General features: G+C 65.6%; 105 protein-coding genes and 2 pseudogenes (1 of these 107 cut by a window edge). 30 read left to right on the forward strand and 77 right to left on the reverse strand.

Annotation, left to right across the window (positions count from 1 at the left end):
* A partial coding sequence (locus BLR29_RS22340; protein ID WP_143018505.1) for a fimbria/pilus outer membrane usher protein occupies positions 1–734 on the forward strand: 734 nt, incomplete at its 5' end.
* A 154-nt stretch (positions 735–888) separates the two neighbouring features.
* Here BLR29_RS22340 and BLR29_RS22345 read toward each other — a convergent pair.
* The 5 genes from BLR29_RS22345 to argH all read right to left on the reverse strand — a co-directional run bounded on the left by BLR29_RS22345 (position 889) and on the right by argH (position 6,312).
* A complete protein-coding gene (locus BLR29_RS22345; protein WP_092139698.1) occupies positions 889–2,061 on the reverse strand; it encodes an acyl-CoA dehydrogenase family protein in 1,173 nt (390 codons plus the stop codon).
* A gap of 22 nt (positions 2,062–2,083) precedes the next feature.
* Complete coding sequence (locus BLR29_RS22350) at positions 2,084–3,016, reverse strand: Bug family tripartite tricarboxylate transporter substrate binding protein (RefSeq protein WP_255371383.1); 933 nt, start codon at positions 3,014–3,016, stop codon at positions 2,084–2,086.
* Positions 3,017–3,154: 138 nt separating this feature from the next.
* Positions 3,155–3,595, reverse strand: a complete 441-nt coding sequence (locus BLR29_RS22355) for a cupin domain-containing protein (protein WP_092139702.1) — start codon at positions 3,593–3,595, stop codon at positions 3,155–3,157.
* A 193-nt stretch (positions 3,596–3,788) separates the two neighbouring features.
* Positions 3,789–4,757, reverse strand: coding sequence for a Bug family tripartite tricarboxylate transporter substrate binding protein (locus BLR29_RS22360; protein WP_092139704.1), 969 nt, complete (start codon positions 4,755–4,757; stop codon positions 3,789–3,791).
* Between the two features lie 46 nt (positions 4,758–4,803).
* Positions 4,804–6,312 carry an argininosuccinate lyase gene (argH, locus tag BLR29_RS22365; protein ID WP_092139706.1) on the reverse strand — a complete coding sequence of 503 codons (1,509 nt, stop codon included), beginning with the start codon at positions 6,310–6,312 and terminating at the stop codon, positions 4,804–4,806.
* Between the two features lie 138 nt (positions 6,313–6,450).
* Here argH and BLR29_RS22370 point away from each other — a divergent pair, with 138 nt between their 5' ends.
* Positions 6,451–7,326 (forward strand): LysR family transcriptional regulator, encoded by an 876-nt coding sequence (locus BLR29_RS22370; RefSeq protein ID WP_092139708.1) that lies wholly within the window; start codon positions 6,451–6,453, stop codon positions 7,324–7,326.
* A gap of 21 nt (positions 7,327–7,347) precedes the next feature.
* Here BLR29_RS22370 and BLR29_RS22375 read toward each other — a convergent pair whose 3' ends face one another.
* The 4 genes from BLR29_RS22375 to BLR29_RS22390 all read right to left on the reverse strand — a co-directional run bounded on the left by BLR29_RS22375 (position 7,348) and on the right by BLR29_RS22390 (position 11,147).
* Complete coding sequence (locus BLR29_RS22375) at positions 7,348–8,070, reverse strand: anaerobic ribonucleoside-triphosphate reductase activating protein (RefSeq protein WP_092139710.1); 723 nt, start codon at positions 8,068–8,070, stop codon at positions 7,348–7,350.
* A 1-nt stretch (position 8,071) separates the two neighbouring features.
* Positions 8,072–8,227, reverse strand: coding sequence for an anaerobic ribonucleoside-triphosphate reductase (nrdD, locus tag BLR29_RS22380; RefSeq protein WP_255371384.1), 156 nt, complete (start codon positions 8,225–8,227; stop codon positions 8,072–8,074).
* Positions 8,228–8,259: 32 nt separating this feature from the next.
* Positions 8,260–10,038: a ribonucleoside triphosphate reductase gene (locus tag BLR29_RS22385; RefSeq protein ID WP_092139714.1), complete on the reverse strand. Its 1,779-nt coding sequence runs from the start codon at positions 10,036–10,038 to the stop codon at positions 8,260–8,262.
* A 188-nt stretch (positions 10,039–10,226) separates the two neighbouring features.
* Entirely contained in the window at positions 10,227–11,147 is a 921-nt protein-coding gene (locus BLR29_RS22390) for a LysR family transcriptional regulator (protein WP_092139717.1), read from the reverse strand.
* A 157-nt stretch (positions 11,148–11,304) separates the two neighbouring features.
* Between BLR29_RS22390 and BLR29_RS22395 the strand changes: the two genes are divergently transcribed.
* From BLR29_RS22395 to BLR29_RS22405, 3 genes are read left to right on the forward strand one after another with little or no spacing between them, the layout of a single operon-like run.
* Positions 11,305–12,510, forward strand: coding sequence for a pyridoxal phosphate-dependent aminotransferase (locus BLR29_RS22395; protein ID WP_092139719.1), 1,206 nt, complete (start codon positions 11,305–11,307; stop codon positions 12,508–12,510).
* Between the two features lie 39 nt (positions 12,511–12,549).
* A complete protein-coding gene (locus BLR29_RS22400; protein WP_369804686.1) occupies positions 12,550–13,542 on the forward strand; it encodes a Bug family tripartite tricarboxylate transporter substrate binding protein in 993 nt (330 codons plus the stop codon).
* Positions 13,543–13,553: 11 nt separating this feature from the next.
* A complete protein-coding gene (locus BLR29_RS22405; protein WP_092139723.1) occupies positions 13,554–14,252 on the forward strand; it encodes an RraA family protein in 699 nt (232 codons plus the stop codon).
* Positions 14,253–14,345: 93 nt separating this feature from the next.
* Here the strand turns inward: BLR29_RS22405 and BLR29_RS22410 are convergent, their stop codons facing one another.
* The 9 genes from BLR29_RS22410 to BLR29_RS22450 form a co-directional block, all read right to left on the reverse strand.
* On the reverse strand, positions 14,346–15,416 hold the full coding sequence (locus BLR29_RS22410; protein WP_092139725.1) for a LacI family DNA-binding transcriptional regulator: 1,071 nt from the start codon (positions 15,414–15,416) through the stop codon (positions 14,346–14,348).
* A 49-nt stretch (positions 15,417–15,465) separates the two neighbouring features.
* Positions 15,466–16,467, reverse strand: coding sequence for a tripartite tricarboxylate transporter substrate binding protein (locus tag BLR29_RS22415; protein ID WP_092139727.1), 1,002 nt, complete (start codon positions 16,465–16,467; stop codon positions 15,466–15,468).
* A gap of 35 nt (positions 16,468–16,502) precedes the next feature.
* Complete coding sequence (locus tag BLR29_RS22420; RefSeq protein WP_092139729.1) at positions 16,503–17,585, reverse strand: porin; 1,083 nt, start codon at positions 17,583–17,585, stop codon at positions 16,503–16,505.
* A gap of 137 nt (positions 17,586–17,722) precedes the next feature.
* Positions 17,723–18,064 carry a cupin domain-containing protein gene (locus BLR29_RS22425; RefSeq protein ID WP_092139731.1) on the reverse strand — a complete coding sequence of 114 codons (342 nt, stop codon included), beginning with the start codon at positions 18,062–18,064 and terminating at the stop codon, positions 17,723–17,725.
* Positions 18,061–19,038 (reverse strand): quinone oxidoreductase family protein, encoded by a 978-nt coding sequence (locus tag BLR29_RS22430; RefSeq protein ID WP_092139733.1) that lies wholly within the window; start codon positions 19,036–19,038, stop codon positions 18,061–18,063. The genes BLR29_RS22425 and BLR29_RS22430 overlap by 4 nt, the downstream gene beginning before the upstream one ends.
* 32 nt (positions 19,039–19,070) lie before the next feature.
* A complete protein-coding gene (locus BLR29_RS22435) occupies positions 19,071–19,955 on the reverse strand; it encodes a beta-keto acid cleavage family enzyme (protein ID WP_092139735.1) in 885 nt (294 codons plus the stop codon).
* Positions 19,956–19,984: 29 nt separating this feature from the next.
* The gene (locus BLR29_RS22440) at positions 19,985–20,734 is read right to left on the reverse strand and encodes an SDR family NAD(P)-dependent oxidoreductase (protein WP_092139737.1); all 750 of its coding nucleotides are present in this window, start codon (positions 20,732–20,734) and stop codon (positions 19,985–19,987) included.
* Between the two features lie 36 nt (positions 20,735–20,770).
* Entirely contained in the window at positions 20,771–21,709 is a 939-nt protein-coding gene (locus tag BLR29_RS22445) for an intradiol ring-cleavage dioxygenase (RefSeq protein WP_092139739.1), read from the reverse strand.
* Positions 21,710–21,939: 230 nt separating this feature from the next.
* A complete protein-coding gene (locus BLR29_RS22450) occupies positions 21,940–23,043 on the reverse strand; it encodes a 4-hydroxyphenylpyruvate dioxygenase family protein (protein WP_092139741.1) in 1,104 nt (367 codons plus the stop codon).
* A gap of 300 nt (positions 23,044–23,343) precedes the next feature.
* On the opposite strand from BLR29_RS22450, the gene BLR29_RS22455 reads away from it, so the two are divergent.
* The 3 genes from BLR29_RS22455 (at position 23,344) to BLR29_RS22465 (ending at position 26,702) form a co-directional block, all read left to right on the forward strand.
* Complete coding sequence (locus tag BLR29_RS22455; protein ID WP_092139743.1) at positions 23,344–24,177, forward strand: shikimate dehydrogenase family protein; 834 nt, start codon at positions 23,344–23,346, stop codon at positions 24,175–24,177.
* Between the two features lie 92 nt (positions 24,178–24,269).
* The gene (locus BLR29_RS22460; protein ID WP_092139745.1) at positions 24,270–25,589 is read left to right on the forward strand and encodes an MFS transporter; all 1,320 of its coding nucleotides are present in this window, start codon (positions 24,270–24,272) and stop codon (positions 25,587–25,589) included.
* 48 nt (positions 25,590–25,637) lie between these two features.
* Positions 25,638–26,702, forward strand: coding sequence for a porin (locus BLR29_RS22465; protein ID WP_092139747.1), 1,065 nt, complete (start codon positions 25,638–25,640; stop codon positions 26,700–26,702).
* Positions 26,703–26,752: 50 nt separating this feature from the next.
* Here the strand turns inward: BLR29_RS22465 and BLR29_RS22470 are convergent, their stop codons facing one another.
* Complete coding sequence (locus tag BLR29_RS22470; protein ID WP_092139749.1) at positions 26,753–27,520, reverse strand: IclR family transcriptional regulator domain-containing protein; 768 nt, start codon at positions 27,518–27,520, stop codon at positions 26,753–26,755.
* A gap of 128 nt (positions 27,521–27,648) precedes the next feature.
* On the opposite strand from BLR29_RS22470, the gene BLR29_RS22475 reads away from it, so the two are divergent.
* Positions 27,649–29,517 carry a bifunctional sugar phosphate isomerase/epimerase/4-hydroxyphenylpyruvate dioxygenase family protein gene (locus tag BLR29_RS22475; RefSeq protein ID WP_092139751.1) on the forward strand — a complete coding sequence of 623 codons (1,869 nt, stop codon included), beginning with the start codon at positions 27,649–27,651 and terminating at the stop codon, positions 29,515–29,517.
* Positions 29,518–29,726: 209 nt separating this feature from the next.
* Entirely contained in the window at positions 29,727–29,930 is a 204-nt protein-coding gene (locus BLR29_RS22480) for a hypothetical protein (RefSeq protein ID WP_143018506.1), read from the forward strand.
* Between the two features lie 84 nt (positions 29,931–30,014).
* On the opposite strand, the gene BLR29_RS22485 is transcribed toward BLR29_RS22480, so the two are convergent.
* Both BLR29_RS22485 and BLR29_RS22490 read right to left on the reverse strand, forming a co-directional pair.
* Positions 30,015–30,206, reverse strand: coding sequence for a YjfB family protein (locus BLR29_RS22485; RefSeq protein WP_092139755.1), 192 nt, complete (start codon positions 30,204–30,206; stop codon positions 30,015–30,017).
* Positions 30,207–30,331: 125 nt separating this feature from the next.
* On the reverse strand, positions 30,332–30,802 hold the full coding sequence (locus BLR29_RS22490) for a zinc-binding dehydrogenase (protein ID WP_255371371.1): 471 nt from the start codon (positions 30,800–30,802) through the stop codon (positions 30,332–30,334).
* On the opposite strand from BLR29_RS22490, the gene BLR29_RS32925 reads away from it, so the two are divergent.
* Positions 30,792–30,929, forward strand: coding sequence for a hypothetical protein (locus BLR29_RS32925; protein WP_176861034.1), 138 nt, complete (start codon positions 30,792–30,794; stop codon positions 30,927–30,929). The two genes, BLR29_RS22490 and BLR29_RS32925, sit on opposite strands and share 11 nt — an antisense overlap.
* A gap of 102 nt (positions 30,930–31,031) precedes the next feature.
* Here BLR29_RS32925 and BLR29_RS22495 read toward each other — a convergent pair whose 3' ends face one another.
* A complete protein-coding gene (locus BLR29_RS22495) occupies positions 31,032–31,886 on the reverse strand; it encodes an alpha/beta fold hydrolase (protein WP_092139757.1) in 855 nt (284 codons plus the stop codon).
* A gap of 175 nt (positions 31,887–32,061) precedes the next feature.
* Between BLR29_RS22495 and BLR29_RS22500 the strand changes: the two genes are divergently transcribed.
* Positions 32,062–32,685: a CGNR zinc finger domain-containing protein gene (locus BLR29_RS22500; RefSeq protein WP_092139760.1), complete on the forward strand. Its 624-nt coding sequence runs from the start codon at positions 32,062–32,064 to the stop codon at positions 32,683–32,685.
* Positions 32,686–32,727: 42 nt separating this feature from the next.
* On the opposite strand, the gene BLR29_RS22505 is transcribed toward BLR29_RS22500, so the two are convergent.
* Both BLR29_RS22505 and BLR29_RS22510 read right to left on the reverse strand, forming a co-directional pair.
* Positions 32,728–34,053 carry a type II toxin-antitoxin system HipA family toxin gene (locus BLR29_RS22505; RefSeq protein ID WP_176861035.1) on the reverse strand — a complete coding sequence of 442 codons (1,326 nt, stop codon included), beginning with the start codon at positions 34,051–34,053 and terminating at the stop codon, positions 32,728–32,730.
* Between the two features lie 79 nt (positions 34,054–34,132).
* Positions 34,133–34,340, reverse strand: a pseudogene (locus tag BLR29_RS22510) (helix-turn-helix domain-containing protein); the annotation flags it as partial.
* A 225-nt stretch (positions 34,341–34,565) separates the two neighbouring features.
* Between BLR29_RS22510 and BLR29_RS22515 the strand changes: the two are divergent.
* A complete protein-coding gene (locus tag BLR29_RS22515) occupies positions 34,566–35,300 on the forward strand; it encodes an IclR family transcriptional regulator (protein ID WP_092140035.1) in 735 nt (244 codons plus the stop codon).
* A gap of 92 nt (positions 35,301–35,392) precedes the next feature.
* On the opposite strand, the gene BLR29_RS22520 is transcribed toward BLR29_RS22515, so the two are convergent.
* The 22 genes from BLR29_RS22520 to BLR29_RS22625 form a co-directional block, all read right to left on the reverse strand.
* Positions 35,393–36,088 (reverse strand): 4'-phosphopantetheinyl transferase family protein, encoded by a 696-nt coding sequence (locus BLR29_RS22520; protein ID WP_092139764.1) that lies wholly within the window; start codon positions 36,086–36,088, stop codon positions 35,393–35,395.
* Positions 36,089–36,170: 82 nt separating this feature from the next.
* Positions 36,171–36,617: an excinuclease ATPase subunit gene (locus BLR29_RS22525; RefSeq protein WP_092139766.1), complete on the reverse strand. Its 447-nt coding sequence runs from the start codon at positions 36,615–36,617 to the stop codon at positions 36,171–36,173.
* A gap of 94 nt (positions 36,618–36,711) precedes the next feature.
* Positions 36,712–37,941, reverse strand: a complete 1,230-nt coding sequence (locus tag BLR29_RS22530; RefSeq protein ID WP_092139768.1) for a beta-ketoacyl-ACP synthase — start codon at positions 37,939–37,941, stop codon at positions 36,712–36,714.
* Positions 37,938–38,669, reverse strand: a complete 732-nt coding sequence (gene fabG, locus BLR29_RS22535; protein WP_092139770.1) for a 3-oxoacyl-ACP reductase FabG — start codon at positions 38,667–38,669, stop codon at positions 37,938–37,940. The genes BLR29_RS22530 and fabG overlap by 4 nt, the downstream gene beginning before the upstream one ends.
* Entirely contained in the window at positions 38,666–39,073 is a 408-nt protein-coding gene (locus BLR29_RS22540; protein WP_255371385.1) for a hotdog family protein, read from the reverse strand. Before BLR29_RS22540 ends, fabG begins: the two co-directional genes overlap by 4 nt.
* 73 nt (positions 39,074–39,146) lie before the next feature.
* The gene (locus BLR29_RS22545) at positions 39,147–40,355 is read right to left on the reverse strand and encodes a beta-ketoacyl-ACP synthase (RefSeq protein WP_092139772.1); all 1,209 of its coding nucleotides are present in this window, start codon (positions 40,353–40,355) and stop codon (positions 39,147–39,149) included.
* On the reverse strand, positions 40,352–40,957 hold the full coding sequence (locus BLR29_RS22550; RefSeq protein ID WP_092140039.1) for a DUF3261 domain-containing protein: 606 nt from the start codon (positions 40,955–40,957) through the stop codon (positions 40,352–40,354). Before BLR29_RS22550 ends, BLR29_RS22545 begins: the two co-directional genes overlap by 4 nt.
* Positions 40,958–40,971: 14 nt before the next feature.
* Positions 40,972–42,201, reverse strand: coding sequence for an NAD(P)/FAD-dependent oxidoreductase (locus tag BLR29_RS22555; RefSeq protein WP_092139774.1), 1,230 nt, complete (start codon positions 42,199–42,201; stop codon positions 40,972–40,974).
* A 5-nt stretch (positions 42,202–42,206) separates the two neighbouring features.
* Complete coding sequence (locus BLR29_RS22560) at positions 42,207–44,576, reverse strand: MMPL family transporter (RefSeq protein WP_255371386.1); 2,370 nt, start codon at positions 44,574–44,576, stop codon at positions 42,207–42,209.
* Between the two features lies 1 nt (position 44,577).
* Complete coding sequence (locus BLR29_RS22565; RefSeq protein WP_255371372.1) at positions 44,578–45,210, reverse strand: outer membrane lipoprotein carrier protein LolA; 633 nt, start codon at positions 45,208–45,210, stop codon at positions 44,578–44,580.
* On the reverse strand, positions 45,207–45,623 hold the full coding sequence (locus tag BLR29_RS22570; RefSeq protein WP_092139776.1) for an acyl-CoA thioesterase: 417 nt from the start codon (positions 45,621–45,623) through the stop codon (positions 45,207–45,209). Before BLR29_RS22570 ends, BLR29_RS22565 begins: the two co-directional genes overlap by 4 nt.
* A gap of 35 nt (positions 45,624–45,658) precedes the next feature.
* Positions 45,659–46,651 (reverse strand): LpxL/LpxP family acyltransferase, encoded by a 993-nt coding sequence (locus tag BLR29_RS22575; protein WP_092139778.1) that lies wholly within the window; start codon positions 46,649–46,651, stop codon positions 45,659–45,661.
* On the reverse strand, positions 46,648–47,400 hold the full coding sequence (locus BLR29_RS22580; protein ID WP_092139780.1) for a glycosyltransferase family 2 protein: 753 nt from the start codon (positions 47,398–47,400) through the stop codon (positions 46,648–46,650). Before BLR29_RS22580 ends, BLR29_RS22575 begins: the two co-directional genes overlap by 4 nt.
* Positions 47,397–49,160 carry an ApeI family dehydratase gene (locus BLR29_RS22585; protein WP_255371373.1) on the reverse strand — a complete coding sequence of 588 codons (1,764 nt, stop codon included), beginning with the start codon at positions 49,158–49,160 and terminating at the stop codon, positions 47,397–47,399. Before BLR29_RS22585 ends, BLR29_RS22580 begins: the two co-directional genes overlap by 4 nt.
* Complete coding sequence (locus BLR29_RS22590; RefSeq protein WP_092139782.1) at positions 49,153–49,713, reverse strand: COG4648 family protein; 561 nt, start codon at positions 49,711–49,713, stop codon at positions 49,153–49,155. Before BLR29_RS22590 ends, BLR29_RS22585 begins: the two co-directional genes overlap by 8 nt.
* A gap of 7 nt (positions 49,714–49,720) precedes the next feature.
* Positions 49,721–49,978, reverse strand: a complete 258-nt coding sequence (locus BLR29_RS22595; RefSeq protein WP_092139784.1) for an acyl carrier protein — start codon at positions 49,976–49,978, stop codon at positions 49,721–49,723.
* A gap of 73 nt (positions 49,979–50,051) precedes the next feature.
* Positions 50,052–50,321, reverse strand: coding sequence for a phosphopantetheine-binding protein (locus tag BLR29_RS22600; protein WP_092139786.1), 270 nt, complete (start codon positions 50,319–50,321; stop codon positions 50,052–50,054).
* Positions 50,308–51,084, reverse strand: coding sequence for a lysophospholipid acyltransferase family protein (locus BLR29_RS22605; protein WP_092139788.1), 777 nt, complete (start codon positions 51,082–51,084; stop codon positions 50,308–50,310). The genes BLR29_RS22600 and BLR29_RS22605 overlap by 14 nt, the downstream gene beginning before the upstream one ends.
* A complete protein-coding gene (locus tag BLR29_RS22610; protein ID WP_255371374.1) occupies positions 51,077–51,817 on the reverse strand; it encodes a beta-ketoacyl synthase chain length factor in 741 nt (246 codons plus the stop codon). The genes BLR29_RS22605 and BLR29_RS22610 overlap by 8 nt, the downstream gene beginning before the upstream one ends.
* Positions 51,818–52,340: 523 nt before the next feature.
* A complete protein-coding gene (gene fahA / locus BLR29_RS22615; RefSeq protein ID WP_092139792.1) occupies positions 52,341–53,603 on the reverse strand; it encodes a fumarylacetoacetase in 1,263 nt (420 codons plus the stop codon).
* 17 nt (positions 53,604–53,620) lie between these two features.
* Positions 53,621–54,946: a homogentisate 1,2-dioxygenase gene (gene hmgA / locus BLR29_RS22620; protein WP_092139794.1), complete on the reverse strand. Its 1,326-nt coding sequence runs from the start codon at positions 54,944–54,946 to the stop codon at positions 53,621–53,623.
* Between the two features lie 607 nt (positions 54,947–55,553).
* A complete protein-coding gene (locus tag BLR29_RS22625) occupies positions 55,554–55,937 on the reverse strand; it encodes a helix-turn-helix domain-containing protein (protein WP_092139796.1) in 384 nt (127 codons plus the stop codon).
* Positions 55,938–56,220: 283 nt separating this feature from the next.
* Between BLR29_RS22625 and BLR29_RS22630 the strand changes: the two genes are divergently transcribed.
* From BLR29_RS22630 to BLR29_RS22640, 3 genes are all read left to right on the forward strand, one after another.
* The gene (locus BLR29_RS22630; RefSeq protein ID WP_092139798.1) at positions 56,221–56,841 is read left to right on the forward strand and encodes a TetR/AcrR family transcriptional regulator; all 621 of its coding nucleotides are present in this window, start codon (positions 56,221–56,223) and stop codon (positions 56,839–56,841) included.
* Positions 56,842–57,046: 205 nt separating this feature from the next.
* The gene (locus BLR29_RS22635; protein WP_092140047.1) at positions 57,047–58,072 is read left to right on the forward strand and encodes an alpha/beta fold hydrolase; all 1,026 of its coding nucleotides are present in this window, start codon (positions 57,047–57,049) and stop codon (positions 58,070–58,072) included.
* A gap of 386 nt (positions 58,073–58,458) precedes the next feature.
* Positions 58,459–58,752, forward strand: a complete 294-nt coding sequence (locus BLR29_RS22640) for a GYD domain-containing protein (protein ID WP_092140049.1) — start codon at positions 58,459–58,461, stop codon at positions 58,750–58,752.
* A gap of 81 nt (positions 58,753–58,833) precedes the next feature.
* Here BLR29_RS22640 and BLR29_RS22645 read toward each other — a convergent pair whose 3' ends face one another.
* From BLR29_RS22645 to oxlT (BLR29_RS22675), 7 genes are all read right to left on the reverse strand, one after another.
* Complete coding sequence (locus BLR29_RS22645) at positions 58,834–59,850, reverse strand: zinc-binding alcohol dehydrogenase family protein (RefSeq protein WP_092139800.1); 1,017 nt, start codon at positions 59,848–59,850, stop codon at positions 58,834–58,836.
* A gap of 108 nt (positions 59,851–59,958) precedes the next feature.
* Positions 59,959–62,811 (reverse strand): formate dehydrogenase subunit alpha, encoded by a 2,853-nt coding sequence (gene fdhF / locus BLR29_RS22650; protein WP_092139802.1) that lies wholly within the window; start codon positions 62,809–62,811, stop codon positions 59,959–59,961.
* Complete coding sequence (locus tag BLR29_RS22655) at positions 62,808–64,535, reverse strand: NADH-ubiquinone oxidoreductase-F iron-sulfur binding region domain-containing protein (RefSeq protein WP_092139804.1); 1,728 nt, start codon at positions 64,533–64,535, stop codon at positions 62,808–62,810. The genes fdhF and BLR29_RS22655 overlap by 4 nt, the downstream gene beginning before the upstream one ends.
* A gap of 304 nt (positions 64,536–64,839) precedes the next feature.
* Positions 64,840–66,159 (reverse strand): oxalate/formate MFS antiporter, encoded by a 1,320-nt coding sequence (gene oxlT, locus BLR29_RS22660; RefSeq protein WP_092139806.1) that lies wholly within the window; start codon positions 66,157–66,159, stop codon positions 64,840–64,842.
* Between the two features lie 695 nt (positions 66,160–66,854).
* On the reverse strand, positions 66,855–67,073 hold the full coding sequence (locus tag BLR29_RS22665; protein ID WP_092139808.1) for a hypothetical protein: 219 nt from the start codon (positions 67,071–67,073) through the stop codon (positions 66,855–66,857).
* A gap of 248 nt (positions 67,074–67,321) precedes the next feature.
* On the reverse strand, positions 67,322–68,233 hold the full coding sequence (locus BLR29_RS22670; RefSeq protein WP_092139810.1) for a LysR family transcriptional regulator: 912 nt from the start codon (positions 68,231–68,233) through the stop codon (positions 67,322–67,324).
* A gap of 183 nt (positions 68,234–68,416) precedes the next feature.
* Positions 68,417–69,760: an oxalate/formate MFS antiporter gene (gene oxlT, locus BLR29_RS22675; RefSeq protein ID WP_092139812.1), complete on the reverse strand. Its 1,344-nt coding sequence runs from the start codon at positions 69,758–69,760 to the stop codon at positions 68,417–68,419.
* 216 nt (positions 69,761–69,976) lie between these two features.
* On the opposite strand from oxlT (BLR29_RS22675), the gene BLR29_RS22680 reads away from it, so the two are divergent.
* Together BLR29_RS22680 and BLR29_RS22685 are read left to right on the forward strand one after the other, a co-directional pair.
* A complete protein-coding gene (locus BLR29_RS22680) occupies positions 69,977–70,924 on the forward strand; it encodes a LysR family transcriptional regulator (RefSeq protein WP_092139814.1) in 948 nt (315 codons plus the stop codon).
* Between the two features lie 202 nt (positions 70,925–71,126).
* Positions 71,127–71,435, forward strand: coding sequence for a LysR family transcriptional regulator (locus tag BLR29_RS22685; protein WP_092139816.1), 309 nt, complete (start codon positions 71,127–71,129; stop codon positions 71,433–71,435).
* A gap of 229 nt (positions 71,436–71,664) precedes the next feature.
* Here the strand turns inward: BLR29_RS22685 and BLR29_RS22690 are convergent, their stop codons facing one another.
* Both BLR29_RS22690 and frc (BLR29_RS22695) read right to left on the reverse strand, forming a co-directional pair.
* Entirely contained in the window at positions 71,665–73,794 is a 2,130-nt protein-coding gene (locus BLR29_RS22690) for an acetate--CoA ligase family protein (protein ID WP_092139818.1), read from the reverse strand.
* A gap of 164 nt (positions 73,795–73,958) precedes the next feature.
* Complete coding sequence (frc, locus tag BLR29_RS22695) at positions 73,959–75,191, reverse strand: formyl-CoA transferase (protein WP_092139820.1); 1,233 nt, start codon at positions 75,189–75,191, stop codon at positions 73,959–73,961.
* Positions 75,192–75,541: 350 nt separating this feature from the next.
* Here frc (BLR29_RS22695) and sucC point away from each other — a divergent pair, with 350 nt between their 5' ends.
* Both sucC and sucD read left to right on the forward strand, forming a co-directional pair.
* Positions 75,542–76,753 (forward strand): ADP-forming succinate--CoA ligase subunit beta, encoded by a 1,212-nt coding sequence (gene sucC, locus BLR29_RS22700; RefSeq protein ID WP_092139822.1) that lies wholly within the window; start codon positions 75,542–75,544, stop codon positions 76,751–76,753.
* A gap of 1 nt (position 76,754) precedes the next feature.
* Complete coding sequence (gene sucD / locus BLR29_RS22705) at positions 76,755–77,678, forward strand: succinate--CoA ligase subunit alpha (RefSeq protein ID WP_092139824.1); 924 nt, start codon at positions 76,755–76,757, stop codon at positions 77,676–77,678.
* A gap of 76 nt (positions 77,679–77,754) precedes the next feature.
* On the opposite strand, the gene BLR29_RS22710 is transcribed toward sucD, so the two are convergent.
* From BLR29_RS22710 to BLR29_RS22740, 7 genes are all read right to left on the reverse strand, one after another.
* The gene (locus tag BLR29_RS22710; protein WP_092139826.1) at positions 77,755–78,201 is read right to left on the reverse strand and encodes a PAS domain-containing protein; all 447 of its coding nucleotides are present in this window, start codon (positions 78,199–78,201) and stop codon (positions 77,755–77,757) included.
* Between the two features lie 216 nt (positions 78,202–78,417).
* Complete coding sequence (frc, locus tag BLR29_RS22715; protein ID WP_092139827.1) at positions 78,418–79,668, reverse strand: formyl-CoA transferase; 1,251 nt, start codon at positions 79,666–79,668, stop codon at positions 78,418–78,420.
* A 41-nt stretch (positions 79,669–79,709) separates the two neighbouring features.
* Positions 79,710–81,443 (reverse strand): oxalyl-CoA decarboxylase, encoded by a 1,734-nt coding sequence (gene oxc, locus BLR29_RS22720; protein ID WP_092139829.1) that lies wholly within the window; start codon positions 81,441–81,443, stop codon positions 79,710–79,712.
* A 279-nt stretch (positions 81,444–81,722) separates the two neighbouring features.
* Entirely contained in the window at positions 81,723–82,505 is a 783-nt protein-coding gene (locus BLR29_RS22725) for a fumarylacetoacetate hydrolase family protein (protein WP_092139831.1), read from the reverse strand.
* Positions 82,506–82,620: 115 nt separating this feature from the next.
* On the reverse strand, positions 82,621–83,892 hold the full coding sequence (gene frc, locus BLR29_RS22730) for a formyl-CoA transferase (RefSeq protein ID WP_092139833.1): 1,272 nt from the start codon (positions 83,890–83,892) through the stop codon (positions 82,621–82,623).
* 394 nt (positions 83,893–84,286) lie between these two features.
* A complete protein-coding gene (locus BLR29_RS22735) occupies positions 84,287–85,006 on the reverse strand; it encodes a GntR family transcriptional regulator (protein WP_092139835.1) in 720 nt (239 codons plus the stop codon).
* 293 nt (positions 85,007–85,299) lie between these two features.
* Positions 85,300–86,313 (reverse strand): 2-dehydropantoate 2-reductase, encoded by a 1,014-nt coding sequence (locus tag BLR29_RS22740; RefSeq protein WP_092139837.1) that lies wholly within the window; start codon positions 86,311–86,313, stop codon positions 85,300–85,302.
* A 205-nt stretch (positions 86,314–86,518) separates the two neighbouring features.
* Here BLR29_RS22740 and BLR29_RS22745 point away from each other — a divergent pair, with 205 nt between their 5' ends.
* The 5 genes and pseudogenes from BLR29_RS22745 to egtD all read left to right on the forward strand — a co-directional run bounded on the left by BLR29_RS22745 (position 86,519) and on the right by egtD (position 91,039).
* On the forward strand, positions 86,519–87,277 hold the full coding sequence (locus BLR29_RS22745) for a TerC family protein (protein ID WP_092139839.1): 759 nt from the start codon (positions 86,519–86,521) through the stop codon (positions 87,275–87,277).
* 61 nt (positions 87,278–87,338) lie between these two features.
* The gene (locus BLR29_RS22750; protein WP_092139841.1) at positions 87,339–88,028 is read left to right on the forward strand and encodes a GntR family transcriptional regulator; all 690 of its coding nucleotides are present in this window, start codon (positions 87,339–87,341) and stop codon (positions 88,026–88,028) included.
* A 345-nt stretch (positions 88,029–88,373) separates the two neighbouring features.
* Positions 88,374–88,751 (forward strand): DUF427 domain-containing protein, encoded by a 378-nt coding sequence (locus tag BLR29_RS22755; RefSeq protein WP_092139843.1) that lies wholly within the window; start codon positions 88,374–88,376, stop codon positions 88,749–88,751.
* 107 nt (positions 88,752–88,858) lie between these two features.
* Positions 88,859–90,067: pseudogene (gene egtB, locus BLR29_RS32930) on the forward strand (ergothioneine biosynthesis protein EgtB); the annotation flags it as partial.
* Positions 90,050–91,039: an L-histidine N(alpha)-methyltransferase gene (gene egtD, locus BLR29_RS32935; RefSeq protein ID WP_255371388.1), complete on the forward strand. Its 990-nt coding sequence runs from the start codon at positions 90,050–90,052 to the stop codon at positions 91,037–91,039. The pseudogene egtB and the gene egtD, both read left to right, overlap by 18 nt.
* Here egtD and BLR29_RS22765 read toward each other — a convergent pair.
* The 6 genes from BLR29_RS22765 to BLR29_RS22790 all read right to left on the reverse strand — a co-directional run bounded on the left by BLR29_RS22765 (position 91,036) and on the right by BLR29_RS22790 (position 99,332).
* Positions 91,036–91,554, reverse strand: a complete 519-nt coding sequence (locus tag BLR29_RS22765; RefSeq protein ID WP_092139847.1) for a (2Fe-2S)-binding protein — start codon at positions 91,552–91,554, stop codon at positions 91,036–91,038. The genes egtD and BLR29_RS22765 overlap by 4 nt on opposite strands.
* A 28-nt stretch (positions 91,555–91,582) precedes the next feature.
* Positions 91,583–93,853, reverse strand: a complete 2,271-nt coding sequence (locus BLR29_RS22770) for a xanthine dehydrogenase family protein molybdopterin-binding subunit (protein WP_092139849.1) — start codon at positions 93,851–93,853, stop codon at positions 91,583–91,585.
* Between the two features lie 7 nt (positions 93,854–93,860).
* Positions 93,861–94,292, reverse strand: a complete 432-nt coding sequence (locus BLR29_RS22775) for a hypothetical protein (protein ID WP_092139851.1) — start codon at positions 94,290–94,292, stop codon at positions 93,861–93,863.
* On the reverse strand, positions 94,240–96,171 hold the full coding sequence (locus BLR29_RS22780) for a GMC family oxidoreductase (RefSeq protein ID WP_255371375.1): 1,932 nt from the start codon (positions 96,169–96,171) through the stop codon (positions 94,240–94,242). The genes BLR29_RS22775 and BLR29_RS22780 overlap by 53 nt, the downstream gene beginning before the upstream one ends.
* A 31-nt stretch (positions 96,172–96,202) precedes the next feature.
* Complete coding sequence (locus tag BLR29_RS22785; RefSeq protein WP_092139853.1) at positions 96,203–98,731, reverse strand: hypothetical protein; 2,529 nt, start codon at positions 98,729–98,731, stop codon at positions 96,203–96,205.
* A 415-nt stretch (positions 98,732–99,146) separates the two neighbouring features.
* Positions 99,147–99,332, reverse strand: a complete 186-nt coding sequence (locus BLR29_RS22790) for a hypothetical protein (RefSeq protein WP_092139855.1) — start codon at positions 99,330–99,332, stop codon at positions 99,147–99,149.
* 408 nt (positions 99,333–99,740) lie between these two features.
* Here BLR29_RS22790 and BLR29_RS22795 point away from each other — a divergent pair, with 408 nt between their 5' ends.
* On the forward strand, positions 99,741–99,872 hold the full coding sequence (locus BLR29_RS22795; RefSeq protein ID WP_369804689.1) for an Lrp/AsnC ligand binding domain-containing protein: 132 nt from the start codon (positions 99,741–99,743) through the stop codon (positions 99,870–99,872).
* A gap of 294 nt (positions 99,873–100,166) precedes the next feature.
* Entirely contained in the window at positions 100,167–100,331 is a 165-nt protein-coding gene (locus BLR29_RS22800) for an FmdB family zinc ribbon protein (RefSeq protein WP_092139857.1), read from the forward strand.
* Between the two features lie 150 nt (positions 100,332–100,481).
* Here BLR29_RS22800 and BLR29_RS22805 read toward each other — a convergent pair whose 3' ends face one another.
* Complete coding sequence (locus tag BLR29_RS22805; RefSeq protein ID WP_092139859.1) at positions 100,482–101,510, reverse strand: YeiH family protein; 1,029 nt, start codon at positions 101,508–101,510, stop codon at positions 100,482–100,484.
* Positions 101,511–101,858: 348 nt separating this feature from the next.
* Between BLR29_RS22805 and BLR29_RS22810 the strand changes: the two genes are divergently transcribed.
* Positions 101,859–102,929: an AraC family transcriptional regulator gene (locus BLR29_RS22810; protein ID WP_092139861.1), complete on the forward strand. Its 1,071-nt coding sequence runs from the start codon at positions 101,859–101,861 to the stop codon at positions 102,927–102,929.
* Here BLR29_RS22810 and BLR29_RS22815 read toward each other — a convergent pair.
* Genes BLR29_RS22815 through BLR29_RS22830 form a run of 4 tightly spaced genes read right to left on the reverse strand, consistent with a single transcriptional unit; the run spans position 102,916 to position 106,886 of the window.
* Entirely contained in the window at positions 102,916–103,890 is a 975-nt protein-coding gene (locus BLR29_RS22815; protein ID WP_092139863.1) for a quinone oxidoreductase family protein, read from the reverse strand. The two genes, BLR29_RS22810 and BLR29_RS22815, sit on opposite strands and share 14 nt — an antisense overlap.
* A 42-nt stretch (positions 103,891–103,932) precedes the next feature.
* Positions 103,933–104,919, reverse strand: coding sequence for a tripartite tricarboxylate transporter substrate binding protein (locus tag BLR29_RS22820; protein WP_092139865.1), 987 nt, complete (start codon positions 104,917–104,919; stop codon positions 103,933–103,935).
* 30 nt (positions 104,920–104,949) lie between these two features.
* Complete coding sequence (locus BLR29_RS22825) at positions 104,950–106,008, reverse strand: beta-keto acid cleavage family enzyme (RefSeq protein WP_092139867.1); 1,059 nt, start codon at positions 106,006–106,008, stop codon at positions 104,950–104,952.
* Between the two features lie 32 nt (positions 106,009–106,040).
* Positions 106,041–106,886, reverse strand: coding sequence for a TauD/TfdA dioxygenase family protein (locus BLR29_RS22830; protein WP_092139869.1), 846 nt, complete (start codon positions 106,884–106,886; stop codon positions 106,041–106,043).
* Between the two features lie 448 nt (positions 106,887–107,334).
* Between BLR29_RS22830 and BLR29_RS22835 the strand changes: the two genes are divergently transcribed.
* Entirely contained in the window at positions 107,335–108,840 is a 1,506-nt protein-coding gene (locus BLR29_RS22835) for a DASS family sodium-coupled anion symporter (RefSeq protein WP_092139872.1), read from the forward strand.
* A gap of 48 nt (positions 108,841–108,888) precedes the next feature.
* On the opposite strand, the gene BLR29_RS22840 is transcribed toward BLR29_RS22835, so the two are convergent.
* The gene (locus BLR29_RS22840) at positions 108,889–109,248 is read right to left on the reverse strand and encodes a hypothetical protein (protein ID WP_092139874.1); all 360 of its coding nucleotides are present in this window, start codon (positions 109,246–109,248) and stop codon (positions 108,889–108,891) included.
* A gap of 266 nt (positions 109,249–109,514) precedes the next feature.
* Between BLR29_RS22840 and BLR29_RS22845 the strand changes: the two genes are divergently transcribed.
* Positions 109,515–110,603 carry a BamA/TamA family outer membrane protein gene (locus BLR29_RS22845; protein ID WP_255371389.1) on the forward strand — a complete coding sequence of 363 codons (1,089 nt, stop codon included), beginning with the start codon at positions 109,515–109,517 and terminating at the stop codon, positions 110,601–110,603.
* Positions 110,604–110,624: 21 nt separating this feature from the next.
* On the opposite strand, the gene BLR29_RS22850 is transcribed toward BLR29_RS22845, so the two are convergent.
* The 3 genes in view from BLR29_RS22850 to BLR29_RS22860 are tightly spaced (at most 19 nt apart) and all read right to left on the reverse strand, a layout consistent with a single transcriptional unit that may run on beyond the window.
* Complete coding sequence (locus BLR29_RS22850) at positions 110,625–111,869, reverse strand: complex I 51 kDa subunit family protein (RefSeq protein WP_092140054.1); 1,245 nt, start codon at positions 111,867–111,869, stop codon at positions 110,625–110,627.
* Between the two features lie 19 nt (positions 111,870–111,888).
* Positions 111,889–113,538, reverse strand: coding sequence for an FAD-binding protein (locus tag BLR29_RS22855; protein ID WP_092139876.1), 1,650 nt, complete (start codon positions 113,536–113,538; stop codon positions 111,889–111,891).
* A gap of 15 nt (positions 113,539–113,553) precedes the next feature.
* A protein-coding gene (locus BLR29_RS22860; protein WP_092139878.1) for a 2Fe-2S iron-sulfur cluster-binding protein crosses the window boundary here: on the reverse strand, positions 113,554–113,776 show its 3' end. Its footprint extends 416 nt past the window's final position; the window shows 223 of its 639 coding nt (coding positions 417–639); its start codon lies off the right edge, out of view; its stop codon occupies positions 113,554–113,556.

Below are 113,776 nucleotides of genomic sequence, written 5' to 3' on the forward strand. Positions count from 1 at the left end.
GCACGCTCGGCGAGGACAACGCGTTCTCCTACGGCCTGAATGCCGGCTACAACGGCGGTACGGGCAGTGCTTCCAGCGTGGGCGCCAATGCCTCGTATGTGTCGTCGGTGGCGACCGTGTCAGGCAGCGCCAGCGTGAGCGGCGATTACCGGCAGGTTGGCGTGGGCGTCTCGGGCGGCGTGGTGGCCTACTCCGGCGGCGTGGTCTTCACGCCGAGCATGGGCGACACCATCGCGATCGTCGAAGCCAAGGATGCCGCCGGTGCGCGCGTTGCCAATGGCAACGGCCTGCGCGTGGACCGGTGGGGCCGGGCGGTGGTGTCGAACCTGACGCCGTTTGCCCGCAACCAGGTCGACATCGATCCGAAGGGGCTGCCGCTGAACGTGGAACTCAAGTCCACCTCGCAACATGTCGCGCCGACCGCGGGTGCGGTGGTGCGGGTGAAGTACGAAACGGAGAACAAGGGCCGCGCCGCCCTGATCCGCGCGCGGACGGCGGACGGCAAGCCGCTGCCGTTCGGTGCCGAAGTCCTCGACAGCGAAGGGCAGATCGTCGGCACGGTGGCGCAGGCCGGCCGGATCGTCGTCCACGGGCTGCGCGCCGAGACCGGTGCGTTGAAGGTGTCGCTGGGCAACAAGCCGGAAGACGCCTGCACGCTGAACTACGCGCTGCCGCCGACGGTGAAGGGTTCCGCATCGGCATTCACCACCGTTGAGGGTGAATGCGTTCGATAAGCAGGATGGGGGAAACAACAACCGGTTGTCGGAATCGCCCTCGTCCTGAACCCCTGGGCATCTGCCTCAGTAAAAACCCGCCAATCCGGCGGGTTTTTTACTGCCACACCCTGAGCGGAAAGCCCCGGGCCACGCGACTGCGATGGCGTCTCCTTCAATACGATTTCGGCAAGCCGAGCACGCGCTCCGCGATATGGCACATGATCAGCTGTGCGCTGACAGGGGCGATGCGCGGGATATACGACTCGCGCAGGTAGCGCTCCACGTGGTACTCGCGGGCATAGCCCATGCCGCCAAGCGTCAGCACGGCCGTCTGGCAGGCCTGGTGGGCGGCTTCCGCGGCGAGATACTTCGCGGCATTGGCTTCCGCGCCGCACGGCTTGCCATTGTCATAGAGCCAGGCGGCCTTCCAGACCATCATGTCGGCGGCCTCCAGCGCCATCCAGGCCTGCGCCAGCGGATGCTGGATGCCCTGGTTCTGGCCGATGGGACGACCAAACACGGTGCGTTCGCGCGCGTAGCGCGTGGCGGCTTCCAGCGCGGCACGGCCCAGGCCCACGGCCTCGGCGGCAATCAGGATGCGCTCCGGGTTCAGCCCGTGCAGGATGTACTCGAAGCCCCTGCCCTCCTCGCCGATGCGATCCGCCGCCGGCACCATCAGGCCATCGATGAACAGCATGTTCGAATCGACCGCCCCGCGCCCCATCTTGTCGATCTCGCGGACCTCGATGTGCGCACGGTCCAGCGTCGTGTAGAACAGACTCAGCCCCTGCGTGGGCTTGGCCACTGCCTCCAGCGGCGTGGTGCGCGCCAGCAGCAGCATGCGCGTGGCCACCTGGGCCGTGGAGATCCAGATCTTGCGGCCATCCACGCGATACGCGCTGCCATCGGCCGTGCGCACCGCCTGCGTCTTCAGGTGGGTGGTGTCGAGCCCCGCATCGGGCTCCGTGACGGCAAAGCAGGCCTTTTCGCGCCCGGCGATCAGCGGCGGCAGCGCCGCGGCCTGCTGGGCCTCCGAGCCGAACACCACCACCGGGTTCAGGCCGAACACGTTCATGTGGATCGCCGATGCGCCCGAGAAGCCCGCGCCAGACGCCGACACCGTCTGCATGATCAGTGCGGCCTCCGTGATGCCCAGCCCCGCCCCGCCGTACTGTTCCGGCATGGCGATGCCGAGCCACCCGGCCCCAGCCATCGCCTGGTGGAAGGCCTCGGGAAATTCGTGACGCTGGTCGAGGCCGGCCCAATAGTCCGGGCCGAAGTCGCTGCACAACTGCGATACGGCCTCGACAATCGCGTTCTGCTCGGGTGTCCTTTCGAAATTCATGTGGTATTCCCCGTCGATACGGTTATTCGGGCTGGATGCCGGCATCCTTCACCAGCTTGGTCCACTTGACGAGTTCCCCCGCCACGAAGCCGGCAAACTGCTGCGGCGTCTGGCCGAAGGCCTCGAAGCCGAGCGCCTCGAAGCGCGGCGCCACCTCCTTGCTGGCCGCGATCTTCGACAGCTCGCGATTCAGCCGCTCGATGACGGGCTGCGGCGTCTTCGCCGGCGCGAACACGCCATTCCACGACGTGATGTCGAAGCCCTTCAGCCCCGGCGTATCGCCAATCGGCGGCAGTTCCGGCAGCAGCCGGCTGCGTTGCGCGGTGGTCACCGCCAGTGCGCGCATCTTGCCGGCCTTGACGTTCGCGATGCCGGCGGCCACGTCGACGAACATCATCGGCACCTGGCCGGCGATCACGTCCGTCATGGCCGGCGGCGTGCTCTTGTAAGGCACGTGCAGCAGGTCGACGCCGGCCATGCGCCCCAGCGTGGCGCCCGAGACGATACCGGTGCTGTTGCCGCTGGCGTACGACATGCCCGGATGGGCCTTGGCATAGGCAATCAGCTCGCCCACGGTCTTCACCGGCAATTTGGGATTGACGACGAGCATGAACGGCAGGTTGCCCATGCGCGCGACCGGCGCGAAATCCCTGATCGGGTCGTAGGGCAGCTTCTTCATCAGCGACGGATTGGCCGAATGCGTGGTATTCGTCGTCATGAACAGCGTGTAGCCATCCGGCGCGGCCTGCGCCACGAGTTCCGCCGCGATGGCGCCGTTGGCGCCCGGCCGGTTGTCGACCACCACGTTCTGGCCCAGCGCGTCACCCAGTTCCTTGGCCGTGATGCGGGCCACGGCGTCCGTGCCGCTGCCCGCCGCAAACGGCACCACCAGCCGGATCGGGCGGCTCGGATACGCGTCGGCCGCCTGCGCGGCCTGTGGCAACGTCACGGTCATGGCGGGCAGCGCCAGCAAGGCTGCGGCGAGCGTGCGCCGCACGCGGAAATTCGGCATGGTGGTCTCCTTTGGTTTTTTGTCGGATAGCGGTCGATGCTGTGTGAACGAAGCGCGGCCGCAGGGCAAGGCGTGCGGGGATCAGGCCGGACGGATCACGCGGTCTGGCGACTCTTCGTACGGCGGTGCGTAGATCACGAGCAGCTTGACGGGCTCGTCGCTGATCACGGTAAAGACGTGCATCGCGTCGGCCGGGAAGAAGCAGCAGTCACCGGGGCCAAGCTCCTTCGACGCGCCGTTGACTTCGGCACGCGCGCGGCCTTCCAGTACATAGCAGACCTGTTCGATGCCCGGGTGCGCATGCGGCAGCGCGCCCTTGCCTCGCTCGATGGTGCCGTGGATGACTTCCAGCTGTGTGGCGCCGACGTTCTCGCGCCCGATGATGCGACGGTTCAGCGTGCCGACGTGGTTGGCCGGGTGGTAGCCGGCCACCTCTTCGGTGCGAACGAAATAGACGGGGGAATCAGCGGAGGGGGTTTCGGACGAGGCGACCGAAGGGGTGTGGGGTGTTGCGGCGGTCATGGACAAGCTGTCTCCAACGTGGCGCCACATCCTCTAGCGTGGGCGCCTTATTTTCATGTTTGTGAAACATATTTTATTCCCATGAAAAACGACGTCAACTAGGGTGGGCCCGGAGGAAACGTGAAACAAGGCGGTCAGCGCACAAAATCCGAGTGCTCTGGCCGCCCCCGCTACCGCGCGATCAAATGTCTGATCAATCGATCGTGGCGCCGGACTCGCGCACCAGCCTTGACCACTTGACGGTGTCCTGCCGGATCACGCCGGCGAACTGGTCGGGCGTGGCGGTCAGCGGCGACGCGCCTTGCTGCAGCAGCTTGTCGCGCATATTGCTGTCCTGGGCGATGCGCGTAATCTCCGCGGACAGCTTCGCCACCACATCGGCGGGCATGCCCTTCGGACCCACCACGCCAAACCATACGGCCGCCTCATAGCCGCTGATGCCGGCCTCGGCCATCGTCGGCACATCGGGCAAGGCCGGGGAACGCGTGGCGCTGGTGACGGCCAGCGCGCGCAAGCGCCCAGCCTTCACATGCGGCAGCGACCCGGGCAGGTTGTCGAACATGAGCTGCACCTGGTTGGCCAGCAGATCGGCCATGGCAGGCCCGCTGCCCTTGTATGGCACATGGACGATCTGCACGTTGGCCATCGACTTGAACAGCTCGCCCGACAGGTGGTTGGTCGTGCCGTTGCCGGCGGATCCCATGTTGAGCGCGTTCGGATGCGCCTTCGCGTAGGCCACGAGTTCCTTCACCGATTTGGCCGGCACCTTCGGGTTGACAACGAGGATGTTGGGTACGCCCGCAAACAGCGCGACCGGCGTGAAGTCCTTCTGCGCGTCATAAGGCAACCGCTTGTAGAGCGAGGTGTTGATCGACTGGGTCCCGACCGTGCCGAACAACAGCGTATAGCCATCGGCGGGCGCCTTGGCCACGGCGTCGGAACCGATCGTGCCGCCGGCGCCGGGACGGTTGTCGACGACGACCTGCTGACCCAGCGTTTCCGACAGCCGGCTGGCCAGTACGCGGCCCAGCAAGTCGGTCGTGCCGCCCGGCGGGAATGGCACCACCATGCGGATCGGCTTGTCGGGGAAAGATCCCGCGGCAGCCAGGGTGGATCCCAGCGTCAGACAGACAGCAGCCAGCGCGTGCGCAAACGGTTTCATGAGGCAGTTCTCCGGGTCGGACAGGTGTGAAAGAAGTGCGGGCCTGTCATGCGTGCAGGCTGGCGAGTTGTTCGACCGCGTGCTTCATCGTGGCACGATTCGCGCCAATGATGTTGCGCAACGTATCGATGGCGTGGCGGGTGTTCGCGAGTTCGCCGAGTTGGGCCGTGACCTGCTCCCGCACCAGCGCCGGCGCGGGTCCTCCGGCAGCCAGCCGTGCGGCGACGCCATGCACCGGATCGAGGCAGCGGGCCACTGCGGCAGGGGCAAGGTGCAGCGCACGCCCCGTGTGGTGCAGGGCTGCCTTGTCGACCATGGCGCTGTCGATTTCGCAGGCGGGGACGTGGTTGTCCAGCGCGTCGCGGACCACCGCGCCGACAACGTGATGCGCTTCGCGGAACGACATGCCGGCGTCGCGCACGAGCATGTCCGCAAGATCGGTGGCGGACGAGAAGTCGCGGCGCGCGCGGGCCAGCATGGTCTGGCGCTGGGGCGTCGCGTTGGCGAGCACGAGCCGCAGCAGGTCCACGCATCGCCCGCTCTCTTCCATCGCTTCCCAGAAGCTGCGCATCGTCTCTCGGTTGCCGTCGCCCGAGTGGCTGAAATGGGTGCCCTTGAGCGCCGCCAGCGACGCGGTCAGCAGGCCGACCATGTGGCCGCCCTTGCCTTTCAGGTACTCGAGCACGACCGGATTTTTCTTCTGCGGCATGATGCTCGACGTACCAGCCACGCTGTCCGGGAAGTCGACCAGGCCGAATTCCGGCGTCGACCAGACATACAGGTCCTGCGCGACGCGGCCCCACGTCACGGTGCCGATGGCCACGGCGGACAGGATTTCCCAGGCGAAGTCGCGCGACGCCACCGCATCGAGCGAATTGGCGACCCACGTCGAGAAGCCGAGCCAGCGTGCCGTGGCCGCGCGATCGATCGGAAACGCGGTGCCCGCCAGCGCGCCGGCGCCGAGCGGACAGGCGTCCAGCGCGTCGAGCGCGCGTTGCAGCCGTGCCATGTCACGCCCGATCGCGTTGGCCACGCCAGCCAGGTAGTACCCGTAGGTGATCGGCTGGGCGGCCTGCAGATGCGTGTAGCCGGGCATCACCACGTCGGCATGTTCCGACGCCCTGTGCAGCACCACCTCGCGCGTATCGGCCAGCCCTGCCAGCAGCGCCAGCACGGCGTCACGGGCGCGCAACCGGTCGTGCGTGGCCAGAATGTCGTTGCGGCTGCGCGCGATGTGCAGGCGTCCCCCCGCATCGGCGCCGGCCACGTCCATCAGGCGCGCCTCGTAGTTGAAATAGGCATCCTCGCGTTCGGGGTCGAGCGGCACGGCGTCGGCGCCCGCCTGCTCGATCTGCAGCAGCGCGTGCGCCAGGGTCGATGCCACCTCGTCGGGCACCAGCCGCGCGCCGTGCAGCATCAGCAGGTGCGCCTGGTTGATGTCCGTGAGATAGCGGAACCCGCTGCCGAACTCGCGCTTGAGGCGCGGCAGGTAGATGTGCTCGCAGACCTCGGGGGCGGTGGTCTGCGTCAGGCGGCGGCTGACCTTCGATTCCATACAACGTTCTCCTGTGTGTTGGAACCCAGTATGGGAATCGCATCGTCATATCGTCAAATTCGTATTTCTGCAGTCGCCATGCGGATTTGATATACCATCGCCGCACACTTCCCCGACGCCGTTCACCCCCGTTGACCGATGAATTTCAAGCAGATCGAAGCCTTTCGCATGGTGATGCTGTCCAGCTCGATGACCGTAGCGGCCACGCAGCTGCACACATCGCAGCCGAACATCAGCCGTGTCATCGCCCAACTCGAACGCGAAACCGGATTCAAGCTGTTCACGCGGATCGCGGGCCGCCTGACGCCGACCGTGGAAGCCGAAGCGCTGTTCCGCGACGTCGAGCGTGCGTTCGTGGGGCTGGACAGCCTGCAAGCTTCGGCGCGCTCGATCCGCGCTGCGGGCGTGGGAACGTTGCGCATCGGCACGGTTCCGTCCATCGCGATGACGGTCATGCCGATGGCGATCCGACGCTTTCGCGACCGGCATCCGGATGTGCCCATTGCCGTGCACACGAGCGACTCACCGACCGTGGCGAAATGGACCGAACAACGCTTCTGCGATGTCGGGCTGGTGTCGTATGTGGTGGAGACGGCGGGCATTCGCAGCGAGTCGCTGCGTCGTGAAGCAGGCGTCTGCATCGTGCCGGCCAGCCACCGGCTCGCGCGCAAGCGGCGTGTGAATGCCGGCGATCTCGATGGCGAGCAGTTCATCTCGCTGACGCATGGCGACGGCACGCGCGCCACCGTCGACGCGGCCTTCGTATCGGATCGGCGCGTGCTGACGCTGGAAACGCCCTACGCGGCGACGATCTGCACGATGGTCGAAATGGGCCTGGGCCTCAGCGTGGTGAATCCCGTGGTGGTCCGCAGCCTGAAGCTACCGGGCGTGAAGGCCATCCCATTCGATCCCGCGATCCCCTTCGAGAGTTTCGTGCTGCACAACCAGCAGCATCCGACGCCGGCGCTGGCGGAGGTTTTCCTCGATGACGTGCGGCACGTCACGCGGGCTTGAGCCACCGACCACGACGGCGCCTCAGGACTCCCGAAAGGAGAACGTCGTGAACCACGACGCAAGCGTGTCCCGGGCCTGCGCGCTCAGGTCGGCACCGGGCATCGCCACCGGTCCGGCACGGCAAGCCTGCACCGCATAGTGCCGCACGCCTTGCTGCGCAAGCGTGCGCGCCAGTGCCAGCAGGCGCGCCTCGCTGAGCCAGGCTGGGTCCCAGGTCGTACGGCATTCGAAAGGCGTGGAAGCACCGAGCAGCAGCGCCAGGCTTGCCTGGACGCGCTGAAAACCGCCCGGCCGGCCAACCAGCGCGTCGTGCGTGTTCGCATCGGCCTTGATATCCAGCCCGACCCAGTCCAGTAGGGGCAACACCGTGGCGAGCCGGTCGGGGTAGATGCCGGCGGTATGCAAGGCAACCTTGAAGCCGAGCGCCCGGACGGTGCCGGCCAGCGTCGGCAGTTGTGCTTCGCCGAGCGGTTCGCCGCCGGAAAAGACCACGCCGTCCAGCAGGCCGGCGCGGGTCTTCAGCCAGTCCACCACCGCCGGCCACTGGTATGCCGCATGGCGCCGCTGCAGGTGGGCGTTGTGGCAATAGCCGCAACGCCACGGGCAGCCGGAGAGGAACAGCACCGCCGCCAGCTTGCCGGGCCAGTCGACGCTGGAAAACGGCACCAGCCCCGCCAGTGCCGGGGCGCCGCGCGGTGCCTTGCCCGCGGCGGGCGCCGCGAAAACACAGGCGGCGGCGGTCATCTCAGCGGCAGGCCGCTTCGGTGAAGAAGCGTCGCTCATGGAATTCCCCCTGCTTGCCGGTGTTGAAGGATGAGACCGGCCGGTGGTAGCCCATCACGCGGGTCCAGACCTCGCAGCGGGTCCGCAGCGCGGCATCGAGGTTGAGCGTGGCAGGCATGGCGGATGTGTTGGACGGGTGCAAGGCGGCGTTCATGTGAGCTCCTTTTCGAGGTGGGTTTGCGGCGCATCGGCCGCGGCTTGGCTGCGTGCCAGCAGTTCGGCATCGCACTTGGGACAGAATTCGTGGTGCCCGCTCAGGTAGCCGTGCTTCGGGCAGATCGAGAATGTGGGCGTGATCGTGATGTACGGCACGCGAAAGCGCGCCAGCGAGCGCCGCACCAGTTCCTTGCAAGCGTGCGCACTGGAGACGGCCTCGTTCATGTAGAGGTGCAGCACGGTGCCGCCGGTGTACTTGCCCTGCAGCGCCTCCTGCATCGCCAGCGCGGTGAACGGGTCGTCGGTGTAGCCGACCGGCAGTTGGCTGGAATTGGTGTAGTACGGCTGCTCCGGCGTGCCGGCCTGCAGGATGCCGGGCCAGCGTTTGCGATCCTCGCGCGCGAAGCGGTAGGTGGTGCCTTCGGCCGGCGTGGCTTCCAGGTTGTAGAGATGGCCGGTGTCTTCCTGGAAATCGACGATGCGCACGCGCACGTGATCCAGCACCCGGATCGCCATGGCGTGCCCGGCCGGCGACGTGATGTCGTCGGCATCGTCGGAGAAGTTGCGGATCATCTCGTTGATGCCGTTGACGCCGAGCGTGCTGAAGTGGTTGCGCAGCGTGCCGAGGTAGCGGCGCGTATAGGGATAGAGCCCTTCGTCGATGTAGTGCTGCACCACGCGGCGCTTGTCTTCCAGCACGTCGCGACCGAGCGCGAGCAGGCAGTCCAGCGCCGCCAGCAGGCCGGCTTCGTCGCCGCGATGCAGGTGGCCCAGCCGCGCGCAGTTGACGGTGACCACGCCCACCGAGCCGGTCTGCTCGGCCGAGCCGAACAGGCCGTTACCGCGCTTGAGCAGCTCGCGCAAATCGAGCTGCAGGCGGCAGCACATCGACCGGACCATATGCGGTTCCAGGTCCGAATTGACGAAGTTCTGGAAGTACGGCAGCCCGTAGCGCGCCGTCATTTCGAACAGCTGCGCGGCGTTCGGATGGTCCCAGTCGAAATCCCGCGTGATGTTGTAGGTGGGGATCGGAAACGTGAAGGCCCGGCCGCGCGCATCGCCCTGCATCATGACTTCGATGTAGGCGCGGTTGATCATGTCCATCTCCGGCTGCAGGTCGCCATAGGAGAACGGCATTTCCTCGCCAGCGATGTACGGCACCTGGCCAGCCAGGTCCTGCGGGCAGGTCCAGTCGAACGTCAGGTTGGTGAAGGGTGTCTGCGTGCCCCAGCGGCTGGGCACGTTCAGGTTGAAGACCAGCTCCTGCATGGCCTGCCGCACCTCGCGGTAATCCATGCCGTCGCGGCGCACGAACGGCGCCATATAGGTATCGAAGCTGGAAAAGGCCTGCGCGCCCGCCCACTCGTTCTGCAGCGTGCCCAGGAAATTGACGATCTGCCCGATCGCCGCCGACATGTGCTTCGGCGGGTTGGCCTCCACCTTGCCGGGCACGCCGTTGAATCCCTCGGACAGCAACTGGCGCAGCGACCAGCCGGCGCAGTAGCCGGAGAGCATGTCGAGGTCGTGGATATGCAGGTCACCCTCGCGGTGCGCGTGGGCCGCCTCCGGGCTGAAGATGTGCGACAGCCAGTAGTTGGCGGTGACCTTGCCCGCGACGTTCAGGATCAGCCCGCCCAGGCTGTAGCCCTGGTTGGCGTTGGCGCGCACGCGCCAGTCGCGCTGGGCCAGGTATTCCTCCATGGCGCTGCCCACGTCCACCTGCTCGCCCGCGGCCGGCGCCGGCACCCTGCCGGCTTGCTGATGATCGCTCATGGTTACCCTTATGTAGTGTGTGCCGCGAAGATTAGCACTACATATAGTGGTTGTTGGGGTGAGTGAGCGGAAGTCTGCCTGCGGTTTGACGGCCGTCAAGCGGGGGTGGGAAGCGGCTTTGTGCAAGGGCTGGATTTGCGCGCGGACAAATCCATGTCGGCATTTGGGGCGGCCCGTGCTTCCTGTGGCTAGACGTTGCCGGCCGCGACGTCATGCGGCCCTCGGCGAAAGTCACAGACATCCTGGCTGGCCTGCGCGATCGCTTCGAGAGCCCGACTGAATTCGTCATGACGGAACACCGCGGAGTAGACCAGCGGCGGCGGCATGGGATCGCTTTCCACCACGCGCAGGAGCCCCTTCTCGATATCGGCGGCGAAGTAGTCGAGCGCCAGCTGGCTGATGCCAAGCCCCTCGATCGTCAGCGCCCGCAGCACCATCAGGCTGTTGGTCGAGAATGCCTTCTTGAAGCGGAATCCATGCTCGCGACGCCACGCGCCGTAGTAGGCGTTCTTGGCCGAGCCGGCCGATTGCTCCAGCACCGGATACTCGGCAAATTCCTCCGGCTTCAGCGGCCGGTCAGGCAGCGACAGGCGGGGGCTTGCCATCCAGAGGTCCTCCACCCGGCCCACCTCGACGGACTTGTAGGCCTCCCCCCAGAACGTTCCGGGCAGGATCGCCATATCGATCTTGTTGGCCTCCAGGTCTTCGAACAGGTTCATCCCGGCGTCGACCACGGGTTCCAGCTGTATGGCCGGATGGCGCAGTTTCAACTCCCGTAGCAACTCGGTCAGCCATGTCAATGCGATCAACTCGGTCACGCCGATTCGATAGGTGCCCTTGATCTCGTCCGCCTGGCCGACCTCGGCCGCGATGCGCTCGCGCAGACGCATGGCTTCTTCCGCGAGGCCCAGCAAGCGGTTGCCGGCATGCGTGGGAACCAGCCCCTTGGGCATGCGATGGACGAGCTGGACACCCAGCTCCTGTTCGAGCTCGCCAATCCGCTTGGACATGGCCGATTGCGTGGCGTGGAGCTTGGTCGCTGCGGCGCTGAACGAGGCGCAAGTCACGCTGAAATAGAAAGCTTCGAGCTGCTTGAACGTCACATGCATGGGGGCGGATGCGGGTCGGTTTCGTCTTCCATATTCTCGCACCGCCTGACAGCTCATCAGGAAAAAATGGAATACATCCGCAATCCGATTTCTCGTTTGGGCGCGGCAAACCGATCGCGGATACTTTCCTCACGCCTTCGCCCCTTCCGAGACACTCATGCTGCAACTCACTGATCGCCTTCATCGTATCAAGCCCTCCCCCAGCTCCATGGCGGGGCAGCGCGTGCGCGAGCTTCGCGCCGCCGGACGCGATGTCATCGGCCTGACCGCCGGAGAACCCGACTTCGACACGCCACTCCATATCCGCGAAGCGGCCTGGGAGGCGATGACGGCCGGCAAGACGCGCTACACCGACGTAGGCGGCACCGCCGACCTGCGCGAGGCCGTGGCCCGCAAGTTCCGCCGCGAAAACGGCCTCGACTACACCGCCAGCGAAATCATCGTCAGCACGGGCGCCAAGCAAGTTATCTTCAACGCCGTCCTCTGCACCGTGCAGCAAGGCGACGAAGTCATCATTCCCGCACCGTACTGGGTGTCATATCCCGATATCACCTTGCTCGCCGGTGGCGTACCCGTTTTCGCGCCTTGCAAGCCGGAGAACGGTTTCAAGCTGACGCCGGAAGATCTTGAACGCGCCATTTCGCCGCGGACGCGCTGGCTGGTCCTGAATTCGCCCAACAACCCGAGCGGGGCCGCCTACACCCGCGAGGAACTGACCGCGCTGGCGGAAGTCCTGGCGCGGCATCCGCATGTGTGGATCATGACGGATGACATCTACGAGCACCTCATGTACAGCGATGCCGGCTTTGTCACGCTGGCGCAGGCAGCGCCCTCGCTGAAGGATCGCACGCTGACCATCAACGGCGTCTCCAAGGCCTACGCCATGACGGGCTGGCGGATTGGCTATGCGGGCGGCCCCGCGGCCCTGATCAAGGCGATGGTCAAGCTGCAGTCGCAGAGCACATCGGGCGCCAATGCGATTGCGCAAGCCGCGGCACTCGCGGCGCTGGAAGGCCCCCAGGACTTTATCGCCACCAACCGCGCGGCCTACCAGGCGCGCCGCGATGCCGTGGTCACGGCGCTGAACGAGATTGACGGCATTTCGTGTGAAGCCCCCGACGGCGCCTTCTACGTCTTTGCCTCGTGCGAGGGTCTGTTCGGCCGGCACACGCCTGACGGCAAGGTCATCCGCAACAGCGACGACTGGGTGTCCTGGCTGCTCGAATCCCAGAACCTCGCCGTGCTGCAGGGCTCCGCCTACGGCGTCGACACGCATTTCCGGATCTCGTTCGCCACCAGCATGGCGCAACTTGCCGAAGGCATTCGCCGGATCGCAGCGGCTGCCACCGCACTGATTCGCTAAGTTTCCACGTCGTATTGATCGCCCCCACCTGCCGAAACCATGAAGACCTTCCTGAAACGCCTCTGTTCTCCACGCGCCATGCGTATCGTCGCGACCGCGTTGCCGCTGCTGGCCACCGCCGCGCACGCCGAGGAGCCCTATCCCTCGAAGCCGGTGCGCATTCTCGTGGGCTTCTCCCCGGGCGGCTCGAACGATATCGTGGCGCGCCTGATCGCGCCGAAGCTGGCCGATTCATTGGGCAAGCAGGTCCTGATCGACAACCGGCCGGGCGCGGGTGGAAATATCGCTGCCGACACCATGCTGAAGGCGCCGGCCGACGGCCATACGCTGATGATCTGCACCACGGGAATGCTGTCGATCCAGCCGTTCCTGCAGAAGATGCCCTATGACCCGCAGACGGACATCATCCCGGTGTCCCTGATCGCCAACACGCCGTATATCGCCCTGATCAATGCCGGCTTGCCGATCCACAACGTCAAGGAGCTGATCGCCTACGCCAAGGCGAACCCGGGCAAGCTCAACTTCGCCTCGTCCGGCAATGGCACGGCAGGCCACCTGGCCGGCGAAATGCTCAAGCTGCGTGCCGGCATCGACATCATGCACGTCCCGTACAAGGGCACCGGGCAAGCCATGACGGACCTCCTGGGGGGTCAGGTCTCCCTGATCTTCGACCAGCCGATCAGCTCCCTGCCCTACGCGAAGTCCGGCAAGCTGCGCGTCCTCGGGGTGGCGGCATTGCAGCGCCTGAAATCGCTGCCGGACGTGCCGACATTCGCCGAGGCAGGCGTGCCCGGGTTCGACCCGGTGGCATGGACCGGCCTCTGCGCAGCCAAGGGAACGCCGCCCAGCGTGATCGCCCGACTGCAACGCGAAGTCCAGCAAGTCCTGCGCCAGCCCGACATCGCGCAGCGCCTGAGCCAGGACGGCATGGAAGTCGTCGCCAGCACCTCGGAGAATTTCCGGGAGTTCCTGGTTTCCGACAAGCGCAAATGGTCCGGCGTCATCAAAGAAGCCAATGTCACGCTGAACTGAGAGATACAGATATGGACGCCAACGCCCGGCAGAACGAAATTGCCCGCGATATCGAGCGGGTCTCCCCGGACCTGGTGGCACAGGCCGCCCGGTTCGCCTCCTCTATCCTGGCCGACGTGGCCGGCCGCCGGGGCGGCATGCATGGCCGCATCACGCCGCTGGATGCACGCAGCCGCTTCTGTGGCCCCGCCATCACGGTCGAGGTCCGGCCCGGTGACAACCTGATGATCCATGCGGCCATGGCGATTGCACGTCCCGGCGACGTGATCGTCGTCGACGGCAAGGGCGACCAGTCCTGCGCCCTGATGGGCGCCATCATGGTCAACCAGTGCAAGGCCATCGGCGTGCAGGCCGTCGTACTGGACGCCGCGTCCCGCGACGCCGACGAAATCCGCGAACTTGGCTTTCCGATGTACTCGGTGGGAACGAACCCGAACGGGCCGACCAAGCTGGTCCCCGGACGCGTCAATCATCCGATCCAGTGCGGAGGCGTGACCGTCAACCCGGGTGACCTCGTGATCGGCGACTCGGACGGCGTGGTCGTGATCGAGCGCGACAAGGTGCCCGCGCTGCTCGCCCTGGCCGCCGAGAAAGTCGAGGCGGAGCGCGCGCGTATCGATGGCATCCGCTCCGGCAAGGCGCTGCGGCCGGCATGGCTGGATGCGTCGCTCCGGGCCGCGGGCGTACTGGAGGTGGGCGAAACGCTTTGATCCGGATGTTCCGGCAGCCTGTGTAAGAGGGAAGACATCGGCTGCCGGATGCCGCGCGTCAGGCCGAGGCAGGGAGGCTCGATGCCAATTCGCCTATGCCGGCGAAGGCGCGGCGGTCGACCCGCGAATGATCAGTTCCGGCGTCAACGCCACGGTGACCGAGGGACTCTCCGGTTTGTCGATGTTCCGGAGCAGCAGCTTTGCTGCCTGCTCACCCATCTCATGGACGGCAATGCGGATCGTCGTCAGCGGCGGCGTCAGCGCATCGACAAACGGCATGTCGTTGTGGCCGATGATGGAGACATCGTCGGGGCAGCGAATGCCGTGCGCCCGCAGATGGTCATAGCAACCCATCGCCACGAGGTCATTGCCGGCCGCAATTGCCGTGAGGCCCGGAAGTGCGTCGAATAACGCCGCGCACGCGTCGCGCCCGGCTTCGCGCGAATAGCTTCTGGCTTCCACCACCGCATACTCGTCGCGACGCAGCCGCTTGCGTTTGACCGCCTGCAGGAAGCCCTCGCGCCGCAGGTGCCCCGTGGACAAGGTCTCCGGACCCGCGATATGACCGATGCGGCGATGTCCCAGCGAGACGAGGTGGTCGACGGTCAGGTTCATGGCCAGCAAACTGTCACTGACCACGCATGAGGCGCGGCCGGTGTGTTCGCCCCGGTTGACCATGACCACGGGGATATTCAGCTTGAGGCAATAGTCGAGGATCGGGTCGTCACGCTCCGCCGTGGCCAGCACGAGCCCTTCCACTTGCCGGCCAACCATCTGGTCGATCACGAAACGCTGGCGCGTCTTGTCCGAGCCCGCGTTGACGACGATCGGCACATAGCCGTGGCTGGCCAGCACCGACTCGATACCGGCGAGAATCGGCGGAAATACCGGGTTGGCGATATCCGGGAGCACCACGCCGACCAGCCCCGAACGCTGCGTGCGCAACCCGGCGGCGATCCGGTTGGGCCGGAATCCGCGCGCCTCCGCCACTTCCAGGATACGAGCAGCCACTTCGTCGGCCACCAGGTGCCGCGTCGCGGGATTCATTACCCGCGACACGGTCGAGTAATGCACATCGATCTCTGCGGCCAGATCTTTGAGGGTGAGGCGTTTGCGCTCGGGCATGGCGGCGGCCGGGACGGGGGCGGGTTGGCGATGCGCCATTCTAGCTTCCCCCCGGCCCCGCCACGCCGCTATTGCCTCTATTGCCGCCCTATTGCCCGCCCTGCACCCCCGACTGCCGCACCACTGGCGCCAGCTTGCCGATTTCCGCCTGGATGTAGGCGGCAAACTCCTGCGGCGTCATGCCGTGTGCCTCCGCGCCCTGCGCGGCCAGGCGCTCGCGCACGTCCGGCGCCGCGAGCGCCTTGCCGATCTCGGCGTTCAGCGCATTGACGATTTCCTTCGGCGTGCCTGCCGGCGCGAGCACGCCAAACCAGGAGTCGAAGGCATAGCCCGGCAGGCCGGATTCCGCCACCGTCGGGATATCGGGCAGCGCGCCGGCCCGTTTGGCCGTAGTCACGGCCAACGCACGCAACTTGCCCTGCCGGACAAATGGCATGGCCGATACAGTCGGCGCAAACATCATGTCGCCGCGCCCCGCCATCACGTCGGTCAGCGCCTCGCCCGTCCCTTTGTAGGGGATATGGACGATATCGATGCCAGCCTGCATCTTGAACATCTCTCCGCTCAGGTGGGTGGAACTGCCGGAGCCGGCCGAATCGAAATTCATGGTGCCCGGCTTCGCCTTCGCCGCGGCCACGATGTCGCGCACGGACTTGTACTGGCTGCCGGCATTGACCACGAGCACATTGGGGACCGTGGCCACCATCGACACCGGGGTGAAGTCCTTGAGCGTGTCATAGCCGAGCTTCGGATACAGGGTGGCGTTGATCGCATGGCCGACGGAGACCAGGATCAGCGTGTAGCCGTCCGGCGCGGACTTGGCCACGCCGGTGGCGCCCAGCGTGCCGCCCGCGCCGGGCCGGTTGTCGACGATCACCTGATAGGTGCCGCCCTCGCCCATCTTGCTGCCGATGATGCGCGCCAGGATATCGGTGGCGCTCCCTGCGGAGAATGGCACGACCAGCCGGATCGGCTTGGTCGGGTACTGGGGCGGCGCCGCCGCGACACCTCCGGCGGCAAGCGCGCCGGACGCCGACAGGGTCAGCGCGGCGCGAAGCACCAGCGTCTTGCGTGATAGAAATCGGATCATCGTTGTCTCCTCGCAATGCGATATCGGGGATGGCGTCAGAAGAAATGACGCATGCCCAGGGCGAACGTTTGCGGATCGGCGCCAGCACTGACGCCGAGTTCGTTGATGGCGAAGTCGTAGATCGCGTTCTTCTTGTTATTGATGCGGCTGTAGTACGCGAACAGCGCGGTGCGCTTTGACAGCGGGTAGTCATAGCCGACCGTGAACTGCATGGCACCGGTCTCGGACCCGCTGCGGAAGAATCCGATGGTGTCCGTGGAAGACCCCGTGCCATTGGCCGCGAACGCCACGCCGACCCGCACGCTGCCCGGGCCCAGTTTCTGCACCAGCGACGTGTAGTACGCGTTGCGCTGCAGGTCGCCGCTATCGGTGCGGTAATGCAGGTGCTCGTAGACCGCCGCGATGCGCGTGCCGGCGAACAACTGGTAGGCGATGCCGAACTTCAGCGCGTCGTCATTGCGGCCGGCCGCCTGGTAGTGCTGATGCATTTCGTACGCCACCGTGGCATTGAGCGGCCCGTTGTCATAGCTCGCGGCAGCCGAGTACAGCGCCGGATTGCGCGGCACGGTCGTCTTTTCCTCCGGCAGGCCCCAGCCCAGCGACACGCTGAAGCCGCCGAACTGCGGCGAGCGGTACTGCAGGATGTTCTTCTGGCGCCGGTCGAACGAGCTGGTGTCCTGCACATTGTCCGAACTCGACGTCGAGCCATTCCCGATCAGCGCCATGTAGCCGGCCGTGGTGGGGTAATACGGGTCGTAGCCCGCCGTCGATTCGGTATAGGGCGTCTGCCAGTGCCCCATGAACAGCAGACCGTACTGGCCCTGCAGGCCGATGCGCGAATTGCGCCCCGCGATCTGCCCCTGACCGGTGTCCAGCGAAAGGTTGCTCTCGATCTGCCAGACCGCCTTCAGCGATCCGCCGAGATCTTCCTCGCCGCGCAGGCCGAAGACCGAACGGTTGTTGGTCAGCCGGCCGGTACCGCCAAGTTGCGTCCCGTCCGTGGCGGTACTGGCGCGCGAGTACTCGATCGCCGTGTTCAGGCGACCGAATATCGTTACCGACGTATCCGCGGCGGCATCGCTGGCGAAGCCCGCTGCCGCGACGGCCAGCGGCAGCATGCGGCATCGCCTGAAGGGGGTGCTTATCAAGGTTGTCTCCTCTAGTTTTTTGTGGGGGAAATCGTTATCGAGGCCTGTGCCGCATCGCTCGCGGGCTCGTGAAGCAAACGTTTGCAGCATCAGGCAAAAAAATGGGGCTACGCCTTGGGATAGGGCATCGCCAGCAACAACATGGCTGGCCGGTTATGAGGGTTGTGGATTTGCCGGGCCTCACCGGGCGCCAGCCGCACCGAATCGAACTGCCCCAGCGTCACGCTTTCCTCCGGGGTATGGATGCAGACCTCCCCTTCCAGCACGACGTAGTGCTTTTCCACGGGCGATGCATCCATCGAGGTGTGGCCGCCAGGCAGGATGACCGATACGCCCATCCACAGCGCCTCGGACGGGCCGGCTTCGTGCCCCTGCAAGCGCAGGCAATGCATGCCTTCGTGGTTGGCCGGGAAGTACGCGGGAGCCAGCGAGAATCGCGTCGTGTTCATGGCTTGAGCACCACGCGTTCGGTCGCGCCCTGCAATACCGCGCGATACGCGGCCTTCGCATCGGCCAGCCCATAGGTGTAGTCGGCCAGCACGGGGAACGGCTTCAACGCCCCCGAGGCAAACATCGGCGCCAGCTGGTCGAGGATGGCGGCACAGGCGCTGCTGTCCATCGCGAGCGTATCCACGCCGACGTAGGTGTGCTGGCCACGGTAGAACGCGAAGATGTCGAACGGAACGGGCTTCTCGATCGTCGAGATGAAGATCTGCGTCGCGCCGATGGCCATGGCGAGATTGGCCTGCTCGAAGTAGGGACTGCCAACCGTGTTGTAGACGATATCGGCGCCATGGCCGCCGGTTTCACCCCGGACGACTTCCGCAATGGATTCGCGGCTCGCGTCGATCATGCGCACGGCGCCGGTGGCGTGGCCCCGGTACGGTTCCGCACCGCGCTCCACCGCGAATACGCGCGCACCCAGTGCCGTGGCGATCTGGATGGTCGCCTGCCCTACCTTGCCGTTGCCACCGCCCACCAGTACCGTATCGCCTGCCTTGGGCATGCCGGCGCGGCGCAACCCCTCATAGGCCGTGATGAACGGCACGCCGACCGCGCCAGCCTCCGGCAGAGATAGCGTCGCCGGCTTGGCGCGCACCGCCCGTGCATCGATGTGCAGGTATTTGCCGTGCGTACCATCACGTCGAATACCCAGTTCGCCGCCGCTGCCCCAGACCTGCAAACCGATCATCTGGCTGGGGCCGTCGATGACGATGCCGGCATAGTCGCGGCCCGGCGTGCGCGGCCACACGGCGTGCGGCATCATGCCGAGCGTCGCCTTAACGTCGCTGGGATTCACCCCTGCGCACGCCACTTCGATCACACACTCGCCATCGGCGGCCTCGGGGCGCGGCACGCCCACCAGCGGGAGTTCGAGGGCGTCGATGCTCGGCGCCTTCTGGTTGACTTGAATCGTGTTCATTCGGGTTCCTGGTTGTCGTAGGGGATCGGATGTCAGGCGTCACGCAGCCCAAGCGCACGGCGAGCCTCGGCCGGCGACGCGATATCGCCGCCCAGAGACTTGACGATGTCGCGCGCCTTGGCCACCAGCGCGGCATTGCTGGGCGCCAGCACGCCTTTTTCGAGATAGATGTTGTCCTCCAGCCCGACGCGCACGTGGCCGCCGGCCAGCCACGCCTGCGCGACGATCGGGAACTCCGCGCGGCCGATACCAAACGCGGACCACTGCGCGCCGGGCGGCAGCATGTTGCGGGCATAGAAGAGGGTTTCCGGCGTCGGCGCGAAGCCGTACTTCACGCCAAGCACGAAGGTCCATAGCCCCGGGCCTTCCAGCACGCCGTCGCGCATGAAATCAAGCGCCATGTTCAGATCGCCGGAGTCGAAGATCTCAAGTTCCGGCATGACGCCCGCGGCGCGAATGACCTCGGCCATCTTGCGCACGTTGGCTGGCGTATTGATGACCACGTCGCCGCCGGAGTTCATCGTGTTCAGGTCCAGCGAGCACACGTCCGGACGCAGCGCCGCGATGTGCTCGACCCGTCGGGCCGGATGCAGCAGCGTGGTTCCGGGTGCGGCCACGCGCGGGTCGTTCTCGTCCGGCACGAAGCGCCCGCCGGGCCCGGTCGTAAGGTTGATGATCAGCGAGCGGTTGCGTGCGCGAATGCGGTCGATGACGTCGGCGTAGTACTCGAGCTTCATCGACGGACGGCCCGTTTCCGGGTCGCGCACGTGAATATGCGCGGCGGCGGCACCGGCCTCGGCGGCTTCGAGCGCTGCGTCGGCGATCTGCGCCGGCGTAACCGGCAGGCCGGGATGCTGCGCGGGCGTGACGATATTGCCGGTCACCGCGCAGGTAATGATGGTCTTGCGTGCGTGCATGGAGCGTCTGAAGGTAAGGGAGAAAGGGTTCAGCCGAGCTGGCGGCCGCCATCGACCACGATGGTCGTGCCGGTGGCAAAGCGCAGCGACGTGGCGCAGGCGACGATGGCATCGGCCACGTCCCGAGGCTGGCCGATGCGCTTCAGCGGCGTGGTCTTTGCCGCGCGGTCGTTGAAGCTGCTGTCGCGGCCGGGCACGAAAGCGGTATCGACCACGCCGGGCGAGACGTTCAGCACGCGGATCTCCGGCGCCAGCGCACGGCCGAGCGACATCGCCATGACATCCAGGCCGGCCTTGGCCGCGCAATAGGCCACGTTGCTGCCTTGCCCCGTGCGTCCGGCGATGGAGCCGACATTGACCACCAGGCCATCGGCATTGGCCCGCAGCAGCGGCGCGAACGCGCGAATGGCCGCGAACTGGCCACGCCAGTTGACCGCGAACAGCTCATCGATCAACGCATCGTCCAGCGCATCGAGATCGGCGTGCGGCACGGCTTTCGTGAAGCCGGAGGTATTCACCAGGATATCGGCGCGGCCGTAGTGATGGCGTACGTCGTCCGCCAGTTGCCGGAGCGAAGCACTGTCACTCACTTCCGCGCTGGCCGCGAGATGGTTGCCAGCGGAGAGCGCCGCCACGGCGCGTTCCGTACGATCCGCGTTGCGGCCGGTCAGCACGACGCTGACGCCCAGTTCTGCCAGCGCACTGCCAGTGGCAAAGCCGATACCGCCGCTGCCGCCGAGGATGACGGCGACCTTGCCCGAGAGGGAGTTCATATGCATGGGATTTCAGGGTTGGGGAAATCGGGAGTGGCGCCGTCAGTCGATCGGCGGCTTGGGAAAGGTCTGCACGCCGGGTTCCAGCGTGAAATCGAAGGCCAGCGTGTAGAACGGCGCCGGCAGATTGCCCCACGGGCTGCGCCCCTGCTCGACGCGATGAAAGGTTCCCACCAGTTGCCGGTGGACGCCGAAGGTGACGTCGCTCTCCAGGATGTCGGAGTCATCGGCAAAGACCTGCGTCACCAGCGTCCGATAGCCGGGCGCGGACACGATGAAGTGGATATGCGCAGGCCGGTAAGGGTGGCGCTGCTGCGCGTCGAGCAGCTTGCCGACCGGGCCATCCGTCGGCACCGGATAGCCCGCCGGGCGCACGGTGCGGAAGTGGTAGCCGCCGTCCATGCGCGCCTGGAAGCAGCCACGCAGGTTGCGATCGGGCTGATTCGGGTCCTGGTTGTCGTAGAGGCCCACGGGCGACGCTTGCCAGACGCTGATCGTCGCCCCTGCCAGCGGTGTGCCATCCGTCCCGCGCACGGTGCCGCTGACGAACAGCGGAAGACCCGGGGTGTCGTCCTGCACGACGCAGTCACCGCAGTCATAGCGCGGCGCGTTGTCGCGGTAGAACGGCCCCAGCAACGCACCCGGCGTGCGTCCGTCGCGGGTGCTGTTGTTCATCGTCGTGACCAGCGTGGAGAGGCCGAGCACATCGGCGGCCAGCACCACTTCGTTGTTGGTGGCATGCGTGGCATGCCCCAGCGCGGCGATGAATTCGAGCCCCAGTTCGAACTCCTCGTCGGTGGGCCGCACTTCCCGCAGGAAGTCATGCAGATGCCGCACCAGCGCCGCCATTACGGTGCGCAGGCGGGGGTTTTCCGTATTGGCCATCGCGGCCATCACCACCGGGGTCACCGACTGCTCGTCGTCGATCAGGGACAGTTTCCCGGCCAGTGCCGCTTTGCCTTCCAGCTCAATCGTTTCCATCAATGCCTCCTTTGCAAACGTTTGCATTATGATCGGCATGGCGCAGAGATCAAGAGGAAATTTGCGGGGGAACGTATCCCCTTCGTCACCTCAACGAAATACTTGCAATGAAATCAGGTGGTTGGCGCGCGTATCAGGCAAAACCCCAAGTCGGCGCGGCAGCACTCTCCCGCCCTCCGCGCGCCACGCCTGCGGATTCCATCGTCGATGCGATGGAATCGGGAACCCAGTCAACGCGGAGCCAGGGCCGCAAGCACGGGAAGGTTGCCCTCGCCAAATCCGTGGTGCCCGTCGCGCTGGACGATCTCGAAGAAGAACTCGCCGGCCTCTCGCCGTACAAACGCCTGCTGGAACGCTTCGCGCACGCCGTCGTCGCGTATCGCGCCATCCACGAGCACGCCAAAGCGCCGAAGCGCCGCGAGATCGAGTCCAAGCCACGGCAGCCGCGCAGCCGCCGCGTCGTAGTACGCGGGCGGCGGCTCCACGAACTGCACACCGTTGGCGGCCAGCGCCGAGGCACTGGCCAGCATGTCGTCGGTGGCCAGCGCGATGTGCTGGACGCCCTCGCCGTGCTGATCCGAGAGATATCCGCGCATCTGGTCGTGGCGCGGCGTGCCTTTCTCATACAAGGGAATGCGGATCTGGCCGCAAGGCGAGATCAATACGTGCGAACCGTCGGGCGCATGCCAGTGTGGATTGACTTCGTGCAACGCCCGGAAGCCCAGCACGTTCCGATAGAACTCCAGCCACTCGTCTAGGTGACCGGGCTCCACGGCCTGCGCCAGGTGATCCACGCGCGTCAGACCCGCACCGGGCACACGGCCCGCTTGCGGCAGCGGGCGGAAATCCACGTCGTAGATGGAAATATCGCCGACGTCGCCCGGCTGGCCCTCCTTGCCGCGCCAGCGATCGATGAAATAGATGATCGACTGCCCGATGCCCTGGATGGCGGGGATGTTCAGCTCCATCGGCCCCACCGTGCCACCTTCGAAGGGCCATGCCCCCGCATCGATCGCCCGGGCAAATGCGGTGGCGGCGTCATCCACGCGAATGCCGATGGCGCAGATCGACAATCCGAATTCGCTCGCGTAACGCATCGCAAACGAATCCGGCTCGCCGTCGACGATGAAATTCATCTCGCCCTGGCGATACAGCCTGACCGCCTTGTGGCGATGCCGGGCAATGGCGGCGAAGCCAAAGCGCTCGAATGTCCGCCCCAACGCGGCCGGGTCGGGCGAGGCGAATTCGATGAACTCGTAGCCCTGGATACCGAGTGGGTTGTCCCAGGTCTGGAAGGCGTCCGCGCGCGAAGAAAAGGCATCTGCGGCGTTCATTGTGGTGGCTCCTGTGGCGTGGCTTGGGGGCGGCGCCGGCGGTCTTTGCGCAAGACGCGTCGCGGCGATTGATCATAGCAACGGCATTCCCGCCGGCTTCGATCCGTCCCCGTTTGCACCCACCCAGTGGAAACCCGCACTGCGTTTCCTGATCGCGCATAGGCGTTCAACAATCGCGCAATATGCCGCATGCGTTACTTGGCGCACCGCCTTGCGACCACTAATCTCCGCTCATCGACGCGCTTCCCCGCCGTCAGATATGCCCGCCACGGCGGCATCGCCCCCAACACAGAAGTCATCATGATCAACGGCAAGACCACCCTCATCGCGCACCTCGGGTACCCCACGGAAACGTTCAAGGCACCGATGATCTACAACCCCTGGTTCGACCAGCAGGGCATCGACGCCGTGGTCGTGCCGATGGGCGTGAAGCCGGATGACTACACCACGGTCTTCCCGTCGCTGTTCCGCCTGAGCAACCTCCGTGGTGCATTGGTGACCATGCCGCACAAGGTCGCCACGGTGGAACTGGTGGACGATCTGACACCCACCGCGCGCATCGCCGGCGCCTGCAATGCCGTACTGTTGCGCGAGGATGGATCGCTGCTGGGCGACCAGTTCGACGGCGCCGGCTTTGTGCGCGGCGTGACGCGCAAGGGCTGCCGGCTCGATGGCGCGCGCGCCATCGTTTCCGGCTGCGGCGGCGTGGGCAGTGCCATCGCTGCCTCGCTCGCGGCAGCCGGCGTTGCGGAACTCGCCCTGTTCGATGCCCGCGACGCGTCGGCACATGCGCTGCGAGACCGGCTCCGCGCGCACTACCCCGATCTGCGCGTCAGCACCGGTTCCGACGATCCGGACGGTTTCGACGTCGTGGTCAACGCCACGCCGCTGGGCATGAAGCCGGGCGACCCGCTGCCGTTCGATGTCTCGCGCATCGCACCCGGCGCCATGGTTGGCGAAGTCGTCATGAAGACCGAATACACGCCACTTCTCCAGGCCGCCATGGCACGTGGCTGCAAAGTGCAGGTTGGCGCCGACATGCTGTTCGAGATGATTCCGGCCTATCTCGAATTCTTCGGCTTCGGCACCGCAACACCGGACGCCTTGCGTGCCGTGGCACGGATTCAGTACTGAGCGCCCCCGCGCTAAACAAGCCCCCCCCGAGCGGCGCCATTTGATAAAGGCGCGCCGGCAAAGATTTCTCATCCATTGGTGGAGACAGACACATGGCAACGACACACAAGGAGCTCCCGGGCGCCGCGTTCGGCAGCTCGCTCGGAGACAAGATTCGCGCGGCCTTCGCGCTCGGCAAGGTACGGTGGGGCATGCTGGCACTGGTCTTCTTTGCCACCACGCTGAACTACATCGATCGCGCCGCGCTGGGCGTGCTGCAGCCCGTGCTGGCCAAGGCCATGAACTGGACGGCGCAGGACTACGCCAATATCAATTTCTGGTTCCAGGTGGGCTACGCCATCGGCTTTGCATTGCAAGGCCGGTTCATCGACATGGTCGGCGTGAAGCGGGCCTTCGCGCTGGCCGTGCTGCTCTGGAGCATTGCCTGCGGCGCGCATGCGCTGGCCGCATCGGCGGTCGGCTTCATGATCTGCCGCTTCTTCCTCGGCCTGACGGAAGCCGCGAACTACCCGGCCTGCGTCAAGACCACGCGCATCTGGTTTCCCGCGAGCGAGCGCGCCATCGCCACCGGCATCTTCAACGCGGGCACGAACGTCGGCGCCATGCTGACGCCGATCATGCTGCCGCTGATTCTGCAAGTGTGGGGCTGGCAGGCCGCATTTATCGCCATCGCCGCGCTCGGCGCCATCTGGCTGGTGTTCTGGTTTGCCCACTACAACAACCCCGACGCGCACCCGACGGTCACCGCAGCCGAACTCGCCCATGTGACGCGCGACGTCGAGCCCGCCCCGCAACGCATCCCCTACTCGCGCATCCTGCGCATGCGCGGCACCTGGGCCTTCGCACTGGCCTATGCGATCACGGCGCCGGTGTTCTGGTTCTACCTGTACTGGCTGCCGCCGTTCCTGAACCAGCAGTACCAGCTTGGCATCAGCGTGACCCAGATGGGGATTCCGCTGATCGTCATCTACCTCGCGGCGGACATTGGCAGCGTGGGCGGCGGGGCGTTGTCCTCCTGGCTCATCAGCCAGGGCATGCCGGCCGTGCGCGCACGACTGCTCTCGATGCTGGTCTTCGCCGTCTGCATTACCTCCATCGTCATGGCGGCTGGTGCCAGCAGCCTCTGGATGGCCGTGGCGGCCATCTCGGTGGCCATCGGCGCGCACCAGGCCTGGACCGCCAACATCTGGAGCATGGTGATGGACTACACGCCGAAGCACGTGGTCAGTTCGGTGTTCGGCTTCGGCGGGATGATCGGCGCCATCGGCGGGATGTTCATGACGCAGCTCGTGGGCTATGTGCTGACCGTCACGCATAACAACTACGCGGTGCTGTTCACGATGATTCCCTGCGCCTACTTCATCGCGCTGGCGTGGCTCTTCTTCCTTGCCCCGCGCAAGGTTGCCGCCTGACCACCCGCCCCCGGCTCACGCCAGAAAAAGAAACCAGAGACACCTCCCATGCAGAAACACCTGATTGCGTTGCTCGCGCTGGGCGCGAGCAGCCTGCCCGCGTTCGCCCAGTCGTCGGGCGGCGTCACCCTCTACGGACTGCTGGACACCACCATTCGCTACAGCACCCATGAAGACGCCGCGGGCCACAGCCGCGTGCAGATGACCGATGGCGTGCTCACGGGCAGCCGTTGGGGCCTGCGCGGCGCCGAGGATCTCGGCGGCGGCAACAAGGCATGGTTCATCCTCGAATCAGGCTTCAATCCCGAAGTTGGCACGAGTCAGCAAGGTGGCCGGTTGTTCGGCCGGACGGCCGTGGTTGGCCTCGACGGCGACTACGGCAAGCTGGCCCTTGGCCGCCAATACACGCTGGCGCATGAAGTGCTCTCCTCCTACGAGGCCATGGCGTTCGCCAACAACTCGATCGTCGGCTACCAGGGGGGCAACTACACCGGGCTGCGTTACGACAACACGCTCAAGTACATCAAGGCCTTTGGCGGGTTGCAGGTGGCGGCTGCCTACACGTTCGGCGAAGTGGCCGGCAGCATCAAGAACAGTTCGGCCGCGGCCGGTTCGCTGGTGTACAGTGCCGGCCCGCTGGAGATCGGCGGTGTCTACCAGCAGACGCAGAACGTCACCAGCGCGTTCTTTGGCACGGTGCCCGCGGCGCAAGCCAGCAAGCAGACCGTGTGGGGGCTCGGCGGAACGTGGAAGGCCGCGCGGGCGCAGTATTACCTGGGCTACACGAACAACCGGCTCGACGTGGCCGACTATCGCAGCAATGTCGGCTACGTGGGCACGCGGTTCAGCATTACCGAAGCGCTCGCGTTTATCGGCACCGTGCAGTACGACTGGCTGCGCCACGCCGGCCAGGGCGGCAAGCGGCTGACCACCGCAGGCATGCTCGACTACAGCTTCAGCAAGCGCACCGACGTCTATGTGGAAGTGGACTACACCCATCTGCAGGGCCAGTGGATCGCGCTCAACAGCGCCACCACGTTCGTGAACAGCGGCAACACCTATGGCAACAGCACGCGCCTTGGCGTGATGGCCGGGGTGCGCCACAAGTTCTGATGCGGCCGTCGTGCGAAGCCAGGCGTGCGTACCGCCACGGCTGCGCCCCATCACAACACGCGCATGATCAGCAGCGCGGTGTCCTGCATCACCTGCAGCACGCGGTCGAGTGCTTGCTGCGGGCTCTCGTCGCCAATTGGCATGTTGACCGACAGCGCGGCAATCACCTTGCCATGACGGTCGCGCAGGGGCACCGCCACGCCGCGCACGCCGGTCTGCAGTTGCTGCTCGAGCATCGCGTAGCCCAACGCGCCCGCCTTGCGGACTTCATCGAGCAAGCGGTCGCGTTGCAGGATGGTGTACGGCGTGTAAGGCGCGAGCACGCAAGTGTCGAGCCACGCGCGCACCTCGTCCTCCGGCCGCGAGGCCAGCATCATCACGCCTGCCGAGCCGAGCGGCGCCGGCACGCGCGCGCCCAGCACGAAGCCTGTGCTCATGACGCGGTTGGAGCTGGTGCGGGCGATGAAGACGAGTTCCCATCCATCGAGCACGCTCAGGTAAGCGGCCTCGCCCACCTGCGCGGTGATCTGCTGCAGGAATGGCTGCACCGTGCGCGGCAGGCGGGCCGAATCGAAGTACGACCAACCCACCTTGAGCACTCGCGGCGTGAGACTGAAAAGCGTGCCGTCGCTGGTGGTGTAGCCGAGATGCTCGAGCGTGAGCAGATAGCGTCGCGCCGCGGTACGGGTGAGGCCCGTCAACTCGGCAGCCTGGGTGGGCGTGAGGCGCGGATGGTCGTTGTCGAAGGCCTCGAGAATCGCCAGGCCTTTTTCCAGGCCGGCAATCCAGTCGCGCCGGTTGAGCGTTTCCTTTTCCATGGTTAACCCGAGTTATGCGCGATGGCTGATCGCAATGGAGCGATTATCACACGCGCATGCGCGAATGGCAGTTGTCCGGCAGGCCGGCGACTTCTACGCTTGAGCTCACCTCCCCGTCCGGATTCCTCATGATTGCCGCACCCAAGCCTCTCCCGAAATCGATTGCCACCGTCTCGCTCTCCGGCACCCTGCCCGAGAAGCTGGAGGCCGCCGCACTGGCCGGCTTTGACGGCGTGGAAATCTTCGAGAACGATCTGCTGAACTTCGACGGTTCGCCCGCGACGGTGCGCCAGATGGCGGCCGATCTCGGCCTGCAGATCATGCTGTACCAGCCATTGCGCGACTTCGAGGCCATGCCGCGCGAGCTGTTTGCGCGCAACATGGCGCGCGCCGAGCGGAAATTCGACGTCATGGCGCAACTTGGCGCCGACATGGTGCTGGTGTGCAGCAATGTGCAGGACATCGCCATCGACGATCCGGCGCTCGCCGCTGCCGATTTGCGACAAATGGCGGAGGCCGCTGCAAGCCGGGGGCTGCGCGTGGGCTTCGAGGCCCTCGCCTGGGGCCGCCATACCCGCCGCTGGAAAGAGGCATGGGACATCGTGCAGCGCGCGAACCACCCCGCGCTGGGCCTGATCCTCGACAGTTTCCATACGCTGTCGCTGGGCGACTCGCTCGACGGGCTCGATGCGGTACCGGCCAGCAAGATCTTCTTTGTGCAACTGGCCGATGCGCCCCGGCTGTCCATGGACGTCCTGTCGTGGAGCCGCCACTACCGCAACTTTCCGGGCCAGGGCGACCTGCCCGTCACCGACTTTGCGCGCGCCGTGCTGCAATCGGGCTATACGGGACCGCTTTCGCTCGAGATCTTCAACGATGAATTCCGGGCCGCGCCGGCGCGCATGATCGCGCAGGACGGGCTGCGTTCGCTGATCTGGCTCGAAGCCGAGGCCGGCGGTGCGCCGCTGCCAGCGCCGCCGGTGTTTGCGGGCGTGGACTTCATCGAGTTCGCGGTGGACGACATCGCCGGCCGGGATCTGGCGCAGCAAATCGAGTCAATGGGATTTGTCCACGCTGGCCGGCATCGGTCGAAGGCGGTCGACCTCTATCGCCAGGGCGGCATCAACCTGATCCTCAATGCGGAGCAGGACTCCGCCGCGTCCGAGCACTTTCAGCTGCACGGCCCTTCGGTCTGCGCCATCGGCCTCAAGGTCGACGATGCCCAGCGTGCCGTGGCACGCGCCCGTGCGCTGCTTTGCAAGGAATGGCGCGAGCGCGTGGGGCCCGACGAACGCGTGATTCCGGCATTGCGCTCGCCCGACGGCATGCTGTTCCACCTGATCGATGATCGCAACGCCGACCGCAGCATCTACGAAAGCGATTTCACGCTCGATGCGCCCATCGAGCCGTCATCCACCGGGGCAGGCCTGACGGCGATCGACCATATCGCGCAGGCACTGCCCGCGCACCGCCTCGACACCTTCGTGCTGTTTTATCGGTCGGTGTTCGGCATGGATGCCGACCCGGTGCACGAGATCGCCGACCCCTATGGACTGGTGAAGAGTCGCGCGATGGTCAGCCCGGGGCAGCAGGTTCGCATTCCGCTCAACGTCTCCGAAAGCGGTCGTACGGCCACCGGGCGCTTTGTCACGGCCTACGCCGGCTCGGGCGTGCATCACATTGCATTTCGCGCCGAGCGGATCGAACACACGCTCGACGCCATCGACCGCAAGCACGCCGCGATGCTCCACGTGCCCGATAACTACTACGACGACGTAGCGGCCCGCCTGGCGCTGGATGACGAACGGCTCGCCCGCCTGCAACAGCTTGGGCTGCTCTACGACCGCGATGCGCATGGCGACTTTCTTCACGCCTACACCGCACCGTTTCACGAGCGCTTCTTCTTCGAACTCGTGCAACGGCATGGCTATCTCGGCTACGGCGCGGCAAACGCTTCCGTCCGCATGGCCGCGCAGGCGCTATTGCGGCATGGGTAAGGTGCCATGCCGGGCGATCACATCGACGACGCTGCCTGATGTCAGCGCGGTGTGTTCACCCCCAACGGTGCGGCGTTGCATGTTGGCTGCCGGCCAACGCTATCCGGCGCCAATGAGAATGCAACGACGCGTAAGCGTCTGGCACGGTAAGTGCTCTGCCGGAAGTGAGCGCCGCGTCGGCGTTCGCTACCATGTTCAAGGAGCACGCCATGAGCAAGCTGAAGATCGCGGACCTGACCCGCGTGGAAAAACTGGATGGAGCGGCGTCGCGCCGCGTGACCGGCGGTATCGCCTATATCAGGTGCGGTGAGCCCTCGCCGTCCTGGCCAAGGTGGCCGGAGTGGATGCCAAAGATCCAGATGCCGGGCCTGCCGGTCGTCCAGGGGCCCTATCAGGATCCGCGCCTGCAATGAGGCGTCGACGCGAAAGCGCCGATGCCCGGTCGTTCGCCGAACGGCGTGCGAACGACCGAGATAGTCACCAGATGCAGCGACGCATCAAACCTTGATGTCGATATTCTGGCCAAGGTGAGGCGGGTTGCTGCTGGCCGGCGCCACGCTGGTGGCGGGCTGGAGCAACTGCGCGACGTTCTGCGCTTGCAGATCGAGCGTCTTGCGCAGCATCAGCAGCGATACGGGATCGCTGCCGGGCTGGGCGTTGTTAAGCGCGGTAAGAGGAGATGTATTCATGCGACATGTTCCACGGTTCGTTGAGAATACGGTGATCCAGACCGGCTGAACGACACCTGTTCTGAACCCCCGCATCATCGCTTACGGCGGGAACGTCAAAAGCTTGAGGTCGACGGGATGGCCCTTCAGTGGACTACGACCATCTTGCCGCCCGCTTCGTTGGCCTCCATCACCTGGTGCGCTTCATGAATCTGGTCGAACGTGAATACACGGGACGGCTTTGCCTTGAGGCGTCCGGCGGCAACGTCGGCGGCGATCTTCTGCAACGGCACGTCCGAGACCGGAAAGCCCGGCGTGCCGAACACGAAGCTGCCGAAGAATGTCAGATTGACCCCGCTCGCCATCTGCAGCAGTGGATTGAAGTCGGCGATCGGTGCCAGGCCGCCCAGCCAGCCGGCGAGGCAGACGGAGCCGCCGCGCCGGACCATCGCGAGCGAATCGAGCACCGTGCTGTTGCCCACGAGGTCGAGTACCGCATCAATCTGCTTGGCCTCGGCAATCCGCTTCGAAAGGTCCGGCCCTTCCAGCTCGACGCGTGAAGCGCCCAGCGTCTCAAGCATCCCGGCCCGCGCGGGATTGCGCGTGGTGGCGATCACCGTCGCACCGGCGTTGACGGCGAGGTTGATCGCCGCCTGCCCGAAAGACGATGCCGAATGCCTTGATTTCGATCACCACGTGACCTTCCATCGGTTCCGGTTCCGGCAATTCGGCAATTCGGCATAGACGAGGCTATCGAGACCACCAAATTTATCGAGGACGATTGCGCGCATGAGGGTTCTCCTTCGGTTAGCAGGAAGTTGTAGAAGCGGCTCGGGGAGTCCGCGGTCATCGGATCAGGAAATCGGAAATCGCCGCGGCAATGTCTGCGGCATGTGTCTCCAGCGCGAAGTGGCCGGTATCGAAGAAACGGACTTCCGCGGCGGGGATATCGCGCTTGAACGCCTCGGCGCCTGCGGGCAGGAAGAACGGATCGTTCTTCCCCCAGACGGCCAGGAAGGGAGGCTTGTGGTTGCGGAAATACTGCTGGAATGCGGGATAGAGCGCGACGTTGTTCTGGTAGTCGCCAAACAGGTCCAACTGGATCTCGTCCGCGCCGGGGCGGCTCAGATAGTAGTCATCGAGCGAGTAGCCGTCCGGGGATACCGACGCCGGATCGCTGACGCCGTGCGTGTACTGCCATACGGTGGTCTCCTTCGTCAGCATCGCGCGAAGCGCCTCGCGGTTTGCGTGCGAGGGATCTTGCCAATAGGCCCGGATCGGATTCCAGCCATCGCTCAATCCGTCTTCATAGGCGTTGCCGTTCTGCGAAACGATCGCGGTGATCCGCTCCGGATGCTTGAGCGCAAGCCGAAATCCCGTCGGCGCACCGTAGTCGAAGACATACACCGCAAAGCGGTCGAACCCGATCACTTCGGTAAAGCGGTCGATCACGTTCGCGAGGTTGTCAAAGGTGTACGTGAAGGTGTCGCGGCCCGGCATGTCGGAGAGGCCAAATCCCGGCAGATCCGGCGCGACGATATGGAAGCGATCCGCCAGTTGGGGGATCAGGTCCCGGAACATGTGGCTCGAACTCGGAAAGCCATGCAGTAGCAGCAACTTGGGCGTGCCCGCTCGCCCGGATTCCCGATAGAACACCTTGAATCCGTCGACGTCGGCGTGGCGATAAGCGATGGTGGACATTGGTTTCCTTTCCATGAAGTGATTCGGTTCGTCTCGAACCGGTCAGGTGTGAAACAGCCAGGGTTTTTGTGTAACCCGTCAAATTAGTTTTTACAGGTTACAAACTGGAAGCGTAACTTGTCAAGACGATTTTTAGCGGTTACGCTCCAGGCATCGTGAACAGCTGGCTTCCAACATGGACTACCGACAGATTCCGCCGATATTCGTCGCCGATGCGCCAGGGCTCGATTTCCTGAATTCGGTCGCAACGCCCGTTGATGAGCAGGTCGACTGGATTGGCGACGGCGAGGGGCTGATGGCCTGGCTGGGTCAGGCTGGGCTGGTGCCTGCGGAGGTACTCGCTTCGATGCGGTTGCAGCACACGCCCGAGGTCCTGGACGAGATTGCCGCGAAGGCACGCAGCCTGCGGGAGTGGTTCAGGGGCTTTGTGCAGGAGAGGAAAGGTCGCGCGCTGCTTGCCAGGGACCTGGAGCAACTCGAGCCCTTGAATCGATGGCTCGAACGTGACGCGCAATACGGCGAGATCGTCGCCAATGCGGGCCCGGGGCTGGCTTTCCGGGCAAGGCGGCGCTGGGAATCGCCCGAGTCACTGCTGATGCCGATCGCGGAGGCGCTCGCCAGACTCGTGTGCGAGGAAGACTTCACCCATGTGAAGGCGTGTGAAGGCCACCGGTGCACGCTGATGTTTGCCGATCACACGCGAGGCCACGCGCGCAGGTGGTGCAGCATGGCGAGCTGCGGCAATCGCGCCAAGGTTGCGGCGCACCGCAAGCGGCTCAAGGAGGGCAACGCCGGCTGACGTTTCCGAGTTTCCGAGTCCGTCGATCACGCGGCGGACCGCTCAGCCGAGCAGCCTTGCCTGCGCACGCAATCCGTCGAATATCGTTTCGGCCACGTCGGCGGGAAATCCCGTTGGCAAGGCCGCCGCAGTCCGCGAAATCGCAGGCTCCGTGGCGGCCAGCAGTTCGGCAAGCACCGACTCCACTTCCGGCGCGGCCAACCCCACCTGCCTGCCCTGCGCCAGCCAGTGACGCCGCTGGATTTGCGCCAGGCGATAGTAGTTCTGCGTGCCGCGCACCGCCATCGCCAGGCGCGCCTTCTGCGGCGCAAGCTGGTTCGCCCCGTTGCCGAGGATCGGATGGGCGGACAGCACGTCATACAGCGGCGTGGACCAGTAACGCCCGCCAGGGCCAATCACGAGGCTGAAATTCTTCGCGTGACCATCGGTCGCGGCCAGCATCCAGAACAGGATCTGCGTCTTGTAGAAATGGCGGCGGTCCTGCGCCGCGGCTTCGGAGGCGGCGAGGATCGACATGATGTCCGCAATCCCGGGGCCGCCATCGGCCTGGTATTTGCGCAGCGGCGACACCCCCATCGCCTGGCAAAAATCCTCCTGCGGCAGGCGAAGGATCCACGCGTCATCTGGCGCCAGGCGGCGGTCGAATCGCTCGACCACCAGCGCCTTCTGGTCTTCAAAGACCGCCATCTCGCAGCCGGCCACGTGCAGGCCGTACGCGCGCACCAGCTGCGCGCAGAGCCATTCATTTTCGACCGACGTGCGCATGTCGGCGCGCATATTGCCCACCAGGCCGAGCGGCAACTTGAGGATATGGGTCGTCGGCGTGCTGCCATGTGGCACCAGCCATTGGCCCCCGTGGCGCAGCAGCGCGGTCTTTTCCTGCGCGCCGGCGATCGACAGGCGCAGGTCGGCGTCATCGCCGTGCTGGCCGAGGGGCGCCGCGCTGGTGGTATCGCGCAGCAGCCGGGCGATATGCGCTTCGTCGGCGGGCGTGCCCTGGATCGTGTGCAGTGCCACGGGCGCCTCGCCCTCCGGCAGCAGTTGCAGCGCGCCGACGCAGTCGCGGCCCAGTGCGGCCAGCAGGTCGAACGGCCCGGTGCCATGCGTGCGATAGCGCTGCGCCAGACGGCGGCGAATGGCGTCGCTGTCTGGCAGCAGGTTGTCGAAATAGTCGGTCACCACGCTGCCACGATATGGCGCGTTGTCCGACCGGAATGGCAGCGACAGGGACAACGGACGTCCCTGTGGATCGGCGATCCAGCCAGGGTCATAGGTGAGCGACTCGCCGTCGGCACCCTGCTCCCAGATACCGGCGAACAGGCCGTTCATCCAGACGCCCAGTCGGCGCCTGAGCGGGCGGCGGCCCATTACCAGGCCTCGCGGTCGGCGCCGCCGGCAAGCTGCCTGCCCGGGTCGGCATCCCCCGGGCGCGGCGACAGCAGCAAGTCCACTTCCAGCGCCTGCAGCACGGCCAGGAGCCGGGCCATGCTGACACGATCGGGATTGGCTTCCAGCCGCGCATAGGTCTGCTGACTCACGCCAAGCCGGGCCGCCAGTTCGGCCTGCGTCAGCCCGCGGGATTTGCGGAACCCCTGCAGGACGGGTCGTAACTGGCTGATGATGCGGATGGGATAGGTGGCGGGCGTCGACGACATGGCGTTTAGTCTCACAGCCGATAGGATGTAAAGCCGTTTTACTACGGATAAGCTGTATTTTCAAGATACAACGCATAAGCTGTAAATCGCCTTTACAGCTTATACGTTGTAAGAGGCCAGCCGGATGCGTCGGCCGTGGTACATTTCCGCCCCATAGCCACTGCCCGCATGCCGCCGCCACCGATGCCAGCGCGCCCCGAATCGTCCGCCGCCAAGCCGCCCCCGATGAACGTCAAGACCGCCCTGCGCGTGATCGAGATCATCGAAACATTCGCGCGGGAGCGGCGCGCGCTGTCGCTGTCGGAACTGGCCCGCCTGCTGGCCGTGCCGGCATCGAGCTGCCTGGCGTTGATCCGCACGCTGACCTCCCTTGGCTACCTCTACGAAACCGCGCGTCGCCAGGGCTATTACCCCACCGGCCGGCTGTTGGCGATGGCGCAGCAGATCGCCCGCCACGACCCCGTGCTGGATCGCGTGCACGGCACCATGAGCGAGCTGCGCGACGCCACCGGCGAGACCATCGTCATCGGCAAGCTGTACGAGGGCCAGGCGGTGGTCTATCTGGACGTGCTGGAATCCCCCCATGCAATCCGCTATATCGCCACCGCCGGGGAACGACGCGAGCTGCATGCCAATTCGATCGGCAAGGCCCTGCTGTCCGTCATGGATGACGCCGAGCGCGCCGCGTTGCTCGCCCAGTTGCCGTTCCACGCGTTTACCGCGCGAACGCTTGCAACGCCGGCAATGCTGGAAACAGACTTGCGGCAGTCCCGCGAGCGCGGGGCCTTTGTGAACCTGAGCGAATCGATGCCAGACGTGGGGGCGCTGGCCTGGCCGGTGCAGCTGTCGGGCGAATGCTATGCGATCTCGATTGCCGGCCCGGTCTATCGGATCGAGCCGCATCTGGAGCGCTACGCCGCCATGCTGCGCGCGGCCTGCGCGGCGCTGGAAAAGACCTGAGCGTGGAAGCGGGTTCGATCCGGATGCCGGCGATGCCGGACCGGTCGATACCTGACTGATGTCTGCCTGATACCTGCCGAAATGCCGCCGGTCTAGTCGACGGTTTCCTGCGCGCGCAGGCGCCAGCCCGTGGCGCCCGACAGATCCAGGCCATCCACGGGCGCCGACGCCGCCAGGGCCAGCACGGCCCCCTCGCGCCGCCAGGTCAGGCCGTTGGCCTGCGCCAGCGGTGCCGGCACGGCTTCCACCACATGACCGATCATCGTCTGGAACAGGTTGCCGCCGTGGCACTTGATCCACGCCTCCTTCAACGTCCAGAGCTGGAAAAACGCCGTGAGCCGGGCCGCATCCTCGCTGTCGGCCAGCAACTCGGGCAGCGCGGCACGCTCGGCCTCCGTGGTCGTGGCCTCGATCAGCGTATCGAGATGCTTGCGGGGCTGCATTTCCTCGATATCGATGCCGACCGGCAAATCGGAGACCGCACAGGCAAGGTGATCGCCCGAATGGGCAATCGAAAGGAATACGGGCGTGCCCACCGCGCCGCCCGCATGGGTGGCCAGTGGCGGCGCGTCCTGTGCAGCGGATAGCGACCATTCCGATGCGTCGCCGCCGAAGGTCACCGACAGCAGCCGCCGGGCCAGCCAGCGGCCCGCGGCAAACTGCTCGGCGCGGGACCGCGCTCGCAGGGCCGCCAGCCGGGCCAGTTCCTCCGGCGACATCCAGCGGCCGACAGGCGGCGCCATGGCCGCGAATGCCATCACCGATCCGGTACGCAGCGCAAGCGGCATGACGATGGCTCTCTCTGTTGGTCGGCGTTTGGAGGGGCCATCAAAGGCAAGCGATAGCGGTTTGGCCCGGTCGGCGCCGGGGTTAGTTGGCGACCCGGGCGTAGGTGCCCTTCAGCGCCACCCCCACCACCACGGCGCCGGCGTGGCACTCGTAGTCCGTCGGGTTGGCGTTCTCGTCCTTCTTGTAGTAGCTGACCATGTTCACCACCGCGTTGGCGCCGAGCGACTTGGCCTTGTCCTGGAAGGCAATCAGCGCCGACAGCGCGGCCCAGCGGCAGGCTTCCTCGTCGCTCTTGCCCACGCCGTTGGTCTTCTTGTTGGATACGTCGCTCTCCTTCTTTTCCAGCACCTTCGGCGTGCGCGCGCCGGCCAGGTAGAACTTGACCGAGCCGTCCAGCTTGTCACGGGCTTCGGACATGTCCAGCACTTCCTGGAGCGGCAGCATGTACTTGGTGTCGCGCGCGGCAGCGGGCGTGGACAGCAGCGTGCCGGCACAGGCGAGGGCGACCAGCGGGAGAGCGAGTTTCATTGACCTTCCTTGTTCTTGGTTGTGGAAAAGGCGAAAAAACAGTGGTGCTGCGGACAACTCGGGCAAGCATCCGGGGCGGCCCCCGGGTGAAAACTCAGGCGTCCCAGCGACGGAACACCAGCGAGGTGTTGATCCCCCCGAACGCAAAATTGTTGCTCATCACGTACGCGGTGTCGAGGCGGCGCCCCTCGCCCATGATGTAATCCAGCGACGCACACCGCGGATCCGGATTGACCAGGTTCACCGTGGGCGCGAACCAGCCATCGCGCATCATCTCGATGGTCATCCAGGCCTCCAGCGCGCCGCACGCGCCGAGCGTATGGCCCAGGTAGCTCTTGAGCGAACTCACGGGCACGGCCGGGCCCAGCACGGCATGCGTGGCGTGGGACTCGGCGATGTCGCCGTGGTCCGTGGCCGTGCCATGCGCGTTGACATAGCCGATCCGCCCGGGCGCCAGGCCTGCGTCCTGCAGCGCCAGCCGCATCGCCACGGCCATTGTCTCCGCCTGCGGCTGCGTCACGTGGGCGCCGTCGCTGTTGGTGCCATAGCCGACGATCTCCGCCAGGATGCGCGCGCCGCGCGCCTGGGCGTGCTCCAGTTCCTCCAGCACCAGCGTGCCGGCGCCCTCACCCAGCACCAGACCATCGCGGTCCGCATCGAACGGGCGTGGCGTGGTATGCGGCGCATCGTTGCGCGTGCTCGTGGCGAACAGCGTGTCGAACACCGCGGCTTCCGTCGGGTCCAGCTCCTCGCCGCCGCCAGCCAGCATCGCCACCTGTCGGCCGGCGCGGATGGTCTCATACGCATAGCCAATGCCCTGGCTGCCCGAGGTGCAGGCGCTGGACGTGGTCAGGATGCGTCCCGTAATGCCGAAGAACACGCCGATATTAACAGCCGTGGTGTGCGGCATCATGCGGATGTAGGTCGTGGCGCTGATGTCCTCCGTGCTCCGCTCGCTCATCATGCGGCCGAAATCCTGCACCGCGGACGGCGTGCCCGTGGACGACCCATAGGCAATGCCCATCTGCCCGCCCGTCACCAGCGGATGGCCGGTCAGGCCGGCGTCCGCCAGCGCGGCCTCGCTGGCCATCACGGCCATCAGCGCCACGCGGCCCATCGACCGCGTCAGCTTGCGCGTGTAGTGCGGCGGCAACGCGAACGGCGGCACCGGCGCCGCCAACTGCGTGTTGAGGCCCCTGATATCGGCCCATTCCGGCATGTGCACGACCGCATTGCGGCCGCTGGCCAGGCGCTCGCGCACCGTGGTCCAGTCGTTGCCCAGTGCGCTGATGGCGCCTGCGCCGGTGACGACAACCCGCTTCATCCGAACATCCCCCCGTTCACGGAAATTACCTGCCGTGTAATGTAACCGGCATCTGGGGACAACAGGAAGGCCACCGTGGCGGCCACCTCGTCCGGCGTGCCGATGCGTCGCGCGGGAATCATCTTCAGCGCTTCCTCGCGCACGTGTTCTTCGATCATTTCCGTATCGATCAGGCCCGGCGCCACGCAATTGACCGTGATCTGGCGGCGCGCCAGTTCGATCGCCAGCGCCTTGGTGGCGCCGATGATGCCGGCCTTGGCCGCGCTGTAGTTGGTCTGGCCGCGATTGCCCACCAGCCCGGACACCGACGACAGCGTGACGATGCGCCCCGGCTGGCGCCGCTGCACCATCGGCATGACGACCGGATTCAGCACGTTATAAAACGCATCGAGGTTGGTGTGAACCACCTCGTCCCATTCCTCCCCGCTCATGGCCGGAAATGCCGCATCGCGGGCCAGACCGGCGTTGCAGACCACGCCGTAGTAGCAGCCATGTTCCTCGATATCGGCCAATAGCGCGCTGGCCGCAGCCTGGCGTTGGGCCACGTCGAACGCCAGCACGCGCGCGCCGCGACCAAAGGCGCGCACGGCATCCGCCACCGATTCGGCCTCGTCGCGGCGCGCGCGGCAGTGCACCACCACGTCGTATCCGTCGCGCGCCAGCCGCAGCGCGATGGCGCGGCCGATGCCACGCGAGGAACCCGTGACGAGCACGGTCTTGTTGGTCATGCTTGCTGCCCCTGGAGAAACGCCTGCGCATCGGCAGGCTGGAAAACCGAAACGTTGGCGCGCGCCACCTCGCGCCCGTCCAGCGCGAGGGTGCACGCGAACATGCCGAGGCCGTTGTCCCCGATCAGTTCCACCTGCGTGCGGATGGTGAGTACGCTGCCCACCGGGAATGCCGCCACATCGCACGCATAGCGGCGCGAGCCGAGCAGGAAGCCCAGTCCGGGCTTGCGGCCGGCCGCGCGGTCCCGCACACCGGCCCACGCGGCAATGGTCTGGGCCATGTACTCGATGCCGGTCCAGCCGGGCATGCCAGCGTCGTCGACAAACAGTTGCGTGGCGCGCACGGTGGCCCGCGCGACGCACTGCTCGGCGTCGGCATGGACCAGTTCATCGATCAGCCGCATGGCGCCCGCATGCGGGACCACCTCGCTGACCGGAGGCAATGGCGTGCCGGATGGCAAGTCGGATACGGTCACGTCAGCCCTCTCCCATGACCAGCACGCTGTTGCTGCCGCCAAAGGCGAACGAATTGCTCATCACGTAGCGCGCCGGGCGGCCGAGCGATTCGTCCGCGCCCACCACGTGCAGCGGCGGCAGCGACGGGTCGGACGCGCCATCCCACCAGTGCGCCGGCAGCCTGCCGCGCGGATTGTCCGTCAGCGTCAGGTACATCAGCGCGGCCTCCACCGCGCCGGCCGCGCCGAGCGTGTGGCCGGTCTGCGGCTTGGTCGAGCTGACCGGCACCGCGTGGCCGAACAGGTCCACCACCGCGCGTGATTCCATCGCGTCATTCTGTTCGGTCGCCGTGCCGTGCAGGTTCAGGTAGTCGATGGCGCCGGGCTCGATGCCCGCACGCGCCACGGCCTGCTGCATCGCCACGCGCGCGCCGGCGCCGGCGGGATCCGGCGCGGACATGTGATGCGCGTCGGAGGTCTCGCCCCAGCCGGCCAGGCGGACCGGGCCGGCTTCGCGCGACATCAGGAACAGCGCCGCGCCCTCGCCCAGGTTGATGCCGTGGCGATGCGCCGACAGCGGGTTGCAGCGCTCGGCGCTGACCGAATCGAGCGACCGGAAGCCCGCGATGGTAAAGCTGCAGAGCGTATCGACGCCCCCGGCGATGGCGATATCGGCCATGTCATGCTCCAGCAGCCGCGCGGCCGCGGCCATGGCCTTGGCGCTGGACGAGCATGCCGTGGAGATCGTATAGGCCGGCCCGGCCGTGCCGAGGGCCAGGGCCAGGTATTGCGCGGGCGAGCCGAGCTCCTGCTGGCCGTAGTGGAACGCAGCCGGCCACTTTCCCGGCGCACCCGATGCGTCCGGCACCGCGCGGGCCCGCACGGCCAGCTCGCCATCGCTGATCCCCGAGGTGCTGGTCCCCAGCACGATGGCCACGCGCGTCGGGCCCACCCGGGCGATGGCTTCCTGCACCACCGGACGCAATGCATCCAGCGTGCGGTCCAGCATCGCGTTGTTGCGGCTGACCAGTCCGGGCGGCAACCCGCCGGGCAGGTCGGTGGCAGCAATCGCCTCCCGCACGGTGCCCAGGTGCAGCGGCGTGCCGGGCGTATAGCGATCCGTGACTTCGCCGCCGGCCGGGCCGTCGGTGCGCCAGAGTGCCGCGCGCACGGCGTCCTGCCCGCTGCCCAGCGCGCAGATCACGTTCATCGCGTTCAGGAAAATCGTCATGGCGCACCCCCTTCTGCCCGCAACGTGCGGATAGTGAGCCGGTAGCCGTCGCGGAGCTGCGTGAACACGGTGGTGGCCGCATCCGGATAGCGGATCTCGGCCACGGTTTCGTCGCCGGCGCGCAGGCGGCGTACACCTTGCGCGATGTCCACGCGCCACCCTGGCGGCAGGGCTGCCTGGATGGCATCGACGGGCCACAGCGACAGCTGCAGATCACTCAGGATACGCTCCGGCACGAGCTCCGCGGGAGCCCAGGGCGCACGCGTCACCCGCAGCTCGCGGCCATCCCAGTCCAGCCGGGCCAGCACCTGCCCGCCCGCCACCGCAGCCAGCCGCGTGTGGCCGGCATCCGCCTCCAGCAGTGCGAGGATATCGCGCGTCTGCTCGCCCTGCGGCGAGGGGTATTGCACCGTGATCTGCTGCTGCAGGTTCAGCGCGCGCCCAAGCGACGCCGGCGGCAGCCGCAGCAGCGGCACCGCCGGGCGGACGGCTCGGGCACGCACGTCTTCCGTCGGCGCGGTGCCCGTCTGCGTCGCGCAGCCGGCGAGCGCCGTGAGTGTCCCAAGCGCCGCCAGCGCCACGAGCGCCGCGCGGGGCTTCATCGACACGATGTTGCTCAAGCCGCGCAAAGCTGCTCCAGCACATTCAGGCGGCGACGCGACTCCGCGACGAACGGATTGCTCCGGTCCCACGCGTATCCGGCCAGGATGGCCGAGATCATCTGGCGAATCTCCGGCGTGGCATTCGGGTGGAAGATCAGCGTCTGGAAACGCCCTTCGTACCAGGCTTCCACGAAGGTGCGGAAGCAATCCACGCCCGCCTTCAGCGGCCTGGCATAGTCGCCCTCCCAGTCCACCGCTTCCCCGGCGAGCTGGCGCGCCACGCAGGCCGTGGCCAGGCTGGCCGACTTGAACGCGATGGTCACGCCCGACGAGAACACGGGGTCCAGGAACTCGCCCGCATTGCCGAGCAGCGCGTAACCCTTGCCCCACAGCGAACTGACGTTGGCCGAATATCCGACGATCTGGCGTGCCGGCGTGTCCCAGTTGGCGTCCTTGAGCAGCGCGGCCAGCCCCGGCTCTTCGCTGACCAGCGTCTTGAGCTTCGCCATCTCGTCGCCGGCATAGCGGTCGAGGAACGACTTCTCGGCGACCACACCCTGCGAGCAGCGGCCGTTGGAAAACGGGATCGTCCAATACCAGACATCCACATGCTCCGGATGCACGCCGATGCGGATCTTGTTGCGATCGAACGTGCCCACCGGAACGCGGTCTTCCACGTGCGTGAAAATCGCCGCGCGCACCGGGAAATTCGAGGGCGATTCCAGCTTCAGCAGGCGCGGCAGGATGCGGCCAAAGCCGGACGCATCGAGCAGGAACTTTGCCCGCACGGTGTACAGCTCGCCTTCCGGATCGCGCACGGTGACCGACGGCTGCTCGCCGGACACGTCCACGGCCTCCACGGCATGGCGGAAACGCACCTCGGCGCCCTGCTTCTGCGCCTCGCGGATCAGCACGTCATCGAAATGCGCGCGCTGGACCTGGTACGTCGTGCCCCAGCCCTCGGAAAACTTGTCGCGAAAATCGAAATCGGTATAGCGGTCGCCGCGCGCGAAGGCGGCGCCGTTCTTGTACTGGAAGCCGGCTTCCACCACGGCCTGCAGCATGCCGGCTTCCTCGATGTATTCCATGCTTTGCGGCAGCAGGCTTTCACCGATCGAAAAGCGCGGGAAGGTTTCCTTCTCGATCACCAGCACCTGGATGCCGCGCTTGCGCAGCAGGCCGGCGGCCACGGAGCCCGCGGGCCCGGCCCCGACGATCAGTACTTCCACCTGTTCCGTTTTCATGTGAATCAACCCTGTTCAGTTTGTTGTGATGAAGCATGCGCCGCAGCCGATGGCCGGAACCACGGCGACAGCACCCAGACCGCACCCACGCCGGACAGCATGGTCATGCCGAACGCATGCAGCGCCGGCGTCGAAGACAGTGCCAGCAGCCCGAAGGCCAGCAGCGTGCTGGCCGCACCGAGCACGATGGCGGTCCACGACACGCCATCGCCGGGATGCTCCAGCAGGAAGATGCCATAGTCGACGCCCACCCCCAGCAGCAGCGCCAGCGCCAGCACGGAGAACAGTTGCAGCGGCACGCCCAGCCAGCCGAGCACGGCCACGCTGAACGCCGCCGACAGCAGCGTGGGCACCAACGCGCGCCAGCCGGCGCGCCCGTATCGCCAGAACAGCAGCAATGCCACGCCCGCCGCGCCGGCCAGCAGCAGCCAGCTCATCAGCACGCGGTAGTGGTGCAGCAGCGAAGACAGATCCGCGATACGGTCGACCCACTCGGCGCCCTGCACCGCATTAACGGCAGCGGCGATGCCGGGCATGACCGCTGGCTTGTCCAGCCCTCGCAACAGCATCACGCTGGCGTAGCCGCTGCCTTCGCGGTCCAGCCACAGATGCCGCAGCGTGCCGGACACCGGATGGGCCAGCCACGCCGGCAACGTCAGCACGGCGTCCGCGGCGGTGGCTTGCGGTGCCGCGATGGCGCCACCCAGCGCCTTGGCCACGCGATCCCGCACGGCGGCCTCCTGACCGTCCGCCAGCGCAGCATCGGCACGCTGGCGCGCGGCCGAAGGCACCCAGTCGGAGATCGACAGGAACCCTTCCAGATCGCCACGGCGGATGGCATCCGCGAGCCTTGCCTTGACCGCTTCCTCGCGCGCCAGCACCTCGTCCGGGCTGGCGCCACGCACCAGCACGAACTGCGCCGGGCTTGGCGTGCCGAGCAGGCGTCCGGCGGTGCGCTGCGCGTCGATCAGTGCCGGGGGCGAACTCTGCAATTGGCGCACGTCATCGGCAACGCGGACCTGCCAGACACCCGGCACGATGAACAACGCAAGAGCCCCCAGCGCCAGCCACGTGCGCCGATCGGCGCGCACGCGCGGCCAGCGCGCGAGGCTGGCCGACAGCCAGTTGGACAAGCGCGTCTGCCGCAGCGCGCCACGATCCAGCAACGGGAACCAGAACACCACGGTCAGGAAGGCCGCGACCAGCCCCACCGCCGAAAACAAGGCCATCTGCCGCAGGCCCGGAAACGGCGCAACACCGAGCGCCAGGTATGCCACGACGCTGGTGGACAGCGCCAGCGCCATGCCCGGCAGCAGGAACCGCATCACGGATGGCGGCGTGGCGCGCGGCATGGCCTGCCGGGTCACGAAGTAATGGATGCCGAAATCCTCGGCCACGCCGACCAGGCTGGCACCGAAGACCAGCGTGATCAGGTGCACGCGATCGAACACGATGGCCGTGGCGGAGATCGCCGCCGCCGTCCCGATCAATAGCGACAGGCCAACCAGCACGATCGGCCGCAGGGACCGGAACGCCAGCCAGACCAGCAGCAGCACCGCCGCCAGCGATCCCCAGCCGATCACGTTCATTTCCCAGTTGGCCTGCGCGGCCGCGGCCTCGGCGTGCAGCGGTATGCCGGCGGCCACCACGCGCACATCGGCATCGCCTTGCCGTGCCGCCACTTCCGCCGCATGCAGCAGGTCGCCGTAGCCGGTGCTGCCGGTGACCGAGAAGGCCGGCTTGGTGATGTGGTACGTCAACAGCGCCCATTCCCGGCCATCGCCCGTCAGCGCCGCCAGCCCGTCACGCTCGTGCACGCGGGTCACGGCGGCACGCGACAGCCACCAGTCCTGCCACAGCCCGAGCGGATCGGCCGCCCAATCGGTCAGGCGCGGGCCGGTCGACAACTGGTAGAGCCGGGTCAGCGCCTGCTGGGCGAGCGCATCGGGATTTGCGTGCTGCAATTGCTGGCGCTGCGTATCGGTCAGCAAGCGATCCCGCCACGGCCGGTAGAACGCCAGCGCGGCATCGAAATCGAACGCCGCGATCTTGTCGACCGGCTGCAGCAGATCGCCGCCCTGCGCCGTCGACTGGCGGAAGCGCTCGGCGGCCGCGCGCGTGCGCGCCCAGTCCGGACTGCCGACCAGCACCACGACCTCGCGCCCCACGCCATCGGCAAGGCGGCGCAGCACGCGATCCGCCGTGGCGGTGCGCTCGCTGGTTGGCAGCAGCGCCATCACATCCGTATCCAGGCGGGACGCACGCCAGAACTGCACCTGGTGCGCAACCAGCGCGAGCACCAGCAGCAGCCAGCCGATGGCCAGCGCGCGTTCGAGCCGGCTCAGGCCGCCCCGCATCGCCACCCCGTCCGCCACGTTACTCAAAGCGCTGCTCCTCCCCGGCGGTGAGCCTGGCGGCCGCTACCGGGTCGATCATCCTGACCACGGTGCTGTCGCCGCTGCCCTCCTCCAGGCGCACGTTGCGCACGTACTTGTCGCCCGCCAGTTCGATCCGCGTGAACACGCGGCGCATGCCGGCATCGGTCGGCGTCAGGGTCAGCGTCCAGCCGGCGTTGCCCACCAGCTTGCCGGTCACGTCGAAACGCGTGGCCAGCCCGCGCAGGTCACCGCGCAGCACGGCAATCATCGATTCGCCGACCACGCGCATGGCGGGCTGGGCGTCGGCCTGCATCTGCTGCTGCACGCGGCCGTCGGCGCCGCGCATGACCAGCTTCTCGGGCGTGACCAGAAGGCTCGACGGAAACGGATCGCGCGTGCTCCAGACCACGCCGCGTCCGCGCGCCAGCACGAAATCCCCGCGCGAAACCAGCGGATTGCTGAAGCCAGCCAGGCGGCGCGTCTGCTCGAACTGGCCACGAATCACGGGCGCGTCGGCCAGCCGTGCCGCCACGGCACCGAGCAGGTCTTCGGAGAACACGGGGGCCGCGGCCAGCAAGCCGGCTGCCATGGTCATCGCCATGGCCCCGCGCAGGAGATGGCGCCGCTTCACGGCTCGACTCCCAGTTTCTCGAGCAGGACCGGCGGGCACACGTACAGCATTTCCTGCGTGGCGATCTCCACGGCCACCTGGATCGAATAGCCCTTGGTCAGGCGCTGGCCGGACGCGGCGTCGCGGATCTCGTAGTCGATCCGGAGCCGGTTTTCCCACTCGACGATGGTGGCGCGGACGATCATCGACTGGCCATAGACCAGGGGCCGTACATACTTGACGCGCAGATCCACGACGGGCCAGGCGTAGCCGGAATCCCGCATCTGCGGATAGTCGTAGTCGATCTGCTGCAGCAGCGCGCAACGCGCCACCTCGAAATAGCGGATGTAGTTGCCGTGCCAGACCACGTTCATCGGGTCGAGGTCATGAAAGGCCGGCGTGAGGGTAATCTCGTGGCTGATAACTTTGGACATGGGGTTTCCGGTGGGCGGTGCGCGAGGCCGCTGGCCTATCGCGCATCCTGGCGACCGGCGCGGACCGGCTCATCCGCCCAGAAGTCGTAAAAGTTGAACCAGTCATAGGGCGACGTGACCAGAAGCGCCTCCAGCCAGGCGGCATAGGACGTGGCGAGCGCGGTCAGCGCGGCGTCACGGTTGGCACGTGGGAGCGTCACCGCGCGCGCAAGTTCCGTGAAACGCAGCAGGTGGCCATCGCCATGCCGCACGCAGCCCATCGCGAACAGCGGGCAGCGCATCAGCGATGCCAGCACGTACGGCCCCACCGGGAACCGGGCGGGCGTCCCCAGGAACGGGACCCGCACCGCACGGCCACCGTGGGCCGGAGCGCGGTCGCCGGCAATCGCCACGAATTCGCCCGCCTGCACCTTGGCGGCCAGTTCCAGTGCCGTGGCCGGCGAGATGTCATCTACCTGGTAGAGCTGCAGTCCGGACTGCGGATCCAGCCGGGAGAGGATGCGGTTGAAACGCTCGGCGTGCGCGGTATGGACCAGCACCGTCAGGCGCAGCCCCTGCCGCTGGTTGGCCAGCACGCGACACAGTTCCAGGCAGCCCATGTGGGCCGTCATGATGATGCCGCCCTGCCCGCTGGCGATCTGGTTGACCAGTACTTCGGGGCCTTCGCGCGTGACATTGCCGAAGCGGTACTGGCCGCCGATGGCCAGCAGCTTGTCCAGCAGCGTGTCCGCAAACGAAAACAAGTGGCGCAGCGTATGGCGCCACCCGGGCTGGGTCCCGACCGCGCCGGCCGTGGCCTGCACACGCGTGAGGTAGTCCAGCGAGGCCCGCCGCGCCAGCGGGTGCGTCAGCCAGTAGTACGTGACCACGGGATACAGCACTGCGCGGAACAGCGGACGGCCGAACACGCGATAGAGGCCGTACAGGCACCACACGCCCCACACGCAGGTGGCTTCACCGATGGTGCTCCAGTGCCGGGACGGCGCACGGCGCACCACGTCGGCCGTACGGGAGTTGCTCGCGCTCATGCCGGCCTCACCTTGCGCCACAGCAGGCGCGGCAGGCGCCAGACCATGCCGAAGAACAGCCGCGTATGCATGCGCGAGATCAGTACGTTGTCATGAAACGCCTTGAAGTGCGAGACGCCATCGGACGGATACGTGACGCGCGTGGGCACGTTGACGATGCGCACGCCGCGCCAGACCAGGTGCACCAGCACCTCGGTATCGAACTCCATCCGGCGGCCCAGCCGGACGTCGCGCATCAGCGCGGTCACGGCGGGCAAGGGATAGACGCGCAGCCCGCACATCGAGTCGCGCACGGCGAAGGACAACGTATTGATCCAGACCCAGACGTGCGTCAGGTAGCGTGCGTACAGCCGGTGGCGCGGCACGGAGGCATCGTAGACGGGATGGCCGCAAATCATGGCGGCGGGATCGGCCTCGGCGAGCGCCAGGAATTGGGGAATGCAATCGGCATCGTGCTGGCCATCCGCATCGATCTGCAGCGCGTGCGTGTAGCCCAGCCGGGCGGCTTCCGCGAAGCCCGCCATGATCGCGCCGCCCTTGCCCTGGTTCTGCGTCAGGCGCACCAGCCGGATGCGGTCCGGATGCGCGGCGGCAATCTCGCGCAGCACGGCCTCGCAGGCCGGGCTGCTGCCATCGTCGACCAGCAGGCATGGCAGCGGGTGCACGAGGATCGCGTCGACCATGGCACCGATGGCGCCTTCGTGGTCATAGACCGGAACCAGTACGACGGGACGGAATGCGGGGGTCATGATGCCTCGGGATGGAAGACGATCTTGCCGCTGGCATGCGGGCCCGCAGCCGACGTCAGCCGGAAGCCCAGCACGCGCGATTCGGGCTGCCATGTCAGCGCCATTTGCACGGTGCTGCCGGGCTGGATCACCGCCTGGAACTTCAGGGTATCGAGCCGCGCAAAGCGGTCGCGCGCGGGCACGGGCAGCCGCTGTGGCGCGATGGCCATGACCCAGTCCACCTGCGCCACGCCAGGCACGATCGGCGTGCCGGGAAAATGGCCGTCGAAAATGGCAAGGTCTTCGGTGATATCGAGCGATGCCGTCACCGAACCGCCGCCAGCACCATCGACATTGCCCTCCGCACCGATCCAGCGAACCGCCGGCAGGGTCCGGCGGAACACGTCGCGCAGCATCGCTTCCGTGGTCTTGCCCTGCGCATTGCAGGGCAATGCCGCGAGGAACGCCCAGCGGCGCGGCAGCGCCACGGGGTCGATGGCATCGGCAAGGTGCCTGCGCAGCGCCGTGGTCAGCGCGGCGCGGCCTTCGCCATCGAGCATCGCCTGCCCCGCCTCCGTCGGCACGATTGCGGCCGCCACGCGCGTCCCCACGTCGAGCTCGATCATGGTCACGCGGGCTTCCCGCACGAACGCCGACAACGCGAACCGTTGCTCGATCTGCGTCAGCGAAACACGCTTCTCCTCGATCTTGACGATGCGGTCGGCGCGTCCGGCCAGCACGAAGCTGTCGTCGCCGGCAGGGAGCGCGCGGTCGGCGCAGACATACCAGTCGTCGTCGGCGAGGTGCGCCGAGCGTACGGCGAGGAACCCGTCCTGGAGTCGCCACGCAATGCCGGGCAGCGCTGTCCAGCGGTCGGCCTGCACCGCGCGCTGGCGCCATGCGATGCCACCGGTCTCGGAACTGCCGAAGACTTCGATCGGCGACCGGCCCGTGAGGCGCAGCGCCTCGGTCGCGGCCTCGGGCGGCAACGGGCCGCCGGACGAGAACACCGCACGCAGCACCGGGCGCGTGGCCGGCCAGTCGAGCGCCTCCGGCATCCGCTTCAGGTGCGCCGGGCTGCTGATCAAGATGGCGGGATGCGTGTCGTCGATGCAGGCGCGGACGACTTCCTCATGGAACGCCAGCCGCGTGACCGGCATCGGGCGCCCCGCCGCCAGCGGCCAGAGCACCGTGAACAAGAGGCCATAGATATGCTGGTGCGAGACCGTGCCCAGCACGCGTACGTCGGCAGGCAGGTCGCCACCGAACGCCTGCTGGAGCGTGTGGACTTCGGCATCGAGCTGCGCCAGGCGCTTGTCGATCGCGCCGGGCACGCCGGTGGAACCGGAGGTGAACAGCGTGATCCACGTATCGTGGGTGGCCAGCGGGGGCCAGTCGAAGGCTCCGGCGTCCCCATCCGGCGCGGATGGCTGCAGGCCATCGGGCAATTCCCCGGCCAGCCCGTCGGCATGACCGCGCAATGCCGCGAGGGTTTCCTGACGCGTATCGCCGGGTAGCACGACATGCTTGCCGGCGTGCCAGGCCCCGAGCAGTGCGGCCGCGAATTCGGCGGTACGCTCGATGTAAAGCGCCCAGCGGTGTCCCGGTGCAGCGGCAAACATGCGGCGCCAAGCCGCGGCGCGGGCGACAAAATCGCGCGCATCGAGCGATGGACCGCCTCCGCGCGCCACGTCGCGCACATCGCCTTGGGCAGCGCGGGCAGCCAGCGCCGCCATGACGCCGCCGACGCCAGACCAGTTGGCGTTGACACGCTCAACCATGGCGCCCCTCCTCCGCGTTGCGTGCCATCACGCGTTGCCGCACCAGCCATTCGCCGGCGAACATCGCGCCGATCAGCCCATAGGCGATGGCGCCGTTGTACAGCGCCCAGATGCGGTCGCTGGCCCCCACAGCGGTGATGGCGGCCACGGTGCCGTTGCAGACGAAAAAGATGCACCACGCCTGCGTGACGCGGCGTGTATAGGCCACGCCGCTAGGCCGCAGGTCGGGCTCGCGCAGGCGCGCGAGGCGCTCGACCAGCGTGGGCGGGTGGCGCAGGCTCCAGCCAAAGACGCCGAGCATCGCCACGTTGACCAGTACGGGATAGAGCTTGAGCGGCAACGCGTGATCGGATGCCAGCACAATCACGGCCAGGCCACCGGCCAGCAGCGCCATCGCGCGCCAGCCCGCCTGCCGGCTGGTGCCGGCCCGCAGCAGCGCGAGCGCGACCAGCGCCAGCGCCATCACGCGCGGCGAAAAGTGCTGCAAGCCCAGATACACCACCACCGGGTAGGACAGCGTCAGCAGTCCCAGCCCCCATTTGCGCCAGGCCATGCGCGGGTCAGGCGGTGGCCGGCGAGTCGATCAGCTGCGCCAGCGCCTGCACCACGTCCTGCACGGTGCGCACGGACTTGAACTGCTCCGGCTTGAGCGGCTTGTTCAGCATCGGCTTGAGTTTGACCAGCAGGTCGACGGCGTCGATGCTGTCAATGTCGAGGTCGTCATACAGCCGGGCCTCGGGCGTGATGCGATCAGGCGCGATCTCGAAGGTTTCTTCGAGAACCGCCGCCACGCGCGCGAAGATTTCGTCTTGCGTCATGGTAAGGGCTCCATGTTGCCGGCCAGTCCTGTCCGGCCGGTTCGATCGATTCAGTCGGTTCGGTCGGTTCGCGTCAGGCCGGGGCCTGGCCACGCTGCGACGCCACGAACGCCGCCAGGGCAGAAACGCTGGCAAAGCGCGCGCGAATCTCTTCCTTGTCGCCGTTCATCGTGATGCCGTAGCGCTTCTGCAGCGCGAGGCCCAGTTCCAGCGCGTCGATCGAGTCGAGGCCCAAGCCTTCGATGAACAGCGGCGCCGTGGTGTCGATATCGTCCGCCGCCACATCCTCGAGGGACAGCGACGAGATGATCAGTTCCTTGATTTCTTGCTCAAGCGCCTTCACGGCGGATCTCCCTGGAGAAAAACTCTGATAGTGACTGGGTCAGCTGGCGCACGGCCATGGCGTCGTCCGTGCCCGCGGGCACCCAGTCCGCCACGTTCACGTCGGGGCGAACGTCGATGACGAACCGTGGCCGGCGCACCGGCACGTGGTACCACTTCTCGCCCTTGGTCAGCGTGGGCGGTTCACAGCGGATGACGACCGGCGTCAGCGCAAAGCCACCGCGCACGGCCACGTTGGCCGCGCCGCGCTGCAATTGCAGCGGCTGGCCCGGTCGTGTGCGGGTGCCTTCCGGAAAAATGATGAGGTTGTTGCCGGCCCGCAGCGATGCGATGCAGTCGTCCACCATGGCGGCGCCGCTGTCATTGCGCACCCAGCCGGTGGCCAGCACGGGGCCGCGCGTGAACGGATTGCGCACAAGGCCGGACTTGACCACGCAGTCGGCGCGACGCGTCAGCGCCATCAGGAAGACGACATCGATCAGCGACGGATGGTTGGCCACGATCAGCAGTCCGTTGCGTTGCAGGCGATCGGCATGGCGAATTTCGAATCGGATCACGCCCACCGTATGCATCAGCCACAGGAACAGGCGGAATGCGTGGTGCACGACGCCGCGGCTGGCGCGCTGGCGCGCCTCGACGGACCACGGCAGCAGCGACAGCACCGGAAACACGAGCACGCGCAGGAACAGCCCGCCCACGCCGAAGCTGGAAAAGCAGAAGCCGGTGGCGCACACGCGCCAGGCGCGGTCGATCCGTTCAACCATGGCGTTGCCACCTCCAGGTCGCGCGCTCGCCGCAGTGGCGTAGTTCGGGCTCGCCGGCCAGCATGAAGCGCAGGACGTCGAGCCCGTGCGGCAGGATGGGATGGGCGGTGTCAGGGTCCGCGCCGGTGCGGGCGGCTTCCACCTCCAGACGCCACAGTGGCTCGCCGGCACGCGGCCGGCCAATGCGCCAGGCCCAGCCAAACAGGCAGCCGGGTTCGTCGGCGAACTCGGCATAGGCTTCGGGCAACGGGGCGTCGTAACAGACCAGCAGGACGTCTTCGGCGCCGTCGGCCAGCAGGCCGCAGGCCTCTACCACGGCGGTCTCCACGGTGTCCCGCCCGGCCGCCAGGGCCTGGAGGTTGGAGGCATCGCCACGGTCGATCGTAAACATCGCGCCAATGGCGTTGTGTACGGACAAACCGAACGCGGTTGGCGACAGCGGCTGCGCGGCAGCCAGTTCGCTCAGCATTTCGAAGGCGCGGCGGGTATCGCCGTGGCGGGAAGCAAACACGGCGGGCATGGCCGGCGTGTGCTCGGGGGTGATGTCGTAGGCGGGATGCAGCGCGGCGCGGCCGATGGCATTGACGCGCCGACGCAACATCGGCGCCATCGCGGCGAGTGTGGGCAAGTCCGAGCCGTCGGGCAGCCAGGGAGCCTGGCTCCATGCCTGCCATGCTTCAGGAGACTGCAATGCCGGCGCACAGGCCGCCCATGCGCGAATTCCGAATTCCATTGCCATGCCGTGCGCGGTGGGTGGAAAGTGAGCCCGGCGCCCCGCCCGATGCGTTTGGCGACACGACGTCTGGACGCGATGCACGCGCACCAGACCACGCGCCAAGGCGCGACCCGGGGATAACTCCGTATTTCCCTGAAATTAATATCGAAATCCGAGGATTTCGCCGAATTTAGTTATTTAACCACCCGATGGCCGAGATCTGGATCGACCACATCGAATCAGTGCCGAAGGATGCGGCCCGTAGACTTAACGGCCGGCACCAGACATTACTGAGCCGCCGTGTCGGGGGGTATTGGCGGGGCCGGAGCTGGGCCGGCGACCCCCGCCCAAAGTCGGGTATGCCACCAGCGCGGCGAACTTCGCCCCACTTTTTTTGTCAGGGCCGAATTCTCGCATAAAGCGGCGCGCTCAGGCTATGCAGGAAAGTAAGCGGGGTGCGCAAATGTAACGAGGGCGGGACAGCCCTTGTATGGCCGCCCCGCCCTGTCAAATGGGTCCGATCCGGAACGATAGCAGGCGCTCAGGGCGCCGGCAGGATCTTGCCCGAAACCTCACCAAAGCCCACCCGGAATCCGTCGCCCTGGCACCAGCCGGTCATAATGACGCTGTCGCCATCTTCCAGGAACCCGCGGCGGCTGCCATCGGCCAGCGTCAGGGGCTCGGCACCGTTGCGCGTGGCCTCCAGCAAGCTGCCATAGGAGTCAGGCGTGGTGCCGCTGATGGTGCCGGAGCCCATCAGGTCCCCAACCCGCACATTGCAGCCGGACACCGTATGGTGGGCCAGCTGTTGCGCCATGGTCCAGTACATCGCCTTGAAGTTGGTTCGGCAGATGGTCGCCGCCGCCGGCGCACCGGCCGGCCGCAGCGCAACTTCCAGTGCGATGTCGTAGGCGTTCCGGGTTTTTTGCCGGAGGTAGGGCAACGGCTCCGGTGACTGGGCCGGGTTGTCGCGGCGGAACGGCTCCAGCGCGTCCATCGTCACCACCCACGGCGAGATTGACGTGCCGAACGTCTTGCTGTTGAACGGACCCAGCGGCACGTATTCCCATTGCTGGATATCGCGTGCGCTCCAGTCGTTCAGGATCACCATGCCGAACATGTGCGCCGGCGCATCCGCCGTGCTCACGGGTTCGCCCAGCTCGGACGGCTTGCCGACGATAAAGCCCATCTCCAGCTCGTAGTCCAGCTTGCGGCACGGGCCAAAGATGGGGCGCGCTTCGTTGGGCAGCTTGATCTGGCCATTGGGCCGGCGCAGTGCCGTGCCGCTTACCACCACGGAACTGGCGCGGCCGTTGTAGCCAATCGGGATTTCCAGCCAGTTCGGCAGCAGCGCATTCTCGGGATCGCGGAACATGCGGCCAACGTTGGTCGCATGCTCGCGCGACGAGTAGAAATCCGTGTAGCCCGGAATCTCGACCGGCAGGTGGAGCGTGGCGGCGGCCATCGGCACCAGCACCTTGTCGCGCAGTGCCGCGTTGCCGGAAAGCGCCGCGTCGGCATCGGACAGCAGCGCGGTCAGGCGCGCGCGCGTTTCCGTCCACACGGGCTTGCCCAGCGCGATAAATCGATTGAGGCTGGCTTCTGCAAAGGCGCCCTTCGCGGCGACGGGAAGCAGGCCGGCGTCATCCAGCGCGGCCAGGTCGAGCACATACGTGCCAATCGCCACGCCCACGCGCGGTGACTGGCCGTTCGCCGAAAAAACGCCATACGGCAGGTTCTGCAACGGGAAATGGGTCAGGCCGTCGTTGGCCGATTCGACCCAGCTGGTCTTGGGGGCAGTCATCGTTAAAACTCCGGAAATCAGCGCACGTTCGGGTTGAAATGCTTCTTCAGGCCTTGCCAGCAGGTGTAGTAGTCATGCTGCAGCTGAGCCGACTCCGCCGCGTACGGCGTGGGCCGGATGACGCCCGGGGTTTCGAACATGAACGCCATGGTGTCGGTGATGTGGTGCGGCGCGCTGGTATCCGCCGCCGTGGCGCGTTCGAAGGTCTCCGCATCGGGACCGTGGCCGCTCATGCAGTTATGCAGGCTGGCGCCGCCCGGAGCGAAGCCCTCGGCCTTCGCATCGTAGACACCGGCAATCAGGCCCATGAACTCGCTGGCCACGTTGCGGTGGAACCAGGGCGGACGGAATGTGTTCTGGGCGGGCAGCCAGCGCGGGCCGAAGATCACGAAGTCGATGGTGTCCACGCCGGGCGTGTCCGAAGGCGCCTGGAGCACCAGGAAGATCGACGGATCCGGATGGTCGAAGCTGATCGAACCGATGGTGTTGAAGCGTCGCAGGTCGTATTTGTATGGCGCGTAGTTGCCGTGCCACGCCACCACGTCCAGCGGTGAATGGCCGATATCGGCACGCCACAGGTTGCCCTGGAACTTCGCCACCAGCTCGAACGTGCCTTCGCGGTCTTCGTAGCGGGCTACCGGCGTGAGGAAGTCGCGCGGGTTGGCGAGGCCATTGGAGCCGATCACGCCCAGGTCCGGCAGCTTGAAGAGCGCGCCGTAGTTTTCGCAGATATAGCCGCGCGCTTCGCCGTCGGGTAACTCGACGCGGAAACGCACGCCACGCGGGATCACCACGATTTCTTGCGGCTCAACGGCCAGCCGGCCCATCTCCGTCTCGATCAGCAGGCGCCCCTGCTGCGGCACGATCAGCATCTCGCCGTCGGCGTTATAGAAAAAGCGATCCTGCATCGGCCGATTGGCCAGATACAGGTGGAGGCCGCAGCCGGTCAGCGCTTCCGGGCCACCATTGCCGGCCATGGTGACGATACCGTCGACGAAGTCCGTCGGCGCCGCAGGCATGGTGGGCGGGCTCCAGCGCATCTGGTTGGGCGACGGGGGTACCTCGTCGAAACGGCTGAGCCAGCGGCCCTGATCGATGCGGGTGAATGGTTTGTGCATCGCCGCCGGACGGATGCGATATAGCCACGAGCGGCGATTGTGGGCGCGCGGCGCAGTGAATGCCGTGCCGGACAGTTGTTCGGCATACAGGCCGTATGGGGCGCGCTGGGGCGAGTTTTGCCCGACGGGCAGCGCCCCCGGCAAGGCCTCCGTGGCGAACTCGTTCGCAAAGCCGGACAGGTAGCCGGCGGTGGTGTCCGCCACGTTCAGTTGGGTCTGGGTCATGAAGTCTTCCTCTCGCATCCGGCGGCACGCTGGCCACCTTGCCTTGGCGCTACTTTCCTGGCGCTATGTTTTTGACGCTGCTTTCCTGGCGCGGATGCCTTCGCGCACCTGGAACAATGCCGGCAGTTCGCCGGGCAAACCTGCGGATGTTGTCTCCGCTCTTCTCATGTCGCCACGTTCACGCCATGCCGGGTCAGCGCATGAAATTACGAATAGCGAAATCGATTTACCATATCGTAATCACGGTTCTGACGCATGTCAAACCACAAATACAGTAGGCGAACGTGGCGTGACCTGGGCTGCGCACGTCAGACGCCGGGGGAAATCAGGTAAGGAAAAACGGGGGCGGATCGGTGAAACCGCGGGAACGGAAAGGAATGCGGGGGGCGAAGCGAGGGGATGCGGGAGAGACAAGCAGATCGACATGCGATTCCGCAGCGCGGCGTCGCACACACTGCCGGGATCGACAGTGCCGAACCGCACTCAGGCGGCAAGACGCCGGACAAACCGACACGACGGGTTGCGTCGCGTCAGGCTTATCCGACAATGGGTATCCGGCAACCCTGCGGGACGGTGTCCCGCCTGATTGCAACGGACACGGCAGACATCACATGGGCTTGTGGCCCTCCCCGGCATTGGGTCCGGGGCCGAATCCGCCTGACGCGGGCGCCGCGGCAGCCGGGGCCGCGGCGGCCGGCTGGCCGGCCATCGAGGCTGCTGTGACGCCGCCATTGCGGCTGGCGATGAATGCGTTTACGTCTGCGGCAAGATGCTGCGGAGCCAGTACGACTTCCAGACCAAGCGCCTCACAGGCCGCAAGGAAGGTTGACATACGCGGATCGGCCTGACCCGACTCTGCCCGCAGATAGGCTTCGCGGGAAATCCCGGCCTTACGGGCGACGTCCTCCTGCTTGAGCTTGCGCGCTCGACGCAACGCCCGCAGTTGCCGGAACGGTTCGCTAGCGCCTCTTGGCACGGCTGTACTGTTCATGTCGGTCTCCAGTCACCAGTGAAAAAAAAGTGCGCGGACGTGCATTCGAGTATAGAGCACGTAAAGCGTTCCGTAAGGTCATGTGTGGAACACTTTTGCAGATTTCTTATGATGGCTTGATCTCGCCGTTTGGACCCTCGTCCAAAAGACGGATAAAGCACAACTTCCTCCTCCCGCCATCACATAACGGGACCGTCCGCTTTGCGTTGACGTCACATCAGTATTGTCGATGTGTGGAGTAAGGCAAGTTGACAAACCGACCGGTCGTGCTAATCTGCATTCCATGCAGAAAGGCCAACTCACTCGCACCGCCATCATCGAACAAGCACTCCTGTCGGCCACCCGGGTCGGCTTCGAGCAGCTTTCGCTCGCCGATCTGGCGGCGGACACGAACATGTCCAAGAGCGGACTGTATGCGCATTTCAAGTCGAAAGAGGCGCTGCAGGAGGCCGTGCTGGACCGCGCGGCGGAGCGCTTCAGCGAGATCGTCGTCCAGCCAGCGATGCGGCAGCCACGCGGCATTCCGCGTCTGCAAGGTCTGTTCGACGGCTATATGGTGTGGCTGGGCGGGACGGTGACGGAAGGTCGGTGCCTCTTCATGGCGCTGTCCCAGGAATACCGTGACAAGCCCGGCATTATTCGCGACAAGGTGGTGCAGTCGTTCAAGGACTGGCACAGCACGATCGGCCGAGTGATCAATGACGCGGTCGACGAGGGCGATCTTCGCGCGGACACCGATCCGCGTCAGTTCGCGTTCGAGATGGCCGGCATCGGCATGTCATTCCAGTCATCGTTCAAGCTGATGGGCCGCAGTGACGCCGAAGCGATGGCGCGACGCGCGTTTGCCAGGTTGCTGAGCGACGTGCGGACGGCGCAAGCCGCAGAACCGGCGTCCGCAAACTGAGATTCGGGACGGCGCCAGCGTCGTCCGCCAGGTTTTCCAGCCGATGCGCACAGGGCATGCGCGCGGTGTATCCAACGACATTTTTGTCGTCTTTTATTGCCCGAAAAATAGCACGACTGGTCGGTCGTAGATTACAAAAAATGACACAGTCAGAGCAACTGTGCCGCCGATCGCGTTGACAAGAGATCAGTTGGAGGTGTTCGCCGTGTCGCAAGTGCTGTCTTCTGCATCCCCACCAGGCGCCGTCGCGCCATCCGATGAAACAGGGATCGATCGTCCGTCGCCCGCCGTTTCCCCGGTCAAACGTTTTCAAACTATCGCTCTGGCCTGGCAAAGATTGCGTTGGCAGACCGGTGGATGGCTCCATCCCGCCGCCACTGCGCGAGCACTGGAGCGTCTCTGGTTCAGTCCCCCGCGCAGCAAGACCAGTGGCCCGGGCCTGCGCCTGCTGGATTCCGCACGCAGCGAGTGGGCGCTGGTGACCGGCCAGGGGGCCAGCCGGCGCGTGCGCGTGTACCGCTGGGGCAGCCAGGGTCCAGTAGTCCTGCTCGCCCACGGATGGGGCGGCAATGCCGGCCAGTGGCACGCAGTCGTCCACGCATTGCTTGCCGCCGGAATGCGCGTGGTGGCGTTCGACGCCCTCTCGCATGGTGCATCGGATGCCGGCGCTCGCGGGCAGGACCAGACTTCCATCCTGGAGATGACTCGCTCCCTGCTTGCCGTGGCCTGGCACGTGGGGCCGGTACATGCTGTCATCGCGCACTCGCTGGGTGGGGCCGCCGCGGCGCAGGCGATTCGCGAAGGCTTGCCGCTGAAGGGCGCGGTGATGATCGGCTCCCCAGCGGACATGTACAGCGCCTGCTCGACGCTGGCCTGGCAACTGGGCATCGCCCCGCACGTGCTGGCGCGCATGCAGCGCCGTAGCGAACAATGGCTGGGCACGTCCTGGTCGACCTTCAACGTGCCCGATATCGGCCGGACCCGGCCCGTGCCCCCCGTATTGGTCGTCCACGATCGGCACGACAAGGAAGTGCGATGGGAAGACGGCGCCGCCATTGCTGGTGCCTGGCCACAGGCTCGGCTCGTGACGACGACAGGCCTGGGACACCGGCGAATACTGCAGGACGACGGGGTGATCGAGCAGGTGGCGCGCTTCGTGACAGACCTGACCTCGACGGCGCCGACGCCGGCGTCGCAAGGGGTTGCTGCGGGCACGGCACTTCCCGTCTGATTCCCCTTTCTCCCCTTTTCCTGATAGCAGGAAAACCGAGGGCCGGCGCTGCGCGAGCAGCCCGGCCCTTTCTATTGGTTTCCTCAACGCTTGGCGGTTAATTGCGAATATCACACCAACAGCAGTACCCGCAAACCCGCCGCTTCAGGCACTTCAAGGTTGCAACCACTGCGTCGATTTGCGCCACCGCTTTGGCCGGTGGGCGCGATCAATCCGCCCGCGACCGACCATTTACCGCCCTTGGCGCGCGATATGCGTCAACGCGCAATGGTTCCCTGGCCGGCACGCACCCAGCTTGCTTGCGTCGCGATGGCTCCGGCCCGGAACCCGTCGCCACCATGCCAGCGCGCAGTCGGCGGCGTGTCATGAACCTGCCGGAGATCATCATGACCCGATACATCGTGCTTGCCAGCTTTACCGACCAAGGCATCCGTGCCGTCAAGGACACGACCAAGCGCGCGGCCTACGTCCGCGAAATGGGACAGCAGTTCGGCGTGCAAATGAAAGATATCTACTGGACGCTAGGCGCCTACGACCTCGTGCTGACGCTGGAGGCTCCCGATGACGCGACCATGACCGCATTCGGGCTGTCAATCGGCCAGGCCGGCAATGTCCGCACCCAAACCCTGCGGGCCTTCTCGATGGACGATATGAACGACATCCTCGCCAAGATGAAGTGAAGGCAGCGCGGGCCCGCCGTTACTGCTCCGGGACGGTGGCGGGCCCTTCCCTGCCCGCTTGCCTCGGCTGACGGCAGGGCGTCAGAACCCCGACAGCACAAGCTTGCCGATGGTCTGGCCGCCTTCGAGCAGGGCGTGCGCGCGACGCAGGTTGGCCGCGTTGATCGTGCCCAGATTCTCGCCCACGGTGGTCTGCACCCGGCCAGCGTCGATCAGTCTCGCCACCTCGTTGAGCAACCGGTGTTGCGCGATCATGTCCGGCGTGCCGAACATCGCGCGCGTGAACATGAATTCCCACACGAACGTGGCGCTCTTGCTCTTGAGCAGGCCCACCGGCAACTCACGGGCATTCTCGACGATCGAGCAGATCTTGCCTTGCGGGGCGATGGCGTCGGCCATGGCGTTGAAATGGCGATCCGTGTCGTTGAAGCAAAGGATGTAGTCGACGTTTTCAAACCCGAGCGCACGCAGCTGCGCCGGGATATCGCCACGGTGGTCGATCGTGTGGTCTGCCCCCAGGCGGCGGCACCAGGCTTCCGACTCCGGCCGTGACGCCGTGGCAATCACGGTCAGGCCGGCCAACACCTTGGCCAGCTGGATGCCGATCGACCCCACGCCGCCCGCACCGCCGATGATCAGCACCGATCGGCCGGCATCCTCGCCCTTGGGCGAGACGCCCAGGCGATCGAACAGCGCCTCCCACGCGGTGATCGCGGTCAGCGGCAATGCCGCCGCCTGCGAGAAGTCCAGCGAGGCCGGCTTGTGGCCCACGATACGTTCATCGACGAGATGGAACTCGCTGTTGGTCCCCGGCCGCGTGATGCTGCCGGCGTAGAACACGGGATCGCCCACCTTGAACAGCGTGACGTCCGGACCCACGGCCACCACCGTTCCGGCGGCATCCCACCCCAGCACGCGCGGCGCGTCCTCGACCTTTTCCTTCGGCGCGCGGACCTTGGTGTCCACGGGATTCACGGCAATTGCCTCCACCTTGACCAGCAGGTCGCGCCCGGTGGCAACGGGCTGGGCGATCTCCACGTCGACGAGCGACAGGGGGTCGTTGATGGGCAGGTAACGGGTCAGGCCGATAGCTTTCATGGCAGGCATCCTTTCCGGGGATATGAGCAGATGCCTGCATGGTAATCGACCGCGATCCAAACGATTAGCGGGAAAATTCCGCAATCACTTTCCCGGTTTTCCGGAAACTCACCGAACTACTGGCGCCAAAGGCGCCAGGATCTGGCCGCCGCCAAAGCTGAGCTGCGCAGGCACCTCACCCCCAAGCGTCATCCGGACCGCACAGTACTTGAACTCCGGAATCTTGCCGAACGGGTCCAGAACCGGGTTAGTCAGCTTGTTGATGGCCGCCTCGTAGTAGCAGAACGGCACGAACACGGCACCGCGCGGCGTCCCGTCGTCGGCACGGGCGTACAGCGACACGCACCCGCGCCGCGAGGCCAGCGTGATGACATCGCCCGGCTGCGCGCCCAGCGCGGCCAGGTCCAGCGGATGCACCAGTGCCACGGGATCCGGCTCGATCGCGTCCAGCACGCCGGCGCGCCGCGTCATGCTGCCCGTGTGCCAGTGCTCCAGCTGGCGCCCGGTGATCAGCACGACGGGGTACTCCGCATCGGGCCGTTCGGCGGCCGGAATGATGTCGGCCGGCACAATGCGCCCGCGCCCGGTCGCGGTCGGGAAGTGATCAGTGAAAATCACCGGCTCGCCCGGATCGCCCTCGGCCCGGCACGGATACGTTACCGCGTGCTCGCGCTGCAGCCTCTCCCAGGTCACACCGGCGATACTCGGCATGGCCCGCCGCATTTCATCGAAGACATCCGCCACGGCGGCGGCGGCGTTGCCATGTCCGTAATCCCAGGGCAAACCGAGCCGCGCCGCCAGCTCGCACAGGATCCACAGGTCCTGGCGCGCCTGGCCGGGCGGCTCCAGCGCCTGGCGCCCCAGCTGCACGGTGCGATCGGTATTGGTGAACGTCCCGGTCTTCTCCGGGAATGCCGACGCCGGCAGCACCACGTCCGCCAGGCAGGCGGTCTCCGTCAGGAAGATGTCCTGCACCACCAGGTGGTCGAGCGCCGCCAGGGCCTCGCGGGCATGCTGGGCGTCCGGATCGGACATCGCCGGGTTTTCACCCATGATGTACATGCCGCGCACCGAACCGGCCTCGATGGCCTGCATCACCTCCACCACCGTCAAGCCAGGCTGCGGGTCCAGCGGGGTTCCCCATAGCGCCTCGAAGGCGGCCATGGCGACGGGATCGTCGACGCGCCGGTAGTCGGGATACATCATCGGGATCAGCCCCGCATCGGACGCGCCCTGCACGTTGTTCTGCCCGCGCAGCGGATGCAGCCCGGTCCCGGGCCGGCCGATCTGGCCCGTCATCAGCGCCAGCGCGATCAGGCAGCGCGCGTTATCGGTGCCGTGCACATGCTGCGATACGCCCATGCCCCACAGGATCATCGACGCCCGGGACGTGGCATAGAGCCGGGCCACCTCGCGAATCGTCTCCGCATCGATCCCGCACACCGGCGCCATGACTTCCGGACTGTAGGGGGCCACGTTACGCACCAGGTCCTCATAGCCGATGGTGCGCGAGGCGATGAATCCGGCGTCGACCAGCCCCTCCTCGACGATGACATGCATCATCGCGTTGAGCAGCGCCACGTCGGTATCGGCCTGGAACTGCAGGTAGCGATGGGCATAGCGCGCGAGGTCCGAGCGCCGCGGATCGGCCACGATCAGCCTGGTGCCATTGCGCACCGCGTTCTTGATCCAGCTGGCCGCCACCGGATGATTGACCGAGGGATTGGCGCCGATCAGCAGCACCACCTCCGCGCGACCCACATCCATCACGGGATTGGACACCGCTCCCGAGCCGATGCCCTCCAGCAGCGCCGCCACCGACGACGCGTGGCACAGGCGCGTGCAGTGATCGACATTGTTGCTGCCAAACCCGGTCCGCACGAGCTTCTGGAACAGGTACGCTTCCTCGTTGCTGCACTTCGCAGAGCCAAATCCGGCCAGCGCCCGGCCGCCATGGGTATCGCGGATCCGGGCCAGGCCACCCGCGGCCAGCGCCAGCGCCTCGTCCCAGGTTGCCTCGCGGAAAACCTCCATCACGCGATCGGGATCCAGCACGATGTCCGCCGACTTCGGCACGCCCTCCCGCCGCACCAGCGGCACCGTCAGCCGGTGCGGATGCTGCGCATAGTCAAACCCGTACCGCCCCTTCACGCACAATCGCTGATGGTTGGCCGGGCCGTCCCGGCCTTCGACAAACAGGATCCGGTTGTCCTTGACGTGGTAGGTCAGCTGGCAGCCCACGCCGCAATACGGGCAGACCGAGTCGACCTGCTTGTCCGGCACGGCCAGCGCCGCATCGCGAGCCGGCATCAGCGCCCCGGTCGGACAGGCCTGCACGCACTCGCCGCAGGCCACGCAGGTGGACGCGCCCATGGGGTCGGCCATGTCGAAGACGATGCTGGCCTGGTCACCCCGGAATGCCAGCCCGATGACGTCGTTGGCCTGCTCGTCGCGGCAGGCCCGCACGCAGCGCGTGCACTGGATGCAGGCATCCAGGTTGACGGCGATCGCCGGATGCGACAGATCGGCGCGCACGGCATCGCGCGGCGCAAAGCGTGGCTTGCCCACCGCCAAGCGGGCGGCCCATTCCTCCAGCTCACTGTGACGCGTGTAATGCGTTTCGGGCATGTCCGACTGCAGCAACTCCAGCACCATGCGCTGGGCCCGGCGTGCGCGGTCGGAATCGGTCCGCACCGTCATGCCCTGCGCGGGCGCGCGGCAGCAGGACGGCGCCAGCACGCGCTCGCCATCGATCTCGACCATGCAGGCGCGACAATTGCCGGCGGCATCGAGCCCCTCCTTGTAGCAGAGGTGCGGCACATCGATGCCTTCGCGCTGGGCCACCTGCAGCAGCGTCTCGCCCGGGCGCGCGGTGACGTCGCGGCCATCGATCCGGAACGAGATATCAGCATCGGAAGATGCCTGGACGAGCGCGTGTTCGGCGCGGGTCAGTGCATTCATGGCTGGCCCTCCCCGGCCGAAAGCTCATGCGGAAAGTAACGGATTACGCAGTCCACCGGATTCGGCGCCGCCTGCCCAAGCCCGCAGATCGATGCATCGCGCATGACGGCCGACAGGTCCGCCAGCGTCTCCACATCCCATTGCGGCTGGCGGATCAGTTCCAGCGTCTTGGCGGTGCCGGCACGGCAAGGCGTGCACTGGCCGCAGGACTCGGTCCGGAAAAAATGCATCAGGTTGCGCGCGGCGTCGACCGCGCGGTCCTGGTCGGACAGGATCACGACCGCCGCCGAACCGATAAAGCAGCCGTACGGCTGCAGCGTATCGAAATCGAGCGGGATGTCACCCATCGCGGCAGGCAGGATGCCGCCCGACGCGCCGCCCGGCAGATAGCCGTAGAACGCGTGGCCGTCCAGCATGCCGCCGCAGTATTCGTCGATCAGCTCCCGCACGGTGATGCCGGCGGGCGCCACATGCACGCCGGGCCGGCGCACGCGGCCGGACACCGAGAACGACCGCAGGCCCTTGCGTCCGTGCCGGCCCTGTCCGGCAAACCAGTCGGCGCCCTTTTCGACGATCTCGCGCACCCAGTACAGGGTCTCGAAGTTGTGTTCCAGCGTCGGCCGCCCGAACAGCCCGACCTGCGCCACGTAGGGCGGGCGCAGCCGGGGCATGCCCCGCTTGCCTTCGATCGACTCGATCATGGCCGATTCCTCGCCGCAAATATAGGCGCCGGCGCCACGCCGCAGGTGAATCTCGGGCAGGTCCGGGATGGGCGGGTCCTCGCGCAACTGGCGCAGCGCCGCGGTCAATACCGCGCGGCAGCCGGCGTATTCATCCCGCAGGTACACGTAGATCTCCGCCACCTCGGTCACCTGCGCGGCAATCAGCATGCCCTCCAGGAATCGGTGCGGATCCCGCTCCAGGTAGACCCGGTCCTTGAACGTGCCCGGTTCGCCCTCATCGATATTGACGGCCATCAGCCGCGGCGCGGGCTCGGCCCGCACGATCCGCCATTTGCGCCCGGTGGGAAAACCCGCCCCGCCCAGACCGCGCAAGCCGGAATCCTCCATCGTGCGGATCAGCGCGTCGGCGTCCGTCTGCCCGCTGGCGAGCGCCTGCAACAGGCGATATCCGCCTTGCGCGCGATACGTGCGATCGTCGATCCAGGGTTCCGGGTCGTGCCGCACGGTGCCGGCCGTCACGCAGGCCTGGACGGCGTCTTCACTGGCCCTGTCCACGGGATGCTGGCCAACCAGCACGGCCGGCGCGCGTTCGCAGCGGCCGATGCACGGCGCCGCCACCACGCGGACATCCGCACCAAGCAGCGCCGGCAACCGGTCCAGCAGCGGCCGCGCCCCGGACATTTCGCACGCGATGCCTTCGCATACCCGCACCGTCAGGGCGGGCGGCGCGGCGATACGGCCATCGGCGTCCTCTCGCACGAGATCGAAATGGTGATAGAAACTGGCGACCTCGAAGACCTCGGCCTGAGCCATCCGCATCTCCTGCGCCAGCGCGGCGAGGTGCGGCAGTGCCAGCTGGCCGAAATGGTCCTGGATTGCGTGCAGGTGCTCGATCAAGAGGTCCCGGCGGCGTGGGGCGTCGCCGAGCAACTGCCGGACTTCGGACCGCGCGGCGGGGTCGACCTGCCGGCCCTTGGGCTGGCGGCGCTTGCGCTCGCGACCCGCGCCCTCCACCGCGATGGGAATCACAACCTGGTTCATGGGGGTCCTGTCGATTGTCAGTCGCCGGCTATGCTGCCGGCTAAGGTGCTGCCTCACCGCGCGTCAGGTAACGCACGGCTTCAACGTCTGTTTCGGATGCGGTGCAAATGCGCTTCGATCATACCTCCGGGATGGCGGCACGAATTGGCGCATCGCACCAATCGCACTGGCCAATCGCTGGACAATCGGACCGGCTCACCGCACAAGCAAGTCGCACCGGCAATCCCCGGCAACGACACAAGCCCGCGCGATGGCGGGCCTGTGTGTCACAGAGATGCAGAGGATTGCACGACAGGGATTATCGTCAAGTCAGGTCTTCCGGCACGGGCCGATATCCCATTGGCGATGAGGCATTGGCGTGCACGTACTTTTTGGCGTGCGCTTCACGCATTGGCTTGAGGACGAAGATCGCCAGCACCGCGGACAACGCGGCCATGCCCGACGCCAGCATGAAGACCGCATGCCAGTCGCCCGTCGCCGCCGTGATCACGCTGGAGAACGGCACCAGCAGCGCGGCGGTTCCCTTTGCCGTGTACAGCAGGCCGGCATTGGTCGCGGCAAACTTCGGCCCGAAGGTATCGCCACAGGTGGCCGGGAACAGGCTGTAGATTTCCCCCCAGGCAAAGAACACGACGCCGGTCAGCACCACGAAGGCAACCGGGTTGTGGCCATACTTGGCCAGCAGCAGAATGCCCACCGCCTCGACCGCGAACGCCAGGAACATGGTGTTCTCGCGACCGATATTGTCGGAAATCCAGCCGAAGAACGGTCGCGTGAGGCCATTGAGCACGCGGTCGATCGTCAGTGCGAACGTCAGCGCCGGCAATGTCAGCCCGAGAATCGACACCGGGGAATCGTGCAGGCCGAAGTCCTTGGCGATCGGGCCCAGCTGCGCCGTCGCCATCAGGCCGCCAGCGGCCATCATCACGAACATGGCGTACATGACCCAGAAGATCGGCGACGACAGCACCTGGCGCGGCGACGCGTTATAGGTGGTGGCGGCCTTCAGCGTGCTCTTGACCTCGGCGAGGATCTTGGCCGACGGCGGATAGAGCGCCATGCCGAGGATCACCACGATGATGCCCTGCCCGAGACCGAACCACAGGAACGTGGCCTCGTAGCCGCTGCTCTTGATCATGTTGGCGATGGGCACGACGGTCATCGCCGACCCCGCGCCAAACCCGGCCGCCGTGATGCCCGCCGCCAGTCCTCGCCGGTTCGGGAACCACTTCAGCGCATTGCCCACGCAGGTGCCGTACACCGCCCCGGCTCCCACGCCACCCACCGCCGCGGCAAAGTACAGCATCGGCAACGACGACGCCACGGAGTTCAGCGCCCACGCGATCGCGCAGAGCAGGCCGCCACCCACCACCACCGGGCGCGGGCCGTACTTGTCCACGAGGTAGCCCTCGATCGGCACCAGCCAGGTCTCCGTGACCACGAAGATCGTGAAGGCCACCTGGATCGCCGTGCGGCCCCAGTGGTACTTGTCATCAATAGGATTGACGAACAGCGTCCAGCCGTACTGCATGTTGGCGATCATCGCCATACAGATCACGCCAAATGCGAGCTGCGTCCATGGGGACGCAAATCGTGACGTTGGCGCGTTTTGCTGAAGTTCCATGGTGTCTCCTTCTGGCAGTCCGTGCTGCCGTTGTGGATGGGCATCTGGTCGACGCCTCTGATGTTTCGCTGCTTCTCGTAGCTGCTCTGATGTACTGCCTGATCCCGAACAGCTGAGCCGTTCTAGTGCTATACAGTATGTGGTATATCAAGCAAGTCAAGCCGTTTTCTGAGCGATGCCTGACTGGACATGGAGACATTTACGGACGCCCGTCGCAGGCATTTTCCGAATGGTGCGTGGGGCGCATCAAAGCCCTGCTGCCAAGCGGGCGATCTTCGTTCCCAATCAACGACTTAGAGGACGCTTCGGCATCAATGAAATCGGGCGTGACGCGGCACTTTTATGCTGCACTGCGCGCCCCGGAAAACCCGTCCTAGGGAAAGTCCTAGGCGGCGAGCCAGTGCGAATGCATCTGAATGCGTCGATGTCCAGAACACAAGGTAATGGGCGAGCCGCGACGCGACAATCCACAAAGTGGCGACGTCGGGAAGTGAATACCGGAGGAAAAGCAGAACTGCCAAACTGCGTCGGGACCTGAGATCCGGGGCGCAGGGGCATTGGGAATGGCGCGAGAAAACGCGGGGTGCTGCGAGAGGGATACGGCCGTCAACCCGGCGGAATGCGAAGGGCTTGGAACTGCGAAGTCAGGAGTTGCCGGCCGCTACAAGTCTCCTGAGGAACACGCTGAAAATCGATCAGGCGTGAGCGAACTGGGGCTGGCGAGCAGGTGAAACCTTCGGCGTCGCACGGCCAACACCGTCGATCTCTTGCGAGGAACCCAGGCCGGCAAAGCGACCATGTTCCTGTGCCGTGGTCAGCAGAGCCATCGGCAGGCGCGTGGCCAGCAGGTAGGTAACGGTGACACCCATCGAAATCAGACCCAGGGCGATGACGGAAAGCAGTGCGGCGTTCATGGAAACTCCTAAGTGAGGTAGGTCAAGGAGTTTTCATTATATGCTGCACTGCGAGGACTGTAAATATCCTGTATGTGATATATCAACGAGAATTTCGCTCGATTGCCGCGACAAAGCAACAACGCACCCCTGAGGGTGCGTTGTGCGTCATTTTCGGCCTCGTCGGCGGTTCAGATAACCACCAAAACGTGCCGCATGCATCGCAAAATCATTTGCGGCGGCGCCACAGATGAATCCTGTTCAGCGCCCTACCCCACCTTCTTCAGCAAGCCCTGGTCGTATTCCTGCGCCCGCAGGTTGTCCCACACCGCCGCCGCATTGGGCTTCAGTGAGCGCGCCTTGCGTCTGACCAGCATCACGTTCGATGTCACCTGTGGGCGCAAGGGGCGCATCACCGCCGCGGGGGCCATGCCGCCCGCCTGGGCGCGCGATGGCACCACGCCAATGCCGAGGCCCATCGCCACCATGCCGAAGATGGCGGCGAAATGCCCCAGGACCTGGAGCGATCCGGGCCGCACGTGATAGGTCGCCAGCGCACGTTCGACGGCAGGCTGCACGCCGGAGCTCTGGTCGAGCGTGAGCACCGTCGCATCGGCCAGCTCGCCCCAACCCAGCGACTCCCGCGCGGCCAGTGGATGCCCGGCCGGCAGCACGGCCTGCAGCGGATCCGCGCAGAGCGGCTCGCAATACAGGTCGTCACAAGCACCCGGGTTGCTGGCGATGCCGAAATCCACCTCGCCGTTGCGGACACTTTGCAATACGCACTCTTGCGACCGGTCGCGCAGTGTGATGCCGATGCCGGGCCACGCCTGGCGGCAGCCAGCCAGCCACATCGGCACGGACATCGACGACAGCACGGGATCGGAGGCGATCTGCACCGAGCCCTGCGACGGCTTGCAAGTGCCGTGGCTTTCGCGCAGCGTCTGCTCGACCTCTTCGATCAGGTGACAGATCCGTTGCGAAAGATGCTCGCCCGCATCGGTCAGCTCTACCTGGCGCGTGGTGCGGTCGAACAGGCGCTGATCGATTTCTTCCTCGAGCTCACGCACGCTACGGCTAATGGCCGACTGAGTGAGACCGAGTTCCGCTGCGGCGCGCGTAAAGCTTTTCTGGCGCGCCACGGCGGCAAAGGCCTTCAGTTGGGGAAGCGAAACATTCATGGTGCCGCTCCTTCCTGTTGATATTGGTATTGGTATGCGTCGCATGGGGTGCGACACCCAGCTTCCTCCGGATTACGGATACCGCCAGCGTGACGATGGCGATCCGCATGAAAGACGACAAGGGCTCGCCGGAGAGGCGAGCCCGTCGTCACGCTTGCGTGGCGTCAGTGCGCCAATGCATCGTCATTCGCCCTTGCCAGTTGAAAACCCGGCCAGGTAAGTGGCGTGGTCGCTGATGGGCTGGGCCTGGGCGTGGCCCGTGATGAAACGCCGCCGCATGGGCTGCAGCAGGAATTTGGCGGAAAGCCCCGCCGCCACCGTCATCACCGCCGCCACCGTGAACACCAGGCCCCAGCCGCCGTGATGCGACAACACGGAGGCCACCGGCACCAGCAGCGCGGCCGTGCCCTTGGCCGTGTACAGCGTGCCGGCATTGGCGGCGGCGTACTTGCTGCCAAAGGTGTCCGCGCACAGCGCCGGGAAGATCGAGAAGATCTCGCCCCAGAACAGGAACGTCAGCGCCGCGAAGAACATGAACCAGTACGGGTTGTGACCCAGTTCCATCAGGCCGATCAGCGACAGGCCCTCGCCGATGAAGATAAAGAACATCGTGTTCTCGCGGCCGATCCGGTCCGAGATGAAGCCGCACAGTGGCCGCGTCAGCCCGTTGCAGAGGTTGTCGACCGACAGCGTCATCGTCAAGAGCGGCAGCGTGACGCCGAGCATCGTGATCGGCATCGAGGCAAAGCCGAAGTCCTTGGCGATCGGCCCGATCTGCGCGGTGGCCATGATGCCGCCCGCGGCCACGGCGACGAACGACACATAGATCATCCAGAACACCGGCGTCTTCACCATCTGGCCCGGCGTGAACTCCACCGGATTGGTCAGGATGGCCTTGTTGGCCACGAGCCCCTTCGGCGGTTGCGGCTTCACCAGCAGCAAGGCCATGATGAAGATCAGCACACCCTGCAAGATGCCGAACGTGAAGAACGCGTGCTCATAGCCAGACTTCTGGATCATGTTGGCGATGGGGATCACCGTCAACGCGGAACCTGCGCCAAACCCGGCCGCGGTCAGGCCGGCCGCCAGCCCGCGCTTGTCCGGAAACCACTTGAGCGCATTGCCCACGCAGGTGCCATAGACACCGCCTGCGCCAATGCCGGCAATCACGGCGGCCGTGTACAGCATCGGCAGCGAGGTGGCGTAGGAATTCATCACCCAGGCCAATCCGGCGCACAAGGCGCCACCGGCCACCACCGGACGCGGCCCAAGCTTGTCCACGAGCCAGCCTTCCAGCGGCACGAGCCAGGTTTCGGTGACGATAAAGATGGAAAACGCAACCTGGATGGCGGACTCGCCCCAGTGATGCTTGGCATTCATGGGTGTCACGAACAGCGTCCAGCCATACTGGAGATTCGCGACCAGCCCCATGCAGAGCACGCCGATAAAAAGCTGGAACCAGCGGTTGCGTAGCAGCCCGCCATTGGAATTGCCCACGGCCGGGCCTGCCGCATTGGTGTGCGCCATGTCTTGTCTCCTTGCATTAGTGTTTCTCGCGCTCTGGTGGCGCGACTGGTGGGCAGTCCTGCGTGGGAACGCCCTACTTCACTACTGAATGAGCGCGCCTGACATTGCGGCACGTTGCATCGGTGGATTGATGCTACTTCAAACTTAGATCAGCACAGCATAAAGTTTTTTATTATGATCATTGACGATCCTTTATAGATTGCAGGAAATCGTGCAATGAAGAATGCCACGCTGCGCCAGCTGAAAGTCTTCGAAACGGTAGCCCGCCATCTGAGCTTTTCACGGGCGGCGGAGGAGTTGCACCTGACCCAACCTGCTGTTTCCACACAGGTTCGGCAGCTGGAGCACCACGTCGGGTTGCCCCTGTTCGAACAGTTGGGCAAGCGGATCTACCTCACACCCGCCGGCACGGAGATGCTGCATTACAGCCGCAGCATCATTCAGCAATTCCGTGAAGCGGAAGACGCGATGGCCCAGCTTAAGGGTATTTCCGGAGGCCGGCTCAACGTGGCCGTCATCAGCGCGGGCGACTATTTCTTCCCACGCCTGCTGGCCGAGTTCATGGGCAGGCACGATGGGGTCACGCTCAATCTCGCGGTGCACAATCGCGAAGAGCTGCTGCACCAGCTGGCCGGCAACCTGACCGACCTGGCCGTGATGGTGCGCCCGCCCGAGGGCATGGACACCATCGCCGAATCGTTTGCCCCCCACCCCTATGTCATCGTCGCCGCGCCGAACCATCCGCTGGTCGGCAAGCGCCACATTCCCCTGGCGGGCCTGGCCGAAGAGGCCTTCGTCTCGCGCGAGAAAGGCTCGGACACCTGGAATTCGATGCAGGAAGGCTTTGCCGGCCGCTTGTCGAACCTGCGGATCGCCATGGAGATCAAGAGCACCGAGACCATCAAGCAGGCGGTGATCGCCAACATGGGCATCGCCTTCCTGTCGGCGCATACCGTCGGCCTCGAGTTGCAGACCGGCAAGCTGGCCGTGCTCGACATCGAGGGCTTCCCGGTCATGCTCAACTGGTACGTCGTCCATCGCAAGAACAAGCGGCTGCCCCCGGTGGCGCTCGCGTTCAAGCATTTCCTGATGGAAGAAGGCGCGTCGCTGATCCAGCAGATCACGGGCGTCGAAGGCCTGATCCGGCCACGCCTGCGCGCCTGAGACGGGCGCTCCGCCCGGACGTCTTCTCCAGAACTCTCCCCGGGCCCGCTCCCGCGACTTCCCAGGCTCTCGATACGTCCGCGCCATCCATAAACGATAGCTTATGATTTTGCGATGAAACTTTAATTATCGTAAATCGATCGTCAGGCCTAAGCTGCACACATACCAAGCCATTGCTCACGTGCAGTTCAAGGAGACGATCATGAACCAACTCCAGTCCGAAGCGCGCCTCGCCACGTCCCCCACCGGCGAGACGCACCACCTCGATCGTGACGTGCAATTGGCGGCCTACAACGCAGCCTTCACCGAACTGGGCCTGCGTTTCCGCTGGGATATGCCGATGTTTGACTGGCTCTGCGGCATCGAATGCGAAAAGACGCGCGTGTGCCGCTACATCGAGGAATACCACGCGCATCTGCTCAAGGCCTACGATCCCGCTTTCCTCGGCCAGCTGATCTTCGACAAGAAGAACGAGTACCTGCGCGCGATGGCCGGCGCCGGCATCAACTGACACTGACGCGACGGCAGTCGCTTTCAAACCGGCGCGGGGCCGCCGGCGGGTGCTTCGACACCCGCCTGGCGGCCCCGCGCTTTTTGCCACTCGTGTTTCTTCAAGAAAAAGCCCCCAACGGTTCGTGTCTCGTTGGGGGTCTGCGTCACGCTTGCCACGGCGCGCGATCCGGCTCGCAATCCGGCGCGCAAACCGGACGCGCCGCCGCGCACCGGCCGCTACCGTCCCGTCAGAGTTTCCCGGCCCCGCGCGCCCACTTGTACTTGGCGCCCAGCACCGCCACCGGGATTTCCGTCGAGTAGGCGTAAGCCGGCACGCCATGCTCATACAAATACTCGGCGGCCTCTTCCACCTGCACGTCGCCCGCCAGCGACGCCACGATCGGCTTCTCGATGCCCCTGGCGGCCATTTCCTCCTTCACCTCGATCACCAGCTTGGCAAACACCATCGGCGGCGTGATGATCGTGTGCCAGTAGCCCAGGATGATCGCGTGGATGCGCGGATCCTCCATGCCCAGCCGCAGCGTGTTCTTGTACGTCGACGGGGGCTCGCCACCGGTGATGTCCACCGGATTGCCGGCGGCGCCGAACGGCGGGATGAACTTGCGGAAAGCCGCATCGAGGTCCTCCGGCATCGTCATCAGCGACAGGTTGTTATCCACGCACGCATCGGAGAGCAGCACGCCCGATCCGCCCGCGCCCGTGATGATGACCACGTTCTCGCCCTTCGGCGTGGGCAGCTTGGGAATGCCGCGCGCGAATTCCAGCAGGTCGCGCAGCGATCGGGCACGGATCACGCCGGCCTGCTTGAACACGTCCTCGTAGATCTTGTCGTTGCCCGCCAGCGCGCCCGTGTGGGAGCTGGCCGCGCGCGCGCCCAGGCTGGTGCGGCCCGCTTTCAGCACGACCACCGGCTTCTTCTTCGACACCCGGCGTGCCACCTCGGCAAACGCGCGACCATCCTTCAGGTCCTCGCAGTGCTGCGCGATGATCTCCGTGTTCTCATCCTGCTCGAAGAACGTCAGCAGATCGTCTTCGTCGATATCGGACTTGTTGCCCAGGCCGACGATGGCGGACACGCCCATCTTCGCGGACCGCGAGAAGCCGATGATCGCCATGCCGATCCCGCCCGACTGCGACGACAACGCCGCCTTGCCCTTCACGTCGTACGGCGTGCAGAACGTCGCGCACAGGTTCTTCGGCGTGTAGTAGAAGCCGTAGATGTTCGGTCCCATCAGCCGGATATCGTGCTTGCGGGCGATGGCGACGATCTCTTCCTGACCTTCGACGTTGCCGGTTTCGGCAAAGCCCGACGGAATCAGCACGGCGCCCGGGATGCCCTTCTTGCCGACCTCTTCCAGCGCCTGGGCAACGAACTTGGCGGGGATGGCGAACACGGCCACGTCCACGTCCCCCGGCACGTCCAGCACGCTCTTGTAGGCCGTCATGCCCATGATCTCTTCGGCCTTCGGGTGGATCGGATAGATCTTGCCCTGGTAGCCGCCGTTGATCAGGTTCTTCATCACCGAGTTACCGATCTTGCCGTCCTCGGCCGACGCGCCGATCACGGCCACCGTGTCCGGTCGCATGATGCGGTTCATCTGGCGGACGATCACTTCCTGGCTCGGACGATATTTCTCCGGCTGCGGCGTGTAGTCCACCACGATCCGCACGTCGGCAGCAATCGCGCCGTCCTTGCTGGCGAATACCGGGTTCAGGTCCAGCTCGGAGATCTCTGGGAAGTCGGTCACCAGCTCGGACACGCGCTGGATCATGGTGGCCAGCGCTTCGCGGTTGGCCGGATCGGCGCCGCGCACGCCCTTGAGCACGTCGGCGGCGGCAATGCCATCGAGCATCGACAGCGCATCGTCGCTCGTGGCCGGCGCCAGGCGGAACGTCACGTCCTTGAGCACTTCCACCAGCACGCCGCCCAGGCCGAACGCCACCAGCTTGCCGAACGAGGGATCGGTCACGGCGCCGATGATCACTTCCTGCCCGCCCGTGATCATCTGCTGCACCTGCACGCCGACGATCTCCGCGCGGTCGTTGTACGCCTTGGCGTTCTCGATGATGGTCCGGTAGCCCTGCTCCACCTCCGCCGCGGACTTCAGTCCCACCAGCACGCCACCGGCTTCGGTCTTGTGGAGGATGTCCGGCGAGACGATCTTCAGCACCACCGGATAGCCCATCTTGCCGGCCAGCTCCACCGCGCCCGTGGGCGACCTGGCCACACCCTCGCCCGGCACCGAGATGCCATAGGCGTCGCAAACCAGCTTGCCTTCGGGGGCGGTCAGCGCGTTGCGCCCCTCTTCCTTGACGGTCGCGAGGATCTTGCGTACCGCATCCTTGTCTTGTGTCATGTCAGGTCTCCATCTGTTCAGGCGTGCAATGGGTAAGCCGCCACGCGTCACGGGCGCGGGCGGTGGTGCGGACTTCGGATGGAAAAGCATTGGAGGGGCGGGAGACCGGACCGCCCTGGGATGCGGGCCCGGTCTCCCTTACTGCGCGTTGAGCGCGTGCGCGACTACACGGCGCCGGCCGCCTTGAGCGCGGCGATCTGCGCCGGCGTGCGGCCCAGCCAGTCGAGGATCTCTTCGGTGTGTTCACCCAGCAGCGGGCTGCGCTCCACGTCCACCGGCGACGCCGACAGCGTGATCGGGCAGCCCAGCTGCACGTACTTGCCGCGCTCCGGATGATCCAGTTCAACCAGGTAGCCGCGCTCGTAGAGCGAGCCGTCCTCGATCAGGTCCTTCATCGACAGGATCGGGCCGCACGGCACGTCCACGTCGTTGAGCGCGGCCATGACCTCGAACTTGGTCTTGGTCCGGGTCCACTTCTCGACGATGGAGAAGCACTCGCCCAGGCACTTCAGTCGCGCCTCCGGCGTGGCGAATTGCGGATGCGTGATCAGGTCCTCGCGGCCGCACAGGCGCATCAGCGGCTCCCAGCCCTGCGGCTGGATGATGACGTAGACGTAGTCGTTGGCCCCGCCCGGCGAGCATCGCAGCGCGGCGCCCGGCTGGCCTCCGCCCGACGCGTTGCCCGCGCGCGGCACGAAGTCTCCGAAATCCTGGCTCGGGTATTCCTTCAGCGGGCCGGCGGAAAGGCGCTGCTGGTCGCGCAGCTTGACGCGGCAGAGGTTCAGCACCGAGTCCTGCATGGCGACTTCCACGCGCTGGCCGCGACCCGAATGCTCGCGCTGCAGCAGTGCGGCCAGGATGCCGACCACGCAATGCACGCCCGTACCCGAGTCGCCGATCTGCGCGCCCGTCACAGTCGGCACGCCTTCCGATTCACCGGTGGTGCTGGCGGAGCCGCCCATGCACTGCGCGACGTTTTCATAGGCCTTGCAATCGGCGTACGGGCCGGGACCGAAGCCCTTGATCGACGCATAGATCAGGCGCGGATTCAGACTCTGCAGGCGGTCCCAGTCGAACCCGGCACGGTCCAGCACGCCGGGGCCGAAGTTCTCCACCAGCACGTCGCACCGCTGCACCAGGTCTTCCAGCAGCGCCTTGCCTTCCGGCGTCTTCATGTTCAGCGTCAGGCTGCGCTTGTTGGAATTCAGCATGGTGAAGTACAGGCTGTCGGCGTTGGGCACATCGCGCAGCTGGCTGCGCGTGATGTCCCCCCGCCCCGGCAGCTCCACCTTGATCACATCGGCCCCCAGCCAGGCCATCAGCTGGGTGGCCGACGGGCCGGCCTGCACATGCGTCATGTCCAGGATGCGGACACCGTCGAGTGCTTTGTTGTTCATGGCGTTGTCTCCTTGAGTATTCTCTCGCGCGCTTGTTTGGATAAGGTATGTGATATATCACAACACAACAAGGAGAAAATGCAGCGCGGTTCAGACTTTCCATTCCGCATCGCAATAGATCCTCCAGGCAACACCAGCGTTAACCCGCGACATAGAAGGCTTTGCGATCAATCGCGCTCTATTGATGCGATGGCCTTGTCAGCGTGGACATCCCTTTCGGGCGAGTCACTCTCACACGGTTTCCGCTTGATTTTATTATTGATATATTACATATCATATTTTACGCTGCGAAAAGCTGAGCAGGCGGGTCCCGACCTGCGGCCCGCGGCGCTTTTCAACCGAGGAGACATGTGAACATTCACGAATATCAGGCCAAGGAGTTGCTCAGGCGCTATGACGTGCTCGTACCGCATGGCCGCGTGGTCTTTACGCCAGACGAGGCCGCCCATGCCGCCCGCAAGCTGGGCGGCCCGGTCTGGGTGGTGAAGTCGCAGATCCACGCAGGCGGCCGCGGTGCTGGCCGCTTCTTGGATGACAGCTCGGACAAGGGCGGCGTGCGCGTGGTGAAGTCAATCGATGACGTCCGCGCCAGCGCCGCGCAGATGCTGGGCAAGACCCTGGTCACCAGGCAGACCGGCCCGGCCGGCCGGGTAGTGCGGCGCCTCTACGTCGAGGAAGGCTGCGACATCGCGCGCGAGCTCTACCTGGGCATCCTGATCGATCGCGCCACGTCGCGCATCACGATCATGGCGTCCACCGAAGGCGGCATGGAGATCGAGGAGGTCGCCGCACGCACGCCCGAGAAAATCCTGAAGGTGGCGATCGATCCGGCCAGCGGTATCCAGCCGTTTCATGCACGCCGGCTGGCATTCGGCCTGGGGCTATCGGGCAAGCAGGTGGGCGCTGCCACACGTTTCATCCTCTCGACCTACCGCGCGTTCACCGAGCTCGACGCATCGATCGTCGAGATCAATCCGCTGGTGGTCACCGGCAGCGGCGACGTGATGGCACTCGACGCCAAGTTCAATTTCGACGACAACGCCCTCTTCCGCCATCCCGACATCGAAGCCATGCGCGACGAGAGCGAGGAAGACCCGGCCGAGACCGAAGCCGCCCGGCACGCCCTGAACTACGTGCGGCTGGACGGCAACATCGGCTGCATGGTGAATGGCGCTGGCCTGGCGATGGCCACGATGGACATCATCAAGCTCCATGGCGCCGAGCCGGCCAACTTCCTCGACGTGGGGGGCGGCGCCACCAGGGAACGTGTCACGACCGCCTTCCGGCTGATCCTGGCCGACCCCAAGGTCGAGGGCATCCTGGTGAACATCTTCGGCGGCATCATGCGCTGCGACGTGATCGCCGAAGGCGTGGTGGCAGCCGCGCGCGAAGTCGGCCTGACCGTCCCGCTGGTGGTGCGGCTGGAAGGTACGAACGTCGACCTGGGCAAGCAGATCCTGCGCGATTCGGGCCTGCCGATCGTATCCGCCAACGATCTTGCCGACGCGGCCGCAAAAGTGGTGGCCGCCGTGCGTGCCACGCAGAAAAAAGGAGGCAAGTGATATGGCTGTCCTGATCAACCAGAACACGCGCGTGATCTGCCAGGGCTTTACCGGCGCACAAGGCACGTTCCATTCGGAACAGGCGCTGGCCTATGGCACGAAGATGGTGGGCGGCGTCACGCCCGGCAAGGGCGGTGAATCGCACCTGGGCCTGCCGGTCTTCGATACCGTGGCCGCTGCCGCCCATGCCACCGGTGCCGATGCGTCGGTCATCTATGTGCCGCCGCCGTTCGCCACCGATGCCATCCTGGAAGCGGTCGACGCCGGCATCGCGCTGATCGTCTGCATCACCGAAGGCATTCCCGTGATGGACATGGTGCGCGTCAAGCGTGCGCTGTCGGGGTCCGGCAGCCGCCTGGTCGGCCCGAATTGCCCGGGGGTGATCACGCCGGGGCAATGCAAGATCGGCATCATGCCGGGCCACATCCATACACCGGGCAAGATCGGCGTGGTGTCGCGCTCGGGCACGCTGACCTATGAGGCCGTGGCGCAGACCACGGCGGCCGGACTGGGGCAATCAACCTGCATCGGCATCGGCGGCGATCCGGTGAACGGCACCGACTTCATCGACTGCCTGGAGATGTTCCTGGCCGACGACAAGACCGAAGGCATCATCATGATCGGCGAGATTGGTGGATCGGCGGAGGAAGAGGCCGCCCGGTTCCTGCGCGATGCGCGCACGCGCAAACCCGTGGTGGGCTTTATCGCCGGCACCACGGCGCCGCCGGGACGCCGCATGGGGCACGCCGGCGCGATCATCTCGGGCGGGACGGGCACGGCGGAAGCGAAGATCGACGCCATGCGCGAAGCCGGCATCCATGTCGCCGGGTCGCCGGCGGAGCTGGGGGCGACCATGGCGGCGGCGATGAAGCAGGCATCGGGGCGCGCCCCGCTCAAACGAAACCTGGCGTTGGCCAGCGCGTGAACGCAGAAACGGAAAAGGCCGGGCGAATCGCCCGGCTTTTTCGTTCCTGCGCCGTGCTGCAACCGCGTCTGATGAGTCAGGCGGCTCCGGCCGTGGCGCCCACCCTGGCTTCCAGTTCCGTGATGCGCTTGCGCAGCGCCCGCTCTTCCTGGAAGCGCACGGTCTCGTCACGGATCACCGCCACGATGCCGGTGATTTCCCCGCCCTGCCCGTGCAGCAGCGCCACGGTAAAGGCGATCGACATCGCATCGCCGTTCTTGTTGATCGCCGGGACCTTGAGCAAGTCATGGCCGTAGCGGGTCTGGCCCGTTGCCATGGTCTTGTCGTAGCCCTCCCAGTGGCGCGCACGCAGGCGCTCGGGAATGATCAGATCCAGCGACTTGCCCAGGGCCTCCTCGCGGGTGTAGCCGAACATGTACTCGGCGGCCGGGTTCCACAACGTGATGGCACCGTCGGCGCCGGAGATGATGACGGCGTCGCCGATGGCCGACACCAGCTGTTCATAGTCGATCGCGGTCTGCATGGTCTTTGCTGGGCTTTCCATGTGAATGGGAGGGTGGCCAGGTTCGCCACCCGGGGTCCGGGCCGTCATTGTGGCACTGTCGGCCATGCCGGTCCCTCAGGTTGGCGTCCAGACAATGAAGCGCCAGGGCGCGTGGTACGTCCAGTCTACGCATTCCCCGGCGCTCCAGGTGTGGCCCGCTGTCACATCGGGGCACTGACAGTGCTGGCGCCTGGCTCAGATCACCTGCGCCTCACGCAGGCGGGCGACCTCCTCGGCGCCGTAGCCCAGGCCGGCCAGCACTTCCTCGCTGTGCTCGCCCAGCAGCGGCGAACCGGTGATTTCCGGCTTCATGGCCGAGAACTTGATCGGGCTGCCCACGGTCAGGTAGGTGCCACGTTCCTTGTGCTGGACTTCCACGATCGAACCGCTCTTGCGCAACGATTCATCCGCCGCGATTTCCTTCATTGACAGCACCGGCGAGCAGGGAATATCGAACTTGCGCAGGATGTCCACCGCCTCGTACTTGGTCTTGTCGGCAAGCCAGTCTTCGATGGTCTTGAAGATCTCGAAGATATGCGGCTGACGGCCCTTGGGCGTGTTGTAGTTCGGATCGCTGATCCACTCTTCCTTGCCCAGTGCCTTGCAGATCGGCTCCCAGGCGTGGCCCTGGATGGTGAAGTAGATATAGGCGTTGGGATCGGTCTCCCAGCCCTTGCACTTCAGCACCCAGCCCGGCTGGCCGCCACCGCCGGCGTTGCCACCGCGGGGCACCACGTCGCTGAACGTGCCGTGTGGATACTGGGGATACTCTTCCAGATAGCCCTGGCGGTCCAGTCGCTGCTGGTCGCGCAGCTTCACGCGGCACAGATTCAGCACAGCGTCCTGCATCGATACGGCAACCTTCTGACCCTGGCCGGTCTGCTGGCGGCCGATGATCGCGGTCAGGATGCCGATGGCCAGGTGCATGCCGGTGTTCGAGTCACCCAGGGCGGCGGCGGACACGGTCGGCGGGCCGTCCCAGAAACCGGTGGTCGACGCGGCACCGCCGGCGCACTGTGCCACGTTCTCGTAGACCTTCAGGTCTTCATAGTGGTGGCCGTCGCTGAAGCCCTTGACCGATGCCACGATCATCTTCGGGTTCAGTTCCTTGATGCGCTCCCAGGAGAACCCCATGCGGTCCAGCGCACCGGGGCCGAAGTTCTCGACCAGCACATCCGATTCGCGGATCAACTGCTCCAGGATCTTCTTGCCTTCCGGCTTCTTGGTGTCCAGCGTCAGCGAGCGCTTGTTGCTGTTCAGCATGGTGAAGTACAGCGCGTCCGCGTCGGGAATGTCGCGCAGCTGCGTGCGGGTGACGTCGCCGGAGCCGGGGCGTTCCACCTTGATGACGTCTGCGCCGAACCACGCGAGAAGCTGCGTGCAGGCGGGGCCGGCTTGCACGTGCGTAAAGTCGATGATCTTGATGCCGTTGAGTGGGAGGTTCACTATCGGTCTCCAAATGGAATAGAGGGTGAAACTGGGGCGGATTACTTGTTGGCCGCGCTTTGCGGATTCAGATTGGTCAGACGACCGCTTTCGGTGCCGGCAGCCGGGTCGATCACGGCGTTGACCAGCGTGGGCTTGCCCGACCGCAAGGCTTCGTTCACCGCGGCTTCAAGTTCCGCCGGAGTGGTGACGTTGTGACCAACGCCGCCGAACGCTTCCATCATCTTGTCGTAGCGCGCGCCCTTGACGAACATCGTGACCGCCGGATCGTTGCCGCCGGTCGGATTCACGTCGATACCCTTGTAGACGCCGTTATTGTTGAAAATGACGATGCAAATCGGCAGGTTGTAGCGGCAGATCGTTTCGACCTCCATGCCCGAGAAACCGAACGCACTATCACCGCACAGCGCGAGGACCGGCTTGCTGGTTTCGACCGCCGCGGCGACCGCGTAGCCCATGCCCACACCCATCACGCCCCAGGTGCCCACGTCCAGGCGCTTGCGCGGCTCGTACATGTCGATCACGGCACGGGCGTAGTCCAGCGTGTTGGCGCCTTCGTTGACGAACGAGATGCCCGGATTGGCTTTGACGACGTCCTTCAGCGCACGCAGCGCGCTGTGGAAGTTCATCGGCGACACATCCCTGGACAAGGTCTCGGCCATCTTCGCCAGGTTCTTGTCCTTGCGTTCTTCCACCGCGCCCAGCCAATCGGCGCCCGGCTTGGCAAAGCCGTTGCCGATCTTGTCGAGCATTGCCGATACGCACGAACCAATGTCACCCACTACCGGCGCGGCGATGGCCACGTTACTGTCCATTTCGGTCGGCGAGATGTCGATCTGGATGAACTGCTTCGGCTTGCCCCAGGTCTTGCCCTTGCCGTGCGACAGCAGCCAGTTCAGGCGGGCGCCGACCAGCATCACCACATCAGCTTCCGCCAGCACGTACGAACGTGCGGCCGAGGCCGATTGCGGGTGTGTATCGGGCAGCAGGCCCTTGGCCATCGACATCGGCAGGTACGGAATGCCGGTCTTCTCGACCAGCGCGCGGATATCCGCATCGGCGCGTGCATACGCGGCACCCTTGCCCAACAGGATCAGCGGGCGCTTGGCGCTCTTGAGCAGCGCGACAGCACGGTCGATCGAGTCCGGTGCAGGGAGTTGGCGCGGGGCCGGGTCCACCACCTTGATCAACGACTGGCGGCCACGCTCGGCTTCCATCGACTGGCCCAGCAGCTTGGCCGGCAGGTCCAGGTACACACCGCCCGGACGGCCCGACACGGCGGCGCGGATGGCACGCGCGATACCGACACCAATGTCTTCAGCGTGCAGCACGCGGAAGGCAGCCTTGGCGTGCGGACGGGCGATGGCCAGCTGGTCCATCTCTTCGTAGTCACCCTGCTGCAGATCGACGATCTCGCGCTCGCTCGAGCCGCTAATCAAGATCATCGGGAAGCAGTTGGTGGTCGCATTCGCCAGCGCCGTCAGCCCGTTCAGGAAGCCGGGCGCGGACACGGTCAGGCAAACGCCCGGCTTCTGCGTGAGAAAGCCGGCAATCGCTGCTGCGTTGCCTGCATTCTGCTCATGACGAAAGCTGATAACGCGCATGCCGTTGGCCTGCGCCAGGCGGGCCAGATCCGTGACCGGAATACCGGGCAGGCCGTAGATGTTCTCGATGCCGTTCAGCTTCAGCGCGTCGATGACCAGATGAAAGCCATCGGTTTGTGCCTGATGTTCTTCGGCAGCCTGACGCTGCAGCTCGTTTCCGACTTCTGCCATGGTTGCATCCTTCTATACAAATTGACGGGGATTGGAAAACTTCTGCTTCAGAGTGTCTTCAGCGGTCGTGCTCGCGCCCGCCTGGCTACTTCGGACTTCACGATGTCTCCTCCTTGACGATTCGCTACAGGCAGCGATCATTTGCAAATACGGTATGTGATATATCAAAACTCAGCAAGCACTGATGCGAACTTTCGTCGATGCGCCGCAGCATTTCCCCGAAGTTACGCGCCAGATAAGGGAAATTACTGAGCTTCCCGCATTCGCAAACCGGCTCGGTTAGCCGCGCACATGGTTGACCAGCGCGCCGATCCCGCGGATCGACACCTCCACCACCGCCCCCTCCTTCATCGACCCGACCCCGATCGAGGTGCCGACGGCGATCACGTCGCCCGGCATCAACGTCATGTCCCGCGACAGGAGGCTGACCTGCTCCTCGGGCGAAAAAACAATGTCGGACAGTGGGTAGTTCTGGCGCTCGACGCCGTCCAGACGCGTCACCACGCTGGCGCTGCGCCAGTCAAAGCCGGAGACGATGGCCGGGCCGACACAACCGAAGGTGTCGGAACCCTTGGCGCGGGTCCACTGCGGGAAGTTGGGATCGGCATTGAGCAGCTCGCTCGCCGTGACGTCATTGACGATGGTGTAGCCGAAGATGTGCGAGGCGGCCTCGGCGAGCGGCACATCCCGGCATTCACGGCCAATGACGATGCCGAGTTCGCCTTCGTAGGCGATCTTGCCGGTGTACCCGCTCGGACGCCGGATGGCGTCGCCGGGGCCGGCCAGCGAACTGGCCGGCTTCAGCAGGAACAGCGGATGCACGGGCACCGCCTTTTCCAGCCGGGCCGCGAGGGCGTGAAAGTTGTTCCACAGCGCCACGATCTTGCCCGGCTGGCACGGGGCCAGCAGGTCCAGCGAGGCGTAGCTGTACGTATTGCCCGTGGGGCGTGGATCGGTATAGCCAGGGCCATCGCATTCGATGACGCGGTCGGCGTCACCCTCGTCAAGGCGGCCATAAGCGGTGTCGCCATCAGGACGGCGGAAGCGAATCCAGGTTTGCACGGCAGAGCTCCTCCGGCAGGCGCGCGGGTGCCGCGCCGGCTCTTTCAGCAGAGATGGGGTGGCCCCCTGTCAGGGGCCGTGGAGACGGGTCCCGGCCGCAGCCGGGCGCCTGGGGTCAGACCGCTCCCGCCATGCGCAGCGCCGCAATCTGTGCCGGCGAGCGCCCCAGCCATTCGAGAATCTCGTCGGTGTGCTCCCCCAGCAGCGGCGAGCGCTCGACCTTCACCGGCGAGTCAGACAGTGTGATCGGCGAGCCGAGCTGCACGTATTTGCCGCGCGCCGGGTGCTCCAGCTCCACCAGGTAGCCGCGCTCGTACATCGACTGGTCCTCGATCAGGTCCTTCATCGACAATATCGGGCCACACGGCACATCCACCTCGTTGAGCGCGTTCATCACCTCGAACTTGGTGCGGCCCAGGGTCCATTGCTCGATGATGCCGAAGCAGGCGGCGAGCTTTTTCAGACGCACTTCAGGCGTGGCGAATTCCGGATCGGTGATCAGGTCTTCGCGGCCGCACAGGCGCATCAGCGGCTCCCAGCCCTGCGGCTGGATGATGACGTAGACATAGTCGTTCGGACCGCCCGGCGCACAGCGCAGCGTAGCGCCCGGCTGGCCGCCGCCCGACGCATTGCCGGCGCGCGGCACGTGGTCGTCGAACTGGTCGTTGGGGTACTCGCGCAGCGGGCCGGCATCCAGGCGCTGCTGGTCGCGCAGTTTCACGCGGCACAGGTTCAGTACTGAGTCCTGCATGGCGACTTCCACGCGCTGGCCGCGCCCCGAATGCTCGCGCTGGAGCAGTGCGGCCAGGATGCCGACCACGCAGTGCACGCCCGTACCCGAGTCGCCGATCTGCGCGCCCGTCACCGTTGGCATGCCGCTGGCATCGCCCGTCGTCGATGCGGAGCCGCCCATGCACTGGGCCACGTTTTCATACGCCTTGCAGTCCTGGTAGGGGCCGGGACCGAAGCCCTTGATCGACGCATAGATCATGCGCGGATTCAGGTCCTGGATATGTTCCCAGTCGAATCCGGCGCGGTCCAGTACGCCCGGACCAAAGTTCTCGATCAGGACGTCGCTCTGCTGGATCAGGTCTTCCAGCAGTGCCTTGCCTTCCGGCGTTTTCATATTGAGCGTCAGGCTGCGCTTGTTGCTGTTCAGCATGGTGAAGTACAGGCTGTCAGCGTTGGGCACGTCACGCAGCTGGCTGCGCGTGATGTCACCGCGTCCGGGCATTTCGACCTTGATCACGTCGGCGCCCATCCAGGCCATCAACTGCGTGGCCGAGGGGCCGGCCTGCACGTGCGTCATGTCAAGGATGCGAATGCCGTCCAGGGCTTTGCGTTGCTCCGTGGTGCTGGTCTGACTTTGGTTGTGGGCCTCGGCCATGATGCGTCTCCTGATTTGTGTTCCGCTCTTTTGACATACAGTATGTGGTATATCACCAAGATGCAAGAGGGTTTAAACCCGAATCAAGGAAGTTTCGACGCTGCGTCGCAGCAAATGCGCCTGAAGCCTTACGGCGCCTTCGGTGGAGGGGGCTGCGTGAGCTGGGGAGGTGTTGCGAATGAAGCAGAGGCCGAGCCAAGGACATCAGCCCTCGCCCCGCAAGATCGGCAAGGAGCCAAAGAAAAGCGCCAAAGGAGAGCACCAAAGGCACCAAAGAAAACGCCCCAACGTGCCGGAAAGGTGTTGGGGCGCAAGAAGATTCGGCCACGTCGCGGAACCATGTCCGCGCCCCGTCATGGGCTGGCCGACGGGGATCGCATGACGCGGCTGGCAGTCAGTCGAGGAAGTCGCAGTTCTTTTCCACGTAATCGGCGAGGTCCAGCGAGTGCTGGCGTACCAGTTTCTCGGCCAGTTCGGTATCGCGCTTCTCCAGCGCCTCGATGATGCGCAGATGGTCGACGATGGACCGTGCGGCACGGTCGCTCTGCGAAATCGTCATCTTCCGGATGGCCCGCACATGGACGAAGATGTTCTTGATCGCGTCCATGATGATCTGCGACTTCGACAGCTGCACGATCGCCTGGTGGAACACGATATTGGCGTCTGAATATTCCTCGATGTGTTCCGCCGGCGTGGAATCGCGAAAGCTGTCGAACATGTGGCGCAGCTTGCCGATTTCCTCATCGGTCGCGTGCAGCGTGGCCAGGCGCGCCGCCATGCTTTCCAGCGCGGCCCAGACCTGGATCATCTCCACGATCTCGCGCTTGGTCTTGCGCATGATGTAGATGCCGCGCCGCGGCACCGTGCGCAGGAAACCCTCCTGCTCCAGCAGCGTCATCGCCTCGCGGATCGGCGTGCGGCTGACGCCCAGCGCTTCGGACAGCACGCGTTCGTCAAGCCGGACTTCCTCGCGGGACTGATAGATATCGGCGTCCGCGATGGCCTGGCGCAGCATGGCGTAGGCCTGGTCGCGCAGGCTGGCGCCGGCGTTGATCGGTTGCAGCGAAAGGGTCAATCCGGTGGGCTGGATTTCGGGTTGGCTTTGGGCAGACATGAATGCACTCGTAGATGGCCGGGGCCCCGGTGACCAATGTGGCCACCGGCGGCACGCGCCCCCGCAGGGGTCTCAGGAGCAAGGACACATTGAAGCCAGTTTGGCATGCCGTCATGTGTCTTGCTCATCAATCCTGCGATTATCGCGCCTGTCAGGGCACGAAGGGGCGAGTCCGACCTTTCGTATATGGTATATCACATTGACTGCAAAACCGGCGGCGTTCTCCTGTCGACCTTGCCGTCCGACACTGGGACGGACGGCGTTCATCTCTCCTGCTCGGCTCGCTTCCCGGTTCAGGCCGCCTTCGCCACCGGCGCGGGGACTTGTCCGGCCTGTGCCGCCTGCGCCATGCGGTCGCGCTGCTTGATCAGGCCCAGCACGGCGTCGACCATGGGCGTCGGCTGGCCAATCATCCGGCCCATCTCCTGCACCACGGTCAGCAGGGGATCGATCTCCATCGCCCTGCCCGCTTCCAGGTCCTGCAGCATCGACGTCTTGTGTGCGCCGACTGCACCGGCGCCGTCGATGCGACGCTCGACGTCCACGCGGAAATGGACGCCAAGGCGCTCGGCAATTGCCTTGGCCTCGAGCATCATCTGGCGCGACAGCCCCCGCGTGGCAGGATCGGACGTAATGATGTCCAGCGTGGCGTGCGTCAGGGCGCTGATCGGATTGAAGCAGAGATTGCCCCAGAGCTTGAGCCAGATTTCGTCGCGGATGTTGTCGCGCACGGGCGCGTCGAGGTCGGCCCGGACCATCATCTCCGCCAGCCGCGTCACACGGTCGGAGCGACTGCCATCCGGCTCGCCGATCGGGAATTTCTTGCCGTAGACATGGCGAATCACGCCCGGCTGCACGATCTCGGCGGCCGGATACAGCACACAGCCGATGGCGCGCTCGGGCCCCAGGCCGTGCCATTGCTTGCCGCCCGGGTCCACGGACTCCAGCGTGCTGCCGGCAAACTCGCCGCCATGCTTGTGGAAATACCAGTACGGAATGCCGTTGACGCCAGTCACCACGGCGGTTTCCGGCCCCAGCAGCGGTTGCATCAGGTCCACCACCCCTGGCACCTGGTGCGCCTTCAGCGTGATGAACACATAGTCTTGCGGGCCCAGTTCGCGCGGATCGCTCGCGCAACGCACTTTCGCCACGCGCTCCTCTCCGTCGATCTGCAGGCGCACGCCGTTCGCCTGCATGGCGGCCAGATGCGGCCCGCGTGCAATAAAGCTGACATCGGCACCCGCCAGCGCCAGCTGCGCGCCCATATAGCCGCCGATGGCTCCCGCACCGTAGATACAGATCTTCATAGGTTGTCTCCTGGATGGTTGTTGTGAAGCGTGGGATGCTTTGATATATCACATACTATATTCCACTACAGCCGTTCCACAACCTCAAACTTCGCGGTTCCGGTATTTCCCTGATGTGCCCCTCGGACCGGGCGTGCGCTACCATGTTCTCGATTGTCCGCTTGCGGGCCAGCGGCCCCCAGCCCACCCCAGTCAAGGAGTTCGCATGGAAACGCTGCTTGTGCTCGCGCGCGATCCGTCCGCATGGGCCGCACTGGCCACCCTGGTTGCGATGGAGATCGTGCTCGGCATCGACAACCTCATCTTCATTTCCATCCTGACCAACAAGCTGCCGGAGCAGATGCGCGAAAAGGCGCGGCGCACCGGTATCGGCCTGGCGCTGTTCATGCGGCTGGGCCTGCTGGCCACGATCGCGTGGATCGTGGCGCTGACCGAGCCGGTCTTCACCCTCTTCAGCAAGGACATTTCCTGGCGCGACATCATCCTGATCGCCGGGGGCGCCTTCCTGGTCTGGAAGGCCACGCGCGAAATCCACCAGCATGTGGCGCCCGAGCCGGAGGGCGAGGAAGAAAGCATGGCAACCCGCGCGGCGCCGGGGTTCGCGGCGGCCATCGGCCAGATCCTGGTGCTGGACCTGGTGTTCTCGATCGACAGCATCATCACCGCAGTGGGCATGACGGACCACGTGCCGATCATGTTCGTGGCGGTGATCGCGGCCGTCGCGGTCATGCTGTTTGCCGCCGCGCCGCTGGCCAATTTCATCAACCGCAATCCCACCATCGTCATGCTGGCGCTGGCCTTCCTGATCATGATCGGCATGACGCTGATCGCGGACGGCCTGGGCCATCACGTGCCCAAGGGCTATATCTATACGGCCATGGCGTTCTCGTGCGGCGTGGAAGCCCTGAACATGCTGGCCCGGCGCCGGCGCAGCCGCGCCGCTGGCCAGCCCCCGGCGCACTAGTGAGGGGGCGGCGCGAGCAGGTATGATGGCTGTCTTGCGGTCATCCCCTATTCACGCATCCATGCTTCCTACGGATCTTGCCGGCACCGACGGCGATCAGAGCGCGTCGCTGCCACGTTCCGAACGGGCCTACCAGCAGTTGCGCGCCGCCATCCAGGCCGGGCACCTGTTGCCGGGCACCCGCCTGCGCGAAGTCGAACTCGCGGAATCCCTTGGCCTGTCGCGCACGCCGGTGCGCGAGGCGTTGTCTCGGCTGGAATCCGAAGGGCTGGTCGTCAACGAGCCCAATCGCGGCATGATGGTGACGCGGCTTGATGCCAGCATGGTCAGCGAACTCTACGTCATGCGCGAGGTGCTGGAATCCACCGCCGCGGCGCTGGCCGCACGGCATGCCACCGATGTCGAGATTTCCCTGCTGCGCGACATCGTCGAGCGCGACCTGTCATTCGCCGAGGACCCGGACAAGCTGGCGATGAACAATCGCCTGTTCCACGAGACGCTGCACCGCTGCGCCCACAATCGCTACCTGCTGAAGACGCTGCGGTCCCTGCACGAGTCGATGGCGCTGCTGGGCCGCTCCACGCTGGCCGTGCCGGGCCGCGCGCGCGGGTCGTACGAGGAACACCTGGCGCTGGTGGAAGCGCTGGAAGCACGCGACCCCGTGCAGGCGGAGCAGATCACCCGCCGCCATATCCAGCAGGCCTACAAGGTGCGCCTGTCGCTCTGGATCGAGGAGCAGTCGGGCACCTGATTTGCCTCGCGCCCTGTTCGCCAGCCCTCGCGGTCGCCGCCTTCCTCCTATCGGCGCCGCAACACGATAGCCCCGCACGCCGGGGCTATTGTTTTATTAACCCGAAAAGTGTGTTCCTCCCCCACGCTTTTCTGGAACGACGACCCTTGCTATCGTCCTCAACGAGGCCGTAGCTCCCTTCTCTCCCTTCGGCCTCACGTCACCCTCCGTGGCGGTTTTTTCATACTTGGCGCCGATTCGTGCAGGTGTTGTTCGTCCGAACACGATCACGGCGCGAGGCGCGGCGCTTGCCGCGCCTTCTTTTCTTCGCACGTCTTTTCTCCCATTTCCGGAGCGAGATCCGCCATGCCAGACAAAACCGTGAAGATTCCGGGCCCCGACCACCCGATCACCGTCGCACCGCAGGGCGGTCGCGTGGTCGTGACCGTGGCGGGCCGCGTGGTGGCCGATACCCGCCGCGCCCTGACGCTGAAGGAAGCGTCCTATCCGGCCGTCCAGTACATCCCGCGCGAGGACGTCGACATGTCCCAGCTGGCCCGCACGCAGCACGCCAGCTATTGCCCTTACAAGGGCGATGCCGCCTACTACAGCATCCCGGCCGGCGGCGCGCGCGCCAGCAACGCCGTCTGGACGTATGAATCGCCCTATGAAGCCGTCGCCCCCATCGCCGGCCATCTGGCGTTCTACCCGGACCGCGTGGACGCCATCGACATCACCGCCTGACCGCGCGGCAGCCTGACCCGCCACTGACACACGGCCCCGGTTTCACTCGGGGTCGGGACAGGGTGCCCCCATGTCCCTTGCCCCCACCCAACACAACAAGAATATCCATGGCATCGCACATCCATAGCGTGCCCGCGCGGCACGCCAATCCGCTTCATACGCGCTATCTCGATGTCCGCCGGCGCACCGTCGCGCTGGTCGATCCGCTCGGCGCGGAGGACATGGCCATCCAGTCGATGCCCGACGCCAGCCCGGCCAAATGGCACCTGGCCCATACCACGTGGTTTTTCGAGACCTTCCTGCTCGGCCCGCACCTGCCCGGCTATGCGCCCTACGATGCGCGCTACAGCTACCTGTTCAACTCGTACTACGAAGCGATCGGCCCGCGCCAGCCGCGCCCGTTTCGCGGGCTGCTGAGCCGCCCGACCGTCGACCAGGTGCTGGCCTATCGCCGCCATGTGGACGCCCAGATGCTCCGGCTGCTCGACGGCCTGCACGACGGCATGCTCGACAGCGCGCTGGAAAACCTCCTGGCATTGGGGCTCGCGCACGAGCAGCAGCACCAGGAACTGTTGCTGATGGACATCCTCCATCTGTTCGCGCAATCGCCGCTGCGGCCCGCCTACGACACCGCATGGCCACACGACCGCGCACAGGGGCCCGGCACCTTCCAGCGCATGGCGGGCGGTCTGGTCGAGATCGGCCATGAGACGCCAGAATTTGCCTTCGACAACGAGTCGCCTCGCCACAAGACCTACGTGGCGCCATTCGACATCAGCGACAAGCTCGTGACCAACGGCGAATGGCTACGCTTCATGGCCGATGATGGCTACGCCCGTCCGGAACTGTGGCTGGCCGATGGCTGGACGCTGGCGCGGTCGGGCGAGTTGGCCGCACCGCTCTATTGGGAACGCATCGACGACGGCTGGCAGGTCATGACGCTCGGTGGCCTGCGCCCCGTGGACCCCGACGCCCCGGTGACGCATGTGAGCTACTACGAGGCCAGCGCCTACGCGCGCTGGGCCGGCGCGCGGCTGCCGACGGAAGCCGAATGGGAAATCAGCGCCCATGCCGGCATCCTGGCGCAGGCGGATACGGTCGCCTGGCAGTGGACCCAGACCGCCTACGGGCCGTACCCCGGTTTCCGCGCCACCGCGGACGCGATCGGCGAGTACAACGGCAAGTTCATGGTCAGCCAGCTCGTGCTGCGCGGCGGCGCCAGCGTGACGCCGCCGGGCCATTCGCGCCCCTCGTATCGCAATTTCTTCTATCCGCACCAGCGCTGGATGTTCTCCGGCGTGCGGCTGGCGCGCGATGCCGGCCATGGCACGAGCGATCCGCTGCCGCCGGCCCGGGACGCATCGTTTGCCCGCGATGTCCGCATCGGCCTCTCCGGGCATGCCAAGTCGATGTCGCCGAAGTATTTCTACGACGCCGCGGGCTCCGCGCTGTTCGAGGCCATCTGCCGCACGCCGGAGTACTACCCCACGCGGGCGGAATCCGCGCTGCTGGCCCGCGTGGCGGAGGACATCGCGGCCGCCTTCCCACCTGGTGCCGCACTGATCGAATTTGGCAGCGGCGCCAGCGAAAAGACCAATCTGCTGCTGGGCACGCGCGCCGGCATCGACCTCTACGTGCCGATCGACATCAGCCGCGACGCGCTCGCGCAAGCCTCGGCGCGCCTGGCGGCACGCTATCCCGCCCTGACCGTGTTGCCTGTGGAAGCCGACTTCACGCAAGCGTTCGTGCTACCGGACAGCGCACAGCAGCGTCCGAAGGTCGGCTTCTTTCCGGGATCGACGATCGGCAATTTCACGCATGATGAAGCGGTCGGCTTCCTGCGTAATGCGCGCGAGATGCTCGGCGCCGGTGCGCGCATGATCGTCGGCGCCGACATGGTCAAGGACTTGCCGACGCTGCTACGCGCCTATGACGACGCCGAAGGCGTGACCGCGCGTTTCAACAAGAACCTGCTGGTGCGGATCAATCGCGAGCTGGACGGCAGCTTCGACCCCGAATCGTTCGACCATCTGGCGATCTGGAACGACGTCCACGACCGGATCGAAATGCACCTGGTCAGCCGCGTGGACCAGATCGTCCATGCCGCCGGCCACGCGTTCATGTTCCGGCGCGGCGAACGGCTGCATACGGAGAACTCGCACAAGTTCACGCCGGAAGCGTTCGCCACGCTGGCGGCGCGCGCAGGATGGACCGTGGCGCGGCACTGGATCGGCGATGCGCCCGCGTTCGGGATCTTCGAGCTGGTGGACGACGAACGCGCCGGCTAGCCGCGAGGGGTCTTCGGGGTGCGCGGGGTGCGTGGTGTTTGTGGTCCCTGCGGCGCCCGCGGCATTTGTCCGGCGGCCTGGTGGATCGCCGCGCGGATCCGCGGATAGGTGCCGCAGCGGCAGACAATCCCCGCCATGGCCGCATCGATATCGGCGTCCGTCGGCTTCGGCCTGGCTTTGAGCAGCGCGCAGGCCGCCATGATCTGCGCGCTCTGGCAGTAGCCGCACTGGACCACGTCGACATCGAGCCACGCGGCCTTGACCGCGTCGGCCTCCTTGCCCTGCACCCCTTCAATGGTCGTGATGCGCTCGGTGTCCTGCAACGCCGACATCAGCAACTGGCAGGCCAGCGCGGACTTGCCATCCACATGCAGCGTGCAGGCGCCGCAGATCCCCACACCGCAGCCAAACTTGGTGCCCGTCAGCGCCAGGTCGCAGCGCAGCACCCACAGCAGCGGCATGTCCGGCTCCGCATCCACGCTGACGACCTTGCCATTCACGTTCAGGTTTGCCACGGTCTTTCCTCCTGGTGCGTCTCGTGCGCTAGGCGAGCTTCAGCGGCAGAGCGCGCAACCGCTGCCCAGTCAGCGCAAACAGCGCATTGGCCACGGCCGGTGCGACAGGCGGCACGCAAACTTCGCCCGCTCCTTGCGGCGCCTCCGGGCTGGCGATGATATCGGTCTCGATCACCGGGCATTCCGCGATCCGCACCACCGGGAAATCGTGGAAGTTCTGCTGCTTCACCACGCCGTCCACGAACGTGATTTCCTGATACAGGGCCGCGGACAAGCCGAATACGATGCCGCTTTCCGCCTGCTGCCGGATCAGGTTGGGATTCACCGGCATGCCGCAGTCGATGACGCAGACCACGCGATGCACGCGGATGGTCTTGTCACGCGCCACCGAGACTTCGGCCACCTGCCCGACGATGCTGCCGTACGACTGATGCAGCGCCACCCCGCGCGCGCGCCGCGCACCATCGGCGGCGCGGCCCGCTGGCTTTCCCCAGTCCGCCAGCATGGCCACTCGCTGCAGCACCGCCAGATGACGCGGATGCGTGCCAAGCAGGCTGGCACGGAACGCGACCGGGTCCTTGCCCGCCGCCACCGCCATTTCGTCGAGAAAACACTCCGTGAAGAACGCCTGATGCGAATGCCCGACCGAACGCCAGAAGCCCACCGGAATCGGCAGGTCGACAATCGCATGGGAAATCCGCGCTGCCGGCCACGCATACGGTTGATCAAACGCGCCTTCAACGGCCGTCTTGTCGAGGGGGATGCGCGGGAATCCGAAGTCGCGTGCGAGCATCTCCGGCACCACCGCCTGGCCTGCCGAGCGTGCGTGCCAGCCCACCAGCTTGCCGTGGCCATCGATGCCGGCGCGTAGCCGCGCCACGCATGCGGGCCGGTAGAAGTCGTGCGTCATGTCCTGCGCCCGCGTCCAGATGGTCTGGACTGGCCGCCCCTTGACCTCGCGCGCGATGGCGGCGGCCTGCGAGATGAAATCCGCTTCCAGCCGTCGCCCGAAGCCGCCGCCGAGCATCATCACCTGTACGTCCACCTTGTGCGCGGGAAGCCCCAGCACTTTCGCGGCCTGCTCGCGGGCAATCCCCGGCACCTGCGTCGAGACCCACACCGTCGCGCCGTCATCGCGGCAATGGACCGTGCAGTTGATCGGCTCGACGGCGCCGTGCGCCAGCCAGGGCGCGCTGTATTCCGCGCTGACGACCTTCGCCGCCTTGCTCAGTGCGGCGTCCACATCGCCATGACTGTAGTACGCGTGCCCCTCGTGTTGATCGAGGGTTCCGCCGATGCGCGCCATCATGTCCTGACTGGACAACCCGGATGCCGGGCCGGGCTCCCAGTCGACCTTGAGCGCTTCCAGCGCCTTCATCGCGCGAAACGCGTTGTCGGCGACCACCGCCACCCCGCCCGTGCCACCGTTGAACGGCGGCACCACGAACGCCTTGACCACGCCGCGCCGGGTCGTGGCGGCGCTCACATCCGCATGTTTCACGCGGCCCCCGACCGTAGGGCACATCAGCACGCTCGCATAGAGCAACTGCTCCGGCAATGCATCGATGCCAAAGCGCGCCGATCCATTCGTCTTCGCCTCGGCGTCGAGGCGGTGCAGCGGCTGGCCGATCAGGCGGAACGCCGACGGGTCCTTCAGCGGGACACTCCCCGGCAAGCGCTGGCGTCCGGCGGCGGCGGCCAGTTCCCCGAACGTGGCGGACTTCCCCGAAGCGTGGAGCACCTTGCCGCGCGCCACACTGCATTCGGCGGCCGGCACACGCCAGCGCTCCGCCGCCGCGGCCACCAGCATCGCGCGCGCCGACGCGCCCGCCTCGCGCATCGGCATCCACAAGTCGTTGAGCCCCGACGATCCCCCCGTGACAACCTCGCCGATCTCCCGCATCAGCTTGCGCGTCACATGGTCCGCAATCCGTCGGATCACCCCGTGATCGTCCGGATGGAAGGGCAAGCCATCCACCACCACCTGGATATTGTTGTAGATACGGTCCGGCGGTGCGTTTTCCACGCGCACTCGGGCCCAGTCGGCATCGAGTTCCTCGGCCAGGATCATCGCCAGCCCGGTGTGTACGCCCTGCCCCATCTCCGAGCGGCACATCATGACGGTCACGCTGTCGTCGGCGGCAATCTTGACCCAGCCGTTGAGGGCAACCTGCGTCGCCTCCACCGGCAGCGGGCCCGACGGGGTGAGGCGTTGCCGCACCGGCAGCACGGTCCAGCCGACCAGCAAGGCCCCCGCCGCCGCGCCGATACCGCCAAAGAGGAACGCTCTGCGCTTCATGGCCGGGTCAGAACTCCAGGCAGAAATCGATCAGGCGCGTGTGGTCCCAGTAGACCTTGCCCAGATACACGCCCGGCGCGATGCAGCGGATCTCGTCGCGAATCCAATGCGCGACCAGCGATGTCGCGGAGTAGTCGAGCACGATGCACTCCTTTTGATCGAGCCAGCTGTCCGCCTTGTACACCTTGGCGAGAATCGCCTCGAGCCCGAAGGGCGTGATGCGGTTCTTCAGCACACCATGGCCGGCGTCGAACACCTTGCCCTGCCATGCAAAGAGGTTGATCATCCGCGCCATGCTTTCGCTGAAAACGGTGCCCGGCGAGATGATGGCCGTGCCTTTCGCCTCGCCGTTCGGGATATCGCCCGCGGGGCTGTTGCGGAACAGGTCATCCAGCTCGGCCTGCTGCATTTGCAGGAGCTTGTGAACGTCGTACGCCATGGCGATCTCCCATCTGGAACTGCATGGACGGCATGGTCCGCGCGGCGGCCAGCAGAACCTCCGCCGCCTTCTCGGCCATCATGTAGATGGCGCTGACCGGAAAGAACCCCGGGATGCGGGGGAATGCCGATGCATCGACCACGCGCAACCGCCGCGTGCCGTGCACCGAGAAATGGCTGTCCAGCACGCCCCCCGCCGCGCGCGGCCCGATCGGGCAGGAACACGATGCGTGGTGGCCCCACGCGTTATCTCGGACATAGCTGGCCAGGTCGGCGTCGCTCTGCACCTGCGCGCCGGGCAGTTCCTCATGGGCGATGTAGCCCCGATCCGCCAGCGGTTGCGCAAGTCCGCGCACAAAGCGGATGGCACCGATCAATGCGCGCATGTCCTCGCCGCGAGGGTCGTCGGCATCGTCGAAATAGCGGAAGTCGATGTCCGGCATATCGCGCGGATCAGTCGAGCGCAGCGACACGATGCCGGCGCGGTTGCGTGTATGCGCCTTGAGCAGCGCCCAGGTCAGCACATTGTCGTTCTGCGCGAACGCCTTGGAGTATCCCGGGTAGTAGCCGACAAAGCGCTCCAGCAGCGCCATGCAGAAGACGTCCGGTACGGGCGCCCCGCGCCCCGAGCGGCGAATCACCGCCGTGGCCACGCCGTTGGTCGTGTACACGCCCTCGCGCGTATCGAACCAGCTCCGGTATGGCGCGTCGTCGCGCACGAATCGCGCGCCCTGCAGGACCTCCCACGACCGCGACATGCGGTTCACCACGCCGATCTCGTAGCGATCCTGCAGATTGCGTCCGACGCCAGGCAGATCGACCTTTACCGGAAGGCCGTGTTGGCGCAGATGCGCTGCGGGTCCGATGCCGGACAACATCAGCAGTTGCGGCGTATTGAACGCGCCGCCCGCGAGGATCACCTCGCGGCGTGCCCGGACCTCGCGCCGCTCGCCGGCCTCTCCGGCCGGCGTTGCGTGCGCCCGGTAAAGATGCCGGCCCTTCAGGTATTCCACGCCGAATGCATTGCCCTGGGCGTCGAGCATGACGCGTGCAGCCAGCGCGTCCAGTTCGATCCGCAGCATTCCGGGGTGGCGTTGCGCCACATCCAGCAGGCGTTCCCGCGTGCCGTGGCGCGCGTGGCGCTGCGTGGTCAGCGGCGTATAGCACACGCCGTGAAAGGCGCGTCGGCCCCAGAGCCGCGAGTTGGGATCGCCCTGCCAGCGGATCAGCCGCAGCAGCGCCTGCAGGCGCCTCGGCACGCTGCGGGCCTCCAGTTCCATCGACCCGAGGATGACGCGGATCAGCGCATCATCGGCCAGTGCTTCCAGCGGCATCGCACGCTCCGTGTGGAGCCAGCCGTCCCAGCCATGCATGGTGGGGTCCAGGCCCAGCCGGCGCGCAAGGTTCCACAGCGGACGGTGGCGGCATTGCTCCACCAGCTTGGCGTAACGGCGCATGCGAGTCGCCGTCCAGGATGGATCTCCCGTCAGGTCGGCGATGTGATCCCAGTCGGCATCGTGCGGATACAGGAAGATCAGCGCGTTGTGCGCCGTGCAACCGCCCAGCGTGCCGGCGCGTGGATACAGCACGCCGGCCGGACCGCACTTCGGGTCGCGACGTTGCTGCGCGCCGTCGGCATAGTGGCGCACGAAGAAATTCCACGCCATGGCGGGGTTTTCGGCTGCGCAGGCGTGGAAGCCGGGCACGTCGTAGTCCTCGGGCATGCATGGTGCCTCGTGCGCGCGCGCATCGCCGCCAGCCTCCAGCACGCACACGCGCATTCCGGCCTCCACCAGCCGCGCGGCCAGCGTGCCGCCGCCCGCGCCGGAGCCGACGATCACATAGTCCCACTCCGCTTCGTCCTGCCCAGACATAGCCATAGCCCCTCGCCACGCCGCGTGCCCTGCACGGTCAGAACGTCTTCAGGAAGGCGATCAAGGCCCGCTTGTCCTCGTCGCTCAGCACAGGTTCCTTGCCGAACGCCTGCTCGTCCGCGCTCAGGCCGTCCTGGTTGTTGAATTCCGCCGTGCCGAAGTAGTGGCCGCGGTTGACGACGAAATCCGGGCACTTGCTCAGCGACAGCATCGGCTTGACCAGGTCCGCGTAGGTCTTGCGCAGGTCATCGTCGGTCGCGCCCGCGGGCACGGAGGCGAGGTCGCCCTTCAGCTTGATCAGCAGCTTCAATACCTTGCCCGCATGCTCGGCCTTGGCCGCCGGGTCGGAAGTCTCCGACAGCGGCTGGAGGTTGGCCAGCAGATTGACCGGCATCTTCGCCGGCGCCGGACCGATCGTCACGTCGCCGCCTTCGCCCACCAGCCACGGCACCCAGCGATGCAGCAGGTCTTCCATCGGCCGCAGCGAATCCGGCACAAACCCGACCGGGATGGTGATCTGGCTGCGTTCCGTTGTGCGATCGATCACGCCGGGCACCTTGGTCCCCAGCACCGCGTCGTGGTCGCGCTTTTCCGGCCAGAGAAGCTGCTCGATCGATGCATCGAAGACGCGCACGCGGCTTTGCACGGACGGATCGCTGCTGAAGGGGCCCAGCGCGTTGTTGAGCAGGAACGGCGCTGTCGACCAGATGCTGATCAGCGACGGCACCCGCGTATAGCCACGCCCGCCCGCCGGCATCTTGTAGGGCCAGCGCTCACCCGTGAACGGGTCGTGCAGCGTGACGGTGCCCACGGAGGGAAGGTTCTTGTAGGTCTCCGACGAGAAGTTGTCCCAGATATTGCCGCGCAGGGCATTGGTGGCCAGCGGACTGCAGACATTCGTACGCAGCAGCGTCACAGGCACGCGGACATCGGACGACAGGTAGTTGTGGTCGAGGAAATCCGGCGCGTTGACCACGTCGCGCATCTTCGCCTTGAACTCGTCGGTCTGCGTCCATTTCCAGTAACGCTGGAAGCAGCCGATGTATTGGGTGCGGTCGCAGTTGCGCATCTGCAGGTCGGCGGGCGGGGGCGGTGACTTGCTGGAATGGCATCGCGCACAAGTCTCCGCGAATACCGTCTTGCCGCGCTGGAGCAGTTGGCCGCCTCCGGGTGTGCCCGCATCTGCCACGAATGCCTTGCCGCCGGGGGCATCGGCCAGATGATCGGGCGGCGTCGACTTCAGCAGGAAAGCGGCCACGTTGAAGGTGCCGGCCTCCGTCGCTCGCCAGTAGGTGGAGTTCTTCTGCGCCACGGCGATCTCGATCGGTGTGATCGACTTGCCGCCGAGGATCGGATTGAAATGCAGCAGCCATTCCTCGCTGAACAGGCCGATATTGATGTAGACGCGGTTCAGCGCGCCCAGCACACCGACGGAATCCGCACCATCCTTGAGCACATGCGGCGTCCGGACGGTATCGGGCGGCGTGTAAAACTCGGAGAGCGGGCCGGTCTGGACGAAGTCGTTCAATTGCTTGTTGTTCTTCTCGCCCCCGGCGATGGTCTCCTGCCCGAGCCGCGAGGCCACGCCCATGCGCGCCATCAGGTCGTAGAGCGCGTTCATCGTGCGCGGGTTGTTGATGTTGTCCGTGGAGACCAGCGAGGTATCCATCGCACCGGGCCGGAAGGTATGGACGAGCTGGAACATGAAGTTCTGCCTGCCCGTCGGCGTGGCGGCGTTGTGGATGAACAGCCGGTCGACCCACATATACTGCGCGCCCACCGTGGAACTGAGTTCGGGCCACTGCGGATGCTCCGGATCGGCGGGCGGACGGATCGGACTCGGACCGACATGGCAGAAGCCGCAGGACATGCCGACGCGATAGGGTCGCACCAGGTCGGCACGGTTGTAGTAGGCCGGGTCCGTGTAGTAGCGCTCGGGATCCCACGCCTTGGCGGCCTTCTCGTCGAACGCCGGATTCGGAAACAGGCGCAGCCCGACGATCCCGGTGGCATAGCCATAGTAGGAGCCGACGGGAAGCTTCTGCCCGTTGGCGAACGTCGTACCCCGTGCCCCCGTCTTGACGCCGGGATACGCCTGCTCGTTCTCGAAGGGATCGGCCGGGCAGTCCTTGCTTCGCTGATCCAGCCACAACCCGAAACGCTTGGGATCGGGGGCGCTTGGCTTCTGGAAGCAGGGTTCGTTGAGCAGGCCGAGATAGGCCCAGCGGTTGTCGCGCGAATAGCCCTGGCCGGGATGGGAACTGATCGACTTGAGCAGATCGAACGCACCGAACGTGAAGTTCGTCATGGCGTCCCAGAACCGGTCATTGCCACCGGTCCACACGATCCACATGTTGCGGCCCTGGATCTCCTCCTTCGACAGCGCAACGCCACGGTCCATGTCGTGGAAGTAGTCTTCCGCCGCGTGCCGGAAGGAATCGACATTGCGGCCGGCCTGCTGCGCTTCGTCCTGAACGTTGCCGGGCTGGGGCCTGGAACATCCGCCCGCCAGGATCGCAACAACGAGGACAGCGGGCAACAGGACTGACTTGCTGTGCAGGTTCACCGTCGTCCCTCCCCGACCGCATGGTCTATCACAGCAGCGTGTCGTGTTGCCCACGCCGTTGGGTACAGATAAACCTAGAAATGACTTGAGGAGAAGTCAAGGCTGTTACTGGCGCGCAACGCAAATCTGCATTGGCGTGTTCGACAGCGTTTCCGACTGAGATAAACGCGCCGATGCACGGCGACTTGCACGGCGACGTCGCGAGGCATGCGCCGCGATGGCCCGCATTGACCCTGTTGAGAGATCATGAAACCTCAGCTTGTGAGGTATCGGAGGGCAGCAGGCACGATGTCCGAGGCATCGTCTCCGGAAAAACAAAAACCGACCCGCCGCACACCGGATTCGGTTGTGCGGCGGGTCGGTTTCACATTGCGGCGCCGGGAGACGCCGCGTACAACGCGCTGGGTCTGACGGATCAGCCGTTCGCGTAGACCACCTTGGCCTTGCGCGCTTCCGCCTGCAGGCGGGTAAAGATGTTCTGGACGGCGGCGATGGCGCGCTTCGCGTCGCTGGCAAAGCCCAGGCTTTGCGGGCCGAGCTCGCGCTCGATAAGGTCACGTTCCAGTTGATCGGTCAGCTTGATGTCGGATTGGGTGTTCATGGCGTCCTTCCTTCAGGGATTACCCTCTTGGGGTTTGCCCTAATTGTAGCAGGCCAAATGTCGCAACGCAGCATTAGGTAATAGTGCGTATGCCCCAAACCCAACAAGCGACCGGGAAATTCGCCATGAAGTGGCGATTAGGACGCGGTACGCTTGCATGCCGGAATGGCTGCTTATGCTCGCACTGCCCCACCAAGTGGAAATTTCGTCGCTTTCATGAGCTTCGCACGCGTTGCGAATGGCTTTTAGCTCACTTTTACGGGCGACTGACAAGGCAGATCATTGCCGCTCGCGAAACAGGCCATTGCGTCCTGCGCCAAACCAGTTTCTTTTTCCGACGAACTGAAGTGACCTTGGGAATGGTCATTACGGTGCCACGGGCGTGGCTGACTGGTAAGGGTCCTGCGCGTGGTCGTCCCAGACATAGGCTCGTCCCAGAACTTTCTGACGCGGACACTGACGCGCATTCCTGGCGTCGAACATATTCGCTCGAGCTTTGCACTCAAGACTGTACTGATTCGAAACTCCCCGATGGTCTGACGCGGGAGGCTCATGACTCCTCGTTGCCACCATGGATTCACGAGGTTCTCAGACTGGCCAGGAAGAGACACTTGGGCCCGCAAGCTAGACGGCCGAAACCCGGGTCTGAAGCGGTCAACCGCCTCGAACCGCACCACGCTCCCGGCGGAAGGCCACTTACCGCGAAATGCCGATCCAGCGGGTGCTCCTTTCCGGGGTGTCGCACTAGAATGTACAGGCGCGGTGCCCGCGTGAATGCACTCTGTGGGGGAGGCGCGGCGCGCGTATCGAGTTCATTCGTACTGGAGAATGAGAATGCCGACCTATCAGTATCGTTGCCAGGATTGCGGTGAAAAATTCGAACACGCGGAGCATGTCGCGGAACACGCGACCGTCCAGTTGAAATGCCCCAAATGCGGGAGCGATAAGGTGCAGCATGCGCCTACGCCGTTCGTCGCCAAAACTTCAAGAAAAAGCTGAACGGTCATTGCCTGCTCACATGGGCGAAAAGATCATTGCCGCCCGCATCGGCCCGCCCCTCGGCAATTCCAATCTGTACAGCGGTGGGGCCCGCCTGGGGGGTGCCGCGCAATGCCGCGGCGGGCGACGCCAGGCCCTGTGGTTGCCAACCTAGAACCGCATCACCACCAGCATGCCGTAGAACAGCACGGCCAGGAACACCGTCTCGAGGACCATCAGTGCTACCGGCTTCCAGCCTACGGACAGGATGTCCTTGAGGTGAGTCTTCATGCCGATTGACACCATGGCCATGACCAGACACCACTGCGAAGCAAACTGCCCCGCCTTTACCACCGCCGGAGGCAGCCAGCCTGCGCTGTTGATCGCCACCAGCACCGCGAAGGCCACGGCAAACCACGGCAGCAGCGGCGGGCGCGGACCCTTGCCGGCTTCCCCTTGCGCCCGCTGATGTCGCTGCGACAACCACGCAGCCAGCGCGATCACCGGCAGCAACATGGCCACACGCATCAGTTTGATCAGCGTGGCCGCATCGCCGGCTTCATGCGAGATGCTGTAGCCAGCCCCTACTACCTGGGCCACGTCATGGATGGTTCCGCCGATAAAGGCTCCGGCCTGTAAAGAAGGCAAGGCCAGCAGTTGCGCGAGCATCGGGTATAGCACCATCGCGACCGTCGACAAGGTACTGACGGAGATGACCGTGAACAGCGTCGCACGCTCCTTTAACGGATGCTGTGGCATGGCTGCCGACAGGGCCAGCGCCGCGGAAGCACCGCAGATCGCCACGGCACCCCCGGTAAGCAAGCCGAAGAACGTTTGGAACCCCATCAGTCGAGCCAGCACGATGCCGCACAGTATGGTCAGCGCCACCGCCAGTACGACCATGGCAACGGAGTGCCAACCCAGTGCCGCCACCTGCGAAGCCGTAATGCGCAATCCCAGCAAGGCCACCCCCAGCCGAAGCACCTGCTTGGCACTGAAGTCAATACCGGAAGCGGTGGAGGATTCTCGGGACAGGAAGTTCAGCGCCATACCCAATAGCAAGGCGAACAGCATCACCGGCGCCTGGTAATGCGTGGCGAGCGACATGGCTGCGACGGTTACCACCGCGCTGATGACCATGCCGGGCAGATAGCCGCGGAACGTATTTAACAAACTCGGACTCAGGAATCTTACGGACATGATGTCTCTCCGATGGGTCGATGAAGTTCGCCGCCCATTTCGGAATCGGCCCCACTCACTTCGAAAACGGGGAAACGCTGGCGGACACACTCTGCAATTTCCCAGTTAGCAAGCATGCGCCATGGAGCTCGGTGCCCGCCCCGCAACGGATGCCAACGACTTTGCATTACATGCCACGTCGATAGTGAGTCGCTCCTGAAGTGTTGCACCGGATGGACCCTCGCGGCTGGCAAGACCGCGCCGTACCGTAGCCGGCATACCCGCATGGGCCCGCGTCGGGCATCTATCATTGGATGATGATCATCTTGAGGCATACTCCCTTCGGTTCGAATATGTGAAAGCAGCGCCATGCCAAACGTCGGGCGACTCGTTCGCAGTGCCACGCTGAACGGCTACATCGAGCTGGTGGAATCGCTTGGCCGCGACCCGGGGCCCCTGTTGCGTGCTGTGGGGCTGTCGGCGCGATTGCTCAAGGACCCCGAGACACGCATTCCGAGCAGCGCCCTGCGCGAGTTGCTGGAAGCTACCGCCAGCACGACCGGTGTCGAGGATTTCGCCTTGCGGATGGCGGCGCGTCGCACGTTTTCCAACCTCGGGCCGATCAGCCTGGTGCTAAAGGAGGAGCCCTCGCCACGACAGGCGCTCGATACCTTGTGTCGCTACCTGAAGCTGCTCAGCGCATCGCTGGTCACGCGCGTCGAGGACGCAGGTCAGACCGTGATCATTCGTGAGGACCTGCTGCCCAGCCCTGGCTCGGGAACCCGTCAGGCCATGGAACTCACCGTTGGCATGATGTTTCGCATCCTGCGCGAGTTGATCGGACCAGAATGGCGCCCATTGCAGGTCTGCTTTACGCATCGCGCGCCAGCCGACATATCGGCGCACCGCGCCTTTTTCAGCCGCAATCCGATGTTCAATCAGCCGTTCAACGGCCTGGTTTGTGCCGCAGCCGACCTGGAGAAGCCACGCGCGCCAGACCAGTCTGGCGCGGCGCAACTGGCGCGCGATTACCTGGAGGCCGCGCTACGGCGCCGTGGCGAGGGTACGCGTGAAACCTGTCGCGAACTCATCATGGCGCTGCTCCCCGGCGGACGCTGTACGGCCCAGCAGGTAGCGCTGCATCTGCGCGTCGATCGTCGCACGCTGCATCGTCATCTGAGCGCCGATGGACTCACGTTTTCGGCACTCCTCGACGAGGTGCGCTCGGAGCTCGTGACGCGCCATCTGGAGGAGAGCGACCAGCCGATCGGCGAAATCGCGGGTCTGCTCGGTTTCTCCAACCAGAGCAGCTTCAGCCATTGGTTTCGCGCCGAGTTCGGCTGCAGCGTCACGGAATGGCGCAGGCAGACGGCAGCGCGATCGGCAGCGGCCATCGGCCGTGACCGCCGCCATCCGGCTCCCTCAGTCAGTCGGCAATAAGCACGATCTTGCCCATGTGCTGGCTGCGCGCGATATACGCGTAGGCGTCCGCGATCGAATCCATCCGGAATGTGCGGTCAATCGGCAGACGCAGCCTGCCTTCGCGAAAGTGTGGCAGCAGATCGCGCGCGCATGCCTGGATACACGCGAGACGTTCGGCCTCGGTGCGTGTGCGGAACGTCGCGCCGATCAGCTTCAGGCGATTCATCCAGAGCAGGTTGATATCGATCCGTCCAAACTGGCCGCCGCCCAGCCGCGCAAGATTGACCAGTCGTCCCTTTACTGCAAGGCACCTGACATTGTCCTCGAAGACCGTACCACCGATGGTGTCGACGATCAGGTCGACGCCGCGCCCGTCAGTGCCAGCCATGATGGCCTCGACCTGCGCTTCACGCGATGTGTCGATGCCCACGTCGGCGCCATAAGCGGCAAGCCGCTCCAGCTTCTCCGCCGACCGCGACGACACCATTGCCAGCCTGGCACCAAGCGCTTTCGCAGTCATGAGCGCGGCCATGCCCACACCGCCCGAGGCACCGTTGATGTACACCGAGTCGCCGGCCTTCAGCTCGCCGTTGCTGACCAGCGCATCATGGGCGGTGATGAACACGTTGGGAAACGCCGCGGCATCGACCCACGACGCATCGTCGGGAATCGGCATCAACGCCAGCGGAGCGGCCACGACATACTGCGCGTGGCAGCCACGGCCGTGGCCCATCACACGGTCGCCTTCGCGCCAGCCACGGACCTGATCGCCGACGCCGACCACCTCGCCTGCGAACTCGACACCCGCGGTCATCGGGTTTCCCGTCCGATGCTCGCGCATGTACTTGATCTCGCCAAAATTGACGCCTGATGCACGCACCCTGACCAACACTTCATCGGGGCCCGGTTTCGGGGCGGGAATATCCTGAATCTCAAGCCGACCGCCGTCGGCACCTGGCAATACACGTGCTGCTTTCATTCTTGGTTCTCGATACTCGAGTGTGGACGGACGGGGCCGTCGTCACTCCGGAGTGAAATGGATCGAACGCAGCAGCTTGCCCTGGCGTTCATACGATTCGCGGATGTCCCTGGCCAGTTCATCCGTGGTGGCGGGCGACCCGACCTCCATGCCGAGATCCTGGATCTTTCGACCTAGTTCGGGGGATTGCAGCGCCTTGAGCGTGGCATCTCGCATCCTGGCAATGACCGCCGGCGGCACGCCCGGCGCTGACCACAGTCCCATCCAGCCCACTTCGTTGAGGTCCGGGTATCCCAGTTCGGTAAAGGTCGGAACGTTGGGCAGCGCCGAGATTCGCTGCGGAAACGCCACCGCATAGGCCCTAAGCTTTCCCGACTTGATAAACGGCAGCGACGTCGCGGGGCCGTCGAACATCAGCGGCACCTGTCCGCCCATGACGTCCTGCAGCGCAGGTGGGGACCCCTTGTAGCTCACGGCACCGGCATCCAGTCCGGCCAGCCGGTTGAACTGCACGCCGATCGTCTGGCCGCGTAGGCCGATACCAAAGTTCGCGTAGTCGATCTTGCCGGGATTGGCCTTGATATACCTGACCAGTTCCGCGAGGTTCTTCGCGGGCAGCGTGGGGTTGCCGACGAGTATCAGTCCCTGCCGGGTGAGTTGTGCGATCGGAACGATATCCTTGAACGGATCGTAGGACACCTTGATGGCCAACGGCACTTCCGAGGCGATGCCCTTCTGGATCAGCAGGAAGGTATAGCCATCGCGGGGTGCGGAAAGCATGCCCTGGACCGCGATGGTTCCCGCGGCCCCCGACTTGTAATCGACGATCACGGTTTGCCCGAGCGGGCGCTGCAACTCGTAGGCAAGCAGGCGCGCAAGGATATCGGCAGTGCCGCCGGGTGGCGCGCCGACAAGAATGCGCACCGGCTTGGTTGGCCAGTCGGCAGCATGGGTCGCGCTCGTGGCCAGCAGTAAGGCACCAAGCGCAAGCGCAAGGCACCTGCACGCATTGAGGGTATGGCGTTTCATGGCAGTCTCCAGGTCATCGGCTGCATGGTCTCACTGCGTCTTGCGCAGATAGCCCTGGTTTCCGCCACTGCGGTTTGGCGCAAAGCCGTTGGCCTGCAGCGATTCCTCGACCGTGTCATAGAACACGCCGATCTTGCAGATCTCTCGCGCCTGCCTTGCAGTGGCGATGTCGCGACCAAGCTCGCGCGAAACGCGCACCAGTTGCTCGACCTGCCTGACGGTGCTCTGTTTGGCCGTACGCTGCTGGTTCCACAAGACGTCTTCGGTGCCACAGCGCACGTGCAATCCCATCGCGATACCCATCACGTTGACGGGCAGCACATTGCGTACGTTGCTTTCCACCGTCACCACCGCGCCGTCAGGCACGGCACGCATGAAGTTGGCCAGGCTGTAGAGGCTTGGCGTATCCATCCCGCCGCCAATGGCGACCCAGTTCAGGATCAGCGGGCCCTTGTAGAAGCCACGGCGCATCAGCCGCTCGACAGACTCGAAGCTGTTGATGTTGTAGCACTGGAATTCGCTCTGGATCCCGGCGGCCGTCAGGCGACGCACGTGCTCTTCCACCCAACCGGGGTTGGCAGGTACCGTCATGTTCTTGTAGGCGTTAAACAGCGCCATGTCCTCGCGCGAGGTACCCCTGAAGTCGACATCGTCGGCGTGGTCCGTGACGTTCATCTGCGACGTGTTGACGGTCACCGTGACCTGGTCCGGCTTGGGGTCCAGATCCGCGAGCATGTGGCGGGTATCGTCGGACAGCCACTTGGCGGCCTGGCCGTCGTCTTCGGGCGCAAACGAGATGGAGCCACCGACCTGGATGATCATTTCCGGCACCGCCTCGCGCACGCCGGCGATCAGTTCATTGAACTTGGACAGACGCTTGCTGCCCTTGCCGTCCAGCTCGCGCACGTGCAGATGCAGCACCGTGGCGCCTGCGTTGTAGCAATCCACGGCCTTCTGGATCTGCGCCTCCATCGTGACCGGAATGTCCTCGGGGAAATCGGATGGCTGCCAGCCCGGCGCGTATGGCGCTGCGGTGATGATCAGCGGCTGCTGGTTCTCGGGAAAAAGGTGGCCGTCAAGGAAATTCATGTTGATGCTCCGGGTAGTCGTCAGCGGTCGATTCAGTAAGGGATGTCGCCCACGATGCCGGCGCGCTCCATCTTGCGCGGCGCCGGCCAGTAGTCGTTGAGGGCGTAGTGCTGCGTGCAGCGGTTGTCCCAGACCGCGATGTCGCCTTCCTGCCATGACCAGCGCACCTGGTATTCGGGAATGGTGGCGCGGCTGATCAGGTAGTTGAGCAGCAGTGAAGCACCGGGTGCCTTGTCGATGCCGTGACGTACGTTTGCCGGCGTGCTGTAGTTGGTGAAGTGCGTGGTGAAGCCCGCACCGACGAACAGGATCTTCTCGCCGGTTTCGGGATGTGTGCGCACCACCGGATGCTCTGCTGGCGGATGGTCCTGCACCAGCTTCGCACGCGCTTCCGCGTCCATGACCGCGCCAAAGCTGTGTTCGATGCTGGCCCTTGCGCGCAGGCCGATGATCTTCTGCCTGATGTCGTCGGGGAGTTCCTCGTAGGCCCTCACCATATTGACCCAGATGGTGTCGCCGCCGGTTTCGGGGCACTCGATGCAGCGCAGCACCGCGCCCATGGCCGGATTGGGGCGCCACAGGCCATCGCAGTGATAGTTGTTCTCGTAGCTGTGCGGGTTGTCGCTACGGTAGATGCGCACCAGACCCGGATGATCCGGATCGCTACCGGCGACAGGATGATCTTCCAGCTTGCCGAAGCATCTGGCGAAGGCCACGTGCTCGGCACGCGTAATCTCCTGCCTGCGAAAGAAGAGCACCTTGTGCTCGAGCAGTGCGGTCTTGATCGCTGCGAACAGCGCCGGATCGCGCGACGCTTCACCCAGATGGATGCCGGAAATTTCGGCGCCGATGGCCGGGGTGATCTGCCTGATTTTCATTGTCATGTCTCCTGCAGTCTTGGATGAATCCGCGAGTCGGTTCACCGTCTTCTGCGCATCGAGTATCTGGCGCCTGCGGCCTGTCTCGCTTGCTTATCTGGGACATGAATTTGCTAATTTGGGACATCCCCGCGACGCCACCAATGACTCGGCGCGGGAACAACCCTTCGCATTCCATCGTCTGGCGGCGCCTGCGCCACACTGGCGCTTCTACCAAAAAGAACATATAAACCATAAGAAACGGAAAGGTCATTCGCCTGCCTGCGAGGCTTCTGCTCCACATTGGAGGTGACTCTCGCGGACTGGCGCCTGGTATGAGTTCTCGAATATCCAGGCAGGACGGAGGCAGGCCATGCGGCAACCACGGCCTTCCGAAGCGTTCCAATGGCCCGATCCTTGGGCTGTGTGCCAGCGGCCGGGGCCAACTCTTCTTTGAAGGATGCGCGGGATGCTCACACAACTGAAAGCGGCGTTCCGCTACTTCAACAGCGTGGTCCCGTTTCGACTCGGCCCCGCACTGATCACGACGGTCGTGCTGGTCACCATGCTGCTGCTGCCTGTGCCAGAGGGGCTCACGCCCAAGGCCTGGGGCCTGGTCGCCATCTTTCTGACCACAATCGTGGCAATCATCCTGAAGGTGATGCCGATCGGGGTGATGGCGATGATGGCCATCGTGGTCCTCTCGCTGTCGCAGGTGACCTCGGACTCGTCCAAGGGCGCGATCGCCGATGCGCTGACCGCCTTCGACAGTCCGCTGATCTGGCTGATCGTGGTGGCCATCCTGATCTCACGCGGCGTGAAGAAGACCGGCCTGGGCACCCGTGTCGGCCTGATGTTCATCTCCCTGATGGGCAAACGAACGATAGGCATCGGCTATGGTCTGGCCACCTGTGAACTGGTGCTGGCGCCGTTCACACCGAGCAATACCGCGCGTGGTGGCGGCATCGTGCATCCGATCATGAAATCGATCGCCATCGCATTCGACTCGGACCCGGCCAAAGGCACCGAGGGCAAGGTCGGCACCTACCTGGCGTTGGTCAACTACCACGCCAACCCGATCTCTTCGGCGATGTTCGTGACCGCCACCGCCCCGAACCCGCTGGTGGTGGATTACATCGCCAAGGCGACCAATCAGAACCTGCATCTGAGCTGGACAAGCTGGGCGCTTTGCATGTTGTTGCCCGGCCTGCTATGCATGCTGGTGATGCCGCTGGTGATCTATGTGTTGTCGCCACCGCAGCTCAAGGCCACACCCAACGCAGTGGAATATGCGCACGCCGAAATGGCGAAGATGGGTCCAGTGTCGCCGAAGGAAAAGGTGATGATATTCACCTTCGCGCTGCTGCTTCTGCTGTGGGCCAACGTTCCGGCGATGGTGTTCGGTCCGTCGCTCACGCTGGACCCAACGGTGGTCGCCCTGGTCGGCCTGTTCGTGCTGATCATCACTGGCACCATCGACTGGGACGACGTGCTGTCCGAGAAAAGCGCCTGGGACACGCTGATATGGTTTGGTGCGCTGATCATGCTGGCCGAGCAGTTGAACAAGCAAGGCGTGATCGGCTGGTTCTCGAAGGGCATGAGCGACGCGATCGTGACCAGCGGCATCGGCTGGGGCGGCACGGCCGCGATCCTGATTGCGATCTTCGTTTTCTCGCACTATCTGTTCGCCAGCACGACGGCGCACATCAGTGCGATGATGCTCGCGTTCCTGACGGTCGGCGTCCATCTGATACCGCCAGCGTATGTGGTGCCGTTCATGCTGCTGATGGCGGCCGGCTCCGCGATCATGATGACGCTGACCCACTATGCGACGGGCACCTCGCCGATCATCTTCGGCAGCGGCTTTGTCACGATGGGAACGTGGTGGCGCGTCGGCTTTGTGATGTGCGTGGTGGAGCTGCTGATCTTCGCCGTGGTCGGGAGCGTCTGGTGGAAGGTGCTTGGCTTCTGGTGAACACGCGGCCGAACGGTTCCGCCCTTGGACTTCATAGGTAAGCAGACGCTAATGCGTGCACTTGGCCCTGAACGTATCGATCAGGTCATCCCGCGCGCGGTCTCGTTGCAGGCCTGGCACAACCCGCCCCTGGCTCGTTGTAACAGGCCGCCCGGCGGAAGGCTGGTACTCGCGGTTGGGTGTCGCGGTGAATTGCGCCAGCAGCTCCTGGCACTCCGGAGAATTGATATTGCCGGCGGCTGTCGGCTCGCGTGACGGGCGATACGGGCTATGCCCTTCCTGCACCGCCTCGCTGACGGCATCTGCGGCGGCGGCCGCGCCGTCCTGCCGCTGTGCGTAGGCGACGCTATTCGCGCCAAGCGTAGCGCATACGACCACCGCCGATACGATCGTTCGGATATTGGGCACGTTGGTTCCCGGTGTCTTGGCTTCTGGAGCAATCAAGCGATCCCTCGCACGCAAGGGATGTGCAGAAGCTAGTATGGTTAGCGTCTCGCAGAAGTCAAAGGCGAAACAAATCGAGGTACTCGACAGGATCGCATTGCCTTCCCCTCGAACACCCGGCGCGCCATGAATATCCGGGCGGCGAGAGCGGCGATCGTACGAACACCCGGCATGGAGGTGCGCCGATGCATCGGCCGTTTCTGCATCGTCTGATATGCAGCCTGTCGTTGATGACGTCCATCGGCGCCATGGCCGACGATCGCCCACTTCGCCTTGTCGACCCGGAAGACGGGCAGTTTGACCTCAGTAGCTACCTCCTCGAGCACAAGGGCGCGTTGCCCGTTCCGTTTGTGATCACAGAGCCGGCGGTTGGCTATGGCCTGGGCGTTGGCCTGCTCTTCTTCTCGGAATCCATCGCCGAAAGCGAGGCGCGAGCCAAATCGCTCGGCCAGGAGCGCATACCACCCAACATCACCTTTGTCGGCGGCGCTTACACGCAAAACGGCACGTGGGCCGGGGCGCTCGGCCACTTCCATACCTGGGACGGCGATCGGTACCGCTACCTTGGCGGCATCGCCAAGGTCGACGCCAATCTGGACTATTTCGGCAATGCGAACCAGGCCAGGGCGTATTCGCTGCAGGGCACAGGCCTTCTCCAGCAGCTTCTGGTCCGGATCGGGAATACCCACTGGTTTGCCGGCCCCCGCTATATCTACTTCGATTCGAACGCCGTTTTCAAGTTTGGCCAGACGCCCGGAGACCTGGTGGGACAAGGCCGGAACCAGCGCATCAGCGCCGCCAGCCTGGTGGTCGACTACGATTCGCGCGACAACATCTTCTACCCCAGCCGCGGCGTCTATGCGGAACTGGAAGCCCAGTTCGCACGGGAAGGAATCGGCAGCACCCAGAACTACGACATGTACGCGGCGCGCGGGTACACGTGGCTGCCGATCGCCAAGACACTGATCCTCGGCCTCAGAGCCGACACGCGCTTTTCCAGTGGCGATGTGCCGTTCTATGTCCAGCCATACGTCGACCTGCGTGGCGTCAAGAAGGCCCGCTACCAGGACCGCAATGCGATCTCGACGGAGGTGGAACTGCGCTGGGACTTCCGGCCCCGCTGGTCCTTGCTCGGATTTACCGGCGTCGGCAAGGCCTACGGCCGGCAAAGCTTCGATGATGCCCCCAACATTGTCAGCGCCGGCGTGGGCTTTCGCTACCTGATCGCGAGAAAACTGGGGCTCGCCATCGGGATGGATTTCGCCCACAGCAAGGACCAGAACGCAGTCTATGTGCAGGTGGGGAGCGCGTGGCGCTAGATCTGCAACGGTGCCCGGGGCCTATGCCAGCAAAAGCGCCTCGTATTCTTCCCGGAACTGATGGAGGGAGCTGTCCACCACCGTCACGGCGCCGTCGATCAGGCCACAGCGCCCGCTGCCGGGAAGGATGCGGCAAAGGTTCTCCAACGCGTCCAGGTCCGCGCGCACGCCGCGGCCCGTATCGATCCGGTTGAGTAGCCGCATCAACTGGAACGTCCCGCCCTTGCACGGCGGGCACTGGCCGCACGAGCCCTGGGCAAAGAAGCTGACGTACTCGGCTACCTTGCGAACGATGCTGGTGCCTTCCGACACCACGATCATGGCGCCGGTCCCCAGCCGGGAGCGCCTTTGCCGCACGGAGTCGAAGTCCAGCGCCACATCGAGGTCGCGCTTGGTCAGCAGGGTATTGGAGGGTCCGCCCGTGAAGACCGCCTTGAACGCCTTGCCCTGGAGCATCCCGCCGCCATGCACGAACACCAGCGCCTCCAGGCTCGTGCCCATCGGCAGCTCATACAGGCCGGGCCGCAACACATCGCCCGAGAGTGAATACAGCTTGGTTCCGGCCGCATTACCGATGCCGAGTTCGCGATACCACTGTGCACCGTTGCGCAGGATGCCCGGCACGTGGGCCAGCGTCTCGGTGTTGTTCACGACGGTCGGCGCGCCATGCACGCCATGCTCGGCGGGAAATGGCGGCTTGCGGCGTGGAAACGGGAATCCTCCCTCGACGCTCGCGATGACCGCGGTTTCCTCGCCGCCGATATACAAGCCCGAGCTTGGTACCACGCTGAGCGATACCGGTCCGCCGACCAGCCGGACAAGTTCGGCGAACTGCGCGTGCGCCTGCCACTGCTGCACCGCCGTGCGCGTACTTGCCAGCGACAGCGGCTGATGGGGATTCACGTACAGCACGACATGGTTGGCGCGGGTAGCGGCCGCGGCGATCAACGCGCCCTCGATCACCTGGTGCGGCGTGTGCTCCAGCAGAAAGCGATCCTTGAACGTCCCCGGCTCGTCTTCGTTGCCATTGCAGATGATGTACTTGTCGCCATCCGCCGCGGCGGCTACTGGTGCCCATTTGCGGTATGTCGCGAACCCGGCGCCACCCATCCCGCGCAGGTCCGCCTGCTCGATCTCGGCGATGACTGCGGCCGGCTCGCGCAGCGCCTTGGCCAGCCCTTCTCCGCCGCCGTGTGCCAGCCAGCCATCCAGGTCTGCGCCAACCCGGACATCGTTATGGAGGAGAACCTGATTCAGGTGTTCCATCGCGCGCTCCGTGGATCGCTCACCGGGTGCCGCCGACCGCCCGGCCCCGCGCGCCGGCGTGCAGGCCCGCATCGACGCGCAGATCGAAATGCGCGTAGCCAGGGAAGAGCTGCGGTGCCTGGACATGCAGCGGCAGCCCGGCTAGTGTCAATTCCCGCTGCCACGCGTGCACATGGCCGATTCCGGCGCGTGCGGCCATGACGCTGCGGCCCGCCTCCGCTGCGCTGGCTCCGGCACGCCGGCCCATGCTCAGGATATCGAGCAGTGCATTACCCATCAGCCGGTTGCGTCCGTGAATGCCGCCCGTGACCTCGCCAACGCAGTACAGCCCCGGCACGCTGGTCGCACCCTCGTTGTCGATGGCAACGCCACCATTCTGGTAGTGCAGGGTCGGGTAGACGAGGAACGGCTCCCGGGACGCATCCTGACCGCACTTGTGGGCGAGATGGCGCAGCGTCACGAGCCGCTTTTCCAGAATGCCGGGGTTTTCCATTTCCAGCGTCGGCGTGTCGAGGAAGACGCCGACCTGTCCGCCCCGCTCGATGCCGCGCCCCTGCGCGCATTCGCGCAGGATCGCCGAGGCCACGATGTCCCGCGGCTTGAGTTCATCGACGAAACGCTCGCCCTCGCCGTTGATCAGCCTGGCGCCGGCCGAGCGGGCAGCTTCCGAGATCAGGCCGCCGGCCAGGTGCGGCGGATAGGCGATGCCGGTGGGATGGTACTGGAACGAGTCCAGCTCGCGCAGGCGCGCCCCGATCCGATAGGCGAGCACCAGACCGTCCGCGGTGGCGCCGTAGTGGTTGGACGTCGGGAACGCATTCAGGTGCAGGCGCCCCGCCCCGCCGGTGGCGAGAATCACGGCGCGCGCGCGCACCAGCACAAAGGTGCGCCATTCGAGGTTGTAGATCACGGCCCCTGCGCAGCGCCCGCGCTCGTCGGACAGCAGCTCGACCACGGGGCAGCGGTTCCACACCGCGACGCCGGGTTCCAGATCCACCGCCTCGCGCACCACGCGCATCATTTCCAGTCCGGTGTAGTCCCGGTAGGAGAGAATGCGCGCGGCCGATGCCCCGCCTGGCTTCTTGCGCAGAAGGTTGCCGCCGAAGGGCCGGTCCTCTTCCTGATCGAACATCATGCCCAGCCGGATCAGCCACCGGATTACGTCGGGGCCGTCCATCACCATCTGCGCGACGAGCTCCGGATCGCCACAGAAGTGCCCGGCGCGCAAGGTGTCCTCAAAGTGCAATTGGGGGCTGTCATCCTCGCCGATGGCCGCCTGAATGCCGCCTTCGGCCATGACCGTATTGCTGTCGCCAAGGCGCAGTTTGGTGGCGAGGATCACCTGCGCGCCGCGCGTGGCCGCGGTGAGCGCCGCCGCGCAGCCACCACCGCCCCCGCCGATGATCAGCACATCGGTGGAGACGAGCTGCGCCCCGGCAATGTCCACGTCGTCGATCAGCGCGTTGGCCTGCAGATAGCGGGCGAGATCCGGCTGACAGGGCTCGCCGCGATTCACGCCGACGGCCAGCGCAACGCGCGCATTGGGCCCGTGGTCCGGGTGATAGCCCTTGAGAAGCGCTTCTACGGAGATGTCGTCGCTGCGCACCGCCGGCGCTACACCGGGACGGTAGCGCCTGAGCGCGACTTCATATGGGATACCAGCCGGCATGATCGTCAGGCTCCGTCAGCGCGGCGGCTGCGCGCCCGGTGCGTCGAAGTCAATGCGCATCGCACCGCTCTCGATCTGCTGCAGCCGCAACAAGAGATTGGCCGGACGCAGGGTCTGCGCCGCGATCATCCGCCGCACGAACAGGCCGAGATGATTGGGCCGGATATGCTCGGGGCAGGCCAGCGTGCAGAGGTTGCACATGACGCATTCGTCGAAGACATGGCTCGAAGCCGTCAGC

Origin of the sequence: Cupriavidus sp. YR651, from assembly GCF_900101625.1 — a bacterium.
In the GTDB taxonomy this organism is placed as follows: domain Bacteria; phylum Pseudomonadota; class Gammaproteobacteria; order Burkholderiales; family Burkholderiaceae; genus Cupriavidus.

What these genes read in the sequence shown, in the direction of transcription:
- BLR29_RS22345 (WP_092139698.1), bottom strand. Translation starts at nt 2,061, where the DNA reads ATGAATTTCGAAAGGACACCCGAGCAGAACGCGATTGTCGAGGCCGTA.
- BLR29_RS22350 (WP_255371383.1), bottom strand. Translation starts at nt 3,016, where the DNA reads ATGACCGTGACGTTGCCACAGGCCGCGCAGGCGGCCGACGCGTATCCG.
- BLR29_RS22355 (WP_092139702.1), bottom strand. Translation starts at nt 3,595, where the DNA reads ATGACCGCCGCAACACCCCACACCCCTTCGGTCGCCTCGTCCGAAACC.
- BLR29_RS22360 (WP_092139704.1), bottom strand. Translation starts at nt 4,757, where the DNA reads ATGAAACCGTTTGCGCACGCGCTGGCTGCTGTCTGTCTGACGCTGGGA.
- argH (WP_092139706.1), bottom strand. Translation starts at nt 6,312, where the DNA reads ATGGAATCGAAGGTCAGCCGCCGCCTGACGCAGACCACCGCCCCCGAG.
- BLR29_RS22370 (WP_092139708.1), top strand. Translation starts at nt 6,451, where the DNA reads ATGAATTTCAAGCAGATCGAAGCCTTTCGCATGGTGATGCTGTCCAGC.
- BLR29_RS22375 (WP_092139710.1), bottom strand. Translation starts at nt 8,070, where the DNA reads ATGACCGCCGCCGCCTGTGTTTTCGCGGCGCCCGCCGCGGGCAAGGCA.
- nrdD (WP_255371384.1), bottom strand. Translation starts at nt 8,227, where the DNA reads ATGCCTGCCACGCTCAACCTCGATGCCGCGCTGCGGACCCGCTGCGAG.
- BLR29_RS22385 (WP_092139714.1), bottom strand. Translation starts at nt 10,038, where the DNA reads ATGAGCGATCATCAGCAAGCCGGCAGGGTGCCGGCGCCGGCCGCGGGC.
- BLR29_RS22390 (WP_092139717.1), bottom strand. Translation starts at nt 11,147, where the DNA reads ATGCATGTGACGTTCAAGCAGCTCGAAGCTTTCTATTTCAGCGTGACT.
- BLR29_RS22395 (WP_092139719.1), top strand. Translation starts at nt 11,305, where the DNA reads ATGCTGCAACTCACTGATCGCCTTCATCGTATCAAGCCCTCCCCCAGC.
- BLR29_RS22400 (WP_369804686.1), top strand. Translation starts at nt 12,550, where the DNA reads ATGAAGACCTTCCTGAAACGCCTCTGTTCTCCACGCGCCATGCGTATC.
- BLR29_RS22405 (WP_092139723.1), top strand. Translation starts at nt 13,554, where the DNA reads ATGGACGCCAACGCCCGGCAGAACGAAATTGCCCGCGATATCGAGCGG.
- BLR29_RS22410 (WP_092139725.1), bottom strand. Translation starts at nt 15,416, where the DNA reads ATGGCGCATCGCCAACCCGCCCCCGTCCCGGCCGCCGCCATGCCCGAG.
- BLR29_RS22415 (WP_092139727.1), bottom strand. Translation starts at nt 16,467, where the DNA reads ATGATCCGATTTCTATCACGCAAGACGCTGGTGCTTCGCGCCGCGCTG.
- BLR29_RS22420 (WP_092139729.1), bottom strand. Translation starts at nt 17,585, where the DNA reads ATGCTGCCGCTGGCCGTCGCGGCAGCGGGCTTCGCCAGCGATGCCGCC.
- BLR29_RS22425 (WP_092139731.1), bottom strand. Translation starts at nt 18,064, where the DNA reads ATGAACACGACGCGATTCTCGCTGGCTCCCGCGTACTTCCCGGCCAAC.
- BLR29_RS22430 (WP_092139733.1), bottom strand. Translation starts at nt 19,038, where the DNA reads ATGAACACGATTCAAGTCAACCAGAAGGCGCCGAGCATCGACGCCCTC.
- BLR29_RS22435 (WP_092139735.1), bottom strand. Translation starts at nt 19,955, where the DNA reads ATGCACGCACGCAAGACCATCATTACCTGCGCGGTGACCGGCAATATC.
- BLR29_RS22440 (WP_092139737.1), bottom strand. Translation starts at nt 20,734, where the DNA reads ATGCATATGAACTCCCTCTCGGGCAAGGTCGCCGTCATCCTCGGCGGC.
- BLR29_RS22445 (WP_092139739.1), bottom strand. Translation starts at nt 21,709, where the DNA reads ATGGAAACGATTGAGCTGGAAGGCAAAGCGGCACTGGCCGGGAAACTG.
- BLR29_RS22450 (WP_092139741.1), bottom strand. Translation starts at nt 23,043, where the DNA reads ATGAACGCCGCAGATGCCTTTTCTTCGCGCGCGGACGCCTTCCAGACC.
- BLR29_RS22455 (WP_092139743.1), top strand. Translation starts at nt 23,344, where the DNA reads ATGATCAACGGCAAGACCACCCTCATCGCGCACCTCGGGTACCCCACG.
- BLR29_RS22460 (WP_092139745.1), top strand. Translation starts at nt 24,270, where the DNA reads ATGGCAACGACACACAAGGAGCTCCCGGGCGCCGCGTTCGGCAGCTCG.
- BLR29_RS22465 (WP_092139747.1), top strand. Translation starts at nt 25,638, where the DNA reads ATGCAGAAACACCTGATTGCGTTGCTCGCGCTGGGCGCGAGCAGCCTG.
- BLR29_RS22470 (WP_092139749.1), bottom strand. Translation starts at nt 27,520, where the DNA reads ATGGAAAAGGAAACGCTCAACCGGCGCGACTGGATTGCCGGCCTGGAA.
- BLR29_RS22475 (WP_092139751.1), top strand. Translation starts at nt 27,649, where the DNA reads ATGATTGCCGCACCCAAGCCTCTCCCGAAATCGATTGCCACCGTCTCG.
- BLR29_RS22480 (WP_143018506.1), top strand. Translation starts at nt 29,727, where the DNA reads ATGAGCAAGCTGAAGATCGCGGACCTGACCCGCGTGGAAAAACTGGAT.
- BLR29_RS22485 (WP_092139755.1), bottom strand. Translation starts at nt 30,206, where the DNA reads ATGAATACATCTCCTCTTACCGCGCTTAACAACGCCCAGCCCGGCAGC.
- BLR29_RS22495 (WP_092139757.1), bottom strand. Translation starts at nt 31,886, where the DNA reads ATGTCCACCATCGCTTATCGCCACGCCGACGTCGACGGATTCAAGGTG.
- BLR29_RS22500 (WP_092139760.1), top strand. Translation starts at nt 32,062, where the DNA reads ATGGACTACCGACAGATTCCGCCGATATTCGTCGCCGATGCGCCAGGG.
- BLR29_RS22505 (WP_176861035.1), bottom strand. Translation starts at nt 34,053, where the DNA reads ATGGGCCGCCGCCCGCTCAGGCGCCGACTGGGCGTCTGGATGAACGGC.
- BLR29_RS22515 (WP_092140035.1), top strand. Translation starts at nt 34,566, where the DNA reads ATGAACGTCAAGACCGCCCTGCGCGTGATCGAGATCATCGAAACATTC.
- BLR29_RS22520 (WP_092139764.1), bottom strand. Translation starts at nt 36,088, where the DNA reads ATGCCGCTTGCGCTGCGTACCGGATCGGTGATGGCATTCGCGGCCATG.
- BLR29_RS22525 (WP_092139766.1), bottom strand. Translation starts at nt 36,617, where the DNA reads ATGAAACTCGCTCTCCCGCTGGTCGCCCTCGCCTGTGCCGGCACGCTG.
- BLR29_RS22530 (WP_092139768.1), bottom strand. Translation starts at nt 37,941, where the DNA reads ATGAAGCGGGTTGTCGTCACCGGCGCAGGCGCCATCAGCGCACTGGGC.
- fabG (WP_092139770.1), bottom strand. Translation starts at nt 38,669, where the DNA reads ATGACCAACAAGACCGTGCTCGTCACGGGTTCCTCGCGTGGCATCGGC.
- BLR29_RS22540 (WP_255371385.1), bottom strand. Translation starts at nt 39,073, where the DNA reads ATGCGGCTGATCGATGAACTGGTCCATGCCGACGCCGAGCAGTGCGTC.
- BLR29_RS22545 (WP_092139772.1), bottom strand. Translation starts at nt 40,355, where the DNA reads ATGACGATTTTCCTGAACGCGATGAACGTGATCTGCGCGCTGGGCAGC.
- BLR29_RS22550 (WP_092140039.1), bottom strand. Translation starts at nt 40,957, where the DNA reads ATGAAGCCCCGCGCGGCGCTCGTGGCGCTGGCGGCGCTTGGGACACTC.
- BLR29_RS22555 (WP_092139774.1), bottom strand. Translation starts at nt 42,201, where the DNA reads ATGAAAACGGAACAGGTGGAAGTACTGATCGTCGGGGCCGGGCCCGCG.
- BLR29_RS22570 (WP_092139776.1), bottom strand. Translation starts at nt 45,623, where the DNA reads ATGTCCAAAGTTATCAGCCACGAGATTACCCTCACGCCGGCCTTTCAT.
- BLR29_RS22575 (WP_092139778.1), bottom strand. Translation starts at nt 46,651, where the DNA reads ATGAGCGCGAGCAACTCCCGTACGGCCGACGTGGTGCGCCGTGCGCCG.
- BLR29_RS22580 (WP_092139780.1), bottom strand. Translation starts at nt 47,400, where the DNA reads ATGACCCCCGCATTCCGTCCCGTCGTACTGGTTCCGGTCTATGACCAC.
- BLR29_RS22585 (WP_255371373.1), bottom strand. Translation starts at nt 49,160, where the DNA reads ATGGTTGAGCGTGTCAACGCCAACTGGTCTGGCGTCGGCGGCGTCATG.
- BLR29_RS22590 (WP_092139782.1), bottom strand. Translation starts at nt 49,713, where the DNA reads ATGGCCTGGCGCAAATGGGGGCTGGGACTGCTGACGCTGTCCTACCCG.
- BLR29_RS22595 (WP_092139784.1), bottom strand. Translation starts at nt 49,978, where the DNA reads ATGACGCAAGACGAAATCTTCGCGCGCGTGGCGGCGGTTCTCGAAGAA.
- BLR29_RS22605 (WP_092139788.1), bottom strand. Translation starts at nt 51,084, where the DNA reads ATGGTTGAACGGATCGACCGCGCCTGGCGCGTGTGCGCCACCGGCTTC.
- BLR29_RS22610 (WP_255371374.1), bottom strand. Translation starts at nt 51,817, where the DNA reads ATGGAATTCGGAATTCGCGCATGGGCGGCCTGTGCGCCGGCATTGCAG.
- fahA (WP_092139792.1), bottom strand. Translation starts at nt 53,603, where the DNA reads ATGACTGCCCCCAAGACCAGCTGGGTCGAATCGGCCAACGACGGCCTG.
- hmgA (WP_092139794.1), bottom strand. Translation starts at nt 54,946, where the DNA reads ATGACCCAGACCCAACTGAACGTGGCGGACACCACCGCCGGCTACCTG.
- BLR29_RS22625 (WP_092139796.1), bottom strand. Translation starts at nt 55,937, where the DNA reads ATGAACAGTACAGCCGTGCCAAGAGGCGCTAGCGAACCGTTCCGGCAA.
- BLR29_RS22630 (WP_092139798.1), top strand. Translation starts at nt 56,221, where the DNA reads ATGCAGAAAGGCCAACTCACTCGCACCGCCATCATCGAACAAGCACTC.
- BLR29_RS22640 (WP_092140049.1), top strand. Translation starts at nt 58,459, where the DNA reads ATGACCCGATACATCGTGCTTGCCAGCTTTACCGACCAAGGCATCCGT.
- BLR29_RS22645 (WP_092139800.1), bottom strand. Translation starts at nt 59,850, where the DNA reads ATGAAAGCTATCGGCCTGACCCGTTACCTGCCCATCAACGACCCCCTG.
- fdhF (WP_092139802.1), bottom strand. Translation starts at nt 62,811, where the DNA reads ATGAATGCACTGACCCGCGCCGAACACGCGCTCGTCCAGGCATCTTCC.
- BLR29_RS22655 (WP_092139804.1), bottom strand. Translation starts at nt 64,535, where the DNA reads ATGAACCAGGTTGTGATTCCCATCGCGGTGGAGGGCGCGGGTCGCGAG.
- oxlT (WP_092139806.1), bottom strand. Translation starts at nt 66,159, where the DNA reads ATGGAACTTCAGCAAAACGCGCCAACGTCACGATTTGCGTCCCCATGG.
- BLR29_RS22665 (WP_092139808.1), bottom strand. Translation starts at nt 67,073, where the DNA reads ATGAACGCCGCACTGCTTTCCGTCATCGCCCTGGGTCTGATTTCGATG.
- BLR29_RS22670 (WP_092139810.1), bottom strand. Translation starts at nt 68,233, where the DNA reads ATGAATGTTTCGCTTCCCCAACTGAAGGCCTTTGCCGCCGTGGCGCGC.
- oxlT (WP_092139812.1), bottom strand. Translation starts at nt 69,760, where the DNA reads ATGGCGCACACCAATGCGGCAGGCCCGGCCGTGGGCAATTCCAATGGC.
- BLR29_RS22680 (WP_092139814.1), top strand. Translation starts at nt 69,977, where the DNA reads ATGAAGAATGCCACGCTGCGCCAGCTGAAAGTCTTCGAAACGGTAGCC.
- BLR29_RS22685 (WP_092139816.1), top strand. Translation starts at nt 71,127, where the DNA reads ATGAACCAACTCCAGTCCGAAGCGCGCCTCGCCACGTCCCCCACCGGC.
- BLR29_RS22690 (WP_092139818.1), bottom strand. Translation starts at nt 73,794, where the DNA reads ATGACACAAGACAAGGATGCGGTACGCAAGATCCTCGCGACCGTCAAG.
- frc (WP_092139820.1), bottom strand. Translation starts at nt 75,191, where the DNA reads ATGAACAACAAAGCACTCGACGGTGTCCGCATCCTGGACATGACGCAT.
- sucD (WP_092139824.1), top strand. Translation starts at nt 76,755, where the DNA reads ATGGCTGTCCTGATCAACCAGAACACGCGCGTGATCTGCCAGGGCTTT.
- BLR29_RS22710 (WP_092139826.1), bottom strand. Translation starts at nt 78,201, where the DNA reads ATGCAGACCGCGATCGACTATGAACAGCTGGTGTCGGCCATCGGCGAC.
- oxc (WP_092139829.1), bottom strand. Translation starts at nt 81,443, where the DNA reads ATGGCAGAAGTCGGAAACGAGCTGCAGCGTCAGGCTGCCGAAGAACAT.
- frc (WP_092139833.1), bottom strand. Translation starts at nt 83,892, where the DNA reads ATGGCCGAGGCCCACAACCAAAGTCAGACCAGCACCACGGAGCAACGC.
- BLR29_RS22735 (WP_092139835.1), bottom strand. Translation starts at nt 85,006, where the DNA reads ATGTCTGCCCAAAGCCAACCCGAAATCCAGCCCACCGGATTGACCCTT.
- BLR29_RS22740 (WP_092139837.1), bottom strand. Translation starts at nt 86,313, where the DNA reads ATGAAGATCTGTATCTACGGTGCGGGAGCCATCGGCGGCTATATGGGC.
- BLR29_RS22745 (WP_092139839.1), top strand. Translation starts at nt 86,519, where the DNA reads ATGGAAACGCTGCTTGTGCTCGCGCGCGATCCGTCCGCATGGGCCGCA.
- BLR29_RS22750 (WP_092139841.1), top strand. Translation starts at nt 87,339, where the DNA reads ATGCTTCCTACGGATCTTGCCGGCACCGACGGCGATCAGAGCGCGTCG.
- BLR29_RS22755 (WP_092139843.1), top strand. Translation starts at nt 88,374, where the DNA reads ATGCCAGACAAAACCGTGAAGATTCCGGGCCCCGACCACCCGATCACC.
- BLR29_RS22770 (WP_092139849.1), bottom strand. Translation starts at nt 93,853, where the DNA reads ATGAAGCGCAGAGCGTTCCTCTTTGGCGGTATCGGCGCGGCGGCGGGG.
- BLR29_RS22775 (WP_092139851.1), bottom strand. Translation starts at nt 94,292, where the DNA reads ATGGCGTACGACGTTCACAAGCTCCTGCAAATGCAGCAGGCCGAGCTG.
- BLR29_RS22780 (WP_255371375.1), bottom strand. Translation starts at nt 96,171, where the DNA reads ATGGCTATGTCTGGGCAGGACGAAGCGGAGTGGGACTATGTGATCGTC.
- BLR29_RS22790 (WP_092139855.1), bottom strand. Translation starts at nt 99,332, where the DNA reads ATGAACACCCAATCCGACATCAAGCTGACCGATCAACTGGAACGTGAC.
- BLR29_RS22800 (WP_092139857.1), top strand. Translation starts at nt 100,167, where the DNA reads ATGCCGACCTATCAGTATCGTTGCCAGGATTGCGGTGAAAAATTCGAA.
- BLR29_RS22805 (WP_092139859.1), bottom strand. Translation starts at nt 101,510, where the DNA reads ATGTCCGTAAGATTCCTGAGTCCGAGTTTGTTAAATACGTTCCGCGGC.
- BLR29_RS22810 (WP_092139861.1), top strand. Translation starts at nt 101,859, where the DNA reads ATGCCAAACGTCGGGCGACTCGTTCGCAGTGCCACGCTGAACGGCTAC.
- BLR29_RS22815 (WP_092139863.1), bottom strand. Translation starts at nt 103,890, where the DNA reads ATGAAAGCAGCACGTGTATTGCCAGGTGCCGACGGCGGTCGGCTTGAG.
- BLR29_RS22820 (WP_092139865.1), bottom strand. Translation starts at nt 104,919, where the DNA reads ATGAAACGCCATACCCTCAATGCGTGCAGGTGCCTTGCGCTTGCGCTT.
- BLR29_RS22825 (WP_092139867.1), bottom strand. Translation starts at nt 106,008, where the DNA reads ATGAATTTCCTTGACGGCCACCTTTTTCCCGAGAACCAGCAGCCGCTG.
- BLR29_RS22830 (WP_092139869.1), bottom strand. Translation starts at nt 106,886, where the DNA reads ATGAAAATCAGGCAGATCACCCCGGCCATCGGCGCCGAAATTTCCGGC.
- BLR29_RS22835 (WP_092139872.1), top strand. Translation starts at nt 107,335, where the DNA reads ATGCTCACACAACTGAAAGCGGCGTTCCGCTACTTCAACAGCGTGGTC.
- BLR29_RS22845 (WP_255371389.1), top strand. Translation starts at nt 109,515, where the DNA reads ATGACGTCCATCGGCGCCATGGCCGACGATCGCCCACTTCGCCTTGTC.
- BLR29_RS22850 (WP_092140054.1), bottom strand. Translation starts at nt 111,869, where the DNA reads ATGGAACACCTGAATCAGGTTCTCCTCCATAACGATGTCCGGGTTGGC.
- BLR29_RS22855 (WP_092139876.1), bottom strand. Translation starts at nt 113,538, where the DNA reads ATGCCGGCTGGTATCCCATATGAAGTCGCGCTCAGGCGCTACCGTCCC.